Annotated in this window: 100 protein-coding genes, 1 tRNA gene and 6 pseudogenes (1 of these 107 cut by a window edge); 42 read left to right on the plus strand and 65 right to left on the minus strand. The window is 71.6% G+C overall.

Annotated features, from left to right (window positions below):
- Positions 1-132: 132 nt before the first annotated feature.
- A pseudogene (locus ACWCPM_RS07995) lies at positions 133-966 on the plus strand (ISL3 family transposase); the annotation flags it as partial.
- Between the two features lie 296 nt (positions 967-1262).
- The gene (locus tag ACWCPM_RS08000; protein ID WP_450975457.1) at positions 1263-1640 is read left to right on the plus strand and encodes an ISL3 family transposase; all 378 of its coding nucleotides are present in this window, start codon (positions 1263-1265) and stop codon (positions 1638-1640) included.
- Here the strand turns inward: ACWCPM_RS08000 and ACWCPM_RS08005 are convergent.
- A complete protein-coding gene (locus ACWCPM_RS08005; protein WP_450975276.1) occupies positions 1637-2062 on the minus strand; it encodes a hypothetical protein in 426 nt (141 codons plus the stop codon). The genes ACWCPM_RS08000 and ACWCPM_RS08005 overlap by 4 nt on opposite strands.
- A gap of 226 nt (positions 2063-2288) precedes the next feature.
- Positions 2289-2969: pseudogene (locus ACWCPM_RS08010) on the minus strand (aldo/keto reductase); the annotation flags it as partial.
- A gap of 228 nt (positions 2970-3197) precedes the next feature.
- Between ACWCPM_RS08010 and ACWCPM_RS08015 the strand changes: the two are divergent.
- From ACWCPM_RS08015 to ACWCPM_RS08030, 4 genes and pseudogenes are all read left to right on the plus strand, one after another.
- Positions 3198-3407: pseudogene (locus ACWCPM_RS08015) on the plus strand (transposase); the annotation flags it as partial.
- A gap of 330 nt (positions 3408-3737) precedes the next feature.
- The gene (locus tag ACWCPM_RS08020) at positions 3738-4007 is read left to right on the plus strand and encodes a helix-turn-helix transcriptional regulator (protein WP_450975277.1); all 270 of its coding nucleotides are present in this window, start codon (positions 3738-3740) and stop codon (positions 4005-4007) included.
- Positions 4008-4116: 109 nt separating this feature from the next.
- A complete protein-coding gene (locus ACWCPM_RS08025; RefSeq protein WP_450975278.1) occupies positions 4117-5451 on the plus strand; it encodes a tyrosine-type recombinase/integrase in 1335 nt (444 codons plus the stop codon).
- A 38-nt stretch (positions 5452-5489) separates the two neighbouring features.
- Positions 5490-5603 (plus strand): annotated as a pseudogene (locus ACWCPM_RS08030) (3-hydroxyacyl-CoA dehydrogenase family protein); the annotation flags it as partial.
- A gap of 269 nt (positions 5604-5872) precedes the next feature.
- Here the strand turns inward: ACWCPM_RS08030 and ACWCPM_RS08035 are convergent.
- The 10 genes and pseudogenes from ACWCPM_RS08035 to infC form a co-directional block, all read right to left on the minus strand.
- The gene (locus ACWCPM_RS08035) at positions 5873-6418 is read right to left on the minus strand and encodes an NUDIX hydrolase (protein WP_450975279.1); all 546 of its coding nucleotides are present in this window, start codon (positions 6416-6418) and stop codon (positions 5873-5875) included.
- A 70-nt stretch (positions 6419-6488) separates the two neighbouring features.
- A pseudogene (locus ACWCPM_RS08040) lies at positions 6489-7757 on the minus strand (transcriptional regulator); the annotation flags it as partial.
- Positions 7758-7913: 156 nt separating this feature from the next.
- Positions 7914-8924 carry a PP2C family protein-serine/threonine phosphatase gene (locus ACWCPM_RS08045; RefSeq protein ID WP_450975280.1) on the minus strand — a complete coding sequence of 337 codons (1011 nt, stop codon included), beginning with the start codon at positions 8922-8924 and terminating at the stop codon, positions 7914-7916.
- Between the two features lie 219 nt (positions 8925-9143).
- Complete coding sequence (pheT, locus tag ACWCPM_RS08050; protein ID WP_450975281.1) at positions 9144-11654, minus strand: phenylalanine--tRNA ligase subunit beta; 2511 nt, start codon at positions 11652-11654, stop codon at positions 9144-9146.
- Entirely contained in the window at positions 11654-12775 is a 1122-nt protein-coding gene (gene pheS / locus ACWCPM_RS08055) for a phenylalanine--tRNA ligase subunit alpha (RefSeq protein WP_450975282.1), read from the minus strand. Before pheS ends, pheT begins: the two co-directional genes overlap by 1 nt.
- 153 nt (positions 12776-12928) lie before the next feature.
- On the minus strand, positions 12929-14065 hold the full coding sequence (locus tag ACWCPM_RS08060) for an ATP-binding protein (protein ID WP_450975283.1): 1137 nt from the start codon (positions 14063-14065) through the stop codon (positions 12929-12931).
- Positions 14066-14118: 53 nt separating this feature from the next.
- Positions 14119-14967, minus strand: a complete 849-nt coding sequence (locus tag ACWCPM_RS08065; RefSeq protein ID WP_450975284.1) for a TrmH family RNA methyltransferase — start codon at positions 14965-14967, stop codon at positions 14119-14121.
- A gap of 188 nt (positions 14968-15155) precedes the next feature.
- On the minus strand, positions 15156-15539 hold the full coding sequence (gene rplT / locus ACWCPM_RS08070) for a 50S ribosomal protein L20 (protein WP_232654097.1): 384 nt from the start codon (positions 15537-15539) through the stop codon (positions 15156-15158).
- 97 nt (positions 15540-15636) lie between these two features.
- Complete coding sequence (gene rpmI / locus ACWCPM_RS08075; RefSeq protein WP_003977225.1) at positions 15637-15831, minus strand: 50S ribosomal protein L35; 195 nt, start codon at positions 15829-15831, stop codon at positions 15637-15639.
- 113 nt (positions 15832-15944) lie between these two features.
- Positions 15945-16713, minus strand: a pseudogene (gene infC, locus ACWCPM_RS08080) (translation initiation factor IF-3).
- Between the two features lie 295 nt (positions 16714-17008).
- Between infC and ACWCPM_RS08085 the strand changes: the two are divergent.
- Entirely contained in the window at positions 17009-17356 is a 348-nt protein-coding gene (locus ACWCPM_RS08085) for a DUF1844 domain-containing protein (RefSeq protein ID WP_450975285.1), read from the plus strand.
- 34 nt (positions 17357-17390) lie between these two features.
- On the opposite strand, the gene ACWCPM_RS08090 is transcribed toward ACWCPM_RS08085, so the two are convergent.
- Positions 17391-18122, minus strand: coding sequence for an SseB family protein (locus ACWCPM_RS08090; RefSeq protein WP_450975286.1), 732 nt, complete (start codon positions 18120-18122; stop codon positions 17391-17393).
- 56 nt (positions 18123-18178) lie between these two features.
- On the opposite strand from ACWCPM_RS08090, the gene ACWCPM_RS08095 reads away from it, so the two are divergent.
- Positions 18179-19132 carry a serine hydrolase gene (locus ACWCPM_RS08095; protein WP_450975287.1) on the plus strand — a complete coding sequence of 318 codons (954 nt, stop codon included), beginning with the start codon at positions 18179-18181 and terminating at the stop codon, positions 19130-19132.
- Between the two features lie 76 nt (positions 19133-19208).
- Here the strand turns inward: ACWCPM_RS08095 and mycP are convergent, their stop codons facing one another.
- Together mycP and ACWCPM_RS08105 are read right to left on the minus strand one after the other, a co-directional pair.
- Positions 19209-20381: a type VII secretion-associated serine protease mycosin gene (mycP, locus tag ACWCPM_RS08100; RefSeq protein ID WP_450975288.1), complete on the minus strand. Its 1173-nt coding sequence runs from the start codon at positions 20379-20381 to the stop codon at positions 19209-19211.
- A complete protein-coding gene (locus ACWCPM_RS08105) occupies positions 20378-21370 on the minus strand; it encodes a hypothetical protein (RefSeq protein WP_450975289.1) in 993 nt (330 codons plus the stop codon). Before ACWCPM_RS08105 ends, mycP begins: the two co-directional genes overlap by 4 nt.
- 846 nt (positions 21371-22216) lie before the next feature.
- On the opposite strand from ACWCPM_RS08105, the gene ACWCPM_RS08110 reads away from it, so the two are divergent.
- Positions 22217-23419, plus strand: coding sequence for an amino acid deaminase/aldolase (locus ACWCPM_RS08110; RefSeq protein WP_450975290.1), 1203 nt, complete (start codon positions 22217-22219; stop codon positions 23417-23419).
- A 98-nt stretch (positions 23420-23517) separates the two neighbouring features.
- Here the strand turns inward: ACWCPM_RS08110 and ACWCPM_RS08115 are convergent, their stop codons facing one another.
- Genes ACWCPM_RS08115 through ACWCPM_RS08130 form a run of 4 tightly spaced genes read right to left on the minus strand, consistent with a single transcriptional unit; the run spans position 23518 to position 28039 of the window.
- A complete protein-coding gene (locus ACWCPM_RS08115) occupies positions 23518-24441 on the minus strand; it encodes a DUF2510 domain-containing protein (protein ID WP_450975291.1) in 924 nt (307 codons plus the stop codon).
- A gap of 21 nt (positions 24442-24462) precedes the next feature.
- Complete coding sequence (locus tag ACWCPM_RS08120; RefSeq protein WP_450975292.1) at positions 24463-25254, minus strand: 3-oxoacyl-ACP reductase; 792 nt, start codon at positions 25252-25254, stop codon at positions 24463-24465.
- Positions 25251-26672, minus strand: a complete 1422-nt coding sequence (locus tag ACWCPM_RS08125) for an aldehyde dehydrogenase family protein (protein WP_450975293.1) — start codon at positions 26670-26672, stop codon at positions 25251-25253. Before ACWCPM_RS08125 ends, ACWCPM_RS08120 begins: the two co-directional genes overlap by 4 nt.
- Positions 26673-26680: 8 nt before the next feature.
- Positions 26681-28039 (minus strand): glutamine synthetase family protein, encoded by a 1359-nt coding sequence (locus ACWCPM_RS08130; protein WP_450975294.1) that lies wholly within the window; start codon positions 28037-28039, stop codon positions 26681-26683.
- 117 nt (positions 28040-28156) lie between these two features.
- On the opposite strand from ACWCPM_RS08130, the gene ACWCPM_RS08135 reads away from it, so the two are divergent.
- The 3 genes from ACWCPM_RS08135 to ACWCPM_RS08145 all read left to right on the plus strand — a co-directional run bounded on the left by ACWCPM_RS08135 (position 28157) and on the right by ACWCPM_RS08145 (position 31238).
- Positions 28157-28900, plus strand: coding sequence for a FadR/GntR family transcriptional regulator (locus tag ACWCPM_RS08135; protein WP_450975295.1), 744 nt, complete (start codon positions 28157-28159; stop codon positions 28898-28900).
- Positions 28901-29078: 178 nt separating this feature from the next.
- The gene (gene eat, locus ACWCPM_RS08140) at positions 29079-30524 is read left to right on the plus strand and encodes an ethanolamine permease (protein ID WP_450975296.1); all 1446 of its coding nucleotides are present in this window, start codon (positions 29079-29081) and stop codon (positions 30522-30524) included.
- Positions 30525-30557: 33 nt separating this feature from the next.
- On the plus strand, positions 30558-31238 hold the full coding sequence (locus tag ACWCPM_RS08145) for a gamma-glutamyl-gamma-aminobutyrate hydrolase family protein (protein ID WP_450975297.1): 681 nt from the start codon (positions 30558-30560) through the stop codon (positions 31236-31238).
- A 19-nt stretch (positions 31239-31257) separates the two neighbouring features.
- On the opposite strand, the gene ACWCPM_RS08150 is transcribed toward ACWCPM_RS08145, so the two are convergent.
- On the minus strand, positions 31258-32211 hold the full coding sequence (locus tag ACWCPM_RS08150) for a LysR family transcriptional regulator (RefSeq protein ID WP_450975298.1): 954 nt from the start codon (positions 32209-32211) through the stop codon (positions 31258-31260).
- Between the two features lie 70 nt (positions 32212-32281).
- Between ACWCPM_RS08150 and ACWCPM_RS08155 the strand changes: the two genes are divergently transcribed.
- On the plus strand, positions 32282-33421 hold the full coding sequence (locus tag ACWCPM_RS08155; RefSeq protein ID WP_450975299.1) for a TDT family transporter: 1140 nt from the start codon (positions 32282-32284) through the stop codon (positions 33419-33421).
- Here ACWCPM_RS08155 and ACWCPM_RS08160 read toward each other — a convergent pair.
- The 4 genes from ACWCPM_RS08160 to ACWCPM_RS08175 form a co-directional block, all read right to left on the minus strand.
- Positions 33333-34058, minus strand: a complete 726-nt coding sequence (locus ACWCPM_RS08160) for a helical backbone metal receptor (protein WP_450975458.1) — start codon at positions 34056-34058, stop codon at positions 33333-33335. The genes ACWCPM_RS08155 and ACWCPM_RS08160 overlap by 89 nt on opposite strands.
- Positions 34055-34621 carry a helix-turn-helix domain-containing protein gene (locus ACWCPM_RS08165; RefSeq protein WP_450975300.1) on the minus strand — a complete coding sequence of 189 codons (567 nt, stop codon included), beginning with the start codon at positions 34619-34621 and terminating at the stop codon, positions 34055-34057. Before ACWCPM_RS08165 ends, ACWCPM_RS08160 begins: the two co-directional genes overlap by 4 nt.
- A 605-nt stretch (positions 34622-35226) precedes the next feature.
- Complete coding sequence (locus ACWCPM_RS08170) at positions 35227-37026, minus strand: ABC transporter permease/substrate binding protein (RefSeq protein ID WP_450975301.1); 1800 nt, start codon at positions 37024-37026, stop codon at positions 35227-35229.
- Positions 37019-38101 (minus strand): quaternary amine ABC transporter ATP-binding protein, encoded by a 1083-nt coding sequence (locus tag ACWCPM_RS08175; RefSeq protein WP_450975302.1) that lies wholly within the window; start codon positions 38099-38101, stop codon positions 37019-37021. Before ACWCPM_RS08175 ends, ACWCPM_RS08170 begins: the two co-directional genes overlap by 8 nt.
- A gap of 209 nt (positions 38102-38310) precedes the next feature.
- On the opposite strand from ACWCPM_RS08175, the gene ACWCPM_RS08180 reads away from it, so the two are divergent.
- The 3 genes from ACWCPM_RS08180 to ACWCPM_RS08190 all read left to right on the plus strand — a co-directional run bounded on the left by ACWCPM_RS08180 (position 38311) and on the right by ACWCPM_RS08190 (position 41528).
- Entirely contained in the window at positions 38311-39231 is a 921-nt protein-coding gene (locus tag ACWCPM_RS08180; RefSeq protein ID WP_450975303.1) for a 5'-3' exonuclease, read from the plus strand.
- Positions 39232-39356: 125 nt separating this feature from the next.
- A complete protein-coding gene (locus tag ACWCPM_RS08185; RefSeq protein WP_450975304.1) occupies positions 39357-40211 on the plus strand; it encodes a siderophore-interacting protein in 855 nt (284 codons plus the stop codon).
- 348 nt (positions 40212-40559) lie between these two features.
- The gene (locus ACWCPM_RS08190) at positions 40560-41528 is read left to right on the plus strand and encodes an RluA family pseudouridine synthase (protein ID WP_450975305.1); all 969 of its coding nucleotides are present in this window, start codon (positions 40560-40562) and stop codon (positions 41526-41528) included.
- A 40-nt stretch (positions 41529-41568) separates the two neighbouring features.
- Here ACWCPM_RS08190 and ACWCPM_RS08195 read toward each other — a convergent pair whose 3' ends face one another.
- The 17 genes from ACWCPM_RS08195 to ACWCPM_RS08275 all read right to left on the minus strand — a co-directional run bounded on the left by ACWCPM_RS08195 (position 41569) and on the right by ACWCPM_RS08275 (position 58868).
- Complete coding sequence (locus tag ACWCPM_RS08195) at positions 41569-43089, minus strand: cytochrome P450 (RefSeq protein WP_450975306.1); 1521 nt, start codon at positions 43087-43089, stop codon at positions 41569-41571.
- A gap of 69 nt (positions 43090-43158) precedes the next feature.
- Entirely contained in the window at positions 43159-43779 is a 621-nt protein-coding gene (locus ACWCPM_RS08200; RefSeq protein ID WP_450975307.1) for a GTP-binding protein, read from the minus strand.
- Positions 43760-44203 (minus strand): DUF742 domain-containing protein, encoded by a 444-nt coding sequence (locus ACWCPM_RS08205; RefSeq protein WP_450975308.1) that lies wholly within the window; start codon positions 44201-44203, stop codon positions 43760-43762. Before ACWCPM_RS08205 ends, ACWCPM_RS08200 begins: the two co-directional genes overlap by 20 nt.
- On the minus strand, positions 44200-44607 hold the full coding sequence (locus tag ACWCPM_RS08210) for a roadblock/LC7 domain-containing protein (RefSeq protein ID WP_189699588.1): 408 nt from the start codon (positions 44605-44607) through the stop codon (positions 44200-44202). The genes ACWCPM_RS08205 and ACWCPM_RS08210 overlap by 4 nt, the downstream gene beginning before the upstream one ends.
- Positions 44604-46205, minus strand: coding sequence for a sensor histidine kinase (locus ACWCPM_RS08215; protein WP_450975309.1), 1602 nt, complete (start codon positions 46203-46205; stop codon positions 44604-44606). Before ACWCPM_RS08215 ends, ACWCPM_RS08210 begins: the two co-directional genes overlap by 4 nt.
- A gap of 368 nt (positions 46206-46573) precedes the next feature.
- Complete coding sequence (locus tag ACWCPM_RS08220) at positions 46574-49423, minus strand: DEAD/DEAH box helicase (protein ID WP_450975310.1); 2850 nt, start codon at positions 49421-49423, stop codon at positions 46574-46576.
- 40 nt (positions 49424-49463) lie between these two features.
- Positions 49464-50354 carry a diacylglycerol kinase gene (locus ACWCPM_RS08225; protein WP_450975311.1) on the minus strand — a complete coding sequence of 297 codons (891 nt, stop codon included), beginning with the start codon at positions 50352-50354 and terminating at the stop codon, positions 49464-49466.
- A gap of 57 nt (positions 50355-50411) precedes the next feature.
- Positions 50412-51368: a twin-arginine translocase subunit TatC gene (gene tatC, locus ACWCPM_RS08230; protein ID WP_450975312.1), complete on the minus strand. Its 957-nt coding sequence runs from the start codon at positions 51366-51368 to the stop codon at positions 50412-50414.
- A gap of 48 nt (positions 51369-51416) precedes the next feature.
- Positions 51417-51704 (minus strand): Sec-independent protein translocase subunit TatA, encoded by a 288-nt coding sequence (tatA, locus tag ACWCPM_RS08235; protein WP_450975313.1) that lies wholly within the window; start codon positions 51702-51704, stop codon positions 51417-51419.
- Between the two features lie 277 nt (positions 51705-51981).
- On the minus strand, positions 51982-52176 hold the full coding sequence (locus tag ACWCPM_RS08240) for a hypothetical protein (RefSeq protein WP_450975314.1): 195 nt from the start codon (positions 52174-52176) through the stop codon (positions 51982-51984).
- A 56-nt stretch (positions 52177-52232) separates the two neighbouring features.
- Positions 52233-52493, minus strand: a complete 261-nt coding sequence (locus tag ACWCPM_RS08245; RefSeq protein ID WP_450975459.1) for a hypothetical protein — start codon at positions 52491-52493, stop codon at positions 52233-52235.
- A 26-nt stretch (positions 52494-52519) separates the two neighbouring features.
- Positions 52520-53578: a helix-turn-helix transcriptional regulator gene (locus ACWCPM_RS08250; RefSeq protein ID WP_450975315.1), complete on the minus strand. Its 1059-nt coding sequence runs from the start codon at positions 53576-53578 to the stop codon at positions 52520-52522.
- 19 nt (positions 53579-53597) lie between these two features.
- A complete protein-coding gene (locus ACWCPM_RS08255) occupies positions 53598-54551 on the minus strand; it encodes a helix-turn-helix transcriptional regulator (RefSeq protein WP_450975316.1) in 954 nt (317 codons plus the stop codon).
- 123 nt (positions 54552-54674) lie between these two features.
- A complete protein-coding gene (locus ACWCPM_RS08260; RefSeq protein WP_450975317.1) occupies positions 54675-55046 on the minus strand; it encodes an FKBP-type peptidyl-prolyl cis-trans isomerase in 372 nt (123 codons plus the stop codon).
- Positions 55047-55106: 60 nt separating this feature from the next.
- Positions 55107-56111 (minus strand): FKBP-type peptidyl-prolyl cis-trans isomerase, encoded by a 1005-nt coding sequence (locus ACWCPM_RS08265; RefSeq protein WP_450975318.1) that lies wholly within the window; start codon positions 56109-56111, stop codon positions 55107-55109.
- Between the two features lie 126 nt (positions 56112-56237).
- Positions 56238-57599 carry a Pup--protein ligase gene (pafA, locus tag ACWCPM_RS08270; protein WP_450975319.1) on the minus strand — a complete coding sequence of 454 codons (1362 nt, stop codon included), beginning with the start codon at positions 57597-57599 and terminating at the stop codon, positions 56238-56240.
- Positions 57600-57608: 9 nt separating this feature from the next.
- The gene (locus ACWCPM_RS08275) at positions 57609-58868 is read right to left on the minus strand and encodes an MFS transporter (protein WP_450975320.1); all 1260 of its coding nucleotides are present in this window, start codon (positions 58866-58868) and stop codon (positions 57609-57611) included.
- A gap of 113 nt (positions 58869-58981) precedes the next feature.
- On the opposite strand from ACWCPM_RS08275, the gene ACWCPM_RS08280 reads away from it, so the two are divergent.
- Positions 58982-59989: a LacI family DNA-binding transcriptional regulator gene (locus ACWCPM_RS08280; protein WP_450975321.1), complete on the plus strand. Its 1008-nt coding sequence runs from the start codon at positions 58982-58984 to the stop codon at positions 59987-59989.
- A 70-nt stretch (positions 59990-60059) separates the two neighbouring features.
- Here ACWCPM_RS08280 and prcA read toward each other — a convergent pair whose 3' ends face one another.
- The 6 genes from prcA to arc form a co-directional block, all read right to left on the minus strand.
- Positions 60060-60809, minus strand: coding sequence for a proteasome subunit alpha (prcA, locus tag ACWCPM_RS08285; protein WP_450975322.1), 750 nt, complete (start codon positions 60807-60809; stop codon positions 60060-60062).
- Positions 60810-60870: 61 nt separating this feature from the next.
- Positions 60871-61716: a proteasome subunit beta gene (gene prcB, locus ACWCPM_RS08290; protein WP_450975323.1), complete on the minus strand. Its 846-nt coding sequence runs from the start codon at positions 61714-61716 to the stop codon at positions 60871-60873.
- On the minus strand, positions 61668-62297 hold the full coding sequence (locus ACWCPM_RS08295) for an endonuclease VII domain-containing protein (protein ID WP_450975324.1): 630 nt from the start codon (positions 62295-62297) through the stop codon (positions 61668-61670). The genes prcB and ACWCPM_RS08295 overlap by 49 nt, the downstream gene beginning before the upstream one ends.
- Before the next feature lie 28 nt (positions 62298-62325).
- Positions 62326-62544, minus strand: a complete 219-nt coding sequence (locus ACWCPM_RS08300) for a ubiquitin-like protein Pup (protein WP_133913474.1) — start codon at positions 62542-62544, stop codon at positions 62326-62328.
- 181 nt (positions 62545-62725) lie between these two features.
- On the minus strand, positions 62726-64237 hold the full coding sequence (dop, locus tag ACWCPM_RS08305) for a depupylase/deamidase Dop (RefSeq protein WP_450975325.1): 1512 nt from the start codon (positions 64235-64237) through the stop codon (positions 62726-62728).
- 234 nt (positions 64238-64471) lie between these two features.
- Positions 64472-66238, minus strand: a complete 1767-nt coding sequence (gene arc, locus ACWCPM_RS08310) for a proteasome ATPase (protein ID WP_450975326.1) — start codon at positions 66236-66238, stop codon at positions 64472-64474.
- 243 nt (positions 66239-66481) lie between these two features.
- Between arc and ACWCPM_RS08315 the strand changes: the two genes are divergently transcribed.
- A complete protein-coding gene (locus ACWCPM_RS08315; RefSeq protein ID WP_450975327.1) occupies positions 66482-66787 on the plus strand; it encodes a ferredoxin in 306 nt (101 codons plus the stop codon).
- Between the two features lie 58 nt (positions 66788-66845).
- Here ACWCPM_RS08315 and ACWCPM_RS08320 read toward each other — a convergent pair whose 3' ends face one another.
- The 3 genes from ACWCPM_RS08320 to ACWCPM_RS08330 form a co-directional block, all read right to left on the minus strand.
- The gene (locus tag ACWCPM_RS08320) at positions 66846-67415 is read right to left on the minus strand and encodes a hypothetical protein (RefSeq protein WP_450975328.1); all 570 of its coding nucleotides are present in this window, start codon (positions 67413-67415) and stop codon (positions 66846-66848) included.
- Positions 67416-67617: 202 nt separating this feature from the next.
- Positions 67618-68520, minus strand: a complete 903-nt coding sequence (locus tag ACWCPM_RS08325) for a tRNA (adenine-N1)-methyltransferase (protein WP_450975329.1) — start codon at positions 68518-68520, stop codon at positions 67618-67620.
- Positions 68521-68558: 38 nt separating this feature from the next.
- On the minus strand, positions 68559-70082 hold the full coding sequence (locus ACWCPM_RS08330; RefSeq protein ID WP_450975330.1) for a site-2 protease family protein: 1524 nt from the start codon (positions 70080-70082) through the stop codon (positions 68559-68561).
- A 175-nt stretch (positions 70083-70257) separates the two neighbouring features.
- On the opposite strand from ACWCPM_RS08330, the gene ACWCPM_RS08335 reads away from it, so the two are divergent.
- Together ACWCPM_RS08335 and ACWCPM_RS08340 are read left to right on the plus strand one after the other, a co-directional pair.
- Entirely contained in the window at positions 70258-71301 is a 1044-nt protein-coding gene (locus ACWCPM_RS08335; protein ID WP_450975331.1) for a RecB family exonuclease, read from the plus strand.
- 14 nt (positions 71302-71315) lie between these two features.
- A complete protein-coding gene (locus ACWCPM_RS08340) occupies positions 71316-71987 on the plus strand; it encodes a response regulator (protein ID WP_450975332.1) in 672 nt (223 codons plus the stop codon).
- A gap of 84 nt (positions 71988-72071) precedes the next feature.
- Here the strand turns inward: ACWCPM_RS08340 and ACWCPM_RS08345 are convergent, their stop codons facing one another.
- The 4 genes from ACWCPM_RS08345 to metH all read right to left on the minus strand — a co-directional run bounded on the left by ACWCPM_RS08345 (position 72072) and on the right by metH (position 80078).
- Positions 72072-73649: an ABC transporter substrate-binding protein gene (locus ACWCPM_RS08345; RefSeq protein WP_450975333.1), complete on the minus strand. Its 1578-nt coding sequence runs from the start codon at positions 73647-73649 to the stop codon at positions 72072-72074.
- Positions 73650-73716: 67 nt separating this feature from the next.
- A complete protein-coding gene (locus ACWCPM_RS08350) occupies positions 73717-75318 on the minus strand; it encodes an ABC transporter substrate-binding protein (RefSeq protein WP_450975334.1) in 1602 nt (533 codons plus the stop codon).
- Between the two features lie 425 nt (positions 75319-75743).
- Complete coding sequence (locus ACWCPM_RS08355; RefSeq protein ID WP_450975335.1) at positions 75744-76436, minus strand: HAD family hydrolase; 693 nt, start codon at positions 76434-76436, stop codon at positions 75744-75746.
- A 129-nt stretch (positions 76437-76565) separates the two neighbouring features.
- Positions 76566-80078: a methionine synthase gene (gene metH, locus ACWCPM_RS08360; RefSeq protein WP_450975336.1), complete on the minus strand. Its 3513-nt coding sequence runs from the start codon at positions 80076-80078 to the stop codon at positions 76566-76568.
- A gap of 315 nt (positions 80079-80393) precedes the next feature.
- Between metH and ACWCPM_RS08365 the strand changes: the two genes are divergently transcribed.
- The 6 genes from ACWCPM_RS08365 to ACWCPM_RS08390 all read left to right on the plus strand — a co-directional run bounded on the left by ACWCPM_RS08365 (position 80394) and on the right by ACWCPM_RS08390 (position 87531).
- Positions 80394-81158 (plus strand): IclR family transcriptional regulator, encoded by a 765-nt coding sequence (locus ACWCPM_RS08365; protein ID WP_450975337.1) that lies wholly within the window; start codon positions 80394-80396, stop codon positions 81156-81158.
- Between the two features lie 339 nt (positions 81159-81497).
- Positions 81498-82277, plus strand: a complete 780-nt coding sequence (locus ACWCPM_RS08370) for an MIP/aquaporin family protein (RefSeq protein WP_450975338.1) — start codon at positions 81498-81500, stop codon at positions 82275-82277.
- A 95-nt stretch (positions 82278-82372) separates the two neighbouring features.
- Positions 82373-83914, plus strand: a complete 1542-nt coding sequence (gene glpK, locus ACWCPM_RS08375) for a glycerol kinase GlpK (protein ID WP_450975339.1) — start codon at positions 82373-82375, stop codon at positions 83912-83914.
- A gap of 49 nt (positions 83915-83963) precedes the next feature.
- On the plus strand, positions 83964-85580 hold the full coding sequence (locus ACWCPM_RS08380; protein ID WP_450975340.1) for an FAD-dependent oxidoreductase: 1617 nt from the start codon (positions 83964-83966) through the stop codon (positions 85578-85580).
- 147 nt (positions 85581-85727) lie between these two features.
- A complete protein-coding gene (locus ACWCPM_RS08385; protein WP_450975341.1) occupies positions 85728-86444 on the plus strand; it encodes a FadR/GntR family transcriptional regulator in 717 nt (238 codons plus the stop codon).
- A gap of 133 nt (positions 86445-86577) precedes the next feature.
- A complete protein-coding gene (locus tag ACWCPM_RS08390; protein ID WP_450975342.1) occupies positions 86578-87531 on the plus strand; it encodes a PAC2 family protein in 954 nt (317 codons plus the stop codon).
- 66 nt (positions 87532-87597) lie between these two features.
- On the opposite strand, the gene mshC is transcribed toward ACWCPM_RS08390, so the two are convergent.
- The 4 genes from mshC to ACWCPM_RS08410 form a co-directional block, all read right to left on the minus strand.
- Positions 87598-88827 carry a cysteine--1-D-myo-inosityl 2-amino-2-deoxy-alpha-D-glucopyranoside ligase gene (gene mshC / locus ACWCPM_RS08395; RefSeq protein WP_450975343.1) on the minus strand — a complete coding sequence of 410 codons (1230 nt, stop codon included), beginning with the start codon at positions 88825-88827 and terminating at the stop codon, positions 87598-87600.
- A 116-nt stretch (positions 88828-88943) separates the two neighbouring features.
- The gene (locus ACWCPM_RS08400) at positions 88944-89762 is read right to left on the minus strand and encodes an SCO1664 family protein (RefSeq protein WP_450975344.1); all 819 of its coding nucleotides are present in this window, start codon (positions 89760-89762) and stop codon (positions 88944-88946) included.
- Complete coding sequence (locus tag ACWCPM_RS08405; RefSeq protein WP_450975345.1) at positions 89726-90316, minus strand: DUF3090 domain-containing protein; 591 nt, start codon at positions 90314-90316, stop codon at positions 89726-89728. Before ACWCPM_RS08405 ends, ACWCPM_RS08400 begins: the two co-directional genes overlap by 37 nt.
- Before the next feature lie 122 nt (positions 90317-90438).
- Complete coding sequence (locus ACWCPM_RS08410) at positions 90439-91125, minus strand: histidine phosphatase family protein (protein WP_450975346.1); 687 nt, start codon at positions 91123-91125, stop codon at positions 90439-90441.
- 62 nt (positions 91126-91187) lie between these two features.
- Here ACWCPM_RS08410 and corA point away from each other — a divergent pair, with 62 nt between their 5' ends.
- A complete protein-coding gene (corA, locus tag ACWCPM_RS08415) occupies positions 91188-92183 on the plus strand; it encodes a magnesium/cobalt transporter CorA (protein WP_450975347.1) in 996 nt (331 codons plus the stop codon).
- Positions 92184-92191: 8 nt separating this feature from the next.
- Here the strand turns inward: corA and ACWCPM_RS08420 are convergent, their stop codons facing one another.
- Both ACWCPM_RS08420 and ACWCPM_RS08425 read right to left on the minus strand, forming a co-directional pair.
- Positions 92192-92980: a ferritin-like domain-containing protein gene (locus ACWCPM_RS08420; RefSeq protein WP_450975348.1), complete on the minus strand. Its 789-nt coding sequence runs from the start codon at positions 92978-92980 to the stop codon at positions 92192-92194.
- A gap of 226 nt (positions 92981-93206) precedes the next feature.
- On the minus strand, positions 93207-94262 hold the full coding sequence (locus ACWCPM_RS08425) for an LLM class F420-dependent oxidoreductase (protein ID WP_450975460.1): 1056 nt from the start codon (positions 94260-94262) through the stop codon (positions 93207-93209).
- 182 nt (positions 94263-94444) lie between these two features.
- Between ACWCPM_RS08425 and ACWCPM_RS08430 the strand changes: the two genes are divergently transcribed.
- Positions 94445-95431 (plus strand): aldo/keto reductase, encoded by a 987-nt coding sequence (locus tag ACWCPM_RS08430; RefSeq protein WP_450975349.1) that lies wholly within the window; start codon positions 94445-94447, stop codon positions 95429-95431.
- Positions 95428-97566, plus strand: a complete 2139-nt coding sequence (locus ACWCPM_RS08435) for a helix-hairpin-helix domain-containing protein (RefSeq protein WP_450975350.1) — start codon at positions 95428-95430, stop codon at positions 97564-97566. The genes ACWCPM_RS08430 and ACWCPM_RS08435 overlap by 4 nt, the downstream gene beginning before the upstream one ends.
- 70 nt (positions 97567-97636) lie before the next feature.
- Here the strand turns inward: ACWCPM_RS08435 and ACWCPM_RS08440 are convergent, their stop codons facing one another.
- Positions 97637-98371: a hypothetical protein gene (locus tag ACWCPM_RS08440; RefSeq protein ID WP_450975351.1), complete on the minus strand. Its 735-nt coding sequence runs from the start codon at positions 98369-98371 to the stop codon at positions 97637-97639.
- A gap of 47 nt (positions 98372-98418) precedes the next feature.
- Here ACWCPM_RS08440 and ACWCPM_RS08445 point away from each other — a divergent pair, with 47 nt between their 5' ends.
- Positions 98419-98607, plus strand: coding sequence for a DUF5703 family protein (locus ACWCPM_RS08445; protein ID WP_450975352.1), 189 nt, complete (start codon positions 98419-98421; stop codon positions 98605-98607).
- Between the two features lie 134 nt (positions 98608-98741).
- Here the strand turns inward: ACWCPM_RS08445 and ACWCPM_RS08450 are convergent, their stop codons facing one another.
- The 3 genes from ACWCPM_RS08450 to ACWCPM_RS08460 all read right to left on the minus strand — a co-directional run bounded on the left by ACWCPM_RS08450 (position 98742) and on the right by ACWCPM_RS08460 (position 101383).
- Entirely contained in the window at positions 98742-99554 is an 813-nt protein-coding gene (locus ACWCPM_RS08450; protein ID WP_450975353.1) for a chaplin, read from the minus strand.
- A 112-nt stretch (positions 99555-99666) separates the two neighbouring features.
- Positions 99667-99900 carry a chaplin ChpH gene (gene chpH, locus ACWCPM_RS08455; RefSeq protein ID WP_450975354.1) on the minus strand — a complete coding sequence of 78 codons (234 nt, stop codon included), beginning with the start codon at positions 99898-99900 and terminating at the stop codon, positions 99667-99669.
- 157 nt (positions 99901-100057) lie between these two features.
- On the minus strand, positions 100058-101383 hold the full coding sequence (locus ACWCPM_RS08460; RefSeq protein WP_450975355.1) for a M20/M25/M40 family metallo-hydrolase: 1326 nt from the start codon (positions 101381-101383) through the stop codon (positions 100058-100060).
- Positions 101384-101581: 198 nt separating this feature from the next.
- Between ACWCPM_RS08460 and ACWCPM_RS08465 the strand changes: the two genes are divergently transcribed.
- The 4 genes from ACWCPM_RS08465 to ACWCPM_RS08480 all read left to right on the plus strand — a co-directional run bounded on the left by ACWCPM_RS08465 (position 101582) and on the right by ACWCPM_RS08480 (position 107801).
- Positions 101582-101669: transfer RNA gene (locus ACWCPM_RS08465), tRNA-Leu, on the plus strand.
- Between the two features lie 293 nt (positions 101670-101962).
- Entirely contained in the window at positions 101963-105832 is a 3870-nt protein-coding gene (locus ACWCPM_RS08470) for a Pls/PosA family non-ribosomal peptide synthetase (protein WP_450975356.1), read from the plus strand.
- A gap of 65 nt (positions 105833-105897) precedes the next feature.
- Positions 105898-107268, plus strand: a complete 1371-nt coding sequence (locus ACWCPM_RS08475; RefSeq protein WP_450975357.1) for a M1 family metallopeptidase — start codon at positions 105898-105900, stop codon at positions 107266-107268.
- A gap of 110 nt (positions 107269-107378) precedes the next feature.
- The gene (locus ACWCPM_RS08480; protein WP_450975358.1) at positions 107379-107801 is read left to right on the plus strand and encodes a YchJ family protein; all 423 of its coding nucleotides are present in this window, start codon (positions 107379-107381) and stop codon (positions 107799-107801) included.
- A 23-nt stretch (positions 107802-107824) separates the two neighbouring features.
- Here ACWCPM_RS08480 and ACWCPM_RS08485 read toward each other — a convergent pair whose 3' ends face one another.
- On the minus strand, positions 107825-108526 hold the full coding sequence (locus ACWCPM_RS08485) for a FadR/GntR family transcriptional regulator (protein WP_450975359.1): 702 nt from the start codon (positions 108524-108526) through the stop codon (positions 107825-107827).
- 140 nt (positions 108527-108666) lie between these two features.
- Between ACWCPM_RS08485 and ACWCPM_RS08490 the strand changes: the two genes are divergently transcribed.
- From ACWCPM_RS08490 to ACWCPM_RS08525, 8 genes are all read left to right on the plus strand, one after another.
- Positions 108667-109197: a gluconokinase gene (locus ACWCPM_RS08490; protein ID WP_450975360.1), complete on the plus strand. Its 531-nt coding sequence runs from the start codon at positions 108667-108669 to the stop codon at positions 109195-109197.
- Positions 109198-109239: 42 nt separating this feature from the next.
- Entirely contained in the window at positions 109240-110637 is a 1398-nt protein-coding gene (locus tag ACWCPM_RS08495) for a GntP family permease (protein ID WP_450975361.1), read from the plus strand.
- A 353-nt stretch (positions 110638-110990) separates the two neighbouring features.
- The gene (locus ACWCPM_RS08500) at positions 110991-111902 is read left to right on the plus strand and encodes a DMT family transporter (RefSeq protein ID WP_450975362.1); all 912 of its coding nucleotides are present in this window, start codon (positions 110991-110993) and stop codon (positions 111900-111902) included.
- Between the two features lie 136 nt (positions 111903-112038).
- A complete protein-coding gene (locus ACWCPM_RS08505; RefSeq protein ID WP_450975363.1) occupies positions 112039-112548 on the plus strand; it encodes an NUDIX hydrolase in 510 nt (169 codons plus the stop codon).
- A 65-nt stretch (positions 112549-112613) separates the two neighbouring features.
- Positions 112614-113006 (plus strand): YidH family protein, encoded by a 393-nt coding sequence (locus ACWCPM_RS08510; RefSeq protein WP_450975364.1) that lies wholly within the window; start codon positions 112614-112616, stop codon positions 113004-113006.
- Positions 112994-113326 (plus strand): DUF202 domain-containing protein, encoded by a 333-nt coding sequence (locus ACWCPM_RS08515; protein ID WP_450975365.1) that lies wholly within the window; start codon positions 112994-112996, stop codon positions 113324-113326. Before ACWCPM_RS08510 ends, ACWCPM_RS08515 begins: the two co-directional genes overlap by 13 nt.
- Before the next feature lie 243 nt (positions 113327-113569).
- Positions 113570-113866, plus strand: coding sequence for a hypothetical protein (locus ACWCPM_RS08520; RefSeq protein ID WP_450975366.1), 297 nt, complete (start codon positions 113570-113572; stop codon positions 113864-113866).
- A 166-nt stretch (positions 113867-114032) separates the two neighbouring features.
- Positions 114033-114415: the 5' portion of a phosphotransferase family protein gene (locus tag ACWCPM_RS08525; protein ID WP_450975367.1), read on the plus strand. The gene runs 640 nt beyond the window's last position; the window shows 383 of its 1023 coding nt (coding positions 1-383); it begins with the start codon at positions 114033-114035; the stop codon falls past the right edge of the window.

A 114415-nucleotide genomic window follows, 5' to 3' on the forward strand; every position in this document is an offset into this window, starting at 1 on the left:
GGAACGCGGGATCGTTTCGGCAGCGTACTTCCTGCCGTGGCGAGCAAGACGGTTGAGGATGTGCTGTTTCCCGGGATCGATGTGCGGGTGGAGGGCGTGAGCGACTCCTCCGGCATCCTGGTGGTGGAGGCGGTGTCGACGGCCCGCCCAGGCCGGTGCCCGAGCTGCCGCACGCAGGGCAAACGCGTGCACAGTGCGTATCAACGCACTCTGGACGAGCGGCCGTTGGGCTCGCGCCGGGTCATCGTCCGGCTGCGGGTACGCAGGTACTCCTGCGACCGCAGGAGCTGTTCCCGCACGACGTTCGTCGAGCAGGTGCCGGGGCTGTCCGCGCGCTACCGCCGTTCCAGCACCGGGCTGGTGGGCTGGCTGCGGTCGATCGCGATCCAGCTCGGCGGCCGTCCCGCCGCCCGGCTGTGCCGACGCCTGCGGCTGACCGCGGGCCGGATGCGGCTGCTCAGACCGCTGACGGCACCGCCGGTGGCGGACCGCGCCCCGCGGGTGCTGGGGGTGGACGAGTTCGCCTTCCGCCGCGGCTGCACCTACGGCACCGTGCTGGTCGACGTCGAGGCCGGCCGGGTCGTGGACGTACTGCCCGACCGCACCTCCGAGACGTTCGCGGCCTGGCTCAAGGACCATCCCGGCGCGGAGATCATCTGCCGGGACCGGGCGACCGCCCACACCAAGGCGGTCAGGGAAGCCGCCCCCGATGCCCTCGAAGTCGCCGATCGCTGGCACCTGTTACAGAACCTGTCCGCCGCAGTCGAGAAGACCTGCCACCAGCACCGCGACTGCCTGCGCAAACGCGCTGAGGAGGAGACTGTGACCGAAGTGCCCGAGGTGACCCCGTTGCTGTTACCGCCCGCGGAACTGCCCCGCACCCAGATCATCGAACGCACCCGCCACCGCTACGAGGACATCCACCGCCTGCTGGAGAAACGCTGGAACATCAGCGCGATCGCCCGCCGTCTGAACCTCGACCGCAAGACCGTCCACCGCTTCCGCGACACCGACCTCGACGAGCTGTTGGCCTCCGCCCGAGAGCGCCGCCCCAACGGAGTCCTGGAGCCGTTCAAGGCGTATCTCAACGCCCGCTTCACCGAGGCGCAGGGCCAGGTCAGCGGCACCCGGCTGTTCCTGGAGATCCAGGCCCGCGGCTACCGGGGCAGCCGCCAGGTCGTTCGCAAACACCTCGCCGCCCTGCGCGCAGGCACCGCCGAACCGGTGCGGGCCGACATCCCCAGCCCCCGCAAGATCACCTCCTGGATCATGCGGCCCCTCGAACCCTCACCGACGGTCAGAACGAGCGACTCCTTCAGGTCCGGCTCGCTTGCCCGGACATCACCCGGGCCTGCGACCTCGCCTGCGCGTTCGCCGACCTGGTCCGCCACCAGCGCGGATACCTCCTGCTGGAGTGGATCCGGCAGGCCGAGCAGGGCGCACCGAAACCCATGAAGAGCTTCGCCGGCTTCCTCCGCCAGGACCTCGACGCCGTCACCGCCGGACTCACCCTGCCCTGGAGCTCCGGGGTCGTCGAAGGGCACGTGAATAGGGTGAAAACGCTCAAGAGGGCTATGTATGGCCGGGCTTCGTTCGAACTCCTCCGGACCCGGATCCTCACCCAGCCATGCCCCAACTAGGGATGTGTCTTGAGCCCGAGGTCGGCCTTGAACAGCTCAATCACTTCGTATCGACGGCGATCGACCTCCGCCACCCCCGCGTCCTCGGCACTGGCGCCCGCAGCGACCGCCGAGTGCGCCTCGATAACGGATTTGACAAGCGCCCGCGCTGGTCCTGACACCGTTTTATCGGCCAGGACTTCGATCTCAGCCGTGGCTGCATGGAGTCGGCCATCCTCCGACCGGTTCCGTTGACCAGACACCGCTTGCCCATAGCTGGCGCTGATCGACCGAAGATACTCGGAATAGGCGTTTCGCTTCGCAGCACTGAGCGAGTCCTCGTGCTGCCACCTGCGGTTAACCGATGCCTGCCTCGCCTGGAAGGCGTAGCCGGCCACGGCTCCGAGCAGAGTTCCGATCACGCCCACGATGGCGGATGCCATGTCCAGCCTCCTCGCACAACCTCAGCCGACGCCAGCGTCCTCCCAGGATTCTGACAGGGGCGAGCACGGGTAGCCACGAATGACTTGGACAGACGCCATCCGTCACGGAACGGCAGCCAGAGCCAATTTCGACGATCCCCATCGACACCGAGCCATACACAAGAACATCCGGACCCACCCCAGCCTCGGACCACACGTATGCGTGTGGTCCGAGGCTGGGGGCGTTCTACCAGTCGGTGGGCATGATCTCGGCGGGGTAGCGGCCGCCTGCGGCGCCGTAGGGGAGGATCTGGGTGATGCGCTGGAGGTCGCCCGCGGTGAGTTCCACCGCGGCGGAGCCCACGTTCTCCTCGAGGCGCTGGGCGCTGCGGGTGCCGGGGATGGGGACGATGTCCTCGCCCTTGGCGAGCAGCCAGGCGAGGGCGGGCTGGGCGACGGTGATGCCCTTGGCAGCGGCGAACTCCTTGAGCTGCCGGGTGGCGCACAGGTTGTACTCGAAGTTCTCGCCCTGCCAGCGCGGGTCCACTCGCCGCATATCGTCCTCGGCGTACTCGTGGGCGGGCGTGACGGCGCCGGTGAGGAAGCCGCGACCGAGGGGAAAATAGGGGACGAAGCCGATGCCCAGCTCCCGCACCACAGGAAGGATCTTCTCCTCGACGTCGCGCTCGAAGATCGAGTACTCGGTCTGCAGGGCCGACACCGGGGTGACGGCGTGGGCGCGGCGGATGGTGTCCGGGCCGGCCTCGCTGAGTCCGAAGTAGCGCACCTTTCCTGCGGCAATGTGCTCGCCCACGGTGCCGGCGACGTCCTGGGTCGGCACGGCGGGGTCGGGGCGGCGCTGGTACAGCACGTCGATGTGGTCGGTCTGGAGCCGCCTGAGGCTGTCCTCGGTGACCTTGCGGATGTTCCCGGCATCAAATTCCGGATCAACGAGACGAGATCGTCGCACCCGGCACCAAGGCCGATACCACCGACAGCGACGGCACCAAACCACCGGCCCTCCTCGGCAAGCACCTGCGCCGCGGTGACACGCTGCCCGACCGCACGGGATGGCCGCGGCCCACAGCACGCCCGCTCTCACTGGTCCTGACCGACTGGCTTTGTCCATGAAAACCGTTCTCATGGACAAAGCCACAAGGAGATCCGGCGTCGCACCGACGTCGTCGGGATCTTCCCCGATCGAACCGCCGTGATCCGTCTGGTCGACGCGGTCCTGGCTGACCAGAACGACGAGTGGACCAAGGCCCGCCGCTACATAGGCCGCGAATTCCTGACTAAGGCCCGCCTCCAACCGATCGAGTCAGAAACCGCCGAGACCGCCCTGCCCGACGAACTCACCGCATAGCTTCAAAACGAGATCACCGAGTGGTCGTCGATACACCACTCCAGCGGACGTGACCCACCCTCCGCTGACGCTCAGGGCAGTTCGCCTACGGCAGACGCCCATGACTTGAGACCTGCGCGGACACCATGCCAACGTACGGGTGCTGGCAAAACCGCAGCTCAACGAAGGGAAGATCCAGCGCCTTGGACTGCTACGCCCGAGATCAACAGTCGCATCTCAGCACTTCCTGAGGTAGCCAATACGCGCGCTACCAGAGTTTCCCGGTTTCACCAAACCCAGACTTCTCCGGATCGTGAGGCAATCAACGTTTTCTGACCCTGGAGACCGGAGATGCACGACCACATCGCGTCCACGCATGAAGCCGCGTTCTTGAACCTGAACAAGGCGGCTGAATACCTTGGCATTTCACCGAACACCCTATATGTCTGGCGTCATCGACGGCAAGGTCCGCCGAGCTTCCGCATGGGCCGCCGCGTTATGTACAGGATCTCCGCGCTCAATGAGTGGGTCATAGCGCAGGAACGGACGGATTCACGTTCCAACGCCGTCCTCAGCCCTCTCACCCAGAAGCCGATGAAGCGCACAGTGCGCACTCCTTGAAGGCTATGCACGAGCTGGAAGGCGGTGCGTCGATCTTTCGGGTTCCCGGCGCGCAACTTCCAACCATGCCATGCGCCATATGCAACTGAGTTCATAGGAGAAAATTCCCTTGGCGGGGTACATAGAAGACCGCTGGCTCAAGAAGAAGCCCAACAAGGACAGCGGTAAGCGGGAGCGAACTGCCCTGTGGGGCCATGGCAGGCGCTACCGGGTGAAGGGCATCCTGGGCGTCCGGGACCGCTCGTTCGACACGAGCGAGGACGCGAAGCAGTGGCTTGCCAAGGCGCAGACCGACACCACACGTGGCGAATTCGTCGACCCCCGAGACGGGGCGATCCCCCTCGCCCAGTACGTCGAGAAGCACTGGTGGCCGAGCCGATCGGACGAACCGTCGACCGCCGCCCCCATGCGCAGCAAGATCTGGAACCACATCATCCCGTTCCTGGGCGCAACAGCGCTCCGGGACATCGACGCTGCCGTGCTGCGCGCCTGGAAGGCCCAGCTGCTGACACGGGTCGAGGCGTCCACGGCCCAGGTGATCTGGATCCACCTTTCCACCATCCTCGAAGCCGCCGTCGACGATGGCCGCCTGGTCAAGAACCCCTGCAAGGCCCGCCGGTCCGTCAAGGCACCCAAGCCAGCGAAGAGGAAGGCTAAGGCATGGGCCAGGCCGACCGTGGAAGCTGTCCGGGCGGGCCTCCAGGATCGATACCGCATTGCGGTGGACCTCGGTGTCGGCCTCGGTCTGCGCCAAGGCGAGGCGTTCGGCCTCGGCGAGGAGGACTTCGACTTCGATGCCGGTGTCATACGCATCCGCCGACAGCTGCAGTGGGACGTCAAAGGAAGGCCGTACTTCTGCCTGCCCAAGGGCGGCAAAACGCGAGATATTCCCCTCTCCCCCAACCTCGCCAAGCGTGTCCAGGATCACCTGCGCCGCTTCCCTTCGATCTCCTGCACGCTCCCGTGGCGCAACCCTGAACCACCGACGACCGAGCTGGAAGGGCGACAGCGTGAACCGATCACCGTCCGGCTGGTCCTGAGCTCCCCGCAGGCCAATCGAGTCAACTACTCGATGTGGAGCAAGCGGAGCTGGCGGCCCGCACTCGCGGCGGCCGGTGTCCTGAAGAAGGTCGGCGAGAAAGCTGAGACGTACGGAGGCCGCAGCCGTCGATACTCCGTCTACGAACTCTCCCGCGAGGACATGTTCCACGTCCTCCGGCACACGTACACGAGTACCCAGCTCGAGGCCGGCGAGTCGATCGTGAGCGTGTCTCAGTGGCTCGGGCATGCCTCGCCGCAGACCACGCTGACGCACTACGCTCACTTCATGCCCGGGGCGGGTAAGCGGGGCCTCGCCGCCATGGACGAGTGGTTCGACCAAGATCCACAACCGAATGTCCCTGAGAAGTCCCTGGACGCCCCGCAGGCCCAGAGCAGGCCATGAAACCGCAGGTGAGAGCGGTAGTCACGCAAACTGGCAACGTGTACGAGGAGTACAAGGAGCCCCTGTACGCCGCTCCCCCGCTGCTGCAGCGGATGGTGGACGCGGGCCGGCTGGGCCGGAAGTCCGGCTCGGGTTTCTACACCTACGGCTGAGCACGCGTTCACTGCCGGGCGCGGGCCCGGCACCGATCTTCCGGTGCCGGGCCCGCGGCATTCAACCGTGTGCGCACCGGGCACGGTTGAATGCCCGGCGCACACGCTCCCCCGTGCCCACCAGGCGAGTCGGCGGCCGCCGCACCGAGGAGCCGGACGAGGTCGACACCCGGCCCGGCGACGTGGAACGCGCCCGTCGGCCGCTGCCCTCGGTCGCGGCGGTGGGCGCCCTGCTCGTCTCCCTCCGGCGGGCGCTGGGACGCCGAGACTCAGGGCAAGGTGTCCTGGCCCAGCCGGAGATGGTGCAGCAACAGCAGCGCGGCGGCCATGTTCGCGGCCGGGACCTCGCCGCGGGCCACAAGGTCGGGGACGACCTTGAGGGGGACCCATTCCCTGCGGTCCGACTCGAAGTCGTCCACCGGGTGCCCGACGTACTCGCCCTCGTCGGCCCAGTAGATGTGGTGCCGGGCGTCGGTGAGACCGTTGGACGGCTCCACACTCATCAGGTGCCGCAGGGGTCCCGGCCGCCAGCCGGTCTCCTCCTCCAGCTCCCGGGCCGCCGCCCGCGCGACGTCCTCGCCGTCCTCGACGACACCGGCGGCGAGTTCCCATCCCCAGCTGTCGGTGATGAAGCGGTGGCGCCACAGGAGCAGTACCTCGTTGGCCTCGTTCACCACCGTGGCCACCGCGACGGGCCGCATCCGTATCAGGAAGTGGTCGAGGTGCCGGCCGTCCGGTAGTTCCACATCCGCGAGGTTGACGCTGAACCAGCGGTTTTCATACACAGTTTGTTCGTTCTGTTTCACCCACTGCACGGTTCTGCCACCTTCCATCGGGTAAGGGGCAATATCGCAGCAGGGACTCCGTGACAGGGATCAGTAGGGTCTACAGCGGCACACGCAGGGCGCCGTCGATGAGTTCGGCGGCCTCGGCCGTGCCCGCCCCGCCGCTGCGCGCCAGACGCTCACGCACCGCCCGGAGTCTGTCCCGCAGCCGCTGGGACTCCATGCCGCGGGCCTGCTCGGCCATCCGCACCGCCGTGGCCACCGCCTTCTCGGCGTCGCCCTGTCGCAGTTCGACGGTGCTGAGCATGGCGAGCCGGTGCACCCGCCCCCGGTCGTGCGCCGGGGTGTCCACGGCGGCCGCGGCGTGCTCCCCGGCAGCCGCCAGCTCGCCGAGGCTCAGCAGCGCCTCCGCCACCTGGACGTTGACCAGCCCCGGCTGGACATAGCCGGTCTCGTCGGGTTCGTGACCGCGCCGGATGCGTTCGGCGGCCTGCTCGGCCCGCCGGATGCAGGAGAAGGCGCTCGTACCGTCGCCGAGGTGGGCGTACGCCTTCGCCTGCATCGCGTACAGATCGGAGCCGAGGGCCGGGGTGATCTGCTTGCCCGCGGCGCGCAGCGCGGCCTCCGCGAAGGCGACGGCCTGGCGGTACTCCCGCATGAACAGCGACTGGTTGACCAGCAGCGCGATCACATACGCCCCGAGCCCCCGGTCACCGCTGGCCTTGGCGAGCCGCAGCGCCTGGTGGAAGTAGCGCTGGGCGAGCCCGTGCGCGTCGGAGTCGTACGCGCAGATCCCGGCGATCGCCACCAATCCGCCGGTGGCGCGGTGCAGTTGGCGGCCGGTGGCATCGGTGTAGCTGCCCCGCAGCAGCGGCGCCGCCTCGGCGGTGAGGAAGCCGACGATCCGGGCGCGGGTCGCGATGCCGCCGGCCTTGCGGTACAGCTGCTCGTAGTGGGCGCGGGCGGCGCGCAGCATCTCCAGGTCGGCCGGGGTGACCCGGTGCCGGCCGCCGCGGGAGACGTCCACGTCCTCGGGCGGGTTCTCCCACTCCCACACCGGCATCACCGCGGGTGTCCCGGTCACCGCCGGTGCGCCGAGGACGTGCGGCCGCTGCTGCTCGTCCGAGCGCCACAGGGCGGTGGCCCGCTCGACGAACCCGGACAGCGACGTGGCGTGCGCGGTCGCCTCCCGGCCCGGGACGCCGAGGCCGATGTCGTCGAGGGTGACCGGGCGGCGCAGCCGGGCGGCGAGCACCTCGCAGATCAGGTCGGGAACCTGACCACGTGGCCGCTGGCCCTTCAACCAGCGTGCCACCGCGGTGTGTTCGTAGCGCAGGGCGAGTCCACGGGCGCGTCCTGCCTGGTTCACACGTGTGAACGGAGTGCGCGCATCCGCAGCGTGCGCGCACTGTCGCGGAGGGTTTCCGACCGGTTGACTGAATTGCCTCGAAAGAGGCCGGCCGGGCCGCCGGCTCCCCCTCGTACAGTGCGGCGGCCCTGCCGGGAGTCGTCCGAGGCGGCGAGGTCAGCGGTGCGTCGTCGGCCCAGGGTGCGCGGTGGCCGGTCGCGCGGTTTCCCGTGCCCCCGCCGGGTGTTCGCGTTCGCGTTCGTCGCGGAGCATCAGGAGGGCCACGTCGTCGGGCGGGTTGCCGCTGGTGTGGCGGGAGAGCCGGGTGAGTACCGCGCTCAGCACCGCCTGCGGGGACATGGCCCCGTCCCGCAGCGCGGACGTCACCACCTGAGCCAGCGGGAAGAACCGGCCGCTCCCGTCCCGGGCGTCCTCGGCCCCGTCCGTGAAGAGGAACAGGCCCTCGCCCGGGCCCAGTCGGCCGTGGTGTGCCGCGGACAGGTCGGCCGGCAGCGGGAACGGGCCGAGGGGCGGCAGGGGCTCGGACCGGGACAGCGGCTCGACGCCTGTTCCCCGCAGCCGATACGGCCAGGGATGGCCGCAGTTGAGTGCCCGCACCGCACCGTCGCCGCCGATCTCCAGCAGCAGGACGGTCACGAACGACTCGGCCTGCTCCACGCGCGGGCACCCGCGCAGGTGACGGCCCAGCGCGCGGTCCAGCCGGTCGAGCACCCGGGCGAGTTCGGGCTCGTCGTGGACGGCCTCGCGGAAACTGCCCAGCACGGCGGCGGCCGTCCCGAGCGCGTCCAGCCCGTGCCCGCGGACGTCGCCCATCACGACCCGCACCCCGTGCTCGGTGGCGATCACCTCGTACAGATCGCCGCCGACGGAGGACCCTCGTTCGGCGGACAGCCGGGCCGCGCCGACGGCCAGCCCGTCGACGCGCGGGGGCAGCGGCCGTAACAGCGCGTTCTGGGCGGCGCCCGCGACCTTGCGGGCCTGCCTGAGCTCACGCAGCAGCGTGCGGTGGACCTGGAGGACGAGGCCGGTGCCGACGGCGAAGAACACGGCACTGGTGACGATCCGCGCGCCGAGCGAGGTCTGGTGGGCGAGCGGACAGGCGAGTTTGTACGTGATCGCCAGGGCACCCCACACCGTGGGCAGCCCCAGGGCCCTCATACGGATCATGCGGGTGGCCTCCCATGCAGGCCGTGACAGCGCAGACCGACCCCGAAAGGCCGGTCCGATTCTGTCGCCGCGGTGCCCGGTAGGACCAGATCACCGGAACATCCCACCCGAACGAGTGAGGTAGCGCCCGCGCCCCCTCGGGGAAGCGCGCGGGGAACGCGCGAGGCCGGCCACGGACGACCCGTGACCGGCCCACGACGCGTGGTCCCCCGCGGGGGACTATCCGCGCAGCTCCGCGCCCGTACGCTCCGCCGCGAGCGCCACCGCGGCGTCCCGCGCCGCCGACGCCTCGTCGACGGTCAGCGTCCGGTCTCCGGCCCGGAACCGCAGCGCGTACGCCAGCGACTTGCGGCCCGCGCCCAGCTGCTCCGCGTTCTCGTACACGTCGAACAGCCGGATGGACTCCAGCAGTTCGCCGGCGCCCTCGCGCAGCGCGGCCTCGACGTCCGCGTGCGCGACCGTCTGCTCGACGACCAGCGCGACGTCCTGCGTGGCCACCGGGAAGGAGGAGATGCTCGGCGCCTGCGGGGTGCCGTCCCCGACCCGCTCCAGGGCGTCCAGGTCCAGCTCCATCGCGCAGGTGCGCGCGGGCAGGCCCAGTGCCTTCAGGACCCTCGGGTGCAGCTCGCCGGCGTGGCCGACGACCCGCTCGGTGCCGTCCGCCGTGATCACCAGCTCGGCGCAGCGGCCCGGGTGCCACGGCCCGTACCGGCCGGCCCGCACGACGAGTTCGGCACCGGCCTCACGGGCGATCGTGCGCGCCGCCTCGACCGCGTCGGCCCAGTCGCCCGGACGGCCCTTGTCCCACCAGCCGGCCTGTTCGCGGGCGCCCGCGAGGACGACGGCGACATGGCGCGGCTGCTCGGGCAGCACGGCGTCGAACGCCGCGATCTCCTCGTCCGTGGGACGACGGTCGACCGGCAGATGGGCGGCGGCGCCGCTCTTCGCGCGCGGGAGGAAGACCAGGCCGGTCTCGAACAGCGCGAGGTCGTGCGAGCCACGGCCGTCATTGCGGCGCAGCGCGCCGAGCAGGCCCGGAAGCAGCGACGTACGGAGCGCGGGCTCCTCGTCGTTGAGCGGGTTGACCAGCTTGACCACGCGGCGGGCGGGGTCGTCGGCGTCGAGGCCGAGCTGGTCGAAGACCTGCTCGCCGATGAACGGGTAGTTCGGCGACTCGACGTAGCCGGCGCCGGCGAGCGCCCGGCCGACCCTGCGGTGCAGCCGCTGCCGGTGCGTCAGACCGCGGCCGGAGACGGGCCTGGGCAGGGTGGAGGGCAGGTTCTCGTAGCCCTCCAGGCGGATGACCTCCTCGGCGAGGTCGTTCCGCTCCAGGAGGTCGGGCCGCCAGGACGGGACGGTGACGATCAGCTCGTCCTGCCCGTACACGTCGCAGCCGACCTGCTGGAGGCGGCGCACCACGGTCTCACGGCCGTACTCGACGCCCGCGACCCTGTCCGGGTGATCGGCCGCGACGGTGATGGTGTGCGGCGCGGACGGCGCCATGATCTCGGTGACCCCGGCCTCGGCGGTGCCGCCCGCGAGCAGCACCAGCAGGTCGACCGTGCGCTGCGCGGCGGCGGCCGCGGCCTGCGGGTCGACGCCCCGCTCGAAACGGCGGGACGCCTCGGAGGACAGCTTGTGGCGGCGGGCCGTACGAGCGATCGCCACCGCGTCGAAGTGCGCGGCCTCGATCACGACGTCGGTGGTGCCGCTCTCGGAGTCGTGGTCGGCGATCTCCGTGTCGGCGCCGCCCATGACGCCCGCGAGCCCGATGGGGCCCCGGTCGTCGGTGATCACCAGGTCCTCGGCGTGCAGCTTCCGCTCGACGCCGTCGAGGGTGACGATCTTCTCGCCCTCGGCCGCCCGGCGGACGCCGATGGTGCCCTGGACCCGGGTGCGGTCGTAGGCGTGCAGCGGCTGGCCGAGCTCCATCATCACGTAGTTGGTGACGTCGACGGCGAGCGAGATCGGACGCATGCCGACCTTCTGCAGCCGGCGCCGGAGCCAGATCGGGGAACGGGCCTCGGGCTGCAGTCCGGACACCGTACGGGCGGTGAAGCGGTCGCAGCCCATCGGCTCGGAGATCTTCACCGGGTAGCCGTGGGCGTTCGGCGCCGGCACGTCGAGCAGGGCCGGGTCGCGCAGCGCGATGCCGTAGGCGATGGCGGCCTCGCGGGCGACACCGCGCAGGGACAGGCAGTCGCCGCGGTTGGCGGTGACGGCGATGTCCAGCACCTCGTCGACCAGCTCCAGCAGCTCGATCGCGTCCTTGCCGACCTCCGTCTCGGGCGGCAGCACGATGATGCCCTTGGTGCCGTCGTCGCCCATGCCCAGCTCGTCGCTGGAGCAGATCATGCCGTGGGAGGTCTTGCCGTAGGTCTGGCGCGCGGAGATGGAGAAGCCGCCCGGGAGGGTGGCGCCGGGCAGGACCACGACGACCTTGTCGCCGACGGCGAAGTTGCGGGCGCCGCAGACGATCTCCTGGGGCTCGCCGGTGCCGTTGGCACTGCCCACGTCGACGGTGCAGAAGCGGATCGGCTTCTTGAAGCCCTCCAGCTCCTCGATGGTCAGCACCTGGCCGACGACCAGGGGGCCCTTGAGACCGTCGCCGAGCTGCTCGACGGTCTCGACCTCGAGGCCGGCCGAAATGAGCTTGGCCTGCACGTCACGACCGGTCTCCGTCTCCGGCAGGTCGACGTACTCCCGCAGCCAAGAAAGCGGGACCCGCATCAGATCTCCATCCCGAACGGCCGGGTGAACCGGACGTCACCCTCGACCATGTCTCGCATGTCCTCGACGTTGTGGCGGAACATCAGCATCCGCTCGATGCCGAACCCGAAGGCGAAGCCGCTGTACTTCTCCGGGTCGACGCCGCAGGCGGTGAGCACCCGCGGATTGACCATGCCGCAGCCGCCCAGCTCGATCCAGCCCTCGCTGGAGCAGGTGCGGCAGGGCCGGTCGGGGTTGCCGACGGACTCGCCGCGGCAGACGTAGCACACCATGTCCATCTCGGCGGACGGCTCGGTGAAGGGGAAGAAGTTCGGCCGCAGCCGGGTCTTCATGCCCTCGCCGAACAGCGACTGCACCATGTGGTCCAGCGTGCCCTTGAGGTCGGCCATGGTCAGGCCCTCGTCGACGGCGAGCAGCTCGACCTGGTGGAAGACCGGGGTGTGCGTCGCGTCCAGCTCGTCGGTGCGGTAGACGCGACCGGGGCAGATCACGTACACCGGCAGGTCGCGCTCCAGCAGGGAGCGGATCTGCACCGGCGAGGTGTGGGTGCGCAGCACGACACCGGACTCGGAGCCGCCGTTCTCGCCCCGCACGAAGAAGGTGTCGGCCTCGCCGCGGGCCGGGTGGTCCGGGCCGATGTTCAGGGCGTCGAAGTTGAACCACTCGGCCTCGGCCTGGGGGCCCTCGGCGACCTCGTAGCCCATGGCGACGAAGACGTCCTCGATGCGCTCGGACAGCGTGGTCAGGGGGTGCCGGGCGCCGGCGGGCACACGGTCGTGGGGCAGCGTGACATCCACCGCCTCCTCGACCAGGACGCGGGCGTCCCGCTCGGCCTCCAGTTCGCTCTGGCGCGTGGCCAGGGCCTTGTTGACCGCGCCGCGGGCCTGGCCGACCAGCTTTCCGGCGGCGGCCTTGGCCTGCGGGGGCAGGGCGCCGATCTCGCGGTTGGCCAGCGCCAGCGGCGAGGTGCCGCCGGTGTGGGCGACCTTGGCCTCCTGGAGCGCGTCGAGGGAGCCCGCGGCGGCGAAGGCGGCGAGCGCCTCGTCCCGCATGCGCGCGATCTCTTCCGGTTTCAACGCCTCGACCTCGACAGGGTCGTACGACTTATTGGGTGCGGACATCTCTTCCCGTGCTTCCGATTGTCCCCCAGCTATCGCTGGGAGGTGCCCCCAGGCTGAAGTCCCCGTCACCGACTGGATGGGCCGTCTGCGGGACACAAAGGTGCCAAAGGCCGAGTCTAACGGGGTGAGGACGGACGAATGCGCCCGCGGCCGTCAGGCGAGATACGCCGGCGCGGCCACGGGCAACGTGAATCGGAACTCGGCGCCGCCGTCGGGGGCGCGTCCGACCGTGATGGTGCCGCCGTGGGCCTCGACGATGCCCTTGACGATGTACAGCCCGAGGCCCGTGCCGCCGCGCTTGCTGCCCCGCCAGAAGCGGGTGAAGACGCGGTTCATGGACTCCTCCGGGATGCCGGTGCCCTCGTCGCTCACGGTGACCGACGTGCCGGCGTCCTCCCCTTCTCGCGGGGACGCGGCGGGCGTGATGTCGATGGTGACGGTTCCCTCGCCGTGCCGCACGGCATTTTCGATGAGGTTGCTCAGCACCTGGTCGACCTTGTCGGGGTCGGCCCACAGCGCGGGCAGCGGCTGCTCCAGACGCAGCAGGAACCGGTCGGCGGTCAGGCCCGAGGCGACGTACGCCTGGATGTGCCGGCCGACGGCGGCGCCCATGTCGACGGGCTGGCGGCGCACCTCCAGCCGGCCCGAGTCGATCCGGGAGATGTCGAGCAGCTCGGCGATGAGCCGGGTGACGCGGTCGGCGTCGGCGTCGACGGTCTCCAGCATCAGCCGCTTCTGGTCGTCGGTGAACCTCTCCCACTTGGCCAGCAGCGTGGCCGTGAACCCCTTGACGGAGGTGAGCGGCGAGCGCAGTTCGTGGGCGACGGTGGCGATCAGCTCGGCGTGGCTGCGCTCGGTACGGCGCCGGGCCTCGGTGTCCCGCAGCGAGACGACGAGGCGGCACAGGGGTCCGGTGGGCTCCTCGCGGACGTAGCGGGCCGAGACCAGCACCTCCCGGCCGCCGGGCAGCAGCAGGTTCCGCTCCGGCTGCCGGACCCGGGTGGCGAGGCCGCCGTAGGGGTCGGTCAGCTGCCACCAGCGCCGGCCCTCCAGGTCCTCCAGGGGCAGCGCCTTGTCGAGCGGCTGCCCGAGCACGGCCTCGGCGGCGACGGCGGTGATGCGTTCGGCGGCGGCGTTGAAGCAGATCACCTGTCCGTGCTCGTCGGCGACGACGAGGCCGTCGGGCAGGTCGTCGGGGTGGAAGCCGAGCTCGGGGGGTTCGCCGTCCCGCGACACGGGCGGGCGCCGCACGTCCCGTCCCCCTGGAGCCCTGCTCGTGCCGACGCTCATCCGCGTACCCCACCTCTCAGACGGTGCAGGAGGCCCCCGAGCTGGTCACCCTACTAGCTCCCGGTCACGCTGCGGCAGCCTCCGGGGGCGCGCTGTGCACGGGCCGACGCGTAGAGGCATACGGCCGCGGCGGTCGCGAGGTTCAGGCTCTCGGCCTTTCCGTGGATCGGGACGCGTACGGCGGCGTCCGCGAGGGCCCGGGTCTCCTCGGGCAGGCCCCAGGCCTCGTTGCCGAAGACCCAGGCGGTCGGCCCGCCCATGGTGCCCTTGTCCAGCTCGTCGTCGAGGTCGTCCTGCCCGGCCCCGTCGGCGGCGAGGATGCGCACCCCGGCGTCCTTCAGCCCCGCCACGGCACGCTCGACGGGCACCCCGACGGCGACCGGCAGATGGAACAGCGACCCCACGGAGGCACGTACGGCCTTGGGGTTGTAGAGGTCGACGGAGGCGTCGGTCAGCACGACGGCGTCGGCACCGGCGGCGTCCGCGCAGCGCAGCACCGTCCCGGCGTTGCCCGGGTCCCGCACGTGCGCGAGCACGGCGACGAGCCGGGGGCGGGCGGCGAGGATGTCCTCGAAGGGGGTGTCCAGGAAGCGGCAGATCCCGACCAGTCCCTGCGGTGTCACCGTCGTGGAGATGTCGGCGATGACCTCCTCGGAGGCCAGATGCACCCGGGCGCCGGTGTCGCGGGCCTCTCCGATGATGTCGGCGTACCGCTCGGCGGCCTCGACCGTCGCGAACAGTTCCACGAGGGTGCCCGGCTGTGCCCCGGCCTCGCGCACGGCCTGCGGCCCCTCCGCGAGGAACAGCCGCTCCTTCCCCCGGAAGTTCCGCTTCGCCAGCCGCCGCGCGGCCTGGACCCGGGGGGAACGGGGGGAGATCAGCTCGGGGCTGACGGGGGGCATGTGCGGCTCACCTTCGTACTACGGATCGCGCCGCGGGTCACGGGCGCGAGTGGATCTACCCAGGGGCGCGGGGAACTGCGCGGCCGGCCACCGGCGCCCGCGGCTTCGACGACCACGCGAACACGGACAGGACCCGCAGGCTGACACCTGCGGGTCCTCAGTCACGTCGGCCTAGAGCCAGCGCAGCGTCACGCGGCCTTCGGCGCGTTGACGTCCGCCGGCAGCGCCTTCTGCGCGACCTCGACGAGCGCGGCGAACGCGGTGGCGTCGTTCACGGCGAGCTCGGCCAGGATCTTGCGGTCGACCTCGACGTTCGCGGCCTTCAGACCCTGGATGAAGCGGTTGTACGTGATGCCGTTCGCGCGGGCAGCGGCGTTGATGCGCTGGATCCACAGCTGGCGGAAGTCACCCTTGCGCTTCTTGCGGTCGTTGTAGTTGTAGACCAGCGAGTGGGTGACCTGCTCCTTGGCCTTGCGGTACAGGCGCGAACGCTGACCGCGGTAGCCGGAGGCCGCCTCGAGGATCGCCCGGCGCTTCTTGTGGGCGTTGACTGCCCGCTTGACGCGTGCCACTTTTTAACTCCTTGTAGCGGGGCCGTGGTTGTCTTCACACGGCCCGGAATCGATGGGGTCCCGGTCCAGACGTACGACGCTCAGTGGCGCCCGTACGTCACTTGCCGAGAAGCTTCTTGATCTTCGCGGCGTCGCCCGGGGCCATCTCGGCGTTGCCGGTGAGGCGACGCGTCACGCGGGACGACTTGTGCTCGAGCAGGTGGCGCTTGCCGGCGCGCTCACGGAGCACCTTGCCGGAGCCGGTGATCTTGAAGCGCTTGCTGGCACCGCTGTGCGACTTGTTCTTCGGCATAGCGCCGTTCTCTCCTCGTCGGTGGCGCTCCGGTGCCCGGTCGCGAAAACCGGGCACTGTGGAGCGTCGCTCTTGTTTCGGTTGGATCCTGGGGGACTCGCGTCCCCCGGGGGTCACGCCTCGGCGGCAGCCTCGGCAGGAGCCTCGGCGATCTCGGCGTCCTCGGTGATCTCGGCGTCCTCGGCGTCGGCCGCGTTCTGCGACTTGCCGGGGTTTGCCTTCGCATCGGCCTTGCGGGCCTCCTGCGCCTGGCGAGCCTCGGCCATCGCCTCGGTCTTCTTCTTGTGCGGACCGAGAACCATGATCATGTTTCGGCCGTCCTGCTTCGGGTTCGACTCGATGAAACCGAGGTCCTGGACGTCCTCCGCGAGCCGCTGCAGCAGCCGGTAGCCGAGCTCCGGCCGGGACTGCTCACGTCCACGGAACATGATCGTGATCTTGACCTTGTCGCCCTGCTTGAGGAACCGGACGACGTGACCCTTCTTGGTGTCATAGTCGTGCGGGTCGATCTTCGGCCGGAGCTTCATCTCCTTGATGACCGTGTGCGCCTGGTTCTTACGCGCCTCACGGGCCTTCATGGCCGACTCGTACTTGAACTTCCCGTAGTCCATGAGCTTGCACACTGGCGGACGGGCGTTCGCCGCGACCTCGACCAGGTCCAGGTCGTACTCCTGCGCAAGCTCCAGTGCCTTAGCGAGCGGGACGATGCCCACCTGCTCGCCACTGGGACCGACAAGTCGCACCTCGGGAACGCGAATCCGGTCGTTGATGCGGGGCTCGGCGCTGATGGATCCTCCTCGTGTAGCACCACGCGACGGTCTGGCGGACAGCCGCGTAACGTCTCTGTTCGTTAGACCTAAACCGCGCCGACGCACAAAAAATGCCCCGGACGATCACAGGCGGGGGCTCCTCGAACAACCGGAGCGACCGCCGCGGTGACCGCGGGGCGCACTTTCGGGCGGGTGCCGTCACGAAGGACAGGACCGCCTGACCGGTGACCCGCCGCCCGTGAGGGCGGTCAGGTGGGAGTTCGAAGCCTCCACTTGTAGGTCGGGCTCGTAGTGCGGTGAGGCACACGTGTCCGACCGGTCGTTACACAAGGTTAGCAGCCTCGGCCGGAATCGGCTAACCGAGGCCACCTGGGGCCGATCCTCCCGCTGCCCCTATGGTGAACGGCATGAGTGAAGAGACGCCCGACTTCAACGCCATGACCCGCGACATCGCCGAGGTTCCCGCGGTCGAGGTGATCGTGACGGTCGCCGTCAACCTGATGAGCGCGGCCGCGGTGAAGCTCGGTCTGACCGAGGACGGCGAGAAGCACAAGGACCTGGACGAGGCCCGCAAGCTCGTCCACGCCCTCGCCGGTCTGCTGGACGCGAGCACGACCGAGATCAGCTCGTTCCACGCCGCCCCGCTGCGGGACGGCCTGAAGTCGCTCCAGCTGGCGTTCCGCGAGGCGTCGCTCGTGCCCGACGAGCCCGGCCAGGGTCCGGGCGAGAAGTACACGGGCCCGGTCTACGGCTGATCCCCTCCCCGGCTGGTCCCGGCCCTCGGCCGGGTCACCCTCTGACGTACAAGGGCTCGCCCGGTGGCGTGGTCCCGGCCGGCAGCAGTGCCAGGTCGAGGCCGCGCACCAGGCGGGCCCTCAGCGTCTCGTCGGCCGCCATCCGCCGCGCCACCGCTCGGGCGGCCTCGGCGGGGGAGGCCGCCGGATCGAGGACGAGGGCCAGCGTGCCGTCCGCCTGTCCGGGGCCCAGGTGGGCGCGGAGCACGGCGGGCTCCGCGGCCACGGCGTCCCGTACGGCCGCGACGACCGCGGGGTCGGTGAGCGGATCGGTGCTCGTGCGCCCCTCGGCCAGCGCGAGCAGCGCGGGACCGGTCAGCTCGAACGGCACGGGCCCGGCCAGGTCCAGCACGACCGTGTCCGCCTTCTCGTGCGCGGCGGCCTGAAGGGCCTGGTGCAGCGGTACGGCCACGGGGCGGGCCTGCGCGTCCCAGAGGGCCAGCGCCTCGGTGGACGTGAAGGCGGGCAGGGCCGTGCGGGCACCGGCCTTCAGGGTGGGCACGGCCATGTCGCTCGTCTTCTCGCGGCGCAGACCGTTCTCGTCCTCCTCGACCTCGCCTAGCACGGCGACCACGGGGACGAGCAGCCGGGCGCCCTTCAGCGCGGCCAGCACCGGCCCCACGGCGGTGCGGTCCTGCGCCCAGGCGGCGAGCGCGGCGGCCAGCGCGGGGTCGGCGGAGCCGTCGTCGTCGGAGAAGCCGGGGTCGGGAATGTTCTTGTTCACCACGGACACCGACCCTATCGGGGCGAGCCGGACACGGGTGCGGCGCCCACCATGGACGTATGGCCCGGCCCGGAGTCCGCCGCGCCCTGATCGGCGCTTTCGCCGCCTCCGCCGTCGCGATCGGCGGTACGGCGGAGGCGGCGGTGCGGGGGACGGTGTGGACGCTCGCGGCGGAACGGGCCGTATCGTCGGCCGCGACGCCGTCGGCGTCGGTGGCGGCGAGCGGGGGGACAGCCGTGGACGGTGTGACGCGGTCGGCGTCGGACGACGACGCTGCGCTGGCCCGGGCCATGGAGACCGTGCCGGTCGAGGCCGGGGCCGAGGTGTCGGTGGCGGTGCTGAGCCTGGACTCCGGACGGAGCGCCGCGTTCGGCGACGGAACCCACACCACCGCGAGCGTCGTCAAGGTGGACATCCTGGCGGCGCTGCTGCTCCAGGCGCAGGACGCCGGGCGGGAACTGACGGCGAAGGAGAAGTCCGACGCCACCGAGATGATCGTCCGCAGCGACAACGACTGCGCGTCGGCCCTGTGGCGGGCGATCGGCGCGGAGCAGGGGCTGGACGCCGCGAACGAACGGCTCGGGCTCACCGGTACGCGGGGCGGCCGGCGGATGGAGTGGGGGCTGACCAGCACGACGGTGGCCGACCGGCTCACCCTGCTGCGGCGGGTGTTCACCGCGGACTCCGCGTTGGGGGCGGCCTCGCGGGCGTATGTCCAGGAGTTGATGGGGCAGGTGACGCACGGTCAGCGGTGGGGGGTGTTGGCGGCCGGTGACGGGTCCGGATGGGCCCTGAAGAACGGCTGGCTGCCCCACAAGGAGACCGGGCTGTGGGACGTCAACAGCATCGGCCGGGTGACGGTCGGCGGCCGTCCCTTCCTGGTGGCCGTGCTGTCGGACGGCAACACGACGAAGGAGAAGGGCGTCTCGCTGGTGGAGTCGGCGGCCCGGGCGGCGGTGTCGGTGTTCACCGACGGGACGCCGGCCACGCCCTCGGCCGGGACGCGCCACTGACGCCGCGGCGCGTCCTCTCGGCGTACCGGGCGGAAGCCCTCGTACCGGCCCGGCCGTACTCGGCTGACGCGGCGCCCTAGTACGCGTCGTACTCGCGGCGGGCGCGCCAGAGCACCACGGCCGCGACCAGGAGGACGCCGCCCACGCTGCCGGCGAGGGGTCCGGCCCAGCTCGCGGTGGAGTCGTCGGGGCCGGGGGTGTCCGGGCCGGGGCCGAAGTACTTCTGGCCGTACGACGCCGAGCGCAGCCCTTCGGGTGCGAGACGGCCGGCCTCCTCGATGGCGGCCGCCGGGTCGACGAAGCCGAAGCCCCGGGAGTCGTCGCGGCCGTCGGCGGGGGCGTCGCGGGCGGTGTCCTCCAGGAGCCGTTTGATCTGCGCCGGGGTCAGACCGGGGTGGGCCGCCCTGACCAGGGCGACGGCTCCGGAGACGAAGGCGGCGGCGGCACTGGTGCCCCAGCCCTCGTAGTACGTGCGACCGGGGACGGCGATCACGACGTCGACGCCGGGAGCGCTGACCGTGGCGTACCAGCGGCGGGTGGAGAACGAGGCGCGGGTGCCGAGGCGGTCGACGGCGGTCACGGCGATCACGCCGGGGTAGGCGGCCGGGTAGGAGATGTGGTCGCCCTTCTCGCCGCCGTTGCCGGCCGAGGCGACGACCACGGAGCCCTTCCGCAGGGCGTACTGGACGGCCTCGTCCTCGGCGGGTTCGGGGTGCGCGGAGGCGGAGTCGTCGCCGAGGGAGAGGTTGATGACGTCGACGCCCTGGTCGGCGGCCCAGCGGATGCCGTCGGCCAGGGCGTTGCCGCGGGTCTTGCGGGCCTTGGCGCGCGCCGGGTCGTCGTCCTCCAGGATGACGCGGACGGGGAGGATGTCGGCTTCCGGCGCGATGCCCAGGACGCCGTCGCCGTTGCCCTCACCGTGGCCGTGGCCGGCGATGATCCCGGCCATGGCGGTGCCGTGCTTGGCCCATGCCTCGTCTCCGCGCCCGGCGCCGAAGCCCACCATGTCCTTGGTGGCCAGCACGTTGCCCGCGAGGTCGGGGTGCTCGTCGTCGACGCCGGTGTCCAGGACCGCGACGGTGATGCCGGCGCCCTTGGTGGTCTGCCAGGCCGCCTCGGTGTGCATGGCCTCCAGGGCCCACTGCTGGGCGCGGATGCCGTCCGCGTGCGCGGCGGTGGACGGGACCAGGGCGACGGAGGAGGCGAGCAGGACGCCGAGCAGTCCCGCCCTGCGGGTCGTGGGGTTCATGACGACCGCTCCGGGGACGACGTGACGGACTTGCGCAGGCTTCGCTCGACACGGTCGGCGAGGCCCTTCGCCTCGTGGCCGAGACCGGCCTGGGCGACGGCCGTCGTGGCCTTGGCCTGCGTGGCGTCGGCGGCGGACTGGGGCTCGTCGACCGTCCGTGCGTCGGCCCAGCCGGAGACGGCGTACACGACGACGGGGGCGTCGGTGAGCACGGAGACCGTCCAGGACGCCCGCTGCTCGTCGCCGAAGGCCGCCGCGACGGTGTCCCGGGCCGCGTACGGGCGGGGCATCAGGTCGGAACGCCGGTCCAGGCGGTCCTTGTCGAAGCGGGTCTGCAGCGCGCGCATGGCGGTGGCGTCGGCTTTGGTGAAGAGCAGGCCGACGGTGGTGACGTAGCTCTGGGTGGCGTCGGTGTAGGTGGCGCGCAGCAGGCGCTCGCAGCCGACGGTGGCGAGGGCCTTGCTCAGCAGCGGGTCGAAGGCTTCGGCGCAGTCGCCGTCCGGGGCGACGGCGATGCGCGTCCAGAGCCGGTCGGCTCCGCCGGGTCCGGCGCCGTCGCCCTGCACGGTGGGCGGGAACAACTCGTCGACGGGTACGCCGTGCCACATGCCCGCGGCGGCCGCGTAGCTCCCTCGCTCACCGCTCTCCCCGGAGTCCCCGGTGAGCCAACTTCCGGCCACCGCACCGCCGATGAGCCCGGCGCCGAGGACGCAGCAGACGGCCGCCGCGAGGGTGCGCCGCCGGACGCGCGTGCCGGAGGGTCCGCCCCGCGCGGGGTCGCCGAACGCCGTGGTCGCGCCGAGGCCCACCACGGGCCGCGGCGGATCGGCGCTCCAGGACTGGAGGGGGTTCGGCGTCGCGGCCGCGGCACCGGCGGACGTGAATCCGTTCGCCGGCGGAACGCGGAGCCGCCGGGTCGTCTCCGAGGGTCCCTCGACGGGGCGGTGCCCCGGACGGGGCGGCGCGTCGGGGAAGCGGGCGGAGGCCACGGGCGGGGGCGGGGTGGCGGGAGCGGCGTCCTGACCCCGCAGGACACGGCGGGCGGCGAGGCGGGCGTCGACGGGCGACGAGCCGTCCCTCGGGGCCGGGCCGTCGCCTTGAGCCGGGACTCCGGGACGCGTGCCGCCGCCCGGAGAGGTGGGCGTCCGGCGAGCGCCGTCACCCGGCGGGACGGAGCCCGGCCGGGCACCGCTCGCCGACGGCGGCCCGGAACGCGCGTCACCGACCGGCGACGACGACGGCACCGGGCGCGTGCCGCCGACCGGTGCCGCGGGCCCTGGGCGGGTGCCGCCCGCAGCCGACGTGGGCCCCGAACGGCTGCCGCCGACGGCCGATGTCGACCCCGAGCGGGTGCCGCCGCCTGGCGGTGAGGCCCCGGGAAGCGGGCCGGCGCCTGGTAGCGACGGGCCCGAGCGGGCGCCAGCCGACGGCTGAACCGGGTGCGCCGACGGTTGAACCGGGTTCGCCGTCCGGCCCGGTGAGGGTGCGTCGGGCGCCGGGAGGTCGGGGGCGTTCGCGGGCCTCGGCGGCTGGGCAGGGCGAGGCGGGGTCGCCGGGCGGGGCGGGATCGGGGCGTGCTGCGCGTCCGTGCTCATGCGGCCCCCGTTTCCTCGTGCCCGTCTCCCCGTACGCGGGCCGCCTCGTCAAGTCCTCGCACAGATACCCGCACGGACGGTGCGGCATCCCGGCACGACGGCGGGGCGGAGTCATTGCTCCCTGCGTGCGCGTCACTCTACGGGTTGACGCGGCCGATACGGGAACCGGTCCGCGAGGCCGGGGCATCTGCCCGGAACATCCCCCTACCCTGCGGTAATCCTGTCTGGCAGGCTTCGTTCATGACTGCGCGCGCCTCCGACCGGGCCCGTTACGACCGGGCCACCGCCCCTCTCGACGCCCCTGTCGCGATCGTGGACCTGGACGCCTTCGACGCCAACGCGGACGATCTGGTCCGCCGCGCGGGCGGCAAGCCGATCCGCGTCGCCAGCAAGTCCGTGCGCTGCCGCGCCCTGCTCGAACGCGTCCTGGCCAAGGACGGTTTCGCCGGGGTCATGTCGTTCACGCTCGCCGAGTCCCTGTGGCTGGCCCGCTCCGGGTACGAGGACGTGCTCCTCGCCTACCCGTCCGCCGACCGCGCCGGCTTCGCCGAACTCACCTCCGATCCCAAGCTCGCCGCCGCCGTCACGGTCATGGTCGACGACCCCGCCCAGCTGGCCCTCATCGACGGGGCGCGGGACGGCGGCCGCGAAGTCGTGCGGGTCTGCCTGGAGTTGGACACCTCCCTGCGGCTCCTCGGCGGGCGCGTGCGCGTCGGCGCCCGCCGCTCACCGCTGCACTCCCCCGCCGATGTCGCCGACCTGGCCCGGCTGGTGGCCCGGCGGCCGGGGTTCGAGGTCGTGGGGATCATGGCCTACGAGGGACACATCGCCGGGGTCGGGGACGCCGTCCCCGGGCGGCCGGTGCGCTCCCGGGCGGTGCGGCTGATGCAGGCCACCGCGCGGCGGGAACTCGCCGAGCGCCGCGCGGCCGTGGTGCGCGCGGTGCGGGCCGTCGCGCCGGGGCTGGAGTTCGTCAACGGCGGCGGCACAGGCAGTGTGCAGCACACCGCCGCCGAGGACGCGGTCACCGAGATCGGCGCCGGTTCGGGGCTGTACGTGCCGCGGCTGTTCGACAACTACACGTCGTTCAGCGGCCGTCCGGCGGCGCTGTTCGCCCTGCCCGTGGTGCGCAGGCCCGGCGTCGGCGTGGTGACCGTCCTGGGGGGCGGATACCCGGCGTCCGGCGCGGCGGGCGTGGACCGGCTGCCGGTCCCGTACCTGCCCGAGGGTCTGCGGTACGACCCCCAGGAGGGCGCCGGCGAGGTGCAGACGCCTCTGCTCGGCTCACCGGCCGACGATCTGCTGATCGGCGACAAGGTGTGGTTCCGGCACGCCAAGGCCGGCGAGCTGTGCGAGCGGTTCGACACGCTGCACCTGGTCGAGGGGGACCGGGTGACGGCGACCGTGCCGACCTACCGCGGCGAGGGCCGCACGTTCCTGTGACGGCCGGCCGGACGGGTTCCGGTCGCCCGGACGGCTGATGGTCAGCCGGGCGGGTGCTGGTCGACCGGGACGGGTCCTGCTGGCCGGGCGGGTGACGGTCAGCCGGGCGGGCTGATGCCCGCGCCGACCCCGCCGCCGGTGTCCGCGTCGCCGAACGGCCGGATCCCGTCGGTGATCCGGTCCATGTCGGCCGGCGGCGGTCCCTCGGGGCCCGCGTCGAACACATAGCGCACGACGATCCACCCCTGCGTGCCGACGCTGGACCGGAAGGCGAGGGACTGCACATGGCCGCCGGGCCCCTGGGCGGTGACGACCCGCCAGCGCACGAACCATCCGGCACGGCCCGCCACCGCGACCGGCCCCGACGCGACGACCCGGTGCGACTCGATGCCACCGAAGGGGCGCCGGCCCAGGACGTCGCGGTCGTACGCCTCGTCGGCCGCGTCCGCGATGTCCTCCTCGGCCAGTCGCTCGGGCGTCGTGCCCTCGTCCGCGGTGGCCGTGCGGGAGAAGACCAGACCGCGCCGGCACAGACCGGCGTCGCCCGGGCAGTCGTAGGTCCCGTCGGTGGTCATCACGACGTGGTCCAGGCTGATGTTCTCCGGGCGGACCCAGCCGTCGGGCAACGGCAGGGTGATGCCGTTGAGTTCGTCGACGACGACGTCCGGATCGGCCGCCGGGGGCTCGGGCGCCGAGGTCGGCGGCGCGGTGGGCGTGGTGCCCTGCGGCACGGTTCTCGCCCGGGGCCCGTCACCCTTGCCTTCGCCGTCGCCACCCGTGCCGTCGCCGCCCGCGCCGAGGACGACGGCGGCGGTGACCGCGGCTGCGGCCAGGAGCGCCCCGGCGGCGGTGAGGGCCGCGGCCCTGCCGCGCGGGGCCCTGGCTCCGCCGTCCGCCGGGGGCGGCGGGCCGGTCGGCCCGGACGGGCGCCGGTGCCCGGTCCAGGCTGTGCCGTCCCACCAGTGCTCGGTGTGCGGGACCGACGGGTCGGTGTACCAGCCGGGCGGAGGTGAGGTGCTCACCCCGGCACTGTAGGCCGACGGCTACAGCGGTGTGACGTACGCCCCCGAGATCCCGCCGTCCACCAGGAAGTCGGTGGCGTTGACGAAGGAGGCGTCGTCGCTGGCCAGGAACGCGACGGCGGCGGCGATCTCGTCGGCCTCGGCGAACCGGCCGAGCGGGATGTGCACCAGGCGGCGCGCGGCGCGCTCCGGGTCCTTGGCGAACAACTCCTGGAGCAGCGGGGTGTTGACGGGCCCGGGGCAGAGCGCGTTGACGCGGATGCCCTCGCGGGCGAACTGCACGCCGAGTTCACGGGACATCGCGAGGACGCCGCCCTTGGACGCGGTGTAGGAGATCTGCGAGGTGGCCGCGCCCATCCGGGCGACGAAGGACGCGGTGTTGATGATGGACCCCTTGCCCTGGCGGCGCATGTAGGGGATCGCGGCCTTGCAGCACAGGTAGACGGAGGTGAGGTTGACCTCCTGGACGCGCTTCCACGCCTCCAGGCCGGTCTCCAGGATGGAGTCGTCGTCGGGGGGCGAGATCCCGGCGTTGTTGAAGGCGATGTCGACGCTGCCGTACGTCTCGTACGCCGTACGGAACAGCGCCTCGACCCGCTCCGGGTCGGTGACGTCGACGTCGACGTAGATCCCGCCGACCTCCTCGGCGGCGGCCTTGCCGCGGGCCTGGTCGACGTCGCCGCAGACGACGTGCGCGCCCTCGGAGGCGAGCCGCCGGGCGGTGGCGAGACCGATGCCGCTGCCGGCTCCGGTGACGACGGCGGTACGGCCGACCAGCCGGCGGCAGATGCTTTCCTCGGACGTTGCGCTCACTGTGCGGGGCCTTCCGTGCTGGATTCTGTGCTGGATTCTGTGCTGGATGCCGTGCTGGATGCCGTGCTGATGAAGACGTTCTTGGTCTCGGTGAAGGCGGCGAGCGCGTCCGGGCCGAGCTCCCGGCCGATGCCGGACTGCTTGAAGCCGCCGAACGGGGTCCAGTAGCGCACGCTGGAGTGCGAGTTGACGGACAGGTTGCCCGCCCGGACAGCCGCCGAGACGCGCAGGGCGCGACCGACGTCCCGGGTCCAGATGGAGCCCGCGAGGCCGTAGTCGGTGGCGTTGGCCAGGCGCACGGCGTCCGCCTCGTCATCGAAGGGCAGGACCACGGCGACCGGGCCGAAGACCTCCTCGACGGCCACGCGCGCGTCCGGGTCGACGCCGGTCAGGACGGTGGGCGGGAACCAGAAGCCAGGGCCTTCGGGAGCCTTGCCGCGGATACCGGGCGCCCGCGGATCGACGTAGGAGCGGACGCGGTCCAGCTGGGTGCGGGAGATCAGCGGGCCCATGTCCGTGGCCGGGTCGGCGGGGTCGCCGACGGTGACCGCCTCGACGGCGGGGGCGAGCAGCTCCAGGAACCGGTCGTAGGCGGTGCGCTGGACAAGGATGCGGGTGCGGGCGCAGCAGTCCTGGCCGGAGTTGTCGAGGAAGGACATGGGGGCGGCTGCCGCGGCGGCCTCCAGGTCGGCGTCGGCGAAGACGATGTTGGGACTCTTGCCGCCGAGTTCGAGGGTGACGCGCTTGAGGAGGGCCGAGCCCTTGGCGAGCACCTGCTTGCCGACGGCCGTCGATCCGGTGAAGACGATCTTCGCCACGCCGGGGTGCCCGACGAGGGCGTCGCCCGCGACCGGACCGTGGCCGGGGAGCACCTGGAAGAGGCCCTCGGGCAGGCCCGCCTCCAGGGCGAGTTCGGCCAGGCGCAGCGCGGTCAGCGGGGTCGTCTCGGCGGGCTTCAGGATCACGGCGTTGCCCGCCGCGAGGGCCGGTGCGGTGCCCCAGGCCGCGATCGGCATGGGGAAGTTCCAGGGCGCGATGACGCCGACCACGCCGAGCGGTTCGAGGATCGTGACGTCGAGACCGCCCGGCACCGGGATCTGCCGCCCGGTCAGCCGCTCCACTCCCCCGGCCGCGTAGTCGAGCAGGTCGCGGACGTTGCCGGCCTCCCAGCGCGCGTTGCCGATCACATGACCGGCCTCGCGGACCTCCGACTGGGCCAGTTCTTCCAGGTGTTCGTCCACCACGACGGCGAACCGGCGCAGCAGTCGGGCGCGTTCACCGGGGGCCAGGGCGGCCCATCCGGCCTGCGCCCGGGTGGCCCGCAGGACCGCCGCGTCCACGTCCCGCGGTGTGGCGGCGGGGACTGAAGCGATGACCTCCTCCGTCGCGGGGTCGAGCACGTCGAGCAGTCGGGACACCTGATGCCTCACAGACGTTCGAAGGAGCGGCGCAGCTCCCAGTCGGTCACCGCGGCGTCGAAGGCCTTCAGCTCGACGCGCGCCATGTTGCGGTAGTGCGCGACCACCTCGTCGCCGAAGGCCGCCCGGGCGATCGGGCTGTTCTCCCACAGCTCGGCCGCCTCGCGCAGAGTGGCCGGCACCTGTGCGAAGCCGGCGGTGTACGCGTTGCCGGGGCATGCCTCGGGCAGTTCCAGTTTCTGCTCGACGCCGTACAGACCCGCCGCCACCATGCCGGCGACAGCGAGGTACGGGTTGACGTCGCCGCCGGGCAGCCGGTTCTCGAAGCGCAGCGAGCGTCCGTGGCCGACGACCCGCAGCGCGCAGGTGCGGTTGTCGTGGCCCCAGGCGACGGCGGTCGGGGCGAACGATCCCGGCTGGAAGCGCTTGTAGGAGTTGACGTGCGGCGCGTAGAGCAGCGAGAAGTCCCGCAGCGCGGCGAGCTGACCGGCGAGGAAGTGCCGCATGAGCTCGGACATCCCGTCGTCGCCGGGCATCACGGAGCGGCCCTTGTCGTCGGCGAGCGACAGATGGATGTGGCACGAGTTGCCCTCGCGCTCGTCGTACTTGGCCATGAAGGTGATCGCCATGCCCTCCTGGGCGGCGATCTCCTTGGCGCCGGTCTTGTAGATCGCGTGCTGGTCGCAGGTGACGAGGGCCTCGTCGTAGCGGAAGACGATCTCGTGCTGGCCCGGGTTGCACTCGCCCTTGGCGGACTCGACGGTCATGCCGGCGCCGGTCATGTCGTTGCGGATGCGGCGCAGCAGGGGCTCGATGCGGCCGGTGCCGAGGACCGAGTAGTCGATGTTGTACTGGTTGGCCGGGGTGAGCCCGCGGTAGCCGGCGTCCCAGGCCTGCTCGTAGGTGTCCCGGAAGACGATGAACTCCAGCTCGGTGCCGGCCTGCGCGCTCAGGCCCCGTTCGGCGAGGCGGTCCAGCTGGCGGCGCAGGATCTGCCGGGGCGCGGCCACGACCGGTGAGCCGTCGGACCAGGCGAGGTCGGCCATCAGCATGACGGTGGCGGCGTTCCACGGGACGCGGCGCAGGGTGCTCAGGTCGGGATGGAGGGCGAAGTCGCCGTAGCCGCGGTCCCAGGAGGACATCTCGTAGCCGTCGACGGTGTTCATCTCGATGTCGACGGCGAGGAGGTAGTTGCAGCCCTCGGTGCCGTGCTCCAGCACCTCGTCGAGGAAGAAGCGCGCGGCGAACCGCTTGCCCTGCAGACGCCCCTGCATGTCGGGGAAGGCCAGGACGACGGTGTCGATCTCGCCGCCCGCGACGAGGGCGTGCAGTTCCTCGACGCCGAGCGGGGGTGTGCGGTCTGCCACGGGAGGGCCTCCTTGGGGCTTCTTCCGTCGTCTGCCGGCTGCTGTGCCTTCTGCCGGCCTGGCCGGGAGCCATAAGGTATTGCCGAGAACCATTGCTTGGGAAGGGGGCGCGGCAGGATGGCGCTGGATCCGGTGAACCCCGGCGGCGGCACCGGTGACCGGCTGGCACCGGTGCTCCGGCCCGTGCGGGCGGGCAACGGCTTCGAGGAGGCGCTGGAGCAGATCCTGCAGGTCCTCCGGCTGGGGCTGGTGCCCGGCGGAGAGCGGCTGCCCGCCGAGCGGGAGCTCGCCGAGCGGCTCGGGATCAGCCGGGTGACGCTGCGCGAGGTCCTGAAGGTGCTCCAGGACCAGGGGCTGGTGGAGGCACGGCGGGGGCGGTACGGCGGGACGTTCGTGCTGCCGCGCGCGGACGCCGGCGGCGAGGACGAGCTGCGGCGGCGGGTGGCGGGGGTCGACATCGAGGACGTGCTGCGCTTCCGCGAGGTGCTGGAGGTGGGCGCGGCCGGGCTGTGCGCGGCGCACGGGCTCACGGACCGGCAGGCGCGGCGGCTGCGTGAGGCGCTGGCGGCGACGCAGGAGGCTCCGCTGGCCGACTACCGGCGGCTGGACACGCTGCTGCACCTCACGCTCGCCGAGCTGTCCGGGTCGCCGACGCTGACCGCGCAGTACGCGGCCGTGCGGGCCACGGTCAACGACCTGCTGGACTGCATCCCGCTGCTGGTGCGCAACCTGGAGCACTCGCAGCGTCAGCACGCCGCCGTGGTGGAGGCGGTGCTCGACGGGGACGCGGACGCGGCGCGGGAGATCATGCGGGAGCACTGCGGGGGGACGGCGGCGCTGTTGCGCGGGTTCCTGACCTGATCCGGGCGGCGGCCGCCGTGCCGGGCGGCGTTCACCGCGGATCGACGCACGGGTCTTGCTTTTCCCTGCCCGGCCGCACAAAGGTGTGCAACCACTCCATTGAGCCGGCGGCCGGTGAACGGCCGCGGCGCCTCAGTCGACCCGTCCTCCGTGTCCGCCGCCCCCTGGGGAGCCGTCCATGACCGTCGATCCCGCAACACCGCCCAACGCCCCCGAGACGGACGACTACCTGGAACGCCGGGCACTGCGCCGCGGCAGCGCCGGCTGGCTGCTGCTGACCGGCCTCGGCGTCGCCTACGTCGTCTCCGGCGACTACTCGGGCTGGAACTTCGGCCTGGCGGAGGGCGGCTTCGGCGGCCTGGCCGTCGCCATGCTGCTCATGGGCGCCATGTACACCTGCATGGTCTTCGCCCTCGCCGAGCTCTCCTCGATCCTTCCCACGGCGGGCGGCGGCTACGGCTTCGCCCGCCGCGCCCTCGGCCCGTGGGGAGGCTTCCTGACGGGCACGGCGATCCTCATCGAGTACATCCTGGCGCCCGCCGCCATCGTCATCTTCATCGGTGACTACGTCGAGTCGCTCGGCCTGTTCGGCCTGGAGTCCGGCTGGCCGATGTACCTGGTCTGCTTCGCGATCTTCCTCGGCATCCATCTGTGGGGCGTGGGCGAGGCCCTGCGCTTCAGCTTCGTCGTCACGGGCATCGCGGTGGCCGCGCTGATCGTGTTCGCGGTGGCGGCCCTGCCCTCCTTCGACTTCTCCTCGCTCGACGACATCCCGGTGGACCCCGGCGCGCTCGGCGCGAACTCCTGGCTGCCCATGGGCCTGCTCGGCATCTGGGCGGCGTTCCCGTTCGGCATGTGGTTCTTCCTCGGCGTCGAGGGCGTGCCGCTGGCCGCCGAGGAGACCCGGGACCCCGCCCGCACGCTGCCGAAGGCGATCCGCTGGTCCATGGGCATCCTGGTGGTCCTGGCGGTGGTCACCTTCTTCGCGGCGGCCGGCGCGCGCGGTTCCGCGGCGGTCCAGGACGCGGGCAACCCGCTGGTGGAGGCGCTCCAGCCGGACGGCGAGGCGACCGCGCTCAGCCGGATCGTGAACTACGCCGGTCTCGCGGGTCTGGTGGCCTCGTTCTTCTCCCTGATCTACGCCGGCTCGCGCCAGTTGTTCGCGCTCTCCCGAGCGGGCTACCTGCCGCGGTTCCTGTCGCTGACGAGCAGCCGCAAGGCCCCGTACCTGGGACTGCTGGTGCCGGGGGCGATCGGCTTCGGCCTGGCCGCCGCTACGGGCGACGGTGCCCGGCTGCTGAACGTCGCGGTCTTCGGCGCGACGATCAGCTACGCGCTGATGTCCCTGTCCCACATCGTGCTGCGCCGCCGCGAGCCCGGTCTGCCCCGGCCGTACCGGACGCCCGGCGGTGTGCTGACGTCCTCCGTGGCCCTGGTCCTGGCCTGCGCGGCGCTGGTGGCCACGTTCCTGGTCGACGTCACCGCCGCGTTCATCGCGCTCGGCGTGTACGTCGTGGCCGTGGCCTACTTCGGCCTCTACAGCCGCAAGCGGCTGGTGGCGAAGGCGCCGGAGGAGGAATTCGCGGCCCTGGCCGCGGCCGAGGCAGAGTTGGTCAGGGACTGAGAGCACCGGTCCCGCGACACGAGGGAGCGCAGGGTGACACGACCGCTGATCGGCGTCAGCACCTACCTGGAGGCGGGCGCGCGCTGGGGTGTGTGGGAGCTGGACGCGGCCCTGCTCCCGGCGGCCTATCCACGGCTGGTGCAGCGGGCGGGCGGGCTGGCCGCGATGCTGCCGCCGGACGATCCGGAGCACGCGGCGGCGGCGGTCGCCCGTCTGGACGGCCTGGTCGTCGCGGGCGGGCCCGACGTCGACCCGGCGCGCTACGGCGCGGAGCGCGACCCGCGCACCGGCCCGCCCGCCCGGGCTCGCGACACCTGGGAACTCGCGCTGATCGGCGCCGCGCTGGCGGCACGGGTGCCGCTGCTCGGCATCTGCCGGGGGATGCAGCTGCTCAACGTCGCCCTCGGCGGCACCCTCGTGCAGCATCTCGACGGACACGCGCAGGCCGTCGGGGTCTTCGGCGGCCACGCCGTCAAGCCGGTCCCGGGGACCCGGTACGCCGGTGCCGTGCCGGAGGAGGCGACCGTACCGACGTACCACCACCAGTCCGTGGACCGGCTCGGCACGGGTCTGGTCGCTACGGCCCACGCCGCGGACGGGACCGTGGAGGCCCTCGAACTGCCGGGCGAGCACTGGGTGCTGGGGGTGCAGTGGCATCCGGAGATGGGTGAGGACCTGCGGGTGATGCGGGCGCTGGTCGCGGCGTCGGGGTGACCGGCGGCGCGCCCGCCGCTCACCTCCCCTGCGGCGGGTTCCGCGTCAGCCCGAGCAGTTCCCGCGCCGGCCCCGCCGGCCGGTGGCCCGTGCGCCACACGGCCCGCAGCTCACGGCGCAGCGGCACGCCGTCAACGGGGACGCTCACCAGGCGCCGGGTCGCGAGTTCCTCGCCGACCGCCAGTTCGCTGAGCACGGCCGGTCCCGCGCCACCGACCGCCGACGCCTTCACCGCGGTCGTGGAGGACACCTCGATCAGGGGACGGGCCAGGCCGCCCAGGGCCGCGTCGAGGACCTGACGGGTGCCCGAGCCCTTCTCCCGCAGGACCAGCGGGGTCGCCGCCAGCTCCTCCGCCGGCAGCGGGCGGCGCCGGCGGGCCCAAGGGTGGCCCGGTGCCGTCACGACGACGAGGTGGTCATGGGCGACGACCACCGAGTCCAGCCCCGCCGGTACCGTCAGCCCCTCCACGAAACCGAGGTCGGCCTCGTCGGACAGGAGCCGCTGCGCGACGGCCGCCGAGTTGCCCGCGAGCAGCGACACCGCCGTGTCGGGACACTCCACGCGCAGCGCCAGCAGCCAGCCCGGCAGCAGGTACTCGGCGATGGTCATGCTGGCCGCGACCCGCAGCCGCGAGTCCCGCCGGTCCCGCAGCGCCTGCGCCCCCACGTCGAAGGCGGCCGCGGCCTCCACGATCCGCCGCGCCCAGTCCGTCACCAGCACACCGGCGTCGGTGAGCCGGGAGCCGCGCGGTGATCGGTCCACCAGCGCCACCCCCAACTGCCGCTCCATGGAGCGGATCCTGCTGCTCGCCGCGGGCTGCGTGACACCGACCTCCCGGGCCGCCGCGCCCAGGCTCCCCAGCCGCGCCACGGCCAGCAGCAGTTCCAGCGCCCCGAGATCCGGGACCCTATGCGCCAGCGAACCGACCCCCGGAGGCGTCCGTCCGTTTCCCTGCCCCTCAGCCGCGCTCATAACCCCACCTTATGTCCCCATAGAGACAAGGTCCCTGGTGGTGGGCCCGGACCGACGGGACGGTGACGGCATGGTCACCACCACCCACCCGCTGCCGCGCCCCACCGGGCGTGCCCGCGCCGTCCGTCACCTCGGACCGAACTGGTACTCCTGCGTGATGGGCACCGCCGTCGTCGCCACCGCCGGCGCCGCGCTCCCCGTACGGCTCCCGGGCCTGCGCACGGCCTGCGCGGGCGTCTGGGCGCTGTCCCTGGTCCTGCTGGCCGCCTTGCTCCTCGCGCGGGCCCTGCACTGGATCCACCACCGCGACCAGGCGCGCGCCCACCTCCTGGACCCGGCGATGGCGCCCTTCCACGGCTGCGCGGCGATGGCCCTGGTAGCGGTCGGAGCCGCCACGGTCACCGTGGGCCGGGACTGGATCGGCACCGGGGCGGCCGCGGCGCTGGACGCCGTGCTGTTCACGGCCGGGACGGTCCTCGGGCTGACGGTCGCCGTCGCCGTGCCGTACCTGCTGGCCGCGCACGGCCGGCTCGATCGACGGCAGGCGACCCCGGTGTGGTTGCTGCCACTGGTGGCTCCCATGGTCTCCGCGGCCGCCGGGCCGCTGCTCGTGCCGTACCTGCCGCACGGTCCGGTACGGACGGTGCTGCCGTACGCCTGCGCGGTGATGGCCGTGCTGAGCCTGCTCGCCACCCTGCTCGCGCTGCCCGTCGTCTTCGCGCGCCTGCTCACCGCGGGCCCGCTGCCGCTCGCCCTCACGCCGACGCTGTTCCTGGTGCTGGGCCCGCTGGGGCAGTCGACGACCGCCGTCGGCACCATCGTGGACGCCGCGCCCTTCGGCGACGGCGTCCTCGTCGCGCTGTACGGCGTGCCCGTGCTGGGCTTCGCCCTGCTGTGGGCCGCGTCGGCGACCGTGCTGGTACTGCGGGCCCGTCGCGGGGGGATGCGTTTCTCGATGACGTGGTGGGCGTTCACCTTCCCCGTCGGCACCTGCGTGACCGGCGCCGAGGCCCTCGGGCGGCACACGGGCCTGGACGCCTTCGACTGGCTCGCGACGGGTCTGTACGTCGTCCTGGTCGCCGCCTGGGCCGCCGTCGCCGTGCGCACGGCGCGCGGGCTGCTCAGCTCAGAGCTGCCCGCAGGGCCTCGCCCAGCACCCGCGGCGCCTCGCCGAGCGACGGTCCGTACCACGTCAGGTGCCGTCCGCTGACGAGCGCGCAGGGCAGCCCCTCGAATGCGTCCGGGCCGTCGTCGGCCGTGAAGCGGTACGGCTCGTCCGGCAGGACCACCACGTCGGGAGCGGCGGCGCGCAGGGCGTCGAGGGAAACCCTCGGGTAGCGGTCCGCGTGGTCCGCGTAGCGGTGGTCGACGCCCAGGCGGGCCAGGACGTCCCCCGCGAAGGTGGCGCGGCCCAGCACCATCCAGGGCCGCCGCCAGATCGGCACGACGGCCGTCAGCCGCGCCCCCGGGACCGGGAGCCGCGCCCAGGCGGCCTCCGCGTCCCGCAGCCACGCCGGGCGCGTCCCGGCGCCGCACGCGTCCAGGACGCGCGCCAGCTCCCCGAAGCCCTGCGGCACGTCCCGCACCTCGGTCACCAGCACGTCCACGCCGGCCGCGCGCAGGGCGTCGAGGTCGGCGGCCCGGTTCTCCTCCTCGTTGGCGACCACCAGGTCGGGGGCGAGGTCGAGGACCCGGCCGACGTCGGGGTTCTTGGTGCCGCCGACACGGGTGACGTCCAGGCCCGCCGGGTGGGCGCACCAGTCGGTGGCGCCGACCAGGACCCCGGGAACGGACACCGCGACGGCCTCCGTCAGGGAGGGCACCAGGGAGACGACGCGCGCGGTCAGCGGTGCCGGTCCTGGACGGCCTCGATGTGCTCGGCGACGGCGACCACCAGCACGCGGGTGTCCGGCACGGTCGCCCGCCAGCGGTGGCGCACGCCCCCGGTGAGGTACAGGGTGTCGCCGCGGCCGAGGCGGTACGCGCGGCCCTCCGCCTCGATCTCGACCGCGCCGTCGGCGACGTACAGCAACTGGTCGTTGCGGTACTGGATCTCACGACCCGCCTCGTGGTCGCCGGTGAACTCCGAGGCGTGCATCTGGTGATGACCTCGCACGAGGGAGCGCACCTGCGGATACAGGCCCTGGTCCACGGTGTCGGCGCGCACCACGTCGACGCTGCACGCCGGGTCGGCGGCGGCGAGGAGTTCCACGGCGGTGGTGCGCAGGGCGTCGGCGACCTTCTCCAGGGAGCTCTGACTGGGCCGCGCCCGGTCGTTCTCGACCTGGCTCAGGAAGGGCACCGAAAGGCCGCTGCGGTCGGCCACGACGGCGAGGGTGAGCTCCAGGGCGCGGCGGCGGCGCCGTACGGCGGCACCCACCCGAAGGGGCTGTTCTTTGTGGTCGCCCATCGCTCCGGCTCCCTCCTTCGCTCGTCGGCCGCTCGTCGTACGCCGCTGTCCGGGCGCACTCCTTTCTGATGAGTTCTCTGCACCCTATGCATGTTCGGCAAACCGTTTCACGCGGCCGTCACATCGCGGTCACGCGGCGTGCCCCGGGACCTCACAGTTCGCGCCACCGGAACGGCCTCGCGGCGTCGCCCGCCACGGCCTCCTCCTTCACGGCGAACGCCCTGGCCGGCGGGCCGGACTCCGCCTCGCGCCCCAGGACCGGGGCAGCACGCCCGCGAGCCCGATCCTCGATCACTACGAGCGTCCCGCTGTTCGGTTCAATGCGCGACCGGTCGCCGATGTTCCCGCCGCGGACCCTTGGCCGGCAAGGGGCCCGAGGCCCGGCGCCCCGCGCGCGGTGCGGTGCGGTCGGCGTCGCGGGGCTCGGGCGGTGGGTGGCGCTGCGTGGTTGTCCGGATCCTTTTCGTGCCCGGAGGGTGCACGCCGCGTGCCCGGGATGCCACGAGGGGTGGGCGTGACGCCCGCACACGCGCGTGCGTGTACGTCGCCGCCCACCCCTCGCCCCGGCGGCCGGACCGGTCAGGTCGACCGGCCGCCCGGCTCCTTCACTCCCCCACCGGCGCCCACTTGTCGACCAGCCCGGGGTTCTGCTTCAGCCAGGTGCGCACGGCCTCCTGCTCCTGCCCCTTGCCGGCCTTCTGGATCCGCGCCTCCAGTCCGGTGAGCTGCCGCTCCGTCATGGAGAAGTCCCGCAGCCACCGGCCGACCTCGGGGTTGTCGGCGGCGAAGCCCTTGCGGGAGAGGGTGTGCACGCCGTCGCCCTCGCCCCAGGCGCCCTTCGGGTCCTTGAGCTTCTTCAGGTCGTAGTCGCTGTACGCCCAGTGCGGCGACCAGAGAGTGACGACGATCGGCTGCTTCTTGGCGTACGCCCGCTTGAGCTCGGCGAGCATCGCGGGGGTGGAGCCGTCGACCACCTCGTAGGAGCCCTGGAGCCCGTACTCCCCCAGCACCTTGTCCTTGAGCATGCCCATCATCCCGGCGCTCGGCTCGATGCCGACGATCCTGCCGTCGAGGTCGGAGGCGTGGCTCTTCAGGTCCTCCAGGGAGTTCACGTCCTTCATGTAGGACGGGACGCTCAGCTCCAGGGAGGTGGGACCGAACCACGAACCGAGGTCGTCGAGCTGCTTGCCGTACTTCTTCCAGTACTCGGCGTGCGTGGTGGGCAGCCAGGAGTCGGTCTGGAAGTCGACCTGGCCCGTGGCGAGGCCGGTGTAGAGCGGTCCGGCCGTGTACTGCGTGGCGGTGACCTCGAAACCGCGCCGCTCCAGGAGCTCCTTCCACAGGAACGTGGAGGCGATGCCCTCGTCCCAGGGGATGTAGCCGAGCTTGATCTCCTTGCCCTTGCCGACGTCCGTGGCCGAGGCCTGGGCGGTGCCGGCGGAGGAGCCGAAGACGCCCATGCCCCCGGCGACCAGGGCGAGCACGACCACGCCGACGACCGCGACGACGGGACGGGGACGGTGCTCCCACACCCGGCGGTCGCCCGCGGCTCGGGCCCGGGCGGCGGCCCGGCGGCCCAGCGGGGAGATCTGCTCGCCGAGCGCGCCGGTGATCCGGTCCAGGTAGATGGCGAGGACGACGATGCCGAGACCCGCCTCGAAGCCGAGGCCGATGTCGAGCCGGCCGATCGCCTCGTTGACGGCGCCGCCGAGGCCGCCGGTGCCGACCATGCCGGCGATGACCACCATCGACAGACCGAGCATGATCACCTGGTTGACGCCCGCCATGATGGTCGGCAGGGCGAGGGGCAGCTGCACCCGCAGCAGGGTGTCGCGGGGCCTGGTGCCGAACGCCTCGGCGGCCTCCACGAGTTCGGCGTCGACCTGGCGGATGCCCAGTTCGGTCATCCGGACACCGGGCGCGAGGGCGAAGATCAGCGTCGCCACCACGCCGGCCGGCACGCCCATGCCGAAGAACAGGATCGCCGGGATCAGCAGCACCATCGACGGCATCGTCTGGAGCAGGTCCAGCACCGGCCGGACGAACGCGCTCACGGTCTTGGAGCGTGCGGACCAGATGCCGAGGGGTATGGAGATCACCAGGGCGATCACGGTCGCCACGATCACCAGGGCCAGCGTCGACATGGCCTGTTCCCACAGGTCCAGCGAGTCGACGAGGGCGAAGCCGGCGAAGGCCAGGACGCCGCCCGGCAGGCCGCGCAGCCACCAGGCGAGCACCGCGAGGATGCCGGCCAGGAGCAGCGGCTCCGGGGCGGTGAGCACCTCGCTGATGACGTCGTACATGCCCTCGACCACGGCCTTGACCGCGTCGAAGAGCCAGGCGAGGTGGGTGACGAGCCAGGCGACGCCGGAGTCGACCCAGTCACCGAGACGCAGCCTAGGCATCGGCGGTCACCGCCTTCGCGCGCGGCTGGTCGCAGGGCACGGGAGGTGCGCCCCGCTCGTCGCCGAGGAAGCCGACCAGGCGCTGCCTGGGCACCACTCCGACGAGCTCGCGCCCCCTGCCGAGCACGGCGACGGGGTGCGCCACCCGGGCGCTGATCGCGCACAGCTCGGTGAACGGGGTGTCGGGCGTCGCGGTCTCACAGGCGCAGTCGGCCTCGTCGCCGCGGACGTCGCCGTCCATGACGGCACCCGCGGTCAGCACCCGGGAGCGGTCGACGTCCGCGATGAAGGAGGCGACGTAGTCGTTCGCGGGACGCAGCAGGATGTCCTCGGCGGTGCCGGTCTGCACGATCCGGCCGTCGCGCATGACGGCGATCCGGTCGCCCAGGCGCATGGCCTCGTTCAGGTCGTGGGTGATGAAGACGATGGTCTTCCTCAGCGTGCGCTGGAGCTCCAGCAGCTGGTCCTGCATGTCGCGGCGGATCAGCGGATCCAGCGCGCTGAAGGACTCGTCCATCAGGAGCACGTCGGCGTCGGTGGCGAGCGCACGGGCGAGGCCGACGCGCTGCTGCATACCGCCGGACAGCTCGTCCGGCCAGGACTTCCCCCAGCCGTCCAGTCCGCACAGCGCGAGCGCCTCACCGGCCCGGCGCTCGCGCTCGCCGCGCGGCACGCCCTGCACGGCCAGGCCGTAGGCGGCGTTCTCCAGGACGCTGCGGTGCGGGAACAGCGCGAAGTGCTGGAAGACCATGCTGATCTTCTTCGCGCGGACCTCTCGCAGCTCGCGGTCGGCGAGCGCCGTCAGGTCCTGGCCGTCGAAGGCGACGGTTCCGGCGGTGGGCTCCAGCAGGCCGTTGAGCATGCGCAGCAGGGTGGACTTGCCGGACCCCGACAGGCCCATCACGACGAAGATCTCGCCCGGTTCCACGGTGAAGGACGCGTCGATCACGGCGGCGGTGGTGCCGTCGCCCCGCAACTCCTCCCTGTCCGCTCCCTCGCGGAGCCGGTCCACTGCCTCGTCCGGTCGTCTGCCGAACACCTTGTAGAGATGCTGGGCCTCAAGCCTGGCTGACACGCGAACCTCTTGTCTCGAAGGCGATGATCGGAGACGAACGGCCGTAGTGCCGCAAACGGTTGAAAGCGCAACCGGACTCGCTCCGAGCCCGCGCCTGCCCAGAGGCGTCCCGGGCAAACACGACCGTGATCGGCTTCACAGGGGGTTCACGACTGCCACGCCCCGGTCATGACGGGGTGACTGTCGGTGGGGTACGGCATGATGCGGACGTGACCGGACGACTGATGCTCCTCGACACCGCCTCGCTCTACTTCCGCGCCTACTTCGGCGTACCGGACTCGGTGAGGGCACCGGACGGCACTCCCGTGAACGCCGTACGCGGACTGCTCGACTTCATCGAGCGGCTCGTCAGGGACCACCGGCCCACGCACCTGGTGGCGTGCATGGACGCCGACTGGCGTCCGCAGTGGCGGGTCGACCTGATCCCCTCGTACAAGGCGCACCGGGTCGCCGAGGAGCACGAGGGCGGACCGGACGAGGAGCAGGTGCCGGACACGCTGTCACCGCAGGTGCCGGTGATCGAGGCGGTCCTGGACGCGCTCGGCATCGCGCGCGTCGGGGTCGAGGGGTACGAGGCGGACGACGTCATCGGCACGTTCACCGCGCGGGCCACGGGCCCGGTCGACATCGTGACCGGCGACCGCGACCTCTACCAGCTGGTGGACGACGCGCGCGGCGTGCGCGTGCTGTACCCGCTGAAAGGCGTGGGCACCCTCCAGCTCACGGACGAGGCGTGGCTGCGCGAGAAGTACGGCGTCGACGGCGGCGGGTACGCGGACCTGGCCCTGCTGCGCGGCGACCCGAGCGACGGACTTCCGGGCGTGCCGGGCATCGGCGAGAAGACCGCCGCGAAGCTGCTGGCGGAGTTCGGCGACCTGGCCGGAATCCTGGCCGCGGTCGACGACCGGCAGGCGAAGCTGACGCCCACGCAGCGCAAGCGGCTGGACGAGTCGCGGCCCTACCTCGCGGTGGCGCCTACGGTCGTCCGGGTGGCGTCCGACGTGCCGCTGCCGGACGTCGGGACGGCGGTGCCGCGCACACCGCGCGATCCGGCGGCGCTGGAGGCGTTGTCGGCGCGCTGGGGGCTGGGCGGCGCGCTGCAGCGCCTCCTCACCACGCTCGAATCGTGATGATTCCGACATTCGGCCTCATAGACTTGAACATCTGAGAGACGCACTCGAACAGCTGAGAGGCATCGACGGGGCGGGGATGCTAGCTTAGGTAAGCCTAAGTTATTCGGATCAGGGAGGCCGTCATGGCAGATCGTCCGGCCCGCCAGCCGCGCAAGGTCCACTCCGCCCAGGTGGTCCGCACCGAGCGGCTGACCCCGCACATGCAGCGAGTGGTGCTCGGCGGCGACGGTCTCGCCGGGTTCGAGGCGGGTTCGTGCACCGATCACTATGTGAAGCTGCTCTTCCCGAGCGGCGGCGCCACCTATCCGGAGCCCTTCGACCTGCAGCGGATCCGTGAGGACTTCCCCCGCGACCAGTGGCCGGTCACCCGGACGTACACCGTGCGCTCCTGGGACCCCGAAGTGCGCGAACTGACCATGGACTTCGTGCTCCACGGCGACGAGGGTCTGGCCGGCCCCTGGGCGGTGCACGCCCGGCCGGGTGACACCCTGCGCTTCCTCGGCCCCGGCGGCGCCTACGCGCCCGACCTGACCGCCGACTGGCACCTGCTCGCCGGGGACGAGAGCGCGCTGCCCGCGATCGCCGCCGCCCTGGAGTCGCTCCCCGGCGGCGCCGACGTCCGGGCCTTCGTGGAGATCTCCGGGCCCGAGGAGGAGCAGAAGATCGACTCCGACGTGGAGGTCGTCTGGCTGCACCGCGGCGACCGCCCCGTCGGCGAACTGCTGGTCGACGCGGTACGGACACTGGACTGCCCGGAGGGCCGGATGCACGCGTTCGTGCACGGCGAGGCGGCCTTCGTGAAGGAACTGCGCGCGATGCTGCGCCTGGAGCGCCAGGTGCCGCGCGAGGACCTGTCCATCTCCGGCTACTGGCGCCTCGGCCACAACGAGGACGGCTGGCAGGCGTCGAAGCCGGAGTGGAACGCCCGGATCGAGGCGGAGCAGGAGACGGCGGCGGCCGCGGTCTCGGCCGCGTAGACGTACGCCGGCATCCGCTCGCCGCGGAAAGACACATCTGCTGCATGGCCACGCCTTCACCGGCGGAGGAACACTTCTGCGGCGCGGGCACGCCTTCACCGGCGGAGAAACACATCTGCGGCGCGGGCACGCCTTCACCGGCGGAGAAACACATCTGCGGCGCGGGCACACCTTCACCGGCGAAGGAACACTTCTGCGGCATGGGCACACCGTCGCCGAGGACGCACACGTCCACCGCGCACGCACCTTCATGAGGCGGCCGCACCCGGAGAGCCGTCGCCGCTCCGGCGTTCACCGAACACGCCTTCCGGGCGGCCGCCCTCGCCCGAGCGCCTAGGCTGAACAGCTATGACACGCAGGACCCGCGTTCCGCCCTCCCCGTTGCCGCAGCGTGACGGGGTGGACCCGGTGCGGGTCCGGCTGCCCTTCGACGGGGCATGGGCGACCGTGCGCGAGCATCTGGTCGAGCGGCTCTCGGGCGCCGGAGCCGGTGTCGTCGACGGGATGTTCGCGGCGGGGCTGGTCGTCGCGGCCGACGGCACGTCGGTGGCACCGGACGCGGCGTACGAGCCGGGGATGTTCGTGTGGTTCCACCGGGAACTTCCCGCCGAGGTGCGGGTGCCGTTCCCGCTGGAGGTCGCCTACCGCGACGAGCACATCGTCGTCGCCGACAAACCGCACTTCCTCGCCACCACCCCGCGCGGAAGCCACGTCACCGAGACCGCGCTCGCCCGGCTCCGCCGGGAACTGGGGATCTCCACGCTCAGCGCCGCGCACCGGCTGGACCGGCTCACCGCCGGGCTGGTGCTGTTCACGGTGCGCCCCGGGGAACGTGGGGCGTACCAGGGGCTGTTCCAGGACCGGCGGGTGCACAAGGTGTACGAGGCGGTGGCGCCGTATGATCCGGCACTCGCACTGCCCCGGACCCTGCGCAGCCGGATCGTCAAGGAGCGGGGGACGCTGACCGCCCGGGAGGTCGAGGGCGAGCCGAACGCGGTGAGCCGTGTCGAACTGCTCGAGCACCGCGCGGATCTCGCCCGGTACCGGCTGGTGCCCGGCACCGGACAGACCCATCAGCTGCGGGTGCACATGAACGCGCTGGGCGTGCCGATCCTCGGCGATCCCCTGTATCCGGTGGTGACCGATCCCGTGCCGGCCGGTGACTTCCGTCGCCCGCTGCAACTGCTGGCGCGGGAGCTGGAGTTCACCGACCCGGTCACGGGGCTGACGCACGCCTTCCGTAGCGGGCGGACACTGGCGGCCTGGTCCGGGAGCCCGGAGTCGGCCGGTCGGTGGCGGACCGGAGCGGCCGGGTGACCGGCCACTCCTCGCTGACCGGCCACTCCTCGCTGACCGGTCAGTAGCCGCGCCACCAGCGCAGGAAACGCTGCCAGGCCCCCGGCCTCCGGGTGCCGTCCGGTGCCCCGACGGTCTCGGGTCGCGGAGGCGCCCCGGACGCCGCGCCGACGGTGGCCACCGGCTCGCCGGGGGCCGCCACGGGCGCCGCGGCGGGCCCCGGTTCGGGAGCCGGGGTGCCCAACTGCCAGTCGGCGCGCGGGCGGTGCACCGGCTGGAGGCCGGGCTTCTCCATCACCTCCTGCCGCGGCGCGGGTTCGAACCGCACCGGCAGCCCCACCAGATGGCGTGAGGAGATCGACTCGGACCAGTGCAGGTCCTCCTCGTCGCAGTCGAGTTCGACATCGGGCATCCTCATCAGCAGGGCGTCCACACCGATGTCGGCGATCGCGCGGCCGATGTCCTGGCCGGGGCACTCGTGCGGGCCGCCGCCGAAGGCGAGGTGGGAGCGGTTGCCCTGCATGTTGGCCGTCAGGTCGGGCCGCACCCTCGGATCGACGTTGCCCGGTGCCGGAGCGAACAGCAGCCCGTCGCCCTTGCGGATCCGCTGCCCGCCCAGCTCCGTCTCCTGCTTGGCGAAGTAGGCGAAGACCGCGCTGAACGGCGGCTCGTCCCACAGGGACTGCTCGACCGCCTCGGGCACGGTCATCTGCCCGCCGTTGAGCTGGGCCCGGAAGCGCGGGTCGGTGAGCACCACGCGCAGCACGTTGGCCAACAGGTTGGCGGTGGCCTCGTAGGCGGCGATGAGCACGACCCGCAGATGCTCGCGGACCTCGTCGTCGGTGAGGCCGGCCGGGTGGGTCACCAGGTGGCTGGTGAAGTCGTCCTCGGGCTGGGCGCGGCGCTGGGCGGCGAGCCGTCCGAGGGCGTCCACGATGTACTGGTTGCTGGCGATCGCGGTCTCGGTGCCCCTGAGCATGTCGCGGGCGGCGTGCACGATCCGGTCCCCGTACTCGTCCGGCATGCCGAGGATCTCGCACATCACGGCCATCGGCAGATGGTCGGCGTACTGGCCGACCAGGTCCGCCTCCCCCTCCTCGCAGAACCGGTTGACGAGGATCTGGGTGTAGCGGGTGATGTGCCGGCGCAGGCTGCGGAAGTCGATGGTGGAGACGGCGCCGGTGACCGCGCCGCGCAGCCGGAGGTGCTCGTCGCCCTCGGCGTGCGAGCAGATGGGCTGCCAGGCGATGTGCGGCATGAGCGGGTGGTCGGGCTTGACCATGCCCTCCAGCAGCGGGCTCCAGACGCGGCTGTCCCGGGTGAACTGCGTGGGCGAGCGCACCATGTGCAGGTTCTCGGCGTGACCGAGGACCACCCACATCGGTACGTCGTCGTGGAGGAGGACGGGTGCCACCGCGCCGTGCTCGGCGCGGAGTTTCTCGTACAGGGCGCCCAGGTCACGCGCGTCGGGGCCGTAGAGCCGGTGCAGTCCGCCGGGGCCGAGGTCGTGCGCCGGGCAGCCGGGGGGCGGGCTGATGCCGAGGTCGTCCGTGTCTGTGGTGGAGCGGGATTCAGGCGTCACAGCGAGTCGCTTTCGGGAACTGTGGGGGGGCCGTTGTCTGGGCAGGGGGGCTGCGGCGGTGCGGGCGGGTCAGGTCAGCTGTCCCGTCATGGCGAGCGAGTGCAGGAACCGCATCAGCGTCATGAGGACCTCCTTGCTGGAGGCGCGGCGGCGGGCGTCGCACTCCAGGATCGGGATCTCCTCGGGCAGGTCGAGCGCCGCGCGCAGCTCCGGGAGGGGGTGGCGCGGGCCGTCCGGGAAGGTGTTGACGGCGACCACGAACGGCACGCCGCACTCCTCCAGCCGTCCCATGACGTCGAAGCTGACCTCCAGCCGGCGGGTGTCGACGAGGACCACCGCGCCCAGCGCGCCCTCGAACAGCCCGTTCCACAGGAACCAGAAGCGTTCCTGACCGGGCGTGCCGAAGAGGTACAGCACCAGCTGGTCCGTGATGCTGATGCGGCCGAAGTCCATCGCGACGGTGGTGGCCGTCTTGGAGTCGGAGCCGTAGTCGTCGTCGACACCGACGCCTGCCTGCGTCATGGTCTCCTCGGTGGTCAGCGGTTTGATCTCGCTGACCGAGCCGACCATGGTGGTCTTGCCGACACCGAAGCCGCCCACGATGACGATCTTCACCGCGGCCTGTGCCGAGTGCGGGAGATGGTCCTCGGCACGAGGGCCCGGGATGGTCTCAGAGCTTTTGAAGTCCATGCATCACCGCTTCGAGGATGGAACGGTCCGGGAGCGCCTGGCGGAAGACCGGGGCGCGCGCCTGTACGAGTTCGGCCGTCAGCATCTGGGTGAGCAGCACGGTGATCACGCTGAACGGCAGACTGAGGTAGGCCGACAACTCGGCCACGGAGAGCGGGGCGGAGCACAGCCGCAGGACGGCCGCCTGTTCCGGGCTGGTGGACGGCTTCGGCTCGGCGCGTGCCACGATCAGGGTGACCAGGTCGAGTTCCGCGCGGTCGCCGTCCACCTCACCGATCACGAACAGGCGCTCGGGGTTGGAGGGCTTGCCGTCCTTGCCCTCCGGGCCGTCCGTGCCGTCGCCGCCCGCGCCGGCCTCCTGGTCGGAGAGCTGCGGCGGGGGCTCCTGCCGCGGAGCGCGCCGCTTGCGTTTCGGGGGAGTCATACGGCCTTCCCGTTGCGCCGCGGCGGGCTCGTCAGGTGGGGGCCGATCCGGTCGACCAGGTCGCGCATCTGGGCGCTCATCAGACCGGGTTCGGCGACGATGTTGGACAGCACCGCGAGATAGGCGTTGGGTCCCGCGGCCATCAGGTAGAAGTAGCCGCCGTTGACCTCGATGAGGACCATGCGCATCTGGCCGTCGCTGGTCGGGATCTCGTCGGCCACGGCGCTCGCCAGGCTCTGCAGTCCGGCGCAGGCCGCGGCCACCCGGTCGGCGGTGTCCGGGTCACCGCCGTGGCGGGCGATGCGCAGTCCGTCGGCGGAGAGCACCACGATCATCTGAATGCCCGGTACGCCCTTGGCGAGGTCCTGCAGCATCCAGTCGAAGTTCGCTCGGTACGCCATCAGTTGGGGTCCCTCTCGTCGTCGGCCCGGGCACGGGCCGGCTCGTCGGTCGGCTGGGTGGACGAGGGCGGCGTCGGTCGCTTGAGCCCCTCCATGAACGCCTCGACCCACATTCCGGGCGGCGGCTGGTCCTTGTTCTCGGGCTTGGGCTCGGGGGCGCCCCAGACCGGCCGGGGTTCACGTCCCTCCCGCTCCGCGGCCTCGCGTTCGGCCCGCTCGGCGGCGTACTGCTCGGCGATCCGCTGGCTCAGCGGGGTCTTCACCCGGCTGCGGCGCTGCGGCAGGCCGCCCGCGGTCCACTCGGTGACGACCGGGACGTCGTCCTCCATGGAGACCGAGGCGGGGATCTTCGGGCTGGTCGGCCGACGCCGCTTCGGTGGCCGCTTGGGGCCTTCCAGCGCGTCCGGCGAGACGGTGGGCACGGAGGTGGCGCCGATACCGTGGGCGAGTCCGACACCGGGCTCGTCGGTCAGCATGTTGCTGGGCACGATGACCACGGCCCGTACTCCGCCGTAGGCCGAGGAGCGCAGCGCGACCTGCATGTTGTACGTCCGGCACAGGCGGCCCACCACGGCGAGGCCGAGACGCGCGGCGTCTCCGAGGTCCTGGAGGTCGACGCCCGCCTTGGCCCGCTCCAGCATGCCCTCGATGCGCGCGCGGGCCTCCTCGCTGAAGCTGACGCCGGCGTCCTCGATCTCGATGGCGATGCCGGTCTGCACCTGAACGGCCGTGACGTGCACGTCGGTGTGGGGCGGCGAGTAGCGGGTGGCGTTGTCGAAGAGCTCGGCGCAGGCGTGGATGACCGGCTCGACATGGATGCCCTTGACGCTGATGCGGCAGATGTTGTCGAGCTTGATGCGCCGGTACTCCAGGATGCGCGACATCGCGCCGCGCAGCGTGCTGTAGAGGGACACCGGCAGGGGCCACTGCCGTCCCGGACGGCCGCCGCCGAGGACGGAGATGGAGTCGGCGAGGCGGCCGATCAGCGCGTTGCCGTGGTCGATGCGCAGGAGGTCGTCGAAGACCTCGGGGTTGCGGCCGTGGTCCTCCTCCATCTCCCGCAGTTCGTTGGCCTGTTGGTGGACGATCGCCTGGACACGCCGGGCGACGCTGACGAACGAGGCCGCCGCCGAGTCGCGCATGGCCTCCTCGTGGTCGACGATGCGCATCAGCTTCTTCAGCAACTGGCGCTGCGGGTCGGGCATCTCCCGGAAGACCGGGTCGACCAGGCTCAGCTGGCGGATCACCTCGACGGCGGAGACACCGCCCGCCATCCGCCGCAGCGCGGTGGGCACGACCTCCTCGCCGAAGCGGGCCCAGTCCTCGTGGTGGGCGGCGATACGCCGCTCCAGCGACGCGCTGTGACGGGCGTGCTCGGCCTGCGCGTCCCGCAGCGCGCGACCGCGGCGCGCCGCCTCGGCCGCCGCGGCGATCACCAGCAGTGTCGCGACGATGCCGCACACGGCGACCGCGGTCCGGGCCGAGGGCGTCACCAGCGCGACGGCGGCTCCGGTCGCCGCGGCCATCAGTATCGCCGGGAGCAACAGCACGCGCGCGTAGGGAAGTTCACGGCGTGCGGGTGGGGATTGAACACTCACCATGTGGGCCCTCTGAAAGCAGTCGGCGGGGAGTCTGAGGAGCTTGTGGGGGTATGCGTCATGGGACTGTTGGGATCATCAGGATTTTTGGGAACAAGCGCACGAATACACCGCAACCTGGTGCGCTGCGGGCGAGCTTAGTCCGACCGGATCATCGCCGTGTCATATTCGGCAAGCGCCTGAAACGGGGCATGCGACAGGAGTACGCTCAGCCCCATTTACACGCTGAGATCACATACGAACACGGTGTGTAGTGGCGTACGGGCATACGAAAACCCCTCATCGTGAGGGGTCGAAGGGCGGTCCGCCGCCTCAGGAGCGGGGCGGGGTGCCGGGCTCCCCGGCACACCCCGCACCCGCCCGGTGTCACATCACCCCACCGACGAGTAGGCGACCACTCCCCGCAGCAGCCCTTCGACGGCCTTGCGCGCGTTCTTCACCACGGTCGACCCCTGCGGCGCCGCCGCGCTGATCTGCCCCAGCACGTCGATGACCTGCTTGCACCACCGCACGAAGTCGCCCGCCGGCATCTCCGCCTCGCGCAGCACCTCGTCGAGCCCCTTCCCGGAGGCCCACATGTAGGCGGCCCAGGCGAAGCCGAGGTCCGGCTCCCGCTGGCCGACCCCCTCGGTCTGCGTGATCCGGAAGTCCTCCTCCAGCGCGTCCAGCCGCCCCCAGATCCGCACCATCTCGCCGAGCGCGGCCTTCGCGGCGCCCGACGGCAGCTTGGGCGCCATCGCGTCGTCACCGGCCCGCGCCTCGAACACCAACGCCGAGACGCACGCGGCCAGTTCCGCCGGAGCCAGCCCTTCCCAGACCCCCTCGCGCAGACACTCGCTGGCGAGCAGGTCCAGCTCGCCGTAGAGCCGCGCCAGCCGCTTGCCGTGCTCGGTGACCTCGTCGTCGCGCAGATAGTCAAGCTCGGTCAGCAGCGCGACGATCCGGTCGAACGTCCGGGCGATCGTGTTCGTGCGTCCCTCGATGCGCCGCTCCAGCTGCGAGGTGTCCCGCATCAGCCGGTGGTAGCGCTCCGCCCAGCGGGCATGGTCCTCACGGTCGTTGCACCCGTGACACGGATGGGCCCGCAGCGCCGCCCGCAGCCGCGCGATCTCCCGGTCGTCCGCGGCCTGCGAACGCCGCTTGCGCTGCCGCTCGGGCGCGATGTGACCGGCCTTGCTGCGCAACGCCGACGCCAGATCCCGCCGCGACTGCGGCGAGCGCGGATTGAAGGACTTCGGGATCCGCATCCGCTCCAGCGCCTCGACCGGCACCGGGAAGTCGATCGACGCCAGACGCTTGACCTGCCGCTCCGACGTCAGCACCAGGGGCCGCGGCCCGTCGTTGTGCTCGAAACCCCGGTGGCCGTTGGACCGGCCGGCCGGCAGCCCGGGATCCAGCACCAGCGCCAGTCCGGCGTACTTCCCGGTCGGCACATGGATGACATCGCCCGGCCGCAGCCTCTCCAGTGCGACGGCCGCCTCGGCCCGCCGGTCGGAGACGCCCTGGCGCGCCAACTCGGTCTCGCGGTCCTTCAGCTCGCGCCGCAGCCGCGCGTACTCCTCGAAGTCCCCGAGGTGGCAGGTCATCGACTCCTTGTAGCCCTCCAGCCCCTCCTCGTTGCGCTGCACCTGGCGGGAGATGCCCACGACCGACTTGTCGGCCTGGAACTGCGCGAACGAGGTCTCCAGCAGCTCCCGCGAGCGATGCCGCCCGAACTGCTCGACCAGGTTGACCGCCATGTTGTACGACGGCTTGAAGCTGGACTTCAGCGGATACGTGCGCGTCCCGGCCAGTCCCGCGAGGTGGTCGGGGTTCATCGCCCGCTGCCACAGCACCACGGCGTGACCCTCGACGTCGATGCCGCGCCGCCCCGCACGCCCCGTCAACTGCGTGTACTCGCCCGGGGTGATGTCGGCGTGCTGCTCACCGTTCCATTTGACGAGCTTCTCCAACACCACCGACCGGGCGGGCATGTTGATACCCAGGGCCAGCGTCTCGGTGGCGAAGACGGCCTTCACCAGCCCGCGGACGAACAGTTCCTCGACGACCTCCTTGAAGGTCGGGAGCATGCCCGCGTGGTGGGCGGCGATACCGCGCTCCAGGCCCTCCAGCCACTCGTAGTAGCCGAGCACGTGCAGGTCCTCGGCCGGGATGGAGGAGGTGCGCTCCTCCACCAGCGCCCGGACCCGCTCCCGGGCCTCCTCGTCGTTGAGTCGCAGCCCGGCGTGCAGGCACTGCTGGACGGCGGCCTCGCACGCGGCACGGCTGAAGATGAACGTGATCGCGGGCAGCAGCCCCTCCGCGTCCAGCCGTTCTATGACCTCGGGGCGGCTCGGCGTCCAGATCCGCGAACGCTGCCTGCGCTCCCGCTCCCGGTCGGCCTCGCGCATCGCGCGGCCCCGCCTGCGGTCCTGGTACGACGGCCGGCTCGCCTCCATGCGCGCCATCCGCGTGAGGTCGGGGTTGACCGCCCTGCGCTGGCCCTCGCCCTCCTCGAAGAGGTCGTACATCCGGCGCCCGGCGAGCACGTGCTGGAACAGCGGCACGGGCCGGTGTTCGGAGACGATCACCTCGGTGTCGCCGCGGACGGTGTCGAGCCAGTCGCCGAACTCCTCCGCGTTGGACACGGTCGCGGACAGCGACACCAGCGTCACCGACTCGGGAAGGTGGATGATCACCTCTTCCCAGACGGCGCCCCGGAACCGGTCGGAGAGGTAGTGGACCTCGTCCATGACCACGTAGCCGAGGCCGAGCAACGTCTGCGAGCCCGCGTAGAGCATGTTCCGCAGCACCTCGGTGGTCATCACGACCACCGGGGCGTCGGAGTTGACGCTGTTGTCGCCCGTCAGGAGGCCGACCTTGTCGGCGCCGTAGCGCCGGCACAGGTCGTTGTACTTCTGGTTCGACAGCGCCTTGATGGGCGTGGTGTAGAAGCACTTCCTGCCCTGTTCGAGGGCGAGGTGGACGGCGAACTCGCCGACGATCGTCTTGCCGGAGCCGGTGGGCGCCGCGACCAGCACGCCCTTGCCCGTCTCGAGTGCCTCACAGGCCTCGATCTGGAAGGGGTCGAGGCCGAAGTCGTACATCTCGCGGAAGGACGCGAGCGCTGTGGCCTGCTCGGCGGCGCGCCGACGCGCCGCCACGTACCGCTCGGCCGGGGAGAGGTCCTCAGTCATCGTGCTTTCGAGCGTACCGGCCCGCACCGACAACAGGACGATCATTATCCGGATCCGCCGCGGTGGACCCGGTGATCGCCGCAGCTCAGCGCCCGACCACGCGCACCGCCCCCGGAACGCACCGCACGCTCAGCGGCAGCGGGCCCAGCGGTTCCCCGTCGGCGTACCCGGTGATCCGCTCCGCCGCGACCTCGACCCGGGCCGCCCGGTGCACGGTGACCTTGGGGTGGTCCACGTGCCGCCCCCGGTAGACCGTCGGGAACACCCGCAGCAGGGTCGCGCGGCTGCAGTCGCCGACCACCGTGATGTCGAACAGCCCGTCGGTGAGATCGGCGTCCGGGCATATCCGCATGCCACCGCCGTAGGACGACCCGTTGCCGATCGCCACGAGGGTCGCCTCGATCTCCCGGACCTCGCCGTCGTCCAGCGTCAGCCGGTACGGGAACGGGCGGAACGCGGCCAGTTCGGCGATCATCGCCAGGTCGTACGTGAACCGTCCGGCCCACCGGCGCATCCGGTTGCCGCGGTCGTTGACGCGCGAGTCGAAGCCGGAGGCGAGCACGGTGCCGAACCAGCGGTCGCCGACCCTGCCGAGGTCGATGTCCCGCACCCCGTCGCCCTTCAGCCCCTCGGCGATCAGCCGGGCCGCCGCGGCCGGATCGCGCACGGGCAGCCCGAGGGCGCGGGCGAAGTCGTTGCCGGTGCCCGTGGGGACCAGACCGAGCGGGGTGTCCGTACCGGCGACGGCCTGGAGGGCGAGATGGGCCATGCCGTCCCCTCCGACGGCGACCAGTGCCCCGGTGCCCTCGGCGACGGCGGCACGCGCGCGTGCCAGGGCGTCGTCGGCGTCCCGCCCGGTGACCGTGCGTACGGGGAATCCGGCGGCGCGCAAGGCGGCAGCGGCCGGCTGCGCCGCGTGGGCGCCCCGGCCGCGGCCCGCGGTGGGATTGACGAAGAGCGTGATGTCACTGGTCACGGAGTGACCTTACGAGCCGCGCGCCGTTCCTCGGATCACGCGGTGACAACGGTTGCCTCAGGTCACGTCGTCGTAGCCGTTGATCCGGTCCTTGCCCGGCTGCTCGGGCAGGGCACGGCTCGCGCTGACGGTCTCCACCTCGCCGACGGCCTCGGGCGTGAGGTCCAGGTCGGATGCCTCGTCGGCGTCGGGTTCCAGCGCCTCGCGACGGCTCCTGCGCCGGTCGTTGACGAGGGAGACGGCCACGGCGCCGAAGTACAGGACCCAGATCGGCCCGGCCAGCGCCAGCATGGTCAGCGGGTCGGTGCTGGGCGTGGCGATCGCGGCGAACACCGTGATGCCCATGATCATCGCCCGCCACCAGCCGAGCATCCGCTTGCCGGTGATGGCGCCGCTGAAGTTCAGCATCACCAGCAGCAGCGGCAGCTCGAACGAGAGGCCGAAGACGATCACCATGCGCGTGACGAGGTCGAGCAGGTCGTCGAGCGGCAGCAGGTTGTCCACACCGAACGGGGTGAACTCGATCAGCACGGTGGCGGTGGTGGGCAGCACCTTGTAGGCGAAGAAGGCGCCACAGAGGAAGAGCGGTGCCCCGGTGCCGACGAACGCGTACGCGTACTTCCTCTCGTGCCGGTGCAGACCGGGGGCGATGAAGGCCCACAACTGGTAGAGCCAGACCGGCGAGGCCAGCACCACACCGGCCATCAGGGAGATCTTCAGCGCCAGCGTGAACGGGGCGAGCAGGCCGTTGATCGTGATCTGCGCGCACGGCTCGGCCTTCTCGGCGGAGGCTGCCCGGGCCAGCTCCTCGAACGACTTGGAGCAACCGACCGAGTCGAGGATCGGATCGGTGAAGAAGTTGATGATGTCGTTGTAGAAGAAGGCGGCGACGACCGTGACGCCCAGGATGGCCAGCAGAGCCCTCGTGAGCCGGTTGCGGAGCTCACGGAGGTGCTCCGCGAGGGGCATCCGCCCCTCGGGATCCTTCTCCTTCTTGCGGGCAGGCTTCAGCAACCCACGTTCCCATCTCGTGCGGCGGACCGGCGGGTCACCGGCCCGGCGTCAGCGCTTGGTCGTGTCCGTCGGCTCGTTGACCGGGCGGGAGCTGGACACGTCGCCGGGCGAGGCCTGGATGATGCGCTGAGACGGGGCAGCCTGCTCATCGGTGGTGTGCGGCGAGTCGGCGGGGGCGGAGGACTTGTTGTCGTCCTTCATCGCCTTCGCCTCGCTCTTGAGGATCCGCGCGGACTTGCCGAGCGAGCGGGCCATGTCCGGAAGCTTCTTCGCGCCGAACAGCAGAATGATGACGACGAGGATCAGAATGATCTCGGTAGGTCCGAGCCGTCCCATAAGTCTTTACCTTCTCACCGAGGCGGGCGGGTGGCTGTCCGACCGGCCGGACGCCTGTCCGAACGGTCGTGCTGCCAGCGATCGTAACGCTCAGGGGTGAACGTGAGGCAATCCCCATGCGTACTCCCGGTCCACGGCCCGCGCCTCGTTCTCCGGGCCGTGATCAGCAGCGTACCTGCCGCAGGGGGGAAGGTGACAGGGCGAAGCGACCCGAAAGGACACCGAGCGCAGGATTCACCGACCCTGTCAGGGCAGGTCAGGCCGGGTCAGCGGCGGTTCAGAGCGCGTCCGCCGACCGCGCCGTGCTCGCCGCCGCCCGCTCCAGGTCCTCGGCGGCACGGCCGATGCGGCGCGCGGACTCCGTCACCTGCCTGCCCAGGCGCTGGGTCTCCAGGAAGACCCGGACGGCGAGCACGCCGAGGACGGCGATTCCCAGGAAACCCACGGCTACCGCGAACATCGGCCAGAACATGCCCCCGAGCCTAGGCCCTGCCCGGCGGTACGCGCACACAGGGTGCGCGCAGGCGGCTACAGCGCGGAGTGCAGCCGCAGGGTCCGGACCCCGCCGCCGGTGAGCAGCTCGACGACCCGCTCCCCCGCGGGCTTGCGCACGGAGGCACCGCACTCGGGGCAGGTGAAGGAGTAGAAGGTCGTACGGCTCGAGGCGCCGATGGCCAGGCGCAGGGCGCCCGCCGCGAGCTCGAAGCGGCCCCGGCAGTCCGGGCAGCCGGCCCTGAACACCACGGGAACCACGCCTCTCATCCCCGCGAACGCGGACGCCACCGTCATCTCCCGCACCCCGGTCGCCGGCTCGCTCAAAGTCCCTGCTCCTGACTGTCGTGTGCCTGGTTGCCCGGACGGGCCGGGAGCCCGCCCCCGGGAGCCTCCGCCTCGACCCCGTCGTACGCCGCCAGCGCCTCACGGGCCGCCTGCCGGGCGCTGTCGGCCAGCTCCGGCGGGGCGACGATCCGGCCGTCCCGCCCGAGGCGCAGGGCGAGGCGGCGCAGCGACGCCGGGTCGGGCGTGCGCAGAGTGATACGCAGCCCGCCGTCCAAAAGCTCATCGGCGGTGTCGTGCGGGTAGTACTCGGCGACCCAGCGGCCGCCCGGACCGACCTCGACGACGACCTCCGGGTCCTCGGCCGCGGGCTGCACCAGCGCCTCCGACAGGTCCCGCAGCTCGATCTCGGGCGGTGCCGACGGCTCGTCGAGGACCTTGATCTCGGCGACCCGGTCCAGCCGGAAGGTACGGCGGCCCTCCGAGCGGTAGCACCAGCCCTCGACATAGGTGTGGCCGACGCTGACCAGGCGGATCGGGTCGACCTCGCGCTCGGTGACCTCGTCGCGGGCCGGTGAGTAGTAGCGGATCCACAGCCTGCGGCGCTCCGAGATCGCCCGGTCGACGTCGGCGAAGACACCGCCCTCGGACTCGAAGGTCACCGACAGCCGGGAGCTGGCGCCGGCCGCCTCGCCGGCCGCTGTCTCCACCTTGGCCGTGGCACGCAGCAGCGCCTGCCGGTCGCTCTCGCGCAGCCCCGGCAGGGTGGACACGGCACGGGCGGCGACCAGCAGCGCGGTCGCCTCGTCGGCGGCGAGACGCAGCGGCTCGGCCGCGTCCGCACCGAGGGCGGCGGGGTTGTGCCACCAGATGCGCTCGCCGTCGGTGTCGATGTCGAGCAGGTCGCCGCCGCGGAAGCTGGTGCCGCACATCGGCAGCAGGTCGAGGTCGGAGACCAGCTCGTCCTCGGTGATGCCGAAGGCGCGGGCGACGTCCTCCACCCGCGCTCCGGGTCGCTCCCGCAGATAGGTCACCAGCGAGAGCATCCGCCGGGTCTGGTCGATGGCGTTCGTGGGCCTGATCGGTTTGCCGGCCACTGTCTTCTTCCGCTCCCCCTCAGCCCTTGGCCACGGCACGCAGCCGGTCCACCACGTCGGCCCGCAGCTCAGCGGGCTCCAGGACCACCACGTCCGGTCCGAACTCGACCAGCCAGGCATCCAGCCCGTGGCCGTACGGAATCTCCAACTCGTCCCAGCCACCCTCGAGTTCCCGCAGAGCGCTCGCCTTCGCCCGCAGCGGGTACCCGGCACCGGAGCGCAGCCGGATGCGGGCGCTGCGGTCGGCGGTCTCACCCGCCCACCCGGCGACGGTCTCGCGGACGGTGACGACGTCCGGGACGGGCGCCGTGCAGCGACCGCCGCGGGTGCGCACCTTGCCGGTGATCCGGGACAGCCGGAAGACCCGCTCGGCTCCGCGCTCACGGTCCCAGCCCGCCAGGTACCAGTGCCCGCGCCAGCACTCCAGCGCCCACGGCTCCACCTGCCGGGTCTCGGGCTGCGCGGCGCTCGCCTTGCGGTAGTCGAAGACGACCGGGCGGCGGTCGCGGCAGGCCAGCATGAGCGGCTCGAAGGCGGCCTCGTGCACGGGGATGTGCGGCTCCAGCGCGCCGTGGACCTCGTACGGGTCGACGTCCTCGGGGAGGCCGGCGGCACGCAGCTTCTGCAGGGCGCCGCTGGCCGCGCCCGCGAGCCGGGCCTGCTGCCAGACCTTGGCGGCCAGGCCGAGGGCGGCGGCCTCCTCGGCGTCCAGGGTGATGGGCGGGAGACGGTTGCTGTCACGGCGGGCCAGGTAACCGACCTCGCCGTCGAGGTTCTCGACGGTCTCGATGACCAGGCCCAGCTCGCGCAGGTCGTCCTTGTCCCGCTCGAACATCCGGTTGAAGGAGTCGTCGCTGCCCGCTTCGAGATACGCCTCGATGGATTCTCGAAGCTCACGCTTGCTGAGCGGCCGCCGCGTTCCCAGCAGACACAGCGCCAGGTTCATCAGCCGCTCGGCCTTGGCAATGGCCATCGACGCCCTTCCCTATGGTGCTTCCGATCGTCGACCGTACCGCCCCGCGGGGCGGTGGCAAAAGCCGAGGGCCCATGCCCGAACAGGCATGGGCCCCAGGTGATCGGCTCCGGTCGGTCCTGCTCAGACGCCGAGCAGGTCGACCACGAAGATCAGGGTCTCACCGGGCTTGATCGCCGGGGTCGGGCTCTGGTTGCCGTAGGCGAGGTGGGCCGGGATGGTCAGCTGGCGACGGCCGCCGACCCTCATGCCCTGCACGCCCTTGTCCCAGCCGGCGATGACACGGCCGCCGCCCAGCGGGAAGCGGAACGGCGTACCGCGGTTCCAGCTGGCGTCGAACTCCTCGCCCGTGCTGAAGGCGACACCGACGTAGTGCACGGTGACCGTCTGGCCGGCCTCCGCAACGGGGCCGTCGCCTTCCCAGATGTCCTTGATCTCGAGGTCCGCCGGGGGCTCGCCGCCCGGGAAGTCGATCTCGGGCTTGTCGATGCTCACGTCTTCAGCTCCTGCTCGTGTGTGGAAAGGCGAACACGCACAGTCTTACATTCCCCGCGATCACATCGCCGCGAGGATGTCGACCGAGAAGACCAGCGTCGAGTCCTTCTCGATGCCACTGCCCTGCGGCGGGTTGTCGCCGTACCCCAGCTCCGGCGGGATGACGATGAGGACCCGGCTGCCGACCTTCTTGCCGGTCAGGCCCTGCGCCCAGCCCTTGACGACCTGCTGGAGCGAGAAGGAGGTCAGCGTCTTGCGGCTGTAGGACGAGTCGAACTCCTTGCCGGTGTCCCAGAGAACGCCCTTGTACTGCACGAGCACGGTGCTGTCGGCGCTCAGTTCCTCGCCGTCGCCCTCGATGACGTAGTTCGCCACCAGCTCGGTCGGCGCGTCGGTCTTGGGGATCTCGATCGAGGGAGCCTTGCCGTCGGTGTTGGTGCCGACCTTGGGCAGGTCCGCGTCGTCCTGCGCGACATCGGTGCCCTTGGCGGAGCTGCTCGCGTTGTACGTGTCCTCGATGTCGATGACGAAGACGAGCGTGTCCGAGCCCTTGATACCCGCCTGGGGGTTGCCCTGCTCGCCGTAGCCCCAGGTGGGCGGGACGGCCATCTCCACCCGGCTGCCGGTCTTCTTGCCCGCGAGACCGTAGCGCCAGCCGTCGATGATGCTGCCCTGGGAGAGCTGGATGAGCAGCGGCGTCTTACGGTCGTAGGAGTTGTCGAAGACCTTCGCGGTGGACCAGATCTGGCCCAGGTAGTTCGCCACGACGTAGTCGTTCTCCGCGACGGTGCGGCCGCCGCCCGCGATCACGGTCTTCACGGCGAGGTCCTTCGACGGCTCACCACTGCCCTTGGCCACCGTGGGCTTCTCGCCGAACTTCGTGCCCGCGGTGATCGCCGGCAGCGGTCCGTCGACGATCTTCGGTGCCGGCGCGGCGGACGGCGAGGCCGGCTCCGAGGGCGACGCGGTGTCGCTGGCCTTGCCGGAGTCGGACCCTTCGTCGCCGCAGGCGGCGAGTGTGACCAGTCCAGCGGGAACGGCGATGAGCAATGAGCGTCGGCGCACGGTGGGGGCCTCGTAATCGGTCGATCTTGTTGATGGCGTGCGCGCAACTCTACGGTGTGAGAAGGGCGCCGTACGGGAAACGTACGGCGCCCGTGTGGCGTTCCGGCTTCACCCGGAACACATGACTCACATACCGGCGATCAGCTTCTCCACCCGGTCGTCCACGGAGCGGAACGGGTCCTTGCACAACACCGTCCGCTGGGCCTGGTCATTGAGCTTGAGGTGAACCCAGTCGACGGTGAAGTCCCGGCGCTGCTCCTGTGCCCGCCGGATGAAGTCGCCGCGCAGCCGCGCCCGAGTGGTCTGCGGCGGCACCGACTTGCCTTCGAAGATCTTCAAGTCGTTGCAGATCCGGGTGGCTTGGCCCTTCTTCTCCAGCAGGTAGTACAGACCACGACGGCGGTGGATGTCGTGATAGGCGAGGTCTATCTGCGCGACCCGCGGATGCGACATGGTCATGTTGTGCTTGGCCCGGTACCGCTCGATGAGCTTGTACTTCATGACCCAGTCGATCTCGGTGCCGATCCGGTCCAGGTCCTCGGCCTCGATCGCGTCGAGCGTACGGCCCCACAGCTCCAGCACCTGTTCGACGACGCCGGTACGGATACCGCGCCGCTCGCAGAAGTCGACGGCCTTCTCGAAGTACTCCCGCTGCACCTCCAGCGCCGAGGCCTCCCGGCCGCTGGCCAGCCGCACCTTGCGCCGGCCCGTTATGTCGTGGCTGACCTCGCGGATCGCCCGGATGGGGTTCTCCAGGGTGAGGTCGCGCATCACCGTGCCCGCCTCGATCATGCGCAGCACCAGGTCGGTGGCGCCGACCTTGAGCAACATGGTCGTCTCGGACATGTTCGAGTCGCCGACGATGACGTGCAGCCGGCGGTAGCGCTCGGCGTCCGCGTGCGGTTCGTCGCGGGTGTTGATGATGGGCCGGGAGCGGGTCGTCGCCGACGAGACGCCCTCCCAGATGTGCTCCGCGCGCTGGCTGACGCAGTACACGGCGCCGCGGGGCGTCTGGAGCACCTTGCCGGCGCCGCACAGCAGCTGCCGGGTGACGAGGAACGGGATGAGGATGTCCGCCAGCCGGGAGAACTCCCCGTGGCGGGCCACCAGATAGTTCTCGTGGCAGCCGTAGGAGTTGCCGGCGGAGTCGGTGTTGTTCTTGAAGAGGTAGACGTCGCCCGCGATTCCTTCCTCGTGCAGGCGTCGTTCGGCGTCCACCAGGAGTCCTTCGAGAATGCGCTCGCCGGCCTTGTCGTGGGTGACCAGCTCGATCACGTTGTCACATTCGGGTGTCGCGTATTCCGGATGTGAGCCCACGTCGAGATAGAGGCGGGCGCCGTTCCGCAGAAAGACATTGCTGCTGCGGCCCCATGACACGACACGGCGGAAGAGGTACCGCGCCACCTCGTCAGGCGACAGACGGCGCTGTCCCCTGAACGTGCACGTGACGCCGTACTCGTTCTCCAGCCCGAAAATGCGGCGGTCCATGACTGAACATTACGCCCGATCCCCTGAACTGAAACGGGGTTCGGCGGCACGATTTGGATCATTTTCCGATGAAGCCGCAACGACCGCCGTCCTGGCGGGAGCTGCGAGTACCCGCCCCGTGGCCAGCAGAACCAGCAGCGACACGGCTCCCGCGGCACCGGGCACGGCGAACCCCCACAGCGCCCCTCCCGACTCGACGACGGGTCCTGTCAGCCCCGTTCCGACGGAGGCTCCCACGGTGAACGTCGTCACAAGCCAGGAGAAAGCCTCGGTGACGGTGCCGCGCGGAGCGTGCCGGTCGACGATGACGAAGGCGCACGCGACGGCGGGCGCGAGGAAGACGCCGGCCAGCGCGGACAGGGCCGTCATCGCGACCGGCCCGGGCATCAGCGTCAGCGGCAGGTAACAGACCGCCAGAAGCCCCACCAGCACCCGCAGTCGCCGTTCGGGGGAACCGGCCCACTCCCGCGCCCCGTAACCGATCCCACCGAACAGCGCGCCGAGCCCCAGCGCCGCCATCAGCCAGCCGTACACCGCGTCACCGCCGCGCCCGTCCGCGTACGACACCGCGGCGACCGTGATGGAGCCGAGCGCCACGCCGACGAACAGGAACGCGGCCAGCAGGGCCAGCAGCCCCGGTGAACGCAGCGCGCCCAGCCAGTGCGCCTCGCGCGGCGCCGACCGCCACGCGCGCGAGGGCGGCGACACCACCACGGAGAGCGCGCCGAGCACCCCCACGACGTTCAGCACCAGCAGCGCGGTCTGCGCCGACCACAGGGCCACGCACAGCGTCACCAGCAGCGGCCCGACCGTGAACATGACCTCCTGGGCCACCGCGTCCATGGCGTACGCCTTGTGGATCCGGTCGTCGCGGCGCAGCACCGACGGCCACAGCGCGCGCAGACCGCCCTCCAGGGGCGGTGTGAAGAGCCCGGCGGCGGCGACGGCCGCGTAGGACAGCGCCAGCGCCCCGGTGCCGCTGAAGGCGAAGCCGGCCATGGCGAGCGCCGAGAGCAGCGCGGCGGGCAGCTGGATCCGGGGCTGCCCGTACAGGTCGACCAGCCGCCCCAGCAGGGGCTGGCCCACCGCGTTGGCCACGCCGTAGACCGCCGCCAGGACACCGGCCAGGCTGTACGAGCCGCCCTCGGCGCGGATGAACAGCACGATCGCGATCGCGGCGGTGGCGTTGGGCAGTCTGCCCACGAGTGTGCCGGTCAGCAGCCTCGCGGCGTGTTCCGCCCTGAGGATCTCCCCGTATCCCGCGGCCATGAGCCCGCCTTCCGCCGTAGTGTTACGTATAACGTGCACTGCCATACGTACCATGTGCGCTGTTCACCCGTCCAGGCGACGCCCGGACCCCACGCTACGAAGGAGCAGGCCGAGTGGCACGAGCCGGCACCCGCCCCACCAGCCGGGACGTCGCCGAGGCCGCCGGGGTCTCACAGGCCGCCGTCTCGCTCGTGCTCGGCGAGAAATGGCGCGGCCGCGTCTCCGAGGCCACCGCCGAGCGGGTCCGGGAGGCCGCTCGTGAACTCGGCTACCGCCCCAACCTCGCCGCCCGCAATCTGCGTCTCGGCCACACCCGCACCGTCCTGCTGGTCGTCCCCGCCCTCACCACCGAGTTCTTCGCCGGCGTCTACACCGGGGCCGCCCGCGTCGCCGCCGAGCACGGCTTCGGCGTGGTGCTCTACCCCACCCAGGGCGTCGGCCCCGCGCGTGACCCCTTCGCGTCCGCCCAGGCCGCCCTGGACGGCGTCATCGCCTCCTCCATGGCCGCCGACGCCCTCACCGCCATCCGTGGCGACCAGCTGCCCCTGGTGATGCTCGACAGCGACCCCGCCGGCAGTCTCGGCGCGGCCACCGTCAACCTCGACATCGCCGACGGCGTCCGCCAGGTCACCGACCACCTCCTGGGCCTCGGCCACCGTCACTTCCTGCACCTCGCGGCCGACGTTCCGTCCTGGACCTTCGAGGTCCGCGCCCGGGAACTCGGCACACGAGTGGCAGCCGTCCCCGGGACGACCCTGCACACGGCCCGCGCACCCATCTCCATCGACGACGCCCTGGAGGCCGCCGAGCCCGCGCTCAGGAGCCATCCGGCCACGGCGGTCGTCTGCGACGACGACAAGCTGGCGGCCGGCGTCTACAAAGCCGTCCGGCGGCTGGGCCTGCGGGTCCCGGACGACATCTCCGTCACCGGCATCGACGACCTCGCCCTGGCCACCGCGATCGACCCCGAACTGACGACCGTACGCCTCGACGCCGAACTGTTCGGCGAACGAGGCATGCGAGCCCTGCTGGCCGTCCTGGACGACCGGGAACCCGAGAGCGGGGACATCCCCGTCGAACTGGTCCTACGGGGCTCCACCGCCCCGCCACCGAGGCCCTGAACGCCGGATGCCCCGACCGTCGACGGCCGGGGCACCCGAACAGGAGAGCCGCCGAAGCGGCCTCCGCGAACTACTCGTCCTCGCCCGCCTCGTCCTCGGCCTCCGCGGCCGACGACGCGCCGGCGCCGTCCAGCAGCCGGTCCAGCTGACGCCCGGTGATCCGCCGGAACTTGCGCTTCTGCGGACGCGTCCGGTCCAGCACCGCCACCTCCAGCCGCTCCGCGGGAATGTCCCGCTGACTGCCGTTGGTGTCACGGGACAGCGCCTGCACGGCCAGCTTCAACGCCTCGGCGAGCGTCATACCGTCCTGGTGGCGCTGGTCCAGATAACCGCTGATCTGCTCGGCGTTGCCGCCCACCGCGACCGAGCCGTGCTCGTCCACGATCGAGCCGTCGTGCGGCAGCCGGTAGATCTGGTCGCCCTCCGGCGTCTCACCGACCTCGGCGACGACCAGCTCCACCTCGTACGGCTTCTCGGCCGCGCTGGAGAAGATCGTGCCCAGTGTCTGCGCGTAGACGTTCGCGAGACCGCGCGCCGTCACATCGTCACGGTCGTACGTGTAGCCCCGCAGATCGGCGTAACGGACACCGCCGATGCGCAGGTTCTCATACTCGTTGTACTTGCCGGCCGCGGCGAAACCGATCCGGTCATAGATCTCGCTGAACTTGTGCAGCGCACGGGACGGGTTCTCGCCGACGAAGACGATGCCGTCGGCGTACTGCAGCACGACCAGGCTGCGGCCCCTGGCGATGCCCTTGCGGGCGTACTCCGCCCGGTCGGCCATGGCCTGCTGAGGTGAGACATAGAACGGCGTCGACACCGGTTATCCGTCCCTTTCTGTCGAAGTCACTGGACCACCCTCGGACAACAACGCCCGCCGGCTACAGCAGCGCGGCCCGCGGACCGTCGGGCTGCTCCATACGGCGCTCCAGGATCGAGCGGGCGATGGCGGAGCCCTCGTCCTCGGTGAGCCGCCGGAAGCCGTCCTCGGTGATCACGGTGACGATCGGGTAGATCCGGCGGGCGACATCGGGACCACCGGTCGCCGAGTCGTCGTCTGCCGCGTCGTAGAGGGCCTGCACCACGAGGGTCGTGGCCTGGTCCTCGGTGAGGCCGTCACGGTAGAGCTTCTTCATGGCGCCCCGCGCGAAGATCGAACCGGAGCCCGTGGCCGCGTAACCGTGCTCCTCGGAGCGGCCGCCCGTCACGTCGTAGGAGAAGATGCGGCCCTTGCCGCGGTCCACGTCGAAGCCGGCGAAGAGCGGCACCACGGCCAGGCCCTGCATGGCCATGCCGAGGTTGGAACGGATCATGGTCGACAGCCGGTTCGCCTTGCCCTCCAGGGACAGCTGAGCACCCTCGACCTTCTCGAAGTGCTCCAGCTCCAACTGGAAGAGCTTGACCATCTCGACGGCCAGACCGGCGGTGCCGGCGATACCGACGGCCGAGTACTCGTCCGCCGGGAAGACCTTCTCGATGTCGCGCTGCGCGATGACGTTGCCCATGGTGGCCCGGCGGTCACCCGCGAGCACGACACCGCCCGGGAACGTCACGGCCACGATCGTGGTGCCGTGCGGCGCCTCGATCACACCCTGCGTCGGAGGCAGTTGCCGGTTGCCGGGCAGGATCTCCGGCTGATGCTCGGACAGGAAGTCCATGAAGGAGGAGGATCCAGGCGTCAGGAAGGCAGCTGGTAGACGCCCGGTGCTACGAGTGTTGGCTTCCACGCGTTTCCTTCCAGATAAGCGGCGGCCCGGCGGACGGCGTCAGGATCGTCACCCAACTTGCCGATGGCCGAATTGCAGTTGAAGCACAGTACGCCACGGACCCTACCCGTGTTGTGGCAGTGATCCACGTGAGCGGCCGGAGCCTTCAGGCAGATCACGCACAGACCCATCTGAGAGGCGACGATCTCCTCACGCTCAGCTTCCGTCATGCCGTACTGGCGCTTGAGATGGCCCACTCTGCCCTCGGCGGCTCGACACGCCTTGCAGCGAGTCGACAACCCGTCGGACGCGGTCGCGTTGCGATGCCACTCACTGTGCGGCTTCACCTCCCCGCATGTCCGGCAGAGCTTGTGATCGGGCGGAACATCCACCCTCTCGCGGACCGGCTTGCCGAGCGCTTCCCGGCGGCGCCGGTAGTGCGCGGCGCTGTACTCCGCCACGCACTCCCGGCACTGCACCTGGAGTCCGTCACGCCGATTCCTGTCCCGCGCGAACGAAGCGAGAGGCAGGTCGCGCCTGCATTTCCTGCACTCCTTCACGCTCGGCCCGCCAGCCACGCCCACTCCCCCCAGAATCTTCATTTCGAAGGAATAAGCGCCCCGACGACCTTCACTCTCCCCCTTTTTGCACGAATGAGCGCACGAAGTCCTCTGCGTTCTCCTCGAGTACGTCGTCGATCTCGTCCAGCACCGAGTCCACGTCGTCGCTCAGCTTCTCGTGCCGCTCCTTGAGGTCCTCAGAGCCCTGTGCCTCTGTCGCCTGCTCCTCGACCTCCTCGGTGGAACGCGTCGCCTTCTGCTGTCCGCCGCCGGTGTCCTTGGTCGCCATAACCCTCACCCCGCTCGGTTCGCCCGAATGTTCGGCATCGCTGCCGATCGGTCATGATCAGACCCTACAAGCCGGGTCTGACAACGGCCCCGCAGTTTCCGCAACGCGCGAGGGCCACCTCGATGATTCCCGGGCGCCGGGATTTCCACCCCGCACGCCCGGACCGCGCCCGAGTACCCGCTCAGCCGCCGCTCAGGACCTTGACCAGGTCTTCCGCGGTCCGGCAGCGGTCCAGGAGCGCCTTGACGTGATTACGCGTTCCGCGAAGCGGTTCCAGGGTTGGAACGCGCTGCAGGGAGTCCCGCCCCGGCAGGTCGAAGATCACCGAGTCCCAGGAGGCCGCGGCCACGTCGTCGGCGTACTGCTCCAGGCAGCGGCCGCGGAAGTATGCGCGGGTGTCCTCCGGCGGCTTCGACTTCGCCCGCTCCACGTCCTCCTCGGCCAGCAGCCGCTTGATCCGGCCGCGCGAGACCAGACGGTTGTAGAGGCCCTTGTCGGGGCGTACGTCCGCGTACTGGAGGTCGACCAGGTGCAGCCGGGCGGCGTCCCAGTCGAGGCCGTCACGGCGCCGGTAGCCCTCCATGAGCTCCCGCTTGGCCACCCAGTCCAGCTCGCCCGACAGACTCATCGGATCGTGCTCCAGCCGGTTGAGGGTGTCCTCCCAGCGCTGCAGCACGTCCTTGGTCTGCTCGTCCGCGTCGGCCCCGAAGCGCTCCTCGACGTACTTGCGGGACAGTTCGTAGTACTCCATCTGCAGCTGGACCGCGGTCAGCGTCCGGCCGCTGCGGAGCGTGACGAGACGCTTGAGCGAGGGGTCGTGCGAGACCTGGTGCAGGGTGCGTACGGGCTGGTCGACGGCGAGGTCGACGGCGATGAAGCCGTCCTCGATCATGGACAGCACCAGGGCCGTGGTGCCCAGCTTGAGGTACGTCGAGATCTCCGACAGGTTCGCGTCGCCGATGATGACGTGCAGCCGGCGGTACTTCTCGGCGTCGGCGTGCGGCTCGTCGCGGGTGTTGATGATCGGGCGCTTCAGGGTCGTCTCCAGGCCTACCTCGACCTCGAAGTAGTCCGCGCGCTGGCTCAGCTGGAAGCCGTGCTCGTGCCCGTCCTGGCCGATGCCGACGCGGCCCGCTCCGGCGAAGACCTGGCGGGAGACGAAGAACGGCGTCAGATGGCGCACGATGTCCGAGAAGGGGGTCTCCCGCTTCATCAGGTAGTTCTCGTGCGTGCCGTAGGAGGCGCCCTTGTTGTCGGTGTTGTTCTTGTAGAGGTGGATCGGCTGGGCCCCGGGCAGTTGGGCGGCCCGCTCGGCGGCCTCCGCCATGATCCGCTCTCCGGCCTTGTCCCAGAGCACGGCGTCGCGGGGGTTGGTCACCTCGGGAGCGCTGTACTCGGGGTGGGCGTGGTCGACGTAGAGCCGGGCGCCGTTGGTCAGGATGACGTTGGCGAGGCCGATGTCCTCGTCGGTGAGCTGGCTGGAGTCGGCGGTCTCACGGGCGAGGTCGAAGCCCCGTGCGTCGCGCAGCGGATTCTCCTCCTCGAAGTCCCAGCGGGCCCGGCGGGCCCGGTGCATCGCCGCCGCGTAGGCGTTGACGATCTGGGACGAGGTGAGCATGGCATTGGCGTTGGGGTGGCCGGGGACGGAGATCCCGTACTCGGTCTCGATGCCCATTACTCGCCGTACGGTCATGCGGCCCTCCTTGCCCGGCGGTGCCCTCGGTCGTGGACGCCGCTCAGATACCACCGGCGCTCGGTTGCGTGTGCGGTGCCCGTCTCCGCACTGCGCGATCCGGCGGTACGGAAGAGCCTAGAACGCCTTTGCGCTGGTGGGGAGATCATTTGCGTCATTGCTGTGCGCCGGTCGTGGCCCGCAAAACAGTCGGCTGCGGGTACCCGCTGAGGGCACCCGCAGCCGCCCTGCCTTTTACAGGTACTGACCGGTGTTCGCCACCGTGTCGATGGAGCGTCCGGTGTCCGCGCCCTGCTTTCCGGTGATGAGCGTACGGATGTACACGATCCGTTCGCCCTTCTTGCCGGAGATCCGGGCCCAGTCGTCCGGGTTGGTGGTGTTGGGCAGGTCCTCGTTCTCCTTGAACTCGTCCACGCAGGCCTGGAGGAGGTGGGAGACGCGCAGGCCCTTCTGGTTGTGCTCCAGGAAGTCCTTGATCGCCATTTTCTTGGCCCGGCCGACGATGTTCTCGATCATGGCGCCGGAATTGAAGTCCTTGAAGTAGAGGACTTCCTTGTCGCCGTTGGCGTAGGTCACCTCGAGGAAGCGGTTCTGCTCGGATTCGGCGTACATGTGTTCCACCGCGGCCTGGATCATGCTCTGGACCGTCATGGACCTGTCGGAACCGTGCTCGCCGACGTCGTCGGCGTGCAGCGGAAGGCGCTCGGTGAGGTACTTGCCGAAGATGTCCTTCGCCGCCTCGGCGTCCGGACGCTCGATCTTGATCTTCACGTCGAGCCGGCCGGGGCGCAGGATGGCGGGGTCGATCATGTCCTCGCGGTTGGAGGCACCGATCACGACCACGTTCTGCAGGCCCTCCACACCGTCGATCTCGGCGAGCAGCTGCGGGACGATGGTGTTCTCCACGTCCGAGCTGACACCGGAGCCGCGGGTGCGGAAGAGGGACTCCATCTCGTCGAAGAAGACGATGACGGGGGTGCCCTCGCTGGCCTTCTCCCGGGCCCGCTGGAAGACGAGGCGGATCTGCCGCTCCGTCTCACCGACGTACTTGTTCAGCAGCTCGGGACCCTTGATGTTCAGGAAGAAGCTCTTGCCGGCGGCCTGGCCGGTGACCTCGGCGACCTTCTTGGCCAGCGAGTTGGCGACGGCCTTGGCGATGAGCGTCTTGCCGCATCCGGGAGGACCGTAGAGCAGCACACCCTTGGGCGGGCGCAGTTCGTGCTCCTTGAACAGGTCCGGGTAGAGGTACGGCAGCTCGACCGCGTCGCGGATGGCCTCGATCTGGCCGCCGAGGCCGCCGATCTGCTCGTAGCCGATGTCGGGGACCTCTTCGAGGACGAGTTCCTCGACCTCGCTCTTGGGAACGATCTCGTAGACGTAGCCGGAGCGGGGTTCGAGGAGCAGGGCGTCGCCGGGCCGGATGGTGACGTCCAGCAGGGGCTCGGCGAGCCGTACCACCCGTTCCTCGTCGGTGTGCCCGAGTACCAGGGCGCGCTCGCCGTCCTCGAGGATCTCCTTGAGGGTGACGATGTCTCCGACGCGCTCGTACTCCATGGCCTCGACCACGTTGAGCGCCTCGTTGAGCATGACTTCCTGGCCGCGCCGCAGGTCCTCGAGTTCGACGCTGGGGCTGACGTTCACGCGGAGCTTGCGGCCTCCCGTGAAGATGTCGGCGGTGGCGTCCTCGTTGGCCTGCAGGAAGACACCGAAGCCGGCCGGCGGCTGGGCGAGCCGGTCGACCTCCTCCTTGAGGGCCACGATCTGGTCGCGCGCCTCACGGAGCGTGTTGGCGAGTCGCTCGTTCTGCGCGGACACGCCGGCCAGGTTGGTCTGCAGCTCGACGATCCGCTCCTCGAGAATCCTCGTGTGCCGCGGAGAGTCGGCGAGCTTGCGTCGCAGGACGGCGATCTCCTGCTCAAGGTAGGCAATCTGCCCGGCCGGGTCGTCGGACCCGCGTCCCGGGCGGATGCCGCGGTTCATGTCGTCGTCGTGGGCTGCCACGGTCCTCACCTCCTCCAAGGGGAGCTGGACGCTTCCAGACCCTACCTGGGTGGGTGTCGATTGAAACCCCTAGATCACAAAGACGTCGGGGTGTGTCCGATCTTCACCCTTGCGCTCTCCCTCACGCCAGGGGAATACCCAGCGAACGGGATACGGAAGCGAGCGAAGGTAGGGTCGAAGCGTTCAACACCCGTCAGAGCTGGCCGGATTCCCGTACGGCCGGGCGGGCCGACGACAGGAGAGGTGACCGTGCAGCAGGAGGCCGGAGTCGACGGCGAGGCACTCGAGGTCTGGATCGATCAGGATCTCTGCACCGGCGACGGCATCTGCGTCCAGTACGCGCCCGAGGTGTTCGAGCTGGACATCGACGGTCTGGCCTACGTGAAGGGCGCCGACGACGAGCTGTTGCAGGACCGGGGTGCCACAACGCCCGTACCGCTGCCGCTCCTGACGGATGTGGTCGACTCGGCGAAGGAGTGCCCGGGCGACTGCATCCATGTGCGACGGGTTTCGGACAGGGTCGAGATCTACGGCCCGGACGCTGAGTGACCGAATCCTTACGTCCCGTCATGACTGTCTGATTTCTCACACACCCGGGTTGCGTGCTTCAGACGCTCCGGGCACCGGCGGGTGACGAGCGGACGAACGCACCGTTGCTCCACTGCCACTTCGCGTCCTCCTCCACGTCCGGACAGCAGGTCGGGACGTCGGAGGAGGAGTATCCGAGCAGCGTCGCGAGCACGGCTCCCTCCCGGACGGCGACATCGCTGACGGTGGACCTGTCCTTGGGGTCGACGAGGGTGGCCACCACGCGGGGGCGGGGAGTGCCCTCGCCCTGGGTGAGGACGTACACGCCGTCGGGGGGAGTGCTGATGCCCGCGTCGCAGTGCACCACGGCGACGGTTTCCGGCCGTCCGTCGCCGTCGAGGTCCCCGGACGCCTTCTTCTCCACCACGGCCTCCACGGGGCCGCATTCGAGGGGGAAGGCGACGCCCTGTGTGGCGGGCGGCGCGGCGGCCGGCCGGGCGGGGCGGCCCGGCTTCTGGGCGGCGGTCGCCGAGTCCGGCGGCAGCAGGGAGGACAGGGCGACGACACCGGCGACGGCGGTCGCGGTGGCGACCCAGTGGATGGGCCGGGTGTGCGTGTGCGCCAGTTCCGGAACGGCGGGTTGCTGCACTAGGAGTGTCTCCTGTGAGGGCTGTACCGGTGGGGTGGCCAGCATGGTGCCACACGTCACAGCGTTGCGGAACGGCGGGGGTCGGACCGTGCGAGGCGGGGGGCTGCCGGTACGTCAACGTGACGGCGCCGTGGCCGCGTTCCCCTCGGTCTGCGGGAACTCGGCCACGGCGTCGTCACGTTGTACGCGGCACGGGGCCGCCTCAGCGGTCCATGCCTCCGTCGGCGTTGGGGCCGGAGTAGTCCTCGCCGTAGGCGCCCTTGGCGGGACGGCGGCGGCGCATGGGCGGCTCGACGCCGTCGGCGAGGCGACGGGCGGTGAGGAGGAAGCCGGTGTGGCCGATCATCCGGTGGTCCGGGCGGACGGCGAGGCCCTCCACGTGCCAGTTGCGGATCATGGTCTCCCAGGAGGTCGGCTCGTTGAAGCAGCCGATCTCACGGATGGACTCGACGGTCCGGGCGAGCTGGGTGGTGGTCGCGACGTAGCAGCACAGGATGCCGCCGGGCACGAGCGCCTTGGAGACGGCCTCCAGGCACTCCCACGGGGCGAGCATGTCGAGGATGACGCGGTCGACGTCGGTGTCCGAGAGGTTGTCCTGGAGGTCGCCGACGGTGAGCTGCCAGGCCGGGTGCGGGCCGCCGAAGTAGCGCTCCACGTTGGCCTGGGCGATCTCGGCGAAGTCCTCGCGGCGCTCGTAGCTGTGCAGCATCCCCTGGTCGCCGATGGCCCGCAGCAGGAAGCTGCTGAGCGACCCCGAGCCGACGCCGGCCTCCACGACGCGCGCGCCGGGGAAGATGTCGGCGAAGGAGAGGATCTGCCCCGCGTCCTTGGGATAGACGACGGCCGCCCCTCGGGGCATGGACAGGACGTAGTCGGGGAGCAGGGGGCGCAGCGCGAGGTAGGCGACGTTTCCGGTGGTGCGGACAACGCTGCCCTCGGGAGCGCCGATCAGCTCGTCGTGGGGGAAGGAACCCTTGTGGGTGTGGAAGTTCTTCCCGGCCTCGAGCGTGAACGTGTAGTGGCGGCCCTTGGGGTCGGTCAGCTGAACCTGGTCCCCGACCTTGAAGGGCCCGCGCCTGCGGGCGGCACCGGTCGGTTCGGACATGTGAACAGCCTACCGGCGATTGCGGGGGCCGCCGACCACTAGGAGGGCCTGGCCATGGCCTTGACGAAGGCCCGCTCGACGTCCGCGGCGGAGAGCACGCCGTAGATCTCGCCGCTGTCCTCGACCACCAGGTACTCGGTGGCGGGGGTGGCCCGGAGCACCTCCAGGAGGTCCTCGCCGGCCAGTTCGGCGGAGACCCGCATGCCGTCGGTGATGTCCTGGGCGAGGCCGCTCACGGCGACCCAGGGGCGGCGGTGTTCGGGCACGCCGACGATGGCGGCCTCGCGGACCAGCGAGAGGGGGTTGCCGTCGGCGTCGACCACGACCAGGGCGCGGGCGCCGGCGGCGTTGGCGCGCCGCAGGCCCTCCGAGAGGGGGGTGTCGCTCTGGACCGGCACCGCGCGCCGGGTGAGGGCTCGGGCACGCAGTTCGGGGAGGTGTTCGCGCAGCCGGGCGACGCGCAGGCTGTTGCCGGCGCCGGTCCAGATGATCGCGGCGAGGATGGCGGCCAGCAGGGCGTCCAGGACCGTGTCCATGCCGACGTTGTCGACGGCGTCGCGGCCGAGGGCGCCGGACTGGGTGAGCAGCGGGAGGCCGATCAGGACGGAGACGGCGAGGGCGCGGCCGACCCAGGCGGCCGCGACGGTGCCGGTCATCGGCTTGCCGGTGATCTTCCAGACGACTGCGCGGAGCATACGGCCGCCGTCGAGGGGGAGGCCGGGCAGGAGGTTGAACGCGGCCACGATGAGGTTGGAGATCATGAGTCCGGCCAGCAGGACGCCGGGGACCGTGCCGGGCTCGACGGGCTGCAGGGCGAGGTAGAAGAGGCCGGCCAGCACGAGGGAGAGCAGGGGGCCGACGAACGCGAGGACGAACTCGCGGCCCGGTGTCTCGGCCTCCTTCTCGATCTCCGAGACCCCGCCGAAGAACTGGAGCTGGATGCGCCGCACCGGCAGCTTGTAGCGCAGGGCCGCGACGGTGTGGGCCAGTTCGTGTACGAGCACGGAGGCGTAGAAGGCGACGGCGAAGAAGAGGGAGACCAGATAGCGGGCGGCGCCCAGTTCGGGCAGGACGCGCTCCAGCTGCCCGCCGAACACCCAGGTGATGAGGGCGGCCACCAGGAACCAGCTGGGCGCCACGTACACCGGCACCCCGAAGGGGCGTCCCATCAGCAGTCCGCCGCGCGGCTCCGGTGCGCGCGGAGGGGTGGCGCCGTTTCCAGGGGTGGCTGCTCCGGGGGCGGAGTGGGCGAGGGTGCGGTGGCCCGGGCGGGCGTCGGCGGCGCCGGGGTGGTCGTGCGGCTCACCGGGGGGCTTCGTGGAGTCGTGGTGCTCGTCGGCGCGGGAGAGCGGCGGGCGGTTCTCGTCCGGCCGGTTCGTGTGGTCGTCGCCGGCGCGGACTTCGTGGGCTTCGCCGACGGGGTCCGGGCCGGTGGCCGACGACTCGGGCGCGGTCGGGTCCGAAGGTGTGGAGTCGGTGGCCGGGGTCGTTGGGTCTGGCTGGTGCCGGCGCGACTCGTCGGTGCCCGGCCGCGGCTGCCCGCTCCCGCCGCTCTCGTCCACGGTGTCCCCTCGTTCGCAGCGTCTTCCGCGCCTGCCGGGCGGAAGGGTCTCTGGTCGATGGTATGCGTCCGTCGGGGCGCGTTCCGCCCCGGCACCCCCTCTGTTTTCCCGGTCGTCGCCCCGCCATGACCCGTGGCGGGGTCACTGTCGGTGGCGGGCCGTATGGTCTGTGGTCATGGACACCAGCACCGAGGGCGCGGGGCAGCGGCCACCAGGCGGCGGGAGGGCCGAGGCGGCGGATTCCGATCCGTCCGTCACGGTCGAGCCTACGACGGGGAACGAGGCGGCGACGGCGGCCGGGAGCGATGCCGCGGCCACGGCGCCGCTCGCCATGGCGCCCTCCTCGCTCTCCCCCTCGCGTGCGGGCGACTTCATGCAGTGCCCGCTGCTGTACCGGTTCCGGGTGATCGACCGGCTGCCCGAGAAGCCCAGCGCGGCGGCGACGCGGGGCACCCTGGTCCACTCGGTCCTGGAGCGTCTCTTCGACGCCCCGGCGGCGGAGCGCACCCCGCCGCGCGCCAGGGCGCTCGTCCCGGGCCAGTGGCAGCGGCTGCGTGAGACCAGGCCGGAGGTCGAGGAGCTGTTCGCCGACGACCCGGAGGGGGTGCGGCTGGCCGGCTGGCTGACGGAGGCGGAGCAGCTCGTCGAGCGCTGGTTCACGCTGGAGGACCCGACGCGTCTGGAACCCGCCGAGCGGGAGCTGTTCGTCGAGACGGAGCTGGAGTCGGGGCTGCGGCTGCGCGGCATCATCGACCGGGTCGACGTGGCGCCGACGGGCGAGGTCCGTATCGTCGACTACAAGACGGGCAAGGCACCGCGGCCCGAGTACGCCGAGGGTGCCCTGTTCCAGATGAAGTTCTACGCGCTGGTCGTCTGGCGCCTGAAGGACGTGATCCCGCGCCGGCTCCAGCTCGTCTATCTCGGCAGCGGTGACGTCCTGACGTACGACCCGGTCCGCGCCGACCTGGAGCGGGTGGAGCGCAAGCTGCTGGCGTTGTGGGCGGCGATCCGCGAGGCCACCGAGACGGGCGACTGGCGGCCCCGCCCGACCAAGTTGTGCGGCTGGTGCGACCACCAGGCCCACTGCCCGGAGTTCGGCGGCACTCCCCCGCCCTACCCCCTGCGGGTACGCCCGGCCGCGGTCGGCGACGTCCTGCCCGCCCCGGCGAGGGCGCCTGAATCGCCCGCGGTGGAGCAGGGCAGAATGGGCCCGGACTAGCGAAGGAGACTCACGTGGCCATCCGCGTCCTACTGGTCGACGACCAGCCGCTGCTGCGTACGGGCTTCCGGATGATCCTGGAGGCCGAACAGGACATCGCGGTCGTCGGTGAGGCCGGAGACGGCCTTCAGGCGCTCGACCAGGTGCGGGCGCTGCAGCCCGACGTGGTGCTGATGGACATCCGTATGCCGCGGATGGACGGCGTGGAGGCGACCCGGCAGATCACCGGCCCCGGCCGGGACGGCCCGGCGAAGGTGCTGGTGCTGACCACCTTCGACCTCGACGAGTACGTGGTGGAGGCGTTGCGGGCCGGGGCCAGCGGCTTCCTGCTGAAGGACGCGCCGGCCAACGAGTTGGTGCAGGCGATCCGGGTCGTCGCGGGGGGCGAGGCGATGCTCGCTCCGAGCATCACGCGCCGGCTGCTCGACAAGTACGCCACGCATCTGCCGTCGGGTGAGGAGCCGGTGCCGAACACCCTGGGCACGCTGACCGAGCGCGAGGTCGAGGTGCTGAAGCTGGTCGCGCGCGGACTGTCGAACGCCGAGATCGCCGCAGATCTGTTCGTCAGTGAGACCACGGTCAAGACGCATGTGGGCCATGTCCTCACCAAGCTGGGGCTGCGCGACCGGGTGCAGGCCGCGGTGTACGCCTACGAGAGCGGTCTGGTGCGTCCCGGCGCGCAGTGACGGGACCGGACACACCGAACGCGACGCCGAGGGCGCCCGCCTCCCAGGGGAGGCGGGCGCCCTCGGCGTCGGTGCGGGCGGGCCTCAGCCCTTGCTGATCTCCCAGAAGCGGAAGACCGTCGAGGCGTCGAGGCAGTACTCCAGGCCGTAGACCTCCTCGCGGACGACCGCGTACTGCTTGGCCTGCCAGACCGGCAGCAGCGGGACGTCCTCGGCGACCATGTCCTGCAGCCGGCCGTACTCGTCCTCGGTGGCCGCGCGGTCGCTCTGCGCGGCCGTGCGCGGGATGAGCGTGCCGGTGATCGTGTCGTTGCTGTAGTTGTTCTCCAGCACGTTGCCCTCGCCGAAGAACGGGGCGGTGAAGTTGTCGGCGTCCGGGTAGTCGGGCACCCAGCCCTTGACGTAGACGCCGTACTTGCCGTTCGCGATGTCCTGTTCGTACTGGTCGAACGCGACGGACTTGACGTCCGCGGCGAACAGGCCGCTGGCGTTCAGCTGGGCCGCGATCGTCCGCAGCTCCTCGTCGGTGGCGGGGCCGTAGCGGGACGGCGTGGACCACAGGGTGATCTTCACCTTGTCGGTGATGCCCTCGGCCCGCAGCGCGGCCTCGGCCTCGGCCTTGGATGGCCGGGCGCCGTAGGTGTCGAAGAAGGCCGTGTTGTGGCCCGCGATACCGGCCGGGATGATCGAGTACAGCGGGCTCGCGGTGCCCTGGTAGACGTCCTCGATGAGGGCGTCGCGGTCGATCAGGTGGGCGATGGCCCGGCGGACGCCGAGCTTTCCGGCGACCGGGTCCTCCATGTTGAAGACCAGGTGCTGGACCTCGGCGCTGCTGCCCTCGATGAGCTTGAGGCCGGAGTCGGAGTCGGCCTGCTCGACGTCGGCGATGTCGGTCGCGCTCAGCCCTCGGTAGGCGATGTCGACTTCCTTGGACCGCAGGGCGTTCTTCAGCGCGACGCGGTCGCCGTGGAAGAACTTCAGGGTGACGCCGGCGTTCTGCACCTCGGCGGTGCCCTGGTAGTTCTCGTTGACCGAGAAGACGGCCTCGTTCTCGGTGAACGAGTCGAGCTTGTACGGGCCGGAACCGACGGCCTCGCCGTCCGTGCGCAGTGTGCCGGCGTCGTACTCGCGGTGGTTGACGATGGAGCCCGCGCCCGAGGCGATCTTGCTCGGGAAGGTGGCGTCGGCGACCTTCAGGTGGAAGACGACGGTCGTCCCGTTCGGCGTCTCGACCTCGTCGAGCATCGGGAACATGATGGCCGGGCCGGCCTCGTCGTCGACCTTCAGCATGCGGTCGAAGGAGAACTTGACGTCCTTCGCGGTGAGCGGGTCACCGTTGCTGAACTTCAGGCCCTCCTTCAGGGTGCACTTGTAGACCTTCGTCGAACTGTCCGTGAAGTTGCACGACCGGGCCAGCTCCGGCTCCGGCTCGGTGCCGCCCTTGGGGAAGCTGAGCAGGGACTGGAAGACGTTGTTGAACAACAGCCAGGAGCCCGGGTCGTAACCAGAGGCCGGGTCGGTGGCGAGGACGTCGTCCGACATCCCGACGACCACGTTGGAGCCGTTCTCCCCGGAGTCACCGGATTCGGAACCGCATCCGGTCAGCAGACCGGAGGCGAGACCGGCCGCGATCGGCAGGGCCCACTGGTTACGTCTCTTCACGTGCGTGCCTTACGTCGTTCTCGAAGTGCTCCGGGCCGCCTTCCGGTACCCGTCGTGCCCGGGTGGGTCAGCCGCTCACACCACGGCCGAGCTCCCACAGCTGCAGGGTGGCGGAGGAGTTGAGGGCGTAGGCGACGCCGGTGACGTCGTCACGGGCCGCCACGTACTGCTTGCCCTGCCACAGCGGCAGCAGGGGTACGTCCTCGGCAACGATGTCCTGGATCCGGTTCAGACTGTCGGCGGCGGCCAGCCGGTCGGCCTCGCGCCGGGAGTCCGGGATCAGGGTGCCGCGGATCTCGTTGTTCGCGTACGGCGACTTGAGGAAGTTGTCCTTGTCGAGGAACGGGGCGACGTAGCTGTCGGCGTCCGGGAAGTCGGGGAACCAGCCCATCCCGAAGACGTCGTACTCGCCGTTGCGTTGGGCCGGCACGAAGGTGTCCCAGGGGGTGCCCTCGATCCCGACCTGGAACAGGCGGCTTCCGTTGAGCTGCCTGCGCAGCTCCTCGAACTCCTTCTTGGTGGCGGCGCCGTAGTGGTCGGTCGTGTAGTGCAGGGTCAGCTTCACCGGGGTGCTGACGCCGGCTTCCTCGAGCAGGCCCTTGGCCTTGGCGACGCTCGGGTCGCCGTACTTGTTGAAGAAGGCGTTGGAGTGGCCGGTGATGGAGGCCGGGACGAGCGAGTACAGCGGCTCGGCCTGGGAGCCGTAGACCGCGGAGACGAGTTCGTCGCGGTTGAGGAGCTGTGCCATGGCCTGGCGCACGGCCTTGGTCTTGACCGTGGGGGTCTCGGTGTTGAAGGCCAGGTAGCGGATCTCCAGGCCGGGCATCTCGACCAGGTCGACATCGCCGTCGGCGACCGACAGCTTGTTGATCTGCTCCGGCGTCATGGAGCGGGTCATGACGTCGATGTCACCGGCCTCGAGGGCGGCGCCCATGGCCTCGGCGTCCTCGTACGAGACCATGTCGACCTCGTTGTTCTGCACCTTCAGCGCGCCCTTGTAGTGCGGGTTCTTGGCGAACACCGCCCTGACCAGCTCGCCGTCCTTCTCCTCGCCCTCCAGCGTGTACGGGCCGGAGCCGTCGACCTGGAAGCCGTCGCGCAGCTTGTTCTTCTCGTAGTTGTCGGGGTTCACGATGCCCGCGACCGGGGTCGACAGCTTGTACGGGAAGGTGGCGTCGGCGGTCTTGAGGTGGAAGATGACCTCTCGGTCGCCCTTGGCCTCGACGGTGTCGACCGTGGACATCAGGGCGAAGACACCACTGTCCGCCTTGATGGCGAGGGCCCGGTCGATGGAGAACTTCACATCGGCCGCGGTGATGGGGTCGCCGTTGGAGAACTTGAGGTCGGCGCGCAGCTTGCAGGCGTAGCGCTCGTTGCCGGTGTCGGTGAACCCGCAGCTCTCGGCGGCCTCGGGAACAGGGGCGCCCTCGCCGCGCGGCTGGACCATCAGGGTCTGCACGGTCTGACGGAGCACGTTCCAGGTGCCCACGTCGTACGCGTACGCCGGGTCGAGCGGCGCGGGGGCGTCCTTGGACGCGATGAACCGGTCGGTGGTGCCCACGACGATCGAGCCACCACCGTCACTGCCGCCGTCGGACCCACCGCACGCGGCGAGCGCGGGGGCAAGCAGTCCGACCACGGCCGGCACCACCAACGTCTTGCGGTTCATGCTCGGGTTTCTCCACAGCTGTCAGGTCCGTGTACCCGGCATACAGGGGTGTCGCAGCCGATCACGGGGGCGGGGTGAGGTTCTCGCGACGAGATTAGTGCGCCCTCATGACAGAGCTCACGGACAGCGGAGCCGAGCGTCCATCACGCTGCGAAACCGGGCGTGGACACACCGAAAACCCGACAGGGGAAGGATTCGTGCAGCATTCCATGAATCGGGACACAAGGACGGGGCAAGCGCCCCGTTATGGGCCTGGGCTGCATATACGTGCCACCCTGTCGACCCCTGCCGACGTGGGGAACGTCACATCCCCAACGGGGAGCGGGCCCATCGAAATTCAGCCATCCGAGCCGCGCGGATCCCCCCGCGCCCGCCTCGCCGGCAGCCGGGCTCGCGGTGCGTGAATGCCCCGCACCCCTGCGTCATCAGTTCAGCAGGCCGCGCAGGAACGCCAGGTCGACCTCTTCGAGCGAGCGCACCACCGTGCGCCGCGGGGCGGGGGCGATCGGCGCCACCGAGGGCACGGCCACCACATGGCAGCCCGCCGCCTCGGCCGCGGCCACGCCGGTCACGGTGTCCTCGACGACCGCGCATCTGGCCGGATCCACGCCGAGTCCGGCGGCGGCGAACAGATACGGGTCCGGATGGGGCTTGGTGCGCGCGACCTCGTCGCCGGCCACCGTCAGGGCGAAGTACTCGGTCCCGAGGATGCCCAGGACACGGTCGATGATGCGCCGGTGGGAGGCCGAGACCAGGGCCGTCGGGATCTCGTGCAGGGCCAGCTCGCCCAGCAGCCGGGCGGCTCCCGGCATCAGCGGCAGTGCCCGGTCGATGCGGTCCTCGAAACCCTGGTTGAGCAGGAGGGTGAGCTCGGCGAGGGTGATGTCGGCGCCGGTCGCCTCGATCAGGAAGCCCGCGCTGCGGGTCATCGGGCCCCCGACCACGACATGGCGCCAGGCGTCGTCGAGGGCGTGGCCGAGACCGGCGAAGACCTCGCGCTCGACTTCCCACCAGAAGCCCTCGGTGTCCACCAGGGTGCCGTCCATGTCGAGGAGCACGGCCTGCAGCGCTGAGCCTTCGGCCGTACGGGTGCCGATAGCGGGGACGGTCGTCGTCATCCGGCGTACCTCCTGGAGGGACGAGCAGGCCGGTTCCCGGAGGGGGAACCGGCCCACTGTGGACCGACCAGTGTACGACTTATCGGATCAATGCGCGGTGTGGCGGGTCACGGGGCGTCGTGTCCCGCGTCACCGTGCGTTGAAGTACTTCGCCTCCGGGTGGTGGATCACGATGGCGTCCGTGGACTGCTCGGGGTGCAACTGGAACTCCTCCGAGAGCTGCACGCCGATCCGCTCCGGCTCCAGCAGGCCGGCGATCTTCGCCCGGTCCTCCAGGTCGGGGCAGGCGCCGTAGCCCAGCGAGAAGCGGGCCCCGCGGTACTTCAGCGCGAACATGTCCTCGATGTCGGCCGGGTCCTCGCCGGCGTAGCCGAGTTCGCCGCGCACGCGCGCGTGCCAGTACTCGGCGAGCGCCTCGGCCAACTGCACGGACAGGCCGTGCAGTTCCAGGTAGTCACGGTAGGAGTCCGATGCGAACAGTCGCGCGGTCTCCTCGCCGATCCGCGAGCCGACGGTGACGACCTGGAGCCCGACGACATCCGTCTCACCGGCTTCCTCCGGGCGGAAGAAGTCGGCCAGGCACAGCCGGCGCCCGCGGCGCTGGCGCGGGAAGGTGAAACGGGTGCGCTCGTTGCCCGCGTCGTCGAGGATGATCAGGTCGTCGTCCTTGGAGACACACGGGAAGTAGCCGTAGACGACGGCCGCCTCCAGCAGGTTCTCCGTCTGGAGCCGGTCCAGCAGCCCGCGCAGCCGCGGCCGGCCCTCGGTCTCGACCAGTTCCTCGTACGACGGTCCCTCGCCGGTACGGGCCTGCTTCAGGCCCCACTGGCCCTTGAACAGCGCGCCCTCGTCGAGCCAGGACGCGTACTCCTTGAGCTGGATGCCCTTGATGACCCGGGTGCCCCAGAACGGCGGCGTCGGAATCGGGGTGTCGACGGCGACGTCGGAGCGCACATGGCCTTCCTCCGGGCGCTCCTCGACCTCGACGGCCGCCGCCCGCACCCGGCGCTGCCTGAGCTCGGGCAGCTTCGCGCCCGGCACACCCCGCTTGACGCCGATCAGGGCGTCCATCAGGCGCAGCCCCTCGAAGGCGTCGCGGGCGTAGCGCACCTCGCCCCCGTAGATCTCGTACAGGTCCTGCTCGACGTAGGCGCGGGTGAGCGCGGCGCCGCCGAGGATGACCGGGTAGCTGGCCGCCAGGCCCCGGGCGTTGAGCTCCTCCAGGTTCTCCTTCATGATCACCGTGGACTTGACCAGGAGGCCGGACATGCCGATGACGTCGGCCCGGTGCTCCTCGGCGGCTTCCAGGATCGCGGAGACCGGCTGCTTGATGCCCAGGTTGACGACGTTGTAGCCGTTGTTGGACAGGATGATGTCGACCAGGTTCTTGCCGATGTCGTGGACGTCGCCGCGCACGGTGGCCAGCACGATCGTGCCCTTGCCGTCGTCGTCGGTCTTCTCCATGTGCGGCTCCAGGTGGGCCACCGCGGTCTTCATCACCTCGGCGGACTGGAGCACGAACGGCAGCTGCATCTGCCCGGACCCGAACAGCTCGCCGACGACCTTCATCCCCTCAAGGAGGGTGTCGTTGACGATGTCCAGGGCGGGACGGTCCTGGAGGGCCTCGTCGAGGTCCTGCTCCAGACCGTTGCGCTCGCCGTCGACGATGCGCCGCCGCAGGCGCTCCTCCAGCGGCAGGGCGGCGAGTTCCTCGGCCTTGCCCGCCTTCAGCGACTTCGCCGTGGCGCCCTCGAACAGCGCCATCAGCTTCTGCAGCGGGTCGTAGCCCTCACGGCGGCGGTCGTGGATCAGGTCGAGGGCGGTGGTGACCTGCTCGTCGTCGAAGCGGGCGATCGGCAGGATCTTCGAGGCGTGCACGATCGCCGAGTCCAGGCCCGCCTTGACGCACTCGTCGAGGAAGACGGAGTTGAGCAGAATGCGGGCGGCCGGGTTGAGTCCGAAGGAGATGTTCGACAGGCCCAGCGTGGTCTGCACGGCGGGGTGGCGGCGCTTCAGCTCGCGGATCGCCTCGATGGTGGCGACGCCGTCCCCCCGGGACTCCTCCTGGCCGGTGCAGATCGTGAAGGTGAGGCAGTCGATGAGGATGTCCTCCTCTCGGATGCCCCAGTTGCCGGTCAGATCGTCGATGAGCCGTTCGGCGATCCCGACCTTGTTCTCGACCGTGCGGGCCTGGCCCTCCTCGTCGATGGTGAGGGCGATCAGCGCGGCGCCGTGCTCCTGCGCCAGCCGGGTGACCTTGGCGAAGCGGGACTCGGGGCCGTCGCCGTCCTCGTAGTTGACGGAGTTGATCACCGCGCGGCCGCCGAGCTTCTCCAGGCCGGCCCGGATGACCTCGACCTCGGTGGAGTCCAGGACGATCGGCAGGGTGGAGGCGGTGGCGAAGCGGCCGGCCAGTTCCTCCATGTCGGCGACGCCGTCGCGGCCGACGTAGTCCACGCACAGGTCGAGCAGGTGGGCGCCCTCGCGGATCTGCTCGCGGGCCATCTCCACGCAGTCGTCCCAGCGGGCGGCCAGCATGGCCTCGCGGAACTTCTTCGAGCCGTTGGCGTTGGTCCGCTCGCCGATGGCCAGGTACGAGGTGTCCTGGCGGAACGGCACCGACTGGTAGAGGGACGCGGCGCCCGGCTCCGGGCGCGGGTCGCGCTCGGCGGGGGCGAGGTCGCGCACCCGCTCGACGACCTGGCGCAGGTGCTCCGGCGTCGTACCGCAGCAGCCGCCGACCAGGGAGAGGCCGTAGTCGCGGACGAAGTTCTCCTGGGCGTCGGCCAGCTCCGGCGCGGTCAGCGGGTAGTGGGCGCCGGACGAGGTGAGCACGGGCAGGCCGGCGTTCGGCATGCACGACAGCCGGACGCGGGAGTGCCGGGCGAGGAAGCGCAGGTGCTCGCTCATCTCGGCCGGGCCGGTCGCGCAGTTCAGGCCGATCATGTCGATGCCGAGGGGCTCCAGCGCGGTCAGCGCGGCGCCGATCTCGGAGCCGAGCAGCATGGTGCCGGTGGTCTCCACGGTCACCGAGACGATCAGCGGGACGTCGTACCCGGCCGTCTCCATCGCGCGGCGGGCGGCGACGACCGATGCCTTGGTCTGGAGCAGGTCCTGGGTGGTCTCCACGAGCAGCGCGTCGGCACCGCCCGCGAGCAGGCCCTCGGCGTTCTGCTGGTAGGCGTCGCGGATCGCGGCGAAGGTGGTGTGGCCGAGGGTGGGCAGCTTGGTGCCGGGGCCCATCGAGCCGAGCACCCAGCGCTGCTGTCCGGTGCGCCGCGCGTAGTCGTCGGCCGTCTCGCGGGCGATGCGTGCGCCGGCCTCGGACAGCTCGACGATCCGGTCGGCGATGTCGTACTCGCCGAGGGCGGAGAGGTTCGCGCCGAAGGTGTTGGTCTCGACGCAGTCGACACCGACGTCGAAGTACTCGGCGTGCACCGAGCGGACGATGTCCGGACGGGTGACGTTCAGGACCTCGTTGCAGCCTTCGAGGTCCTGGAAGTCCTCCAGCGTGGGGTCCTGCGCCTGGAGCATGGTGCCCATCGCTCCGTCGGCCACCACCACACGGGTGGCGAGTGCCTCACGGAGGGCGGACGCGCGGGTCCGGCTGTCGGTGGCGGGGGACTGCGGCGACGAGGCCATGTAAGGGACTCCCTGGAATGCGACGGCTGTCGGCTTTGCGCCTTCCCCGGACGCTCTCGCGAAACGGTCCCGGAGAGGGCGCACGCGGCCAGCGTAGCCGGGACCGGGGGCCTAGGGTCAGGGGCGTCCACGGGACGGACCCGGCGTGGCGTCCAGGTCGTCCCCGGGGGGCGAGGGGCACAACAACTGCCGACCGACCATTGGCGGGAGGTCGGCACGGACGGGTAGTGTTCGGCATTGCCGAACAGTGGAGTGTGCCGTACGACGGCGGCGACGTCGCGGCTCGACGGTCGAAGGGACGGAGGCAGGACGGCGATGGCACGGAACATCCAGTCGCTCGAACGGGCGGCCGCGATGCTGCGCCTTCTCGCGGGCGGTGAGCGGCGGCTGGGCCTGTCGGACATCGCCTCGGCGCTGGGTCTCGCCAAGGGCACCGCCCACGGCATCCTGCGCACCCTCCAGCAGGAGGGCTTCGTCGAGCAGGACGACGCCTCCGGGCGCTACCAGCTGGGCGCCGAGCTGCTGCGCCTGGGCACCACCTACCTCGACGTGCACGAACTGCGCGCGCGTGCCCTGGTGTGGACGGACGACCTGGCCCGCTCCAGCGGCGAGAGCGTCTACCTGGGGGTGCTGCACCAGCAGGGCGTGCTGATCGTGCACCACGTCTTCCGGCCCGACGACAGCCGGCAGGTGCTGGAGATCGGCGCCATGCAGCCGCTGCACTCCACGGCCCTGGGCAAGGTCCTGTCGGCCTACGACCCGGTCGCGCACAGCGAGGCCCTGGAGTCCGACCGCAAGGCGTTCACGGACCGCACGGTGTGCGACCTGACGGCCTTCGAGCACGTCCTGGACCTCACCCGCGCGCGGGGTTACGCCGCGGACGTGGAGGAGACCTGGGAGGGCGTCGCGTCCGTCGCCGCGCCCATCCACGACCGCCGGCGCATGCCCGTGGGCGCGGTCGGCATCGCCGGCGCCGTGGAGCGGCTGGGCCGGGACGGGGAGCTGCGCTCCGAGCTGATCGCCGCGGTGCGGGACTGCGCCCGCGCGGTGTCGCGCGATCTGGGCGCCGCCAGGTTCTGAACCCCGCAGAGCGCTGACCAGCACATACGCGGGACCGCGCGGGAGCGACCGGGATGCCGTGGGGCGTTCCGGCTGCCGGTATGACCAAAACAGAACATATTGGTCATAGATCGACGTACCGCATCGATGGGTTCATAACTCAACACAACCCACCACCATCGCGCTTTCGGCAAGAGACCTCTTGACTGCGCGTAACGCCGGAGCAAGACTCCCGTCCATCGGTCGGCATTGTCGAACACCTAACGGCACTACGCGCTAGAGTGTGATGACGCCAAGGGCCGACGGACCCCGGAAGGGACGCGGGGTTCTACTCCCCTGGACAGGACAAAGGAGTCGCGGGTGTCCAGCTCCGACATCTTCATCGGCGAGACCATAGGTACCGCCATACTCATCCTCCTCGGCGGAGGCGTCGTCGCCGCCGTGGTGCTCAAGGCCTCCAAGGCACGGAACGCCGGCTGGCTCGCGATCACCTTCGGGTGGGGTTTCGCGGTACTGACCGCCGTGTACATCTCCGCGCCCCTCTCCGGCGCGCACCTCAATCCGGCCGTCACCCTCGGCCTCGCGATCGCGAACGACGACTGGTCGAACATCCTGGTCTACTGGGGCGGTCAGCTGCTCGGCGCCATGATCGGCGCGGCCCTGGTCTGGATCGCCTACTACGGCCAGTTCCACGCGCACCTCACCGACAGCGAGATCGTCGGAGCCGCCGGCACCAAGGCGGTCGAGGCGCGGGAGAAGGGCGCCGGCCCGGTGCTCGGCGTCTTCTCCACCGGACCCGAGGTGCGGAATGTGGCGATGAACCTCGCCACCGAGATCATCGGCACCTTCGTCCTGGTCCTCGCCGTCCTGACCCAGGGCCTCAACGACAACGGCAACGGTCTCGGCACCCTGGGCGCACTGATCACCGCCCTCGTCGTGGTCGGCATCGGCCTGTCGCTGGGTGGCCCGACCGGTTACGCCATCAACCCCGCCCGCGACCTCGGCCCGCGCATCGTGCACGCCCTGCTTCCCCTGCCCAACAAGGGCGGTTCCGACTGGAGCTACGCCTGGATCCCCGTGGTCGGCCCGCTGCTCGGCGGTGCCGCGGCCGCCGGACTGTACAACCTCGCGTTCGTCTAGAACGGGTTCGCGCGGAGCGGCCCCGGCCGCTCCGCGCGACAGGAACCACGCCCTGAGCACAGCCCCGGACATTCACGAACCCCCAGGAGCACACAGTGACCGACGCCCACACGGCCGGCCCCTTCATCGCAGCCATCGACCAGGGCACGACCTCCAGCCGCTGCATCGTCTTCGACCGGGACGGCAGGATCGTCTCCGTCGACCAGAAGGAGCACGAGCAGATCTTCCCGAAGCCGGGCTGGGTCGAGCACAACGCCAACGAGATCTGGACCAACGTCCAGGAGGTCGTCGCCGGAGCCATCGAGAAGGCCGGCATCACCCGCGACGACATCAAGGCCATCGGCATCACCAACCAGCGCGAGACCACCGTGCTGTGGGACAAGAACACCGGTGAGCCCGTCCACAACGCCATCGTGTGGCAGGACACCCGCACCGACGCCCTGTGCCGCGAACTCGGCCGCAACGTCGGCCAGGACCGCTTCCGCCGCGAGACCGGCCTTCCCCTCGCCTCCTACTTCGCCGGTCCCAAGGCCCGCTGGCTGCTCGACAACGTCGAGGGCCTGAAGGAGCGCGCCGAGGCGGGCGACATCCTCTTCGGCACCATGGACACCTGGGTCATCTGGAACCTGACCGGCGGCGTCAACGGCGGCCACCACGTCACCGACGTCACCAACGCCTCGCGCACCCTCCTGATGAACCTGCACACCCTGCAGTGGGACGAGAAGATCGCCGAGTCCATCGGCGTCCCGCTGGCGATGCTGCCGGAGATCCGCTCCTCCGCCGAGGTCTACGGCGAGATCACCGGCGGCAAGCTGGGCGACCTGCTCGGCGGCATCCCGGTCGCCTCGGCGCTGGGCGACCAGCAGGCGGCCCTGTTCGGCCAGACCTGCTTCTCCGAGGGCGAGACCAAGTCGACATACGGCACCGGCACGTTCATGGTGATGAACACCGGTGACAAGATCATCAACTCCTACAGCGGGCTGCTGACCACCGTCGGTTACCAGATCGGCGACCAGAAGCCGGTCTACGCCCTCGAGGGCTCGATCGCCGTCACCGGTTCGCTGGTGCAGTGGATGCGCGACCAGATGGGCCTGATCTCGACGGCCGCCGAGATCGAGACCCTCGCGCTCTCCGTCGAGGACAACGGCGGCGCCTACTTCGTGCCGGCCTTCTCCGGCCTGTTCGCCCCGTACTGGCGCTCCGACGCCCGCGGTGTGATCGCCGGCCTGACCCGGTACGTCACCAAGGCGCACCTCGCGCGCGCCGTGCTGGAGGCCACCGCCTGGCAGACGCGGGAGATCGCCGACGCCATGACGAAGGACTCCGGCGTGGAGCTGACGGCCCTCAAGGTCGACGGCGGCATGACCTCCAACAACCTGCTGATGCAGACCCTCTCGGACTTCCTGGACGCCCCCGTGGTGCGCCCGATGGTCGCCGAGACCACCTGCCTCGGTGCCGCCTACGCCGCCGGTCTCGCCGTCGGCTTCTGGAACAACACCGACGACCTCCGCGCCAACTGGCGGCGGGCCGCCGAGTGGACGCCCCGCATGGACGCGGCCGAGCGCGACCGCGAGTACAAGAGCTGGCTCAAGGCCGTCGAGCGGACCATGGGCTGGCTCGACGAAGACGAGAGCTGATCCGACGAGAGCCGACGCACCGTCGGCTGACGAGGAGTTATCACCCGACATGACCAGCCAGTCCACCCTGCAGTCCGTGCCTGCCCTGGGTACGCACCCGGCTTCCGGCTCGAACCCCAGCCGCGCCGAGACCCGGGAACAGCTCTCCAAGGCGTCGTACGACCTTCTCGTGATCGGCGGCGGCATCCTGGGCATCTCCACCGCCTGGCACGCCGCGCAGTCCGGACTCAGGGTGGCTCTGGTGGACGCCGGCGACTTCGCCGGAGCCACCTCCTCCGCCTCCTCCAAGCTGCTCCACGGCGGTCTGCGCTACCTGCAGACCGGCGCGGTGAAGCTGGTGGCGGAGAACCACTTCGAGCGCCGTGCGGTCTCCCGCCAGGTGGCTCCCCACCTGGCGAACCCGCTGACCTTCTACCTCCCCGTGTACAAGGGCGGCCCGCACGGCGCCGCGAAGCTCGGCGCCGGTGTCTTCGCCTACTCGATGCTGTCGGCGTTCGGTGACGGCGTGGGCCATCTGCTCTCCCCCGCCAAGGCGCAGGCGGACGTGCCCGAGCTGCGCACCGAGAACCTCAAGGCCGTGGCCGTGTACGGCGACGACCAGATGAACGACGCCCGGATGGCCCTGATGACGGTCCGCGCGGCCGTCGAGTCGGGCGCCGCCGTCCTCAACCACGCCGAGGTCACCGGCCTGCGCTTCACCCGGGGCCGGGTGACCGGTGCCGAGCTGCGGGACCGTCTGTCGGGCGACGAGTTCGGCGTCGACGCCCGCCTGGTGCTGAACGCGACCGGCCCCTGGGTCGACCACCTGCGCCGGATGGAGAACCCGAACGCCGCCCCGTCCATCCGCCTGTCGAAGGGCGCGCATCTGGTCCTGAAGCGCACCGCCCCCTGGAAGGCGGCGCTCGCCACCCCGATCGACAAGTACCGCATCACCTTCGCCCTCCCCTGGGAGGACATGCTGCTGCTCGGCACCACCGACGAGATGTACGACGGTGACCCGGCGGACGTCGCGGTCACCGAGCAGGACACGTCCCAGATCCTGGACGAGGCCGCGTACTCCATCCGCGACCAGCAGCTCGACCGGGACCTGATCACCTACGCGTTCGCCGGTCTGCGGGTGCTGCCGGGCGGCCCCGGCGACACCGCCAAGGCCAAGCGGGAGACGGTGGTCACCGAGGGACGCGGCGGGATGCTGTCCGTCGCGGGCGGCAAGTGGACGACCTTCCGCCACATCGGCCGCACGATCATGAGGAAGCTGGAATCGCTGCCCGGCAACCCGCTGGGCGAGGACTTCGAGCCGGTCTCGTCGCTGCCGAAGAGGCTGCCGCTGCCCGGTGTCGCCAACCCGCGCGCGGTCGCCCACCGGCTCCTGGTCGACGGCCCGGCCCCCGGCCCGCGGATGGCGGCGGACACCGCCAAGCACCTGGCCACGCACTACGGTTCGCTGGCCTTCGACATCGCCCGCATCGCCAACGACGACCCGGAGCTCGCCCGGCGCGTGCACCCGGACGCCCCGGAGATCTGGGCGCAGGTCGTCTGGGCCCGGGACCACGAGTGGGCCGAGACGGCGGACGACGTGCTGCGCCGCCGCACGACCCTGACGATCCGCGGTCTGGCCACGGACGACGTCCGCGCGAAGGTCCAGGACCTGCTCGACCGGAAGTAGCCGCCGCGGCGCGAAAGGGGCGGCTCCACGCCGACGGAGCCGCCCCTTCGCATGCCCGCGGCCGGTACGGCGCCTCGGGCCGTCGCTCCTGGTGAAGCCCCATAATGGGCGAAGACCTCGGAGGTCTGGGCGACAGGGAGGCCGGCCATGGCAGTGACGGACGAGGCGATCGAGAAGATCAAGGGAATGATCGTCTCCGGAGCGCTGCGGCCCGGCGACCGGCTGCCCAAGGAGAGCGAACTCGCCGCCGGCCTGGGCCTGTCCCGCAACTCCCTGCGTGAGGCCGTACGCGCGCTGTCGCTCATCCGCATCCTGGACGTCCGCCAGGGCGACGGCACGTACGTCACCAGCCTGGACCCCCAACTGCTGCTGGAGGCGCTGAGCTTCGTCGTCGACTTCCACCGCGACGACACCGTGCTGGAGTTCCTGGCCGTGCGCCGCATCCTGGAACCGGCCGCGACGGCGATGGCGGCCCCGCGTATCACCGAGCGGGAACTGGTCGCTCTCACCGCCCAGTTGGAGGCACTGGGCACCGAGCCCTCGGTCGAGGAACTCGTCGCCTGCGACCTGGAGTTCCACCGCGGCATCGTGCAGGCGTCCGGCAACTCGGTGCTGTGCTCACTGCTCGACGGTCTTTCCGGGCCGACCACCCGGGCCCGGATCTGGCGCGGCCTGACCCAGCGGGACGCGGTGAGCCGCACCCTGCACGAGCACCGGGCCATCCTCGCCGCGCTGCGCGCCCGGGACGCGGAGGCGGCACGCTCCTGGGCCACGGTGCACATCGCGAGTGTGGAGCAGTGGCTGCGCAGCTCACTGTCAGCAAGCGTGTGCGAGACAGGCGCGAAAGGGGGACAGCTCGGATGAATCGCGGGGTGTCCGGGGCGGGCGAACGGGGCAGTGATCCGTTCACTCCCCCGTGCAAGGGGGCTGCGGGCGCCCCCGTCGCACGCCGTAAGGTGGGGACGTCAGGCGAGGGCACGTCGGAAGGAGGCGCTGGGTGATCGAGCTCGAGGGGGTTCCCGAGCTGATCGACCCGGTCATGGTGGCCGCGTTCGAGGGCTGGAACGATGCCGGCGACGCCGCCTCCACCGCGGTCGCGCATCTGGAGCGGGAGTGGAAGGGCGAGGTGTTCGCGGCGCTCGACGCCGAGGACTACTACGACTTCCAGGTCAACCGGCCCACGGTGTGGATGGACGCCGGCGTACGCAAGATCACCTGGCCGACGACCAGGTTGTCGGTGGTCCGGGTCGGCGGCGAGAAACCGCGTGACCTGGTCCTGGTCCGCGGTATCGAACCGTCCATGCGGTGGCGCTCGTTCTGCAACGAACTGCTCGGCTTCGCGCACGAGCTCGGTGTGGAGCTGGTGGTGATCCTGGGCGCCCTGCTCGGTGACACGCCGCACACGCGTCCCGTACCGATCAGCGGGACCACCTCGGACTCGGACCTGGCGCAGCGCATGGACCTGGAGGAGACCAAGTACGAGGGCCCCACGGGCATCGTCGGCGTCCTCCAGGAGGCGTGCACGCACGCGGGCGTGCCGGCGGTCTCGCTCTGGGCGGCCGTGCCGCACTACGTCTCGCAGCCGCCCAACCCGAAGGCCACCCTCGCCCTGCTCAACCGCCTGGAGGACCTGATCGACGTGCGTATCCCGCTGGGCGAGCTGCCCGAGGACGCGCGGGCCTGGCAGACGGGCGTGGACCAGCTCGCCGCCGAGGACAGCGAGGTCGCGGAGTACGTGCAGACGCTCGAGGAGGCCCGCGACACCGCGGAGCTTCCGGAGGCGTCGGGCGAGGCCATCGCCCGTGAGTTCGAGCGGTATCTGCGGCGCCGCGACGGCGGCGGCACCGCGCCGGGCGGACACGCCACGGACGGCGGGGACAGCTCGCCGTACCTGCGGGACAAGCGGCCGCCGAAGCCGAGCAGCGAGGACGAGGACTCGTCCGAGGAATAGGGCAGGACCGTGTACGGACCGTGGGCCGCTTCCCCTCACCCGGGGAGCGGCCCATGGTCGTCCGTCCTACAGGGCCACGCCCAGCAGCGCGTCCACCGCGCGGGACACGACTCCGGGGGCGCCCTCGTCGGTGCCACCCGTCTCCTGCTGCTCGGCCGCCCAGCGGTCGACGGCGGCCAGCGCGGCCGGGGAGTCCAGATCGTCGGCGAGCGCCTCACGCAGCTCCTCGACGAGCCGGTCGGCGCCCGGTCCATCGGGCCGGGAGACGGCGGCCCGCCAGCGGCCGAGCCGTTCCACGGCGTCCTGGAGGACCTGGTCGGTCCACTCCCAGTCGGTCCGATAGTGGTGGGCGAGCAGGGTGAGCCGGATCGCGGCGGGGTCGACGCCGTCCCGGCGCAGCTGGGAGACGAAGACCAGGTTGCCCTTGGACTTGGACATCTTCTCGCCGTGCAGGCCGACCATCCCGGCGTGCACATACGCCTTGGCCATGGGGAACTCGCCGGTCAGCACCTGGGCGTGCGAGGCGCCCATCTCGTGGTGCGGGAAGGCGAGGTCGGAGCCGCCGCCCTGTACGTCGAAGCCCATCCCGAGGTGATCGAGGGCGATGGCGACGCACTCGATGTGCCAGCCGGGCCGGCCGCGGCCCAGCGAGCCGCCGTCCCAGCTCGGCTCGCCCTCACGGGCCGCCATCCACAGCATCGGGTCGACGGGGTCCTTCTTGCCCGGGCGGTCCGGGTCGCCGCCCCGCTCGGCACAGAGCAGCCGCATCGCCGCGGCGTCCAGGTGGGACACCTGGCCGAAGTGCGGGTCGGAGTCGACGGAGAAGTAGACGTCGCCGTCGAGTTCGTAGGCGGCGCCGAGGTCGCGCAGGCGTTCCACCAGCGGGACGATGCCGGGTATCGCCTCGACCGCGCCGATGTAGTGCTGCGGGGGCAGCATCCGCAGGGCGGTCATGTCCTCGCGGAACAGCGCGGTCTCGCGCTCGGCCAGGGTGACCCAGTCGAGGCCGTCGCGGTCGGCACGCTGAAGGAGTGGGTCGTCGACGTCCGTCACGTTCTGGACGTACTGGACCTGCCGCTTCGTGTCGAGCCACACGCGCTGCACGAGGTCGAACGCGTTGTAGGTCGCCGCGTGACCCATGTGGGTCGCGTCGTACGGGGTGATGCCGCAGACGTAGATACGGGCGACGGGACCGGGGTCGAGGGTCACGGGACCCCCGGTGGCGGTGTCGTGGATCCTCAGGTCGCGGCCCTTGCCAGGCAGGGCGGGGACCTCGGAAGCGGGCCAGGCATGCATGTCATGAGCCTAACCGGACTGAAGTTCCGTATACGAACCGGACCAGGCCGGATGGCTGGCGAGGCACCCTTGCGCCAACTCCCCTGATATGCCTGTCGGTGCGGCGGCGGTGGCCGTCACACGGGCGGCCACGGGATCGCCGGCCACTGCCCGTCGGGCTCCGGGTGCACACCGGTGGCGAGCAGCGCTCCGACCCGCGCGCGGGTGGCCTCGATCTCGGCGCCGGTGATCAGCGCACCCAGCCGCTCGGCGAGCGCGCCGCCCTCCTTCAGCTCCTCCTGGAGCCGCTCCAGGACCGTGACGGCCTCGCCGGTGAGCGGTTCGCCGGCCCAGCCCCACAGGAGCGTGCGCAGCTTGTTCTCGACGTTGAAGGTGACCCCGTGGTCGATGCCGAACAGCCGCCCCTCGGCGGTCGGCAGCAGGTGCCCGCCCTTGCGGTCGGCGTTGTTGATCACCGCGTCGAGCACGGCGAGGCGGCGCAGCCGCTCGTCGTCCGCGTGCACCAGAAGCGCCGTCCTGCCGTCGCCGACCTCGGCGAACCCGATCGCCCTCCAGCCCTCCGCGGGCTCCTCGGCGTCGACCAGGGCGAGCAGTTCGGCGTCCGGCCGCGCCTCGATCCACAGCTGGCACATGCCCTCGCCGTAGGGTCCTTCACGCAGCACGGTGGGCGGGACCAGCCCCCAGCCGGTCGCCTCGGAGACGGCGTACGCGGCGACCTCGCGCCCGGCGAGGGTCCCGTCGGGGAAGTCCCACAGGGGCCGCTCCCCCGCGACGGGTTTGTAGACGCAAGTGGCCTCCTGCCCGTCCTGGGTGATGGTGCAGTACAGGGCCGCGTTGGAGGCTTCGCGGATGCGTCCGCGCACGGTCAGCTCACCGGTGATGAGCAGTTCCTCGGAGGTCATGCTCCGCGGCGGTATCCGTTCTGGCGCGGGCATACGTGTCCTTCCGGGTCGAGCGGCAGACTGCACAGCGGGCACGGCGGCCGGCCGGCGTTGACGACGTCGAGGGCGCGCTTGGCGAAGGCGCGGGCCTGCGCGCCGGTGAGCCGGACCCGCAGCATCGGGGGCCCGTTCTCCTCGTCCTGGAGGAGCCGCTCCTCGGCTTCGGCGAGGTCCTCGTCGGTGTCGGCGTCGAGCTCCACCAGCGCCTGGGCCTCGACGATCATGCGCTGCTCGTCGCCGTCCCAGGCGAGCGCCATGGTGCCGACGCGGAACTCCTCCTCGATCGGGGTCTCCAGCGGGGCGCTGTCGGCGATCTCGCCGGGTGCCACGGCCGGGACGGCGGCGCTTCCGCCGCTGCGCCGCACCACCTCGTCGAGCAGCTCGTCCATGCGCTCGGCGAGCGCCGCGACCTGTGTCTTCTCCAGGGCCACGCTGGTCACCCGGGGGCCGGCGGTGGCTTGGAGGAAGAAGGTACGCCGCCCGGGCAGTCCGACCGTCCCGGCCACGAAACGCTCCGGGGGGTCGTAGAGGAACACCTGACGGGACACGTCCTGTCTCCATTGATCGTGGGCCGACATCGACTTCGTTGACCGACCGGCCGCCGTGCGGACGCTCGGCCGCGGACCAGTACGGCGTTACTGCGACCGCTTCACCCTACTGCGGCGGACGATCACGGTGCGCCCGCACCGCCTCCCACCGGTGCGTCCCCGCCCGGGGGCTCTTCGCGGGGCGCCAGGGACGCGAGGTCGCCCGTGTCGCCGAGGCGTACGAGGAACGGCCTGAGACGGGTGTAACGGATCGCGGTGATGGAACACGGTTCCACGGAGATCCGTTGGAAGAGGTCGAGATGAAGTCCGAGTGCGTCGGCGACGAGGGACTTGATGATGTCCCCGTGCGAGCACATGAGGTACACGGCGTCGGCGCCGTGATCGCGTTCCACGCGCGCGTTCCACTCCCGCACCGCCTCGGCGGCCCGGTGCTGCATCTCCCGCATCGACTCGCCGCCCGGGAACGCGGCCGCCGTGGGATGGGCCTGCACCACCTCCATGAGCGGCTCGTCCTTGAGCTCGGCGAGCTTGCGACCGGACCAGTCGCCGTAGTCGCACTCTCCGATCCGCTCCTCGGTGTGCGCGCGCAGCCCGGGGCGAGCCTCGAGCAGGGGCCGTACGGTCTCCTGGCAGCGTTGCAGCGGGCTGGTGACGACCTCGGAGACCGGCAGTCCGGCGAGCCGGTCGGGCAGTGCGGCGGCCTGTGCGGTGCCGCGCTCGTCGAGGGCGACGCCGGGCGTGCGGCCGGCGAGCAGTCCCTCGGTGTTGGCGGTGGAACGTCCGTGCCGGACGAGGATCAGCGTGGGCATGCGGCCCAGGGTAGGCGCACGTCCCGGTGCGAGGTCCCGGCGGCGACGGGAGAATACGCTCCGTGATCGTCGACTGTGCCATCTACCGTGACGGACATCGCACGGAGGTCCCCGAGGACCTGTCGGACGCCCTCGCCGAGGCGCGGGCGGTCGGCGGATTCGTGTGGATCGGCCTGCACGAGCCCAGCGAGCGGGAGTTCGCGCTGGTCACCGAGGACTTCGTGCTGCATCCGCTGTCCGTCGAGGACGCCCTGAAGGCGCACCAGCGACCCAAGCTGGAGATCTACGACGACTCCCTGTTCATGGTCCTCAAGCCGGTCGTCTACGAGCCGGAGAGCGACACCGTCTCCACCGGCGAGGTCATGATCTTCCTCGGGGACGCCTTCGTGGTGACCGTACGGCACGGCACGGGCTCTCCGCTGGCCCCCGTGCGCCACCGGCTGGAAGAGGAGCCGGAGCTGCTCGGCAAGGGTCCCACTGCGGTGCTGTACGCCATCGCCGACGCGACCGTGGACCACTACGTGGCCGTCTCGGCGGAGTTGCAGACCGACCTGGAGGAACTGGAGGCGGAGGTCTTCTCGCCGGACAGCGGCGGCTCACGGCACTCGGCGTCGCGGATCTACGGCTTCAAACGGCAGATCATGGAGTTCCGCCGGGCCACCGGGCCGTTGAGCATGCCCCTGAACCGGCTGGCGGCGGCAGGCACGCTGGGGAGTCCCGTGCCGTTCGTCGACGCGAGGGCGCGGCCCTTCTTCCGTGACGTGAACGACCACCTCACCCGGGTGAACGAGTCCGTCGAGGGCCTGGACCGGCTGGTGTCGGACGTCCTGTCGGCGCATCTGGCGCAGATGAGCGTCCGGCAGAACGACGACATGCGGAAGATCTCCGCGTGGGCGGCCATGGCCGCGATCCCGACGATGATCGCCGGGATCTACGGCATGAACTTCGAGCACATGCCGGAGCTGCGCTGGGTGTGGGCCTATCCGGCGGTGATCGCGGTCATGGCCGCCCTGGAGGTCCTCCTCTACCGGACGTTCAAACGGCGGGGCTGGATGTGAGAACCCGCTCAGGCGAACTCGGGGGCGGTCGTGGCGGGGCCGCCGAGGGCGTCGCGGCGTTCCGGCATCGTCAGACTCACCATGCGCCGCCAGCCGCCGAGCCGCTCGTACCCGTACACGGCGTGGATACCGAAGGCGAGCACCGCGGCCTTGGGGCGGGACCAGCCGAGGACGCGGCCCATGTGGGCCATCACCGCGAGGCTGACGTCCCGGTAGACGCGGATCTCGGCGAGCGCGCTCTCCCGCAGGACGCGCTGGATGTCGGGGCCGTGCCCGGCTGCGGCGAAGCGCAGCAGTTCCTCGTGGGTGTAGGCGAGGTGGTTGTCCTCGTCGTGGGAGATCATCCGTACCGCCCTGCCGAGCACCGGGTGGTCCGAGAAGTGCTTCGTCAGCATCTCCATCTGTTCGGCGGCGCGCTGTTCGGTGACCCTGCTGTGGGCGAGGTACGTGATCACGTCCTGCACGGTGAGCGGCTGGTCCGCCTTGAGCTTCTCGTGCGCGAGGCCGATGCCCCGCTTCTCCAGGAGCATCGTGTAGTCGGTCTCCGGCGGGACCTCGACGGGTTCGAGGCCGCGCTTCCTCAGCAGCGCGTTGAAGATGCGCCCGTGCTTGTCCTCGTCCGCGCCATGGCGGGTGATCTTGGGGGCGAGGGCGCGCTCGCTCGCGGGCACGAGCGCGGCGATACGGGCGTTCTCCCAGCCGCCCTGCGCCTCACCGCTGGCCGCGATGGAGCAGAACAGCCGGAACGACTCGTCGTGGTCGAGGATCTCCTGGAACAGACTCTTGGCCGAAAGCATCTGAGAGCACCTCTCTGCAGAATTCCGCAAAGAACGAGTCAAATGCCCCCGGGGCCCCACGGCAACAGGTGTGCGGGACAACTCCGCCGAACGACGGACCGACGGCCGCGCGCCGGAAGCGTAACCGCGCGCGGCCGGGCGCGTTGTTACCCGTGACGGCCGTGGCGGGGAAGACCCCCGAGCCCCCACCACGGCCGTAGGGAACTCCTCGGCGGTGCGTGCCTCGTTACGCGAGTCCGGCCCGCTCCAGCGCCTCGGACCCGGCGCGCAGCGAGGTGAGCCGCTCCTCCAGCGTGAAGCCCGCGGGGGCCAGCGACAGCGTCGTGACCCCGGCCGCCGCGTAGGCCTTCATCCGGTCGGCGACGCGCTCCACGGAGCCGAGCAGCGTGGTCCGGTCGATCAGCTCGTGCGGTACGGCGGCCGCGGCGCCCTGCTTGTCGCCGGAGAGGTACTTCTCCTGGATCTCGGCGGCCGCCTTCTCGTAGCCCATACGACGGGCGAGCTGGTTGTAGAAGTTCTGCTTGGCGCTGCCCATGCCGCCGACGTACAGGGCGGTGTAGGGGCGGAAGGTGTCGGCGAGTGCGGTCACGTCCTTGTCGTCACCGACGGCGAGGGGCAGCGTCGGGCAGACGTCGAAGCCGTCCATGGTCTTCCCGGCCTTCTCCCGCCCCGCGCGCAGGTGCCTGATCGCGGTGTCCTCCAGATGGTCGGCGGACGGGAAGATCAGCAGGGCGCCGTCGGCGATCTCACCGGTCTGCTCCAGGTTCTTGGGGCCGATCGCGGCGATGTAGAGCGGGATGTGCTCGCGCTGCGGGTGGACGGTGAGCTTGATCGGCTTGCCGGGGCCGCCGGGCAGGGGAAGGGTCCAGTGCTCACCGTCGTGGCTGAGGCGTTCGCGGGTCATGGCCTTGCGGACGATCTCGACGTACTCGCGCGTGCGGGACAGCGGCTTGTCGAACTTGACGCCGTACCAGCCCTCGGAGACCTGCGGGCCGGAGACGCCGAGGCCGAGACGGAAGCGGCCGCCGGACAGCGAGTCCAGGGTCGCCGCGGTCATCGCGGTCATCGCGGGCTGGCGGGCCGGGATCTGGAAGATGGCCGAGCCGACGTCGATGCGCTCAGTCTGGGCGGCGACCCAGCTGAGCACGGTGGCGGCGTCGGAGCCGTACGCCTCGGCGGCCCAGCAGACGGCGTAGCCGAGGCGGTCGGCCTCCTGGGCCACGGCGAGATTGTCCGCGTCCATTCCGGCGCCCCAGTAGCCGAGGTTGATCCCGAGCTGCATGGCCTTCCCCTTACTCATCAGTAACGTCCCTTGTGGCCCCGACACTAGCGCGGGGCACGGGGATCGCCCAGGCCGCGGGTGGCGTCGCGGGCGCGCGGGTCGCGAACTCGGGCCCGGATCACCCGCATCGGTTGTCCACAGGCAACCCACGGCACCAGCTCTGGCCAGTAATCTCGGCGCACATGGAGCAGAGGCATCTCGGCCGTACCGGCCTGCGTGTGTCCCGGATCGGACTCGGCACCCTGACCTGGGGGCGGGACACCGACGAACATGATGCCGCGGACCTGCTGAAGACCTTCTGGGAGGCCGGTGGAACACTCGTCGACACCGCGGACGTCTACGGGAACGGCGAGTCCGAGTACCTGCTCGGCCGGCTGATGGAGGGACTGGTGCCGCGCCGGGACCTGGTGCTGTCGACCAAGGCCGGGAGCGTGCCGGACCCGGACCGGCGGTACGACGGGTCGCGGGGGCATCTGCTCGCCGCGCTGGACTCCTCGCTCGCCCGGCTCGGCACGGACTACGTCGACGTGTGGCACATCCACGCCTTCGACCCGCAGACCCCGCTGGAGGAGACGCTCCAAGCGCTGGACCTGGCGGTGAGCAGCGGGCGGGCCCGTTACGCGGGCATCTCCAACTTCTGCGGCTGGCAGCTCGCGAAGGCGGCCACCTGGCAGCTGGCCGCGCCCGGGACGCGGACCCGGCTGGCGAGCACGCAGATGGAGTACTCGCTGCTCCAGCGGGGCGTCGAGCGGGAGGTGCTGCCGGCCGCGCTGGACCTGGGCATCGGGCTGCTGCCGTCGTCGCCGCTGGGACGGGGGGTGCTGACCGGAAAGTACCGGGGCGGCGCCCTGCCGCCGGACTCCCGGGGCGCCTCCGACCATCTGGCGCCGTTCGTCGAGCCGTATCTCGACGACACCGCGAGCCGCATCGTGGACGCCGTGTCCACGGCGGCGGACGGGCTGGCGGTCACACCGCTCCAGGTCGCCCTCGCCTGGGTGCGGGACCGGCCCGGCGTCGCGGCACCGGTCGTGGGCGCGCGCAACGCGCGGCAGCTCATGGCGGCGTTGTCAGTGGAGGCCCTTAGTCTTCCTGACGAGATCTGCCGGGCGCTCGACGATGTGTCGGCGCCCGTGCACCGCTATCCCGATCACGACTGGAGCACGCTGTGAGCACGGAGCCGGAGACCGCCGAGGACACCGCGGACGCCGAGCCGGGGCGGCCGCAGGCCGCGGAGGCCGGGGACGCGGGAACGGAGGCCGGGGACGCCGGGGCCGGTGGGCGGTCGGAGGCCGAGGCCGAGCTGGCGGCGCAGCGGCTGGAGCGGGAGCGGATCGAGCGGCGCAGGGCGGAGAGGCAGGCGCCCGTCGACGCGGGTGCGAAGCTCAGCGGCAAGGCGGCCGAACTGCTCGCGGCGGTGCGCGCGGTGGAGAGCGGGGCTCAGCCGCCCACGACGGTGTTCGAGGAGCCACCGCCCCGGCGGCAGGCTCCCGAGCCGGTACGGCGGACGCAGGCCGTGGCACCCGCGGCGGTGAGCGGGCCCGCGCCCGAAACGGTCGAGGGCGTACGCCGGGTGCTGGGCGAGGGGGACGCTCCCGAAGCCCTCGCCGCCCAGGTCGCGTCGGTCCTCGGTGAGGGGGCGGAGGAGCGGTTGCGGGCCGACCCGTGGCAGTTGCTGCGGGTCGGCGGGGTGCGGCCGGAGCAGGCCGACGGTTTCGCGCGGACGCTGCTGGGGGCGGAGTGCGGGCCCGGTGACGAGCGGCGGGGGCGTGCGGTGACCGTGTGGCTCCTGGAACAGGCGGCGCTGGCCGGGCACACCGCGCTGGAGATGCCCGCGCTGACCGCCGCGCTCGCCCAGCGCGGGGTTCCGGCTCCCGAGGAGGCCGTGCAGGCGGCGCTCGCCGAGGGTGACGCCCTGGCCTTCCAGGACGGGCTGGACGAACACGAGAACGAGGACGACCAGAGCGCCGTCGGCGACGGGACCGGTGACGACGCGGCCGGCGGCGAGGGCGAGGAGCGCCCTGTCCGGGTCCTGGTCGGGCTGGAGCGGTACGCGCTCGCCGAGGAGAGCCTGGCCGACGGTCTGGCCCGGCTGATCAACTCCGCCCCCGGGCAGGACGGTTCCGGCGAGGCGTGGGAGCGGGCGGCGGACGGCGCCCAGGGGGCGGCCGCCGAGCTGATCCGGGCGGTCGCCGCCCACGGGCTGGTGCTGCACACCGGCGGGGAGGCCTCGCGGACCGAGGCGGCGGAGCTGGTGCGCGCGGCGCGTGGGCTCGGACTGCGCGTCTGGGCCGTCGCACACGGTCCCGTCGGCCGGGACCGGTTCGCCGAGCTGCCGGCCGGGCCGGAGGCCGGCGTGACGACCGTCGCCGGGCTGCTGGCCGGGGCGGAGGGGCCGGGGCGGGACGCCGAGGGCGCGCTCGACCTCGATCTGCTGGTCGTCCTCGACGCGCCCCAGCTCGACGTGGAGACCGCGGCGCTGCTCGTCGAGTCGCTGCCGGACGGGGCACGGCTGGTACTGGCCGGGGACCCCGCAGTGCTGTGGTCCATCGGTCCCGGGCGGGTCTTCGCGGATCTGCTGGCGGTGCGCCGGTGTCCCTGCGTCGCCTCGCGGCGGCCGGATCCCGGACCGCTCGGGGAGCTGGTGTCGGGTGTCGGCGCGGGCGAGCTCCTCGAGGTCGAGGCACCCGGCAAGGAGGTCGTGATCGTCCCGGTGCGGGACGCGGGCGAGGCGGTGCACCGGACCGTGCAGCTCGTCGCCGACTCGGTGCCCCGGGCGATCGGTGTGCCGGCGGAGCAGACGGTGGTCGTCACACCGGGGCACGGGGGCGCGGCGGGGACGCGGGCGCTGAACGCCGCGCTGAAGGAACGGCTCAATCCCGGCCCCGGTCGCTTCGGCGGCTTCGACCCCGGTGACCGTGTCGCCTACTCCCCCGCGCCGGGCCGCACCCTCCCGGGCCGGGTGGTCGAGGCCGACGCCGGGGGACTGCACCTGTCGTGTTCCGGTGAGGCCGTGGTCGTACCGCAGGAGCGGGTGGAACAGTCCGTACGGCACGGCTGGGCCCTGACCGCGCACCAGGCGGTGGGTACCCGCTGGCCCGCGGTGGTCGTGGTGCTGCCGGGCGATGCGGCGCAGGCGCTGAGCCGCCCCTGGGTGTACACCGCGTTCGGACGCGCGGAACGCCACCTCTCGGTGGTCCACGGAGTCGACCAGGCCCTGCCGAGGGCGGTCGCGGAGGTGCTGCCCAGGCCCCGGACGACCCGCCTGCCGGAACTGCTGGAGGCGCAGGTGCCGGCGGAGGGCTGAGGACCGAGGGGCAGCGGCGGCCACGCGGGTCCTCCCCGTGGCCGCCGCCTCCCGGGTGCCGCGTGGCCGGTCAGCGGCGGTCCGCTTCCAGGGGTTCCAGGTCCTCGTCCTCGTCCAGGTCCAGCTCGTCGTCGAGGTCCCCGGCGCCGTCCGGCTCGTCCTCGTCGTCGTCCTCGTCGTCGTGGTCCTCGTCGTCGTCCGGCTCGTCGTCGAACACCGCGCTGACGTCGAACCGGCAGACCACGCCCTGCGGATCGACGGCCTCGAACGGGGCTTCCAGCCACTCCCCCGGTTCGGCGGGCTCCTCGGCCGCCGTCACCCACAGCGTGGAGTCGCCCTCCACCAGGCCGAACTCCTTGTGCCGGGAGGCGATCTCGTCCGGCTCGAACTCCCCGAAGAGGATGCCCAGCGCCCCGTGGACCGTGTTCGCGGCCTCCGCGTCGATGCTGTCCGCGTCCGCCGCCTCGATCCGCTCGGCCTGCGCCAGCAGTCGCTGCGGCTCCGCCACCGCGTAGTCGCGGCGGATCAGCACGCTCAACGCGTTCGGCTCCTCGGGCCCCGTGTACGGCGGCAGCGTGTCCTCCCCGCCGGGGATCTCGAAGGGCGTGACTTCGTCGTAACGGTCGTAGAGCAGCTCGTCGTACGCCTCCGCGGCCGCGGCCAGCTGGTTGAACGCCTCGTAGACAGCCGGGTCGTCCTCCCCCGACCTGCGTTCGACCGCCGCGAGATGACGGTCGAGCGCGGTCTTGACCACCTCGGCGGCGGCGCGTACCTCGGCAGCGGTGGGCTGCTCAGCATCAGACATAGGGCAGACGCTATCCGTACCGGGGCGTTGCCCGCACAATAGATGCGATGCCGGAATACGAATTTGTCGACGTGTACGTGCCGCGCGGGGTCTCCCGCAACGACGCCACACGCCTGCTGACGGACCATGCCGAGTACGGGAACTGGGAGTTGCACCGCCTCAGCCTGCTGCGCGACGGCAGTCGCAGGGTGCGGCTGCGCCGGCGGATCATCCGCCAGGTGCGGGCCACGTGGTGAGCTGAGGCGCCACGGACGGAACGGAGCGGACCCCACCGGATAGGGGGGTCCGCTCCGTCACCGTTCGCGGGTCAGTGCGTGGCGTCGTGCTGCGCCGACGCGCTGTGCCGACGACGCGCTGTGCCGACGACGCGCTATGCCGAGGCGCGCGCCCTGCGGTAGAGGACCGCGCCCGCCAGCAGCGCTCCCGCGCTCAGTGAGGCGGCCGCGCCCATCGGCAGCCCGCTGCCGGTCTGCGCGAGCCGGGAGTCGCGGCCGAGTTGTGTGACGGCCCCGCGGGCGCCGTTCCCGGACCCGGTGTCGTCCCCGCGGCCGGAGCCGGCCTCGTCCCTGGTGCCCGAACTGGAGTCCACGCCCCTGTCGGGGCCGGTGCCGCCGTCGCCCGGCGTGCCGGGCTGCCCGGGGCCGCCCGGCGGGGTCGAGCCCCCGTCGTCACCGCCCGGCGGCGTCGTGTGACCGTGGCCGTCCGCTGTGTTCGCGCAGTCGCCGCCCACCGCCGCGTTGCCGACGCCGACGACGCTGACGCTGTTGCCGCAGACGTTGACCGGCACGTGCACCGGCACCTGGACCGTGTTGCCGGAGCCGACGCCGGGCGAGCCCTCGGTGTGCCCGTCCGCCTGCGCCCCGCCGCCGGGGGAACCGTGGTCACCGGAACCGCCGTACTCGTGCTCGTCGCCGTAGCCACCCGGCGTCCCCGGGCCCCCGCCCTGGTCGGCGCACGAGTTGCCGATCGCGGGATTGAGGATGCCCACGACGCTGATGGTGTTGCCGCAGACGTCGACCGGCACGTGCACCGGCACCTGGACCGTGTTGCCGGACAGCACGCCCGGCGAGTTCGCGCTGGAGCCGCTCGCGCCCGAGTCGGCGTGGGCGTGGCCGCCGACGGCGGCGATCACACCGGTCGCCGCCGCCACGGTCATCAGTCCCTTGCGGGTGCCCTGTCGCATTGCTGAATTCCTGCCTTCCCCCACGTGGACCTACGTGAAAAGACCGGTCGGTCCCGGAGCGCATGGCGCGCGCTTCGGGACCGACGGCGTGGACGAACCTAGAAAGGCAGCGTCACTTGTTGATGCAGCTGTTGCCGAAGGCGGGGTTCAGCACGCCGATCACCGAGATCGTGTTGCCGCAGACGTTCACGGGGACGTGCACGGGAACCTGAATCACGTTGCCGGACAGGACGCCCGGGGAACCCACGGCTGCACCCTGGGCACCCGAGTCGGCGACGGCGAGGCCCGCGCCCGCGAGAACCAGGCCACCGGTGGCAGCCGCAGCGGCGACGACCTTCTTGATCATTATTCCTCCTTGTTGGCAATGCGATCCCAGGTAGCTGATCGCATCACCAGTAACGAGGAGGAACTAATAGGGCTACGACCTGATGAGCGCATTCACCCGTCACGGTCACGCCGGGCACACGCGGGCGAATACTGAAGTGTCGTTTCAGTGGGCGAATTCAGGACGCGTCGATGAACCGGTCGAGCACCCGCACGCCGAACTTGAGCCCGTCCACGGGCACCCGCTCGTCGACACCGTGGAACATCCCGGCGAAGTCCAGCTCCGGCGGCAGTTTCAGCGGGGCGAAGCCGAAGCAGCGGATGCCGAGGTCGTCGAAGGACTTGGCGTCGGTGCCGCCCGAGAGCATGTAGGGCACGGCCCGCGCGATCGGGTCCTCGGCGCGCAGGGCGCTCTGCATGGCGTCGACGAGGCTGCCGTCGAAGTCGGTCTCCAGCGCCTTGTCGGCGTGCACGTCCTCGCGCCGCACCCGGGGGCCGAGCAGCCGGTCGAGGTCGGTGAGGAACTCCTCCTCGTGGCCGGGCAGGAAGCGCCCGTCGACGTGCGCGGTGGCCTGGCCCGGGATGACGTTGACCTTGTAGCCGGCGCCGAGCATGGTGGGCGCGGCCGAGTTGCGCAGGGTGGCGCCGATCATCTTGGCGATGCCGCCGAGCTTCTCCAGGGTCTCGTCCATGTTCTCGGGGTCGAGTTCGACGCCGAGCGCGTCGGAGAGCTCGTCGAGGAAGGACCGCACGGTCTTGGTGACCCGCACCGGCCACTTGTGCCGGCCGACCCGCCCGACGGCCTCGCACAGCTCGGTGATCGCGTTGTCGGTGTTGGTCATCGAGCCGTGCCCGGCCGTGCCGTCCACGGTGAGCCGCATCCAGTGCATGCCCTTCTGGGCGGTCTCGACCAGGTAGAGGCGCAGCTGCTCGTTGACGGTGAAGGAGAAGCCGCCGACCTCGCCGATGCCCTCGCTCACGCCCTCGAACAGCTCGGGGTGCTTGTCGACGAGGTGACGCGCGCCCCAGGTCCCGCCGGCCTCCTCGTCGGCGAGGAAGGCGAGGACGATGTCGCGCGGGGGCCTGCGTCCGGCGCGCAGCCGGTCGCGGACGACCGCGAGGGTCATCGCGTCCATGTCCTTCATGTCGACGGCGCCGCGGCCCCACACGCAGCCGTCGGCGATCTCGCCGGAGAAGGGGTGGTGGGTCCAGTCCGCCGCGTTGGCCGGCACCACGTCGAGGTGGCCGTGGATGAGCAGCGCGGGCCGGGACGGGTCCTCGCCCTCGATCCGTGCCACGGTGGAGGCGCGGCCCTTGTGCGACTCGATGATCCTCGGTTCGAGGCCCACCTCGGCGAGCTTGCCAGCGACGTACTCGGCCGCCTTGCGCTCACCCGGCCCCGAGTGGTCGCCGTAGTTGCTGGTGTCGATCTGGATCAGCTCGCGGCAGAGGTCGACGACCTCGTCCTCGCCGGTGACGCCTTCGGCCGTGCCCGTGTCCCTCACGCCGCTTCCTTCCGCAGTCGCCGCTGGTGGTCCCCCTCATCCTCCCCCCGAGTCCACCCCCTCCCCAAGACCGCTCCCGGTCCGTCACACGGCGTTCACCGCGGTCGGGGCCTCGTGAGGGGTGTGATCAGCCACCCCGGAAAGCCTGGTAATGTTTACGACGTCGCCGCAGGGGAAACCCAGCGCGACAGACACCTTGTCCGGGTGGCGGAATGGCAGACGCGCTAGCTTGAGGTGCTAGTGCCCTTTATCGGGCGTGGGGGTTCAAGTCCCCCCTCGGACACCAGCGGAGAACACCAGCAAAGACCCCTGTTGACCAGGGGTCTTCTGCTTTTTTGGACAGCTCGCCCGGCGCTGTGCGGGCCGTCTCTCCCCCACCGGGAGGATCCTGGGTTGAGAGCCCTCGGCACCCGTGCCGAGGGGCCCGAACGGCCCCTCCAGGTGGCCGCCGGACCACGACGAACCTAGCGTCGTACTAAAATATCCGGCTTGTTACGGAGCTGGAGCCGGACAACCCCAGGCAGACCTGCGGGCCCGCCAGCGCCCCGGAGGTTTCCGGGATGGAGACGCGAGGACCGGATGGCAGCCATACACGAGAGCAGCGCTCTCGGCCTGCTCGACGAAGAGATCCGCGAACGGTTCGGTGACAGGGCACGCTTCTCCGGAGGGCCCGCTGCCTCTCCGCGCACGCTGGTGGACGTCTTCGAGGCGTCCGTGCGGGCGCATCCCGACGAACTCGCCCTGGACGACGGGGCGGTCCGGCTCACCTACCGGGCCCTCGCCGTCGAGGTGGAGCGGCTGCGGACACGGCTCGCCACGGCCGGGGTCGGGCTCGGGGACCGGGTGGGGGTGCGCGTCCCGTCGGGGACCAACGATCTGTACGTCGCGATCCTCGCCGTGCTCGCGGCCGGTGCCGCCTATGTGCCCGTGGACGCCGAGGACCCGGACGAGCGGGCCGAGCTGGTGTTCGGGGAGGCTGAGGTACGGGCCGTCGTCGGGGCCGGGCACGAGGTGGCCGTCCACGGGGACGCGTCCGGCGAGGACGCCGGACGGCCCGGAATCGAGCACGACGCCTGGATCATCTTCACCTCCGGGTCCACCGGGAAGCCCAAGGGTGTCGCCGTCAGCCACCGCAGCGCCGCCGCGTTCGTGGACGCCGAGGCCGCCCTGTTCCTGACCGAGGAGCCGATCGGGCCCGGCGACCGGGTCATGGCGGGGTTGTCGGTCGCGTTCGACGCGTCCTGCGAGGAGATGTGGCTGGCCTGGCGGTACGGGGCGTGTCTGGTACCGGTGCCGCGGGCGCAGGTGCGCAGCGGGGCCGATCTGGGTCCGTGGCTGGTCGAGCAGGAGATCTCGGTCGTGTCGACCGTGCCGACGCTGGCCGCCCTGTGGGAGCCGGAGACCCTCGACGACGTTCGGCTGCTGATCTTCGGCGGTGAGGCGTGCCCGCCCGAGCTGGCGCAGCGGCTGGTGACCGAGGGGCGCGAGGTCTGGAACACCTACGGTCCGACCGAGGCCACCGTCGTGGCCTGTGCGTCGCTGATGGGCGGCGGGGAGCCGGTGCGGATCGGGCTGCCGTTGCGGGGCTGGGAGCTGGCCGTCGTGGACGAGGCCGGGGAGCCGGTCGCCATGGGAGCCAGTGGCCAGTTGGTGATCGGGGGGGTCGGGCTCGCCCGGTACCTCGACGCCGAGAAGGACGCGGAGAAGTACGCTCCGCTCCCGTCGCTGGGCTGGGAACGCGCGTACCGCAGCGGTGACCTGGTGCGCGCCGAACCCGAGGGGCTGGTGTTCCTCGGACGGGCGGACGAGCAGATCAAGCTCGGCGGGCGGCGGATCGAGCTGGGTGAGGTGGACTCCGCTCTGCAGGCGCTGCCCGGTGTCGCCGGCGCCGCCGCCGCCGTACGGACCGCGCGCAGCGGCAACCAGTTGCTCGTCGGGTATGTCGTGACCCAGGAGGGCTGGGACGCGGGGGCGGCGGTGGAGCGGCTGCGGGCCGAGCTGCCGGCGGCGCTGGTGCCGCTGCTCGCGCCGGTCGCCGAGCTGCCGACCCGGACGTCCGGCAAGGTGGACCGGGCCGCCCTGCCCTGGCCCCTGGAGGGGATCGGGACGGGTGTCAAGGCCGAGCAGCTCTACGGCACCGAGGCATGGCTCGCCGAGCAGTGGACCGAGGTGCTGGGGATTCCGGTCACGGCCGCGACCGACGACTTCTTCGCGATCGGCGGGGGCAGCCTGGCCGCCGCCCAGCTGACCACGCGGCTGCGCACCCGCTACCCGAGCGCCGCCGTGCTCGACATCTACCAGCGGCCCACGCTGCGGAAGCTGGCCCGGCGGCTCCAGGAGTCGGCTCAGGACGACGGCGCGCGGCGGACGGTCGCCCCGGTGCCCCGGCGGGCCCAGGTGGTGCAGTTGCTCGTCCTGGTGCCGCTGTTCGCGCTGACCGGGCTGCGGTGGACGGTCGTGCTCGCGGCCGTCGGGAACGTGCTGAGCGGGTACGCCTGGCTGCCGACCGCCCCCTGGTGGGTCGTGGGCGCCCTGGCCGTGCTGCTCTTCACGCCGCCGGGGCGGCTCGCCGTCGCCGCCGGCGGGGCCAGGCTGCTGCTGCGTGGCGTGCGGCCGGGCAGGTATCCGCGCGGCGGGAGCGTTCATCTGCGGCTGTGGGCGGCTGAGCGGCTGGCCGAGGCCGGCGGGGCCACCACGCTGACCGGGGCATGGCTGGAGCGGTACGCGCGGGCGCTGGGTGCCAAGGTCGGGCAGGACGTGGATCTGCACTCGCTGCCGCCGGTCACCGGCATGCTCAAGCTGGGCCGGGGCGCGGCCGTGGAGTCCGAGGTCGACCTGTCCGGCTACTGGCTGGACGGGGACCGGCTCGAGATCGGGCCGGTCAAGGTCGGCGCGCACGCCGTGGTCGGAACGCGCAGCATCCTCTTCCCGGGGGCGCGGGTCGGCAAGCGCGCCGAGGTGGCGCCGGGGTCGGCCGTCACCGGGCAGATCCCCACCGGGCAGCGGTGGGCCGGCGCGCCCGCGGTCAAGCTCGGCAAGGCCAAGCGCAACTGGCCGAAGGAGCGACCGGGGCGCGGCCTGTTCTGGCGGGGGCTGTACGGGACCTCCGGTGTCGCGCTGTCGGGTCTGCCGGTGCTGGGGGCGGGGGCGGCGCTGCTGGTGGTGAGCCGGTTCGTCACCCCTGGTCAGGGGCCGGCGGAGGCCCTCGGGGGCGCCGCCCTGGCGCTGGTGCCGGCGACGCTCGCCTTCGGGGCGGCGTACGCGTTGCTGATCCTGGCCGGCGTGCGGGGGCTGAGCATCGGGCTGCGGGAGGGGACGTTCCCGACGCACAGCAGGGCCGGGTGGCAGGCGTGGACCGTCACGCAGCTGATGGACCGGGCCCGGGACACGCTGTTCCCGCTGTACGCCGGGCTGATCACACCGGTGTGGCTGCGGCTGCTCGGGATGCGGATCGGGCGGGGCGCCGAGGTCTCGACCGTGCTGGCGCTGCCCAGCCTGACGACGGTCGGCGAGGGCGCGTTCCTCGCCGACGACACGCTGACCGCGCCGTACGAGCTCGGCGGCGGGTGGATGCGGATCGGGCGCGCGGAGATCGGGCGCCGGGCGTTCCTCGGGAACTCGGGGATGACGGCGCCCGGGCGGAGCGTGCCGGACGGCGGGCTGGTCGGGGTGCTCTCGGCCACGCCGAAGAAGGCGAAGAAGGGAAGCTCCTATCTGGGGCTGCCGCCGGTGAAGCTGCCGCGCAGCGCGGCCGACGGCGACCAGAGCCGGACCTACGACCCGCCGGCCCGCTTGCTGTGGGCGCGGGCGTTCGTGGAGCTGTGCCGGATCGTGCCGGTGTTCTGCTCGGCGGGGCTGGCCCTGCTGACGGTGGCCGCGCTGTGCGCGCTGGGAGGCTGGGCGTGGCCGCTGGGCGGGGCCGTGCTGCTCGCGGCGGGCCTGCTCGCGGGTGCCGGGTCCGTGCTGGCCAAGTGGGTGCTCGTGGGGCGGCACCGCGCCGCGGAGCACCCGCTGTGGAGCGGGTTCGTGTGGCGCAACGAGCTGGCGGACACCTTCGTAGAGGTGCTGGCCGTGCCGTGGCTGGCGGGCGCGGTGCCGGGCACGCCGCTGATGACCGCCTGGCTGCGGGCCCTGGGCGCGCGGATCGGCCGGGGCACCTGGGTGGAGAGCTACTGGCTGCCGGAGGCGGACCTGGTGACCCTCGGGGACGCCGCCGCCGTGAACCGGGGCTGTGTACTGCAGACACACCTCTTCCACGACCGGATCTTGCGGACGGATACTGTGGTTCTCCGTGAGGGCGCGACGCTGGGTCCGGGCGGCATCGTCCTGCCCGGCAGCACCGTGGGGGCCCGTACCACCCTGGGTCCCGCGTCGCTCGTGATGGCGGCGGAGTCCGTCCCCGACGACACCCGGTGGCTGGGCAACCCGATCGAGGCATGGCGCCGCTAGGAATCCCCGCCACGGCGGGGATCGAGGGCGGTCGTACGAGCACGGCGCAGGGAGCAGACGCGGCAGTGGCGGTTCAGCAGGCGGCGGGTCCGGACCCGTACTTTCCGGCCAACGGCGATCACCGGTACCGGGTGCACCGCTACGAACTCGCGCTGGACTACCGGCCGGGGCCCAACCGGCTGGCCGGCACGGCGCGGATCAACGCCATCGCGGGCCGGGTCGCGCTCGCCGAGTTCCAGCTCAACCTCGCCGACTTCAAGATCGGGCGGGTACGGGTGGACGGCCGGCAGGCGCACTACACCCACCGTGGTGAACGGCTGCGGGTGCGGCCGGCCAAGGCGGTGCGGGCCGGTGCGGCGTTCACCGTCGAGGTGCACTGGTCGGGCAACCCCCGGCCGGTGAACAGCCCCTGGGGCGGCATCGGCTGGGAGGAACTGGTCGACGGGGCGCTGGTGGCGAGCCAGCCGGTCGGGGCGCCGTCCTGGTACCCGTGCAACGACCGGCCGGCCGACAAGGCGTCGTACCAGATCTCGGTCACGACGCCGTCCGCGTACTCGGTGGTCGCCGGTGGGCGGCTGCTCACGCGGACGACGAAGGCGTCGACGACGACCTGGGTGTACGAGCAGGCCGCGCCGACGCCGAGCTACCTGGTGGGGCTCGCGATCGGGAAGTACCGGACGGTGCTGCTCGGCGACCCGGGCCCCGGTGGCGTGCCGCAGCACGGGCACATCCCGGCTCAGCTGCTGCCCGAGTTCTCGCGGGACTTCGCCCGCCAGCCGGCCATGATGGAGCTGTTCCAGGAGCTGTTCGGGCCCTACCCGTTCGAGGAGTACGCCGTCGTCGTGACGGAGGAGGAGCTCGATGTGCCGGTGGAGGCGCAGGGGCTCTCGCTGTTCGGCGCCAACCATGTGGACGGCGCGCGGGGCTCGGAGCGGCTGATAGCGCATGAGCTGGCGCATCAGTGGTTCGGCAACAGCGTTTCCCTCGCGGACTGGCGGCACATCTGGCTGAACGAGGGGTTCGCGAAGTACGCCGAGTGGCTGTGGTCGGAGCGCTCGGGCGGACCGACCGCGCAGCAGCTCGCGGCCGTCGCCCACCGGTCGCTGTCGGGCCGGCCGCAGGATCTGAAGATCGCCGACCCGGGACGGAAGTCGATGTTCGACGACCGGCTGTACCAGCGGGGCGGGCTCGTGGTGCACGCCGTGCGGTGCGCGCTCGGGGACGAGGCCTTCTTCCGGATGCTGCGGGCTTGGGCCGGGCAGCACCGGGGCGGCGTGGTCACCACGGCGGCGTTCACCGCGCACGCGGCCCGGTACGCGTCCGGACCGCTGGACGAGCTGTTCCGGGTGTGGCTGGAGGAGCGGGCGCTGCCGCCGCTGCCGGAGCAGGACGTGCGGATTCCCGTCCGGCCCCTGTTCCCGCCCAGCGGCGCGTGAGGCGGTCCCGGCCTCTCCCCGCCGCGTGCGCCGGGTGCGCCCTGCCCTGCCCCGCCGTCGGCGCGCCGGGTGCCCACGGCGTCGCCCCGCGGTGCAGCACAATGGAGCGCATGTCCCGACGCCCCGGCCGTTCCCGCGGCCCACGCCCCGCCGCTCCGGCGCACCACCCGGAATGTCCGTGCGGTCTCGCCGAGCCGTACGAGACGTGCTGCGGCCGGTACCACCGGGGTGAGGCCGCGGCACCGACAGCCGAGGCGCTGATGCGGTCGCGCTACTCCGCCTTCGTCCGGCTGGACGAGGGCTATCTGCTGCGGACCTGGCATCCGCGCACCCGCCCCGCGCCGCTCGGGCTCGACGCCGGGACGCGGTGGACGGGGCTGGAGATCCTCGGCACGACGGAGGGTTCCGCGTTCCACGGCACGGGGACCGTGACGTTCCGGGCGTCCTTCCGGGGCGGCGCGCTGCACGAGCGCAGCCGGTTCGAGCGGGTCGGGGGCGCGTGGGTGTACGTGGACGGGGAGTTCCTCGACTGAGCGAGGACGGCCGGTGAGGCCGCTCACGGCGCGAGGATGTCCAGCTCCTGGAGCGCGCCGACCGTGATCTCCCGGGTCAGCTCCCGCGCGCGTGCCGCGTCGCCCGCCCGCACCGCCTCCGCGACCTGGACGTGCAGGGTGACCGCGGCCGGGTCGGGGTCCTCGAACATCACGTCGTGATGGGTGCGGCCGGCCAGCACCTCGGCGACGACGTCACCGAGGCGGGCGAACATCTCGTTGCCGGAGGCGTTGAGGATCACCCGGTGGAAGGCCACGTCGTGCAGCAGATAGCCCTCCAGCTGGTGCCCGCGTGAGTGGGCGACCATGCCGAGGGCGCACTCGGTCAGCTCGGCGCACTGCTCGGCGGTGGCGTGGCGGGCGGCCAGCCCGGCGGCGACGGGTTCGACCGCGGAACGCAGAACGGTCAGGGAGCGCAGCTGGTGGGGGCGGTCGGCACCGGCCAGCCGCCAGCGGATGACCTGGGGGTCGTAGACGTTCCACTCGGACCTGGCGCGGACGGTGACGCCCACCCGGCGGCGGGACTCGACCAGGTGCATCGACTCCAGCACCCGCACCGCCTCGCGCATCACCGAGCGGGAGACGTCGAAGCGCTGCGCCAGTTCGTCGGTGCGCAGCACACTGCCCGGCGGGTACTCGCCCGCCGTGATCTCGGGGCCGAGGGTGTCCAGGACACGGCCGTGCAGCCCTCGGCCCATGGTGCTCATGCACTCAGCGTACGGGGCGGATCACCCTTCTAAAAGTCAGACTTATTCATCACAGACACTTGAATTCGTCGTACCTAATGGGTTTCATTTGGCCGACGCCGGATGCGACGTCGTAAGTCGAGGAAGACAGCGAGGCAGTCATGCGTACCCCCCACGTCGTCGTGGTGATGGGCGTCGCGGGCACGGGCAAGACCACGATCGGTCCCCTGCTCGCCGCCCGGCTCGGCGTCCCCTACGCCGAGGGCGACGACTTCCACCCGCCGGCCAACATCGCCAAGATGTCGGCCGGTACCCCGCTCGACGACGCGGACCGGTGGCCGTGGCTGGACGCCATCGGTGCCTGGGCCCACGGGCGGACCGGGCTGGGCGGAGTGGTCAGCAGCTCGGCGCTGAAGCGGTCCTACCGGGACCGGCTCCGGGCCGCGGCGCCCGGGATCGTGTTCGTGCACCTCACGGGCGACCGCGCGCTCATCGAGGACCGGATGACGCACCGGCAGGGCCACTTCATGCCGACCGCGCTGCTGGACTCCCAGTTCGCCACGCTCCAGCCGCTCCAGGCGGACGAGGCGGGAGTCGCGGTCGATGTCTCCGGCACCCCGGAGGACATCACCGCGCGCGCGGTGACCGCGCTGGACGCCCTCGACCCGACGACGTCGCCCTCGGCGCCGTAACACCCCTCCCCCCTCCATCCCCGTATCTGCAAGGGAACCCCCGTGACCAGACTCAGCGTCGAGATGCTGGCGGCGGTCCCCGTCGAGCCGATCACCTCGGCGGGCCACGCACAACTGGGCATCGCGGTACTGGCGGGCATCGCCGTCATCGTCGTGCTCATCACCAAGTTCAAGCTGCACGCCTTCCTGGCGCTGACCATCGGGTCACTGTCGCTCGGAGCCTTCGCCGGCGCGCCCCTCGACAAGGTCATCACCACCTTCACCACCGGACTCGGCTCGACCGTGGCCGGCGTGGGCGTGCTGATCGCGCTGGGCGCGATCCTCGGCAAGATGCTCGCCGACTCCGGCGGCGCGGACGAGATCGTCGACACGATCCTCGCGAAGGCGAGCGGACGGTCGATGCCGTGGGCGATGGTGCTGATCGCCTCGGTGATCGGTCTGCCGCTGTTCTTCGAGGTCGGCGTCGTACTGCTGATCCCGGTCGTGCTGATGGTCGCCAAGCGCGGCAACTACTCGCTGATGCGGATCGGCATCCCCGCGCTCGCGGGCCTGTCCGTGATGCACGGCCTGGTCCCCCCGCACCCCGGTCCGCTGGTCGCCATCGACGCGCTCAAGGCCGACCTCGGCGTCACGCTGGCGCTCGGTGTGCTGATCGCCATCCCCACGGTGATCATCGCCGGTCCGCTGTTCTCCCGGTACGCCGCCCGCTGGGTGGACGTCCCGGCGCCGGAGCGCATGATCCCGCAGCGGCCGTCCGAGGAGCTCCACAAGCGCCCCGGGTTCGGCGCCACGCTGCTCACGATCATGCTGCCGGTCATCCTGATGCTGTCCAAGGCGCTGGTCGACATCGTGATCGACGACCCTGAGAACACCACGCAGCGCGTGTTCGACGTCGCCGGCTCCCCGCTGATCGCCCTGCTCGCCTCCGTCCTGCTGGGCATCTTCACACTCCTGCGCCCCGCCGGGTTCGCCAAGGAGCGCGTCTCCGGCCTCGTGGAGAAGGGGCTCGCGCCCATCGCGGGCATCCTGCTGATCGTCGGCGCGGGCGGCGGCTTCAAGCAGACGCTGATCGACACCGGCGTCGGACAGATGATCCTGGAGATCTCCAAGGACTGGTCAATCCCGGCGCTGCTGCTGGCCTGGCTGATCGCCGTGGCGATCCGGCTGGCGACGGGCTCGGCGACCGTGGCGACCGTCTCGGCGGCCGGTCTGGTCGCGCCGCTCGCGGTCGGCATGTCGACCACTGAGACGGCCCTGCTGGTGCTGGCCATCGGCGCCGGTTCGCTCTTCTTCAGCCATGTCAACGACGCCGGCTTCTGGCTGGTGAAGGAGTACTTCGGACTGAGCGTCGGCCAGACGATCAAGACCTGGTCGGTGATGGAGACGATCATCTCGGTGGTCGCGGGCGCCCTCGTCCTGCTGTTGTCCCTCTTCATATAGGCGATTCATAGGCGATTCATTCATAGGCGGTTCGTGCGGTCGTCCGGGAGCGCGCGACGGCGGCTCATCCCTCTCCACCGACGTCGGTGGAGAGGGATGAGCCCGCCCACTCCGGGTCCACCTCTCCCGGGGATTTGCCGCAGACCAGGCGCAAATGGATCATCTCCCCGTCGGACATGTGTGACGTGCGTCATAGCGGAATGGCGTCGGGCCCCCGACCATGGCGAGAACGTCACGCCCCCGTACCGGCCCCACGCCGGCCGCCGTGACCCGGCGCGACCGCCTTCCGCGGTGCGCCGCACCGCCTCCGCCGCGGCCCCCGCCCCCCCCATGATGGTCTCGAGGTAGACAGCTTGTCGGTCCTGGTTCTGGTTCTCGCCGTGAGCGCCGCCTGCTGCCTGGGCTTCGGCTTCGTCCTGCAGCAGAACGCGGCCCAGCACGCGCCGCGCGCCGACTTCCTGTCCCCCCGGCTCCTGCTGGACCTGATGAAGGTGCCCAGCTGGCTCGGTGGCATCGCGCTGATGGTGGCCGGCATGGGCCTCGGCGCCGCCGCGCTCGGCCAGGGGCAGCTCTCCCTGGTGGAGCCGCTGCTCGCCACCAACCTCCTGTTCGCCCTCGGGCTGTCCCGGCGCCGGACGGGGCGGCGCCTGGGCCGTCAGGGCTGGGCCGGCCTGGCACTGCTCGCGGGAGGCGTGATCACGTTCATCGTGGCCGGTCAGCCACGTGCGGGGGCCGCCGACGCGGACCCGGCGAGGCTGTGGATGATCGTCGGCGCGATGGTGGGCCTCGCGTTCCTGCTGACCCTGCGCGCCAAGCGGTCCCGGATGAGCTCCGCCCCGGTGCTGCTGGCCCTGGCGGCCGGCCTGCTCTACGGCGTGCAGGACGCGCTGACACGGGTCAGCGGCGACCGCTTCGCCGCGAGCGGCCTGGGCGGGCTGCTCACGTCCTGGCAGCCGTACGCCGTGCTGCTGATCGGCGTCACCGGGCTGCTGCTGGTGCAGAGCGCGTTCGAGGCCGGGTCGCTGTGCAAGTCGCTGCCCGCGCTCACCGCCGCCCAGCCGCTCGCCGGCATCGTCTGCGGTGTCGGCTTCCTCGGCGACCGGCTGCAGATGGACACCGGCGCGCTGGCCTGGCAGGCGGCGGGGCTCGCCGCCGTGGTCACGGGCATCGTCCTGCTCGGCATGCACCCGGCGATGCCACGCGGCGTCGTGCGGACGGCGGTTCCGGTCCCGGTCCCGGTGCTCCAGGGCGCCGCGACGCGCTGATCCGGCCGATGCGGGGCGCCCGGTTCTGATTCGGGCCGTCCACCGGGCCCTTTGAGCCGCTCACCGACGCGGGTGATCCGGCTCCGGCCCAGGCCGATCCACCGAGCCTCCCGTCCGGCCTGCTTGGATGGCTCCCATGAGCGCTGCTGACGAGATCCTCGACGTCGTCGACGAGCACGACCGCGTGATCGGGCAGGCCCCGCGCGGTGAGGTGTACGGGCGCGGCCTGCGCCACCGCTGCGTGTTCGTACAGGCCCGGGACGCCGAGGGCCGGCTGTTCGTGCACCGCCGCACGGCCACGAAGATGGTCTTCCCCTCCCTCTACGACATGTTCGTCGGCGGCGTGGTCGGCGCGGGCGAGTCCTACGACGACGCGGCCCTGCGCGAGGCCGAGGAGGAACTCGGCGTCAGCGGCCTGCCCCGCCCGGAGTACGTGTTCAAGTTCCTGTACGCCGACGGCGCCGGCCTCAGTTGGTGGTCCGCGGTGTACGAGGTCCGCTGCGAGCTCCCCGTCAGCCCGCAGGCCGAGGAGGTCGCCTGGCACGCCTTCCTGCCCGAGGAGGAGGTGCGGCTGCGGCTCGGCGAGTGGGAGTGGGTCCCGGACGGGCTGGCGGCGTACCACCGGCTGGAGGCGCACCGGCGCTGAGCGTGCCCGCGCGGCCCACCGGCGCCGGGCGTGCCCGCGCGCGTGATCCGGATAGGGTCGTGCGCGTGATCGATCTCGTGCGAAACGTCCGGCTCTGGTTCGAGCCCCGGCGGATCCGGGAGGAGGGCGACACACCCGACTACCGGTTCTCGCTGGCGAACGAGCGCACGTTCCTGGCCTGGCTGCGCACCGCGCTCGCGCTGATCGGCGGCGGGTTCGCGGTGGACCAGTTCCTGCCGGACCTCAGATGGGGCTGGCGGGTGGGGCTCGCGCTCGCCCTGCTCGGTGCGGGCGTGCTGTGCTCCCTGCGGGCGGTCAACCACTGGACGCGCTGCGAGCGCGCCATGCGCCGGGGCGAGGACCTGCCGGTGTCCCGCTTCCCGGCCCTGCTGAGTGCCGTCGTCGCGGTGGTGGCGGTCGCCATGGTCGTCGTGGTGCTCGTGGGATGGGACGGGTGAGTGCCTCCGGGGTCCCGGAGCGGGACCCGGGGCTCCAGCCGGAGCGGACCCGGCTCGCCTGGCGGCGCACGACGCTCGCCGGCACGGTCGCCGCGGTGCTCGGCGCCCGCTCCACCCTGCACGGCGGCGCCTCGGCGCCCCGCGTCGTCGCCTGCGCCCTGTGCTGCGTCCTCTGGCTGGGCCTCCTCGTGATCGCCCACACCCGTATCCGCGTCCTCACGGCCTCCGGCCGGCCCCCGGCCCTGACGCCCCGGCACGCGACGGCCGCCACCCTGTGCACGGTCGCCCTGGCGGTGTGCGGCTCCGCACTGCTGTTCTGACCGGGGCCGGCCGACGACCGACCCGGCGGCCGTCGGATTCCTCCTGGACCGGCGGCCGTCGGATTCTCCTGGACCGCCGGCCGTCCCGACCGCCGCCACGGGCCCGCCGTCGCCCCGTCCCTCCGGGGAACTCGTGCGCCACGAAGGCACGGATGCCCGGATATGCCCGGTTCCCGTGGCAGCCTTTCGGTCGTCCGTCACTCCGTCACCGTCGCCCATGACCCGCACCCGAAGGTGAGCGCCATGACCACCCTGCACGAGGAACACTCCACCCACCCCCACGCCCACGGCCCCTCCTGCGGGCACGCCGAGATCCCGCACGGCGACCACATCGACTACGCGCACGACGGCCACCTCCATCGCGCGCACGACGGCCACTGGGACGAGTGCGAGCCCTCCGGGCACGCCGCCCACACCGGGCACGACCACCAGCACAGCGAGGCCTGCGGCCATCAGCGGGTGCGGCACGGCGACCACATGGACTACCTCCACGACGGCCACCGGCACGCCGAGCACGACGGGCACTGGGACGACCACTGACACCCGGGCGGCCCCGGCCCGCACACCTCCTCACGGCTCCCCGCCTCCCGCGCGGGGAGCCGTCGGCCTGTCGTGGCGCCGATCACGTTCGTCCGGCACTCTGGACGGCATACCGACCGGTCGGCATCATTGGTCGGGTCACGTTCACACGTCCGTAGGAGCGACGATGGCTTCCGACCACCCGCCAGGCCTCGACCCGGCCCGGCTGCGCGGCCTGCTCGACCGGGAGCGGCCCGGTCTGGTGCGTGGACCGCTGACCGGCCGGCTGATCGAGGGCGGACGGTCGAACCTCACGTACACGGTCTCCGACGGCGAGTCCCGGTGGGTCGTGCGCCGGCCCCCGCTCGGCCACGTCCTGGCCACCGCGCACGACATGAGGCGCGAGCACCGGGTGATCAGCGCCCTCGGGCCGACGAAGGTGCCGGTGCCGCGGACGCTGCTGCTGTGCGAGGACGAGGAGGTGCTCGGCGCTCCGTTCTACGTCATGGAGTTCGTGCCCGGTACGCCGTACCGCACCGCCGACCAGCTCGCCCCGCTCGGTCCCGGGCG

This window comes from Streptomyces sp. NPDC002309 (assembly GCF_053593375.1).

Bases quoted from the DNA above. Each gene is read 5' to 3' on its own strand.
- ACWCPM_RS08440 (WP_450975351.1), bottom strand. From the start codon at position 98,371: ATGTCTGATGCTGAGCAGCCCACCGCTGCCGAGGTACGCGCCGCCGCC.
- ACWCPM_RS08110 (WP_450975290.1), top strand. From the start codon at position 22,217: ATGACTGCGCGCGCCTCCGACCGGGCCCGTTACGACCGGGCCACCGCC.
- ACWCPM_RS08190 (WP_450975305.1), top strand. From the start codon at position 40,560: ATGACACGCAGGACCCGCGTTCCGCCCTCCCCGTTGCCGCAGCGTGAC.
- ACWCPM_RS08515 (WP_450975365.1), top strand. From the start codon at position 112,994: ATGGGACGGGTGAGTGCCTCCGGGGTCCCGGAGCGGGACCCGGGGCTC.
- pheT (WP_450975281.1), bottom strand. From the start codon at position 11,654: ATGCGGGTCCCGCTTTCTTGGCTGCGGGAGTACGTCGACCTGCCGGAG.
- ACWCPM_RS08300 (WP_133913474.1), bottom strand. From the start codon at position 62,544: ATGGCGACCAAGGACACCGGCGGCGGACAGCAGAAGGCGACGCGTTCC.
- ACWCPM_RS08485 (WP_450975359.1), bottom strand. From the start codon at position 108,526: ATGAGCACCATGGGCCGAGGGCTGCACGGCCGTGTCCTGGACACCCTC.
- ACWCPM_RS08490 (WP_450975360.1), top strand. From the start codon at position 108,667: ATGCGTACCCCCCACGTCGTCGTGGTGATGGGCGTCGCGGGCACGGGC.
- ACWCPM_RS08445 (WP_450975352.1), top strand. From the start codon at position 98,419: ATGCCGGAATACGAATTTGTCGACGTGTACGTGCCGCGCGGGGTCTCC.
- ACWCPM_RS08045 (WP_450975280.1), bottom strand. From the start codon at position 8,924: ATGATCCGTATGAGGGCCCTGGGGCTGCCCACGGTGTGGGGTGCCCTG.
- ACWCPM_RS08365 (WP_450975337.1), top strand. From the start codon at position 80,394: ATGGCACGGAACATCCAGTCGCTCGAACGGGCGGCCGCGATGCTGCGC.
- ACWCPM_RS08470 (WP_450975356.1), top strand. From the start codon at position 101,963: ATGGCAGCCATACACGAGAGCAGCGCTCTCGGCCTGCTCGACGAAGAG.
- metH (WP_450975336.1), bottom strand. From the start codon at position 80,078: ATGGCCTCGTCGCCGCAGTCCCCCGCCACCGACAGCCGGACCCGCGCG.
- eat (WP_450975296.1), top strand. From the start codon at position 29,079: ATGACCGTCGATCCCGCAACACCGCCCAACGCCCCCGAGACGGACGAC.
- ACWCPM_RS08335 (WP_450975331.1), top strand. From the start codon at position 70,258: ATGGACACCAGCACCGAGGGCGCGGGGCAGCGGCCACCAGGCGGCGGG.
- ACWCPM_RS08020 (WP_450975277.1), top strand. From the start codon at position 3,738: ATGCACGACCACATCGCGTCCACGCATGAAGCCGCGTTCTTGAACCTG.
- mshC (WP_450975343.1), bottom strand. From the start codon at position 88,827: ATGCATGCCTGGCCCGCTTCCGAGGTCCCCGCCCTGCCTGGCAAGGGC.
- ACWCPM_RS08425 (WP_450975460.1), bottom strand. From the start codon at position 94,262: ATGCAGCTCGGGATCAACCTCGGCTACTGGGGCGCCGGAATGGACGCG.
- ACWCPM_RS08400 (WP_450975344.1), bottom strand. From the start codon at position 89,762: ATGCCCGCGCCAGAACGGATACCGCCGCGGAGCATGACCTCCGAGGAA.
- ACWCPM_RS08005 (WP_450975276.1), bottom strand. From the start codon at position 2,062: ATGGCATCCGCCATCGTGGGCGTGATCGGAACTCTGCTCGGAGCCGTG.
- ACWCPM_RS08385 (WP_450975341.1), top strand. From the start codon at position 85,728: ATGGCAGTGACGGACGAGGCGATCGAGAAGATCAAGGGAATGATCGTC.
- chpH (WP_450975354.1), bottom strand. From the start codon at position 99,900: ATGATCAAGAAGGTCGTCGCCGCTGCGGCTGCCACCGGTGGCCTGGTT.
- pheS (WP_450975282.1), bottom strand. From the start codon at position 12,775: ATGTCCGCACCCAATAAGTCGTACGACCCTGTCGAGGTCGAGGCGTTG.
- ACWCPM_RS08150 (WP_450975298.1), bottom strand. From the start codon at position 32,211: ATGAGCGCGGCTGAGGGGCAGGGAAACGGACGGACGCCTCCGGGGGTC.
- ACWCPM_RS08240 (WP_450975314.1), bottom strand. From the start codon at position 52,176: ATGTTCTGGCCGATGTTCGCGGTAGCCGTGGGTTTCCTGGGAATCGCC.
- ACWCPM_RS08060 (WP_450975283.1), bottom strand. From the start codon at position 14,065: ATGAGCGTCGGCACGAGCAGGGCTCCAGGGGGACGGGACGTGCGGCGC.
- ACWCPM_RS08245 (WP_450975459.1), bottom strand. From the start codon at position 52,493: ATGACGGTGGCGTCCGCGTTCGCGGGGATGAGAGGCGTGGTTCCCGTG.
- ACWCPM_RS08380 (WP_450975340.1), top strand. From the start codon at position 83,964: ATGACCAGCCAGTCCACCCTGCAGTCCGTGCCTGCCCTGGGTACGCAC.
- ACWCPM_RS08255 (WP_450975316.1), bottom strand. From the start codon at position 54,551: ATGGCCATTGCCAAGGCCGAGCGGCTGATGAACCTGGCGCTGTGTCTG.
- ACWCPM_RS08450 (WP_450975353.1), bottom strand. From the start codon at position 99,554: ATGCGACAGGGCACCCGCAAGGGACTGATGACCGTGGCGGCGGCGACC.
- ACWCPM_RS08065 (WP_450975284.1), bottom strand. From the start codon at position 14,967: ATGCCCCCCGTCAGCCCCGAGCTGATCTCCCCCCGTTCCCCCCGGGTC.
- ACWCPM_RS08200 (WP_450975307.1), bottom strand. From the start codon at position 43,779: ATGGACTTCAAAAGCTCTGAGACCATCCCGGGCCCTCGTGCCGAGGAC.
- ACWCPM_RS08220 (WP_450975310.1), bottom strand. From the start codon at position 49,423: ATGATCGTCCTGTTGTCGGTGCGGGCCGGTACGCTCGAAAGCACGATG.
- ACWCPM_RS08410 (WP_450975346.1), bottom strand. From the start codon at position 91,125: ATGCCCACGCTGATCCTCGTCCGGCACGGACGTTCCACCGCCAACACC.
- tatA (WP_450975313.1), bottom strand. From the start codon at position 51,704: ATGGGACGGCTCGGACCTACCGAGATCATTCTGATCCTCGTCGTCATC.
- ACWCPM_RS08430 (WP_450975349.1), top strand. From the start codon at position 94,445: ATGGAGCAGAGGCATCTCGGCCGTACCGGCCTGCGTGTGTCCCGGATC.
- ACWCPM_RS08215 (WP_450975309.1), bottom strand. From the start codon at position 46,205: ATGGTGAGTGTTCAATCCCCACCCGCACGCCGTGAACTTCCCTACGCG.
- ACWCPM_RS08155 (WP_450975299.1), top strand. From the start codon at position 32,282: ATGGTCACCACCACCCACCCGCTGCCGCGCCCCACCGGGCGTGCCCGC.
- ACWCPM_RS08325 (WP_450975329.1), bottom strand. From the start codon at position 68,520: ATGTCCGAACCGACCGGTGCCGCCCGCAGGCGCGGGCCCTTCAAGGTC.
- ACWCPM_RS08085 (WP_450975285.1), top strand. From the start codon at position 17,009: ATGAGTGAAGAGACGCCCGACTTCAACGCCATGACCCGCGACATCGCC.
- ACWCPM_RS08295 (WP_450975324.1), bottom strand. From the start codon at position 62,297: ATGAAGATTCTGGGGGGAGTGGGCGTGGCTGGCGGGCCGAGCGTGAAG.
- ACWCPM_RS08205 (WP_450975308.1), bottom strand. From the start codon at position 44,203: ATGACTCCCCCGAAACGCAAGCGGCGCGCTCCGCGGCAGGAGCCCCCG.
- pafA (WP_450975319.1), bottom strand. From the start codon at position 57,599: ATGGACCGCCGCATTTTCGGGCTGGAGAACGAGTACGGCGTCACGTGC.
- ACWCPM_RS08185 (WP_450975304.1), top strand. From the start codon at position 39,357: ATGGCAGATCGTCCGGCCCGCCAGCCGCGCAAGGTCCACTCCGCCCAG.
- ACWCPM_RS08350 (WP_450975334.1), bottom strand. From the start codon at position 75,318: ATGAACCGCAAGACGTTGGTGGTGCCGGCCGTGGTCGGACTGCTTGCC.
- ACWCPM_RS08135 (WP_450975295.1), top strand. From the start codon at position 28,157: ATGGCGCTGGATCCGGTGAACCCCGGCGGCGGCACCGGTGACCGGCTG.
- ACWCPM_RS08275 (WP_450975320.1), bottom strand. From the start codon at position 58,868: ATGGCCGCGGGATACGGGGAGATCCTCAGGGCGGAACACGCCGCGAGG.
- ACWCPM_RS08170 (WP_450975301.1), bottom strand. From the start codon at position 37,026: ATGCCTAGGCTGCGTCTCGGTGACTGGGTCGACTCCGGCGTCGCCTGG.
- ACWCPM_RS08095 (WP_450975287.1), top strand. From the start codon at position 18,179: ATGGCCCGGCCCGGAGTCCGCCGCGCCCTGATCGGCGCTTTCGCCGCC.
- ACWCPM_RS08505 (WP_450975363.1), top strand. From the start codon at position 112,039: ATGAGCGCTGCTGACGAGATCCTCGACGTCGTCGACGAGCACGACCGC.
- mycP (WP_450975288.1), bottom strand. From the start codon at position 20,381: ATGAACCCCACGACCCGCAGGGCGGGACTGCTCGGCGTCCTGCTCGCC.
- ACWCPM_RS08480 (WP_450975358.1), top strand. From the start codon at position 107,379: ATGTCCCGACGCCCCGGCCGTTCCCGCGGCCCACGCCCCGCCGCTCCG.
- dop (WP_450975325.1), bottom strand. From the start codon at position 64,237: ATGACCGTACGGCGAGTAATGGGCATCGAGACCGAGTACGGGATCTCC.
- ACWCPM_RS08520 (WP_450975366.1), top strand. From the start codon at position 113,570: ATGACCACCCTGCACGAGGAACACTCCACCCACCCCCACGCCCACGGC.
- ACWCPM_RS08165 (WP_450975300.1), bottom strand. From the start codon at position 34,621: ATGGGCGACCACAAAGAACAGCCCCTTCGGGTGGGTGCCGCCGTACGG.
- ACWCPM_RS08355 (WP_450975335.1), bottom strand. From the start codon at position 76,436: ATGACGACGACCGTCCCCGCTATCGGCACCCGTACGGCCGAAGGCTCA.
- rpmI (WP_003977225.1), bottom strand. From the start codon at position 15,831: ATGCCGAAGAACAAGTCGCACAGCGGTGCCAGCAAGCGCTTCAAGATC.
- ACWCPM_RS08420 (WP_450975348.1), bottom strand. From the start codon at position 92,980: ATGCTTTCGGCCAAGAGTCTGTTCCAGGAGATCCTCGACCACGACGAG.